The organism is Heyndrickxia sp. NPDC080065, from assembly GCF_050281185.1.
Classification (GTDB): Bacteria; Bacillota; Bacilli; order Bacillales; family Bacillaceae_C; genus Heyndrickxia.
On the sequence record NZ_JBNNWS010000017.1, the window covers coordinates 1 to 115,343 of the forward strand.

A 115,343-nucleotide genomic window follows, 5' to 3' on the forward strand; every position below is an offset into this window, starting at 1 on the left:
CTGTAATATAAATTGAACCGCCGTATACGGAACCGTACGTACGGTGGTGTGAGAGGGGCGAAAATAATTAAATTATTTTCCCTCTACTCGATTTTATTTAAAGGGAGATGAGGAATAATGACATTTATCAGTGAAATTGCTCCACACGCTCAACGGATTCAGAAGGAATATGGTATCTTAGCATCATTGGTCATTGCTCAAGCAATTCATGAAAGTAATTGGGGTAAAAGTGGACTAGCTGTGAAGGGTAAGAACTTATTCGGAATTAAAGGTTCATTTAACGGTCAATTCGTTACGATGAGAACTGCTGAATACAATAAAAAAGGAAATAAATATTATATTGATGCAGCCTTTCGAAAATATCCGTCCTGGTATGAGTCACTTTGTGATCTTGCTAATCTTTATAAAAATGGGGTTAGCTGGGATCGTAATAAATACAAAAAAATCATTGGTGAAACAGATTACAAAAAGGCTGCTAAGGCTGTGCAATCGGCAGGATATGCTACTGATCCAAATTATGCAGCTAAAGTAATTGCTACGATAGAAGCGAATAAATTAACTCAGTATGACGGAAAGAAAGTAGAAAAACCTACCGAAGTAAAACCATCTAAGAAAGTTCATCTTCCGGCAACTGATTCTAGTTGGAGGGTATACCCTACCAATAAAGCTCCTGTGGTAGGTAACGAGATAGGAAAACTTAATCCTAAGAAGTTTGGTGGTCTGTCCTATGATATTCTAGGTAACCCACAAAAAGATGTATATACCATCCAAACTAGAGATTTTGGAAAAGTAAACATTTACGCAGCTCCAAGCACAGGTTCAAAAATAAAAAACGAATAAGATATAATGCGGGTGGAATAAACATAATTTGATTGTCTTAAACAAATATTATAATTGCACCCAAGATTTACTTCAACATTAAAAGTACCTCTCAATCTCGAGAGGGGCTAAATCATTATAATAAAAAAAGCCTTAAACCCATTTTTAGGTAAAAGGCTATCAATAGTGACTAGAAGATATTATTGAACCAACCTCAATTTTAGTGGCTTTAAGACAATAACAGCTATCACCTCTTGCTACTAACTCCCCTATACGATGTAAGTGTTATTGACATTAAAGCCACTTACATCACTATATGGATAAATAGGTAAATTTGATTAGATAAAAACAATATTTTTAATTTTTATTTTAGAATTATTTATTTTATTCTCTTATATTAAGCATAATTTAATTATTTCTTGTATACATTAGTATTGAACCCTCGATTTACTTCCAAGTAAAGAGCCCATCCGTTTGGAGGGGCCTTATATTTCCACAATCATCTCCAATCGGATAATTAAGAGTCCATTCATAAATTAGATTGGGTTTGTATGAATCAAACTCCGGAGTTAATTAATAACCGCCTCCAACAAAAGCAGCACCTACAATGATAAGCAAAATAAATAGTACAACAATCAAAGCAAAAGCTGATCCCATACTTAACACCCCCCATTGATTGTTTATGGTCCTGTAAATGCAATCCCACACGTTCATATTATGTAAATTTATAGAAGGTGTTAGTGGACAAATGTTTAAAAGAGAGAAAAATCGTCATTTATCTAGTAGATTCTTTTCCTATGCATCGACGATCTTTCAAATAATAGATAAAAGTGCATGCTATAAAACATACGCATTTACCGAAGGTAATAACTAAGAGTATGGAGGTTAAACTAAAATATATTTTTATTAAATAGGTATAGGATATATTAAGAATTCCATTCATGTCCATTTCAGATTTTACAATCATTACATATTATTTAAAGACACATAATAAAGGTGGTGATACTCTATGGAATTTGAAGAACGTCGTCATCATAATCCTTTCGCTTTAATCGTTGTTCTCTTCATCCTATTGATTATTGTAGGAGCATCCTTTATGAGCTATGGGTATTAATTTCACGACTCTCCAGCATAATTGGGGGTTGTATGTTCTTAACCACCAAGGAATGTAAAATACAAAAAACATATTACTTTTTTTACTAGTTTAAGAAAAAAAGTGAGTTTTTTGCCTTGGTGAGTTAGGGGTCTTTTGTCTAGACTTCTTAAATGAAGGGAGGATGATTACGCATGGTTTTTTTTCCTAATGAATTTAGAAGAAGAGAGTTTTTCCCCTTTGAATTTGAAAGAAGAGAGTTTTTCCCTTTTGAATTTGAAAGAAGAAGGCGCTTTGAATTTGAAAGAAGAAGGCGCTTTGAATTTGAAAGAAGAAGACGCTTTGAATTTGAAAGAAGAAGACGTAGATTCTATTAAGTAAATGATTTTAAAAAGTGTTTCCAGAGCCCATAGGTAAGAACGAAGCTGCCATAAAAGGCAGCTGTTCTTATTGAACTAAAATTGCAGTTCAATAAGGGTAATGTCTCTTTAGGAAAATAATGTATTTCTTTTTTCATCAATTAAAGGTTCTTTCATTACATTCTTTAATAAATTATTATGTAATTAGTTTTTAAAGGCTTCTTAACTACAATAAGACATAACTTAAGTAAATAAATCAATTGTTGGCTTTTTGTAATGCATCTAGATATGTGCATATTACAAAAAAAAGAAGCATCCGAAAATGCTTCTTTAAAAATTGGACCTTTAGGAATAAAGTGGACTAATTAAAATATATGAAAAATATACTGTTTTGATACTTTTATATACCTAGAAAGAAATATACTTTTTGACTCAAACGCCACTTACAAAGTAGGTGTATTTTTTATGATTTTCATGACTGAAGTAGGTATAATTTAACAACATTATACAAACTTTAATATAGTACCCTTTGTTTGCCTTCTAAGTAAAAGGCCCCTATTCTTCAATAGGGGCTGAATTTTTAATTTGTTCCTGGCGTTCATCTAGTAGCTTTCGAAATTCCTCAATGTCCTCAAAAGTGGCTTGCTTTCTGATAAAGCTACGTGCACGAGAACGATCGCTTATATACTTGGCATGTTCTTTATTCTTTTCTTGCCATTTCTTATTCGCTTCGGTTTGTTTGTTCTTCTCCAAGTTTATTACGCTCCTTTTTTAACTGCTTAACTTTACTTTTCCAGTAGATTTTTCTAATGTAAACACCGACCAATACAACTAGTAAAAAAATGAGTAGAGTCATTAAAAATTTCATTTGTTGTGTGGTATACTTAGTTTTGAGAGGGGGATTATCTCCCCTTCTCATCTTTTTGTTTTCTAGCCGTATCTTTTCAGCTTCTTGTTTCGATTTCGTTCCATCGTGCCAGATTTTGCGAATCGTTACTAAGCTGGTAAGTACGGCTATTGTTATTGCTAAGTATTCCACTTGTTCACATCCTTTCCATACTTTTATAATACTATGCATAGTATTATGTGTCAACATATTTATTCCAATTTACCTAATTTCTTTCAATAATAAATACCATTTCATTTAAGAGTGGTTTTTATTTTTTGAAAAACAAAAGGACTTTTTACCTATTTATAAAATTGGTTAATAAGACTTATATGAGGAGGGGGAATCTTGAGTATTTACTGTCCTAAATGTAAAAAAGTTATTAATGATGAGGACAAACTAATAATGGACTAATTAAATACTTTGACCCACTTAAAAATTTCTTGCAAAATCATATACTCCTAATACTTTATTTAAACATGCTAGGTTAGAGAATATTGGATCTAGACGTTGGGAAATAAAAAATGGAGGTGAAGAGAAACTTAGTAAAATGCATTTTGTCAAGTTTGACAAGGACAGTATCGAACAGCTAGAAAAGATTCTTGTCAAAGAAGAAACACAACTTATTGAAAGTCTTAAAAATGATATTCGCAAAGTAGAGGATATCTCACTTCTTTCTGGGGATGAAATTGAACAAGGTTTTGATGAAAAGTGGGAAGAAGGTACTGTTGAATTTGTTCTCCATCCTTTTGGTGATGATGATGAGAGAATGTTGAGTAAATTTAGATCAATCTTGGAGAAAAATAAAGTTAATACTAAATCATTGAAAATAAAAAGTTATCCTAATGGACCGACTTTTGTTAGTGTTTATTTGAGTAAAAAAGTATTGCAGGAATTTACAGATTTTAATCCTTTAAGAACTGTACATCCCCTTACCGTTGATTTTTTTCCGGAAATCAGAAATTCCCAAAATGAGTCGAATTTTTTGAAGCCTCCTGTTGGGAAAAATGTATCTCAAATTAAAGTGGGGATTTTTGATGGTGGAATTGATCCAACACATCCATTTCTAGTCAACTATGCTAAAGAAAATAAATCCGTAAGTACTGCTCCTATAAAAAAAGGAGTGGACCACGGAACAGCGGTCGCTGGAGTTGTGTTATGTGGTGACTTAAATCAGTATGAAGCCAATTCCTACCTTAATGAATGTGAAGGTAAAAAAATATCTTCCATGGATAAAAAGAAAACTCCGGGTTTTCAAATTTTCCGGATACAATGCCTGCTTTTCGTGGATCGTTAGAGCCGTACGCGAGTAAAATATACCCTACAAAGGTCAGTATTCCTAAATAACAAAGCATAACAGCCCAATTTATTTTGCGCTTGCTCAAATTATTTTCTCCTTTAGAATAAAGCATTTATCATATTTCTAAATACCTCTTAAAATCAGAATATTATAATAGGGATGACCCTTCCTCAATACACTTAAATGTTACGGTTTTTTTAAAACCTCTAGACATAAATGTAGCAGCACCCTGTTGTTAAAGAAGAATAGGGGGGTGCACTTTTTATCGTAAAAAATCAGTTACTAATTCATTTACGACATTCTTTTGTTCTGCAGATAAACAATGAGAACAATTAGGGATTAACTTCGTTTTAATATTAGGAAAACTGGATGCATTCCGGGCGGCTTTTTTTGTTGAAGAATAGACAACTTCTTGTTCGCCGATTAATAAAAGCGTCTCCGGGAGTAGTCGTTCCAATTCCTTTCTTTCAAAAACTTTTGGCACAACCCTTAATTGAATCTTTCCATATTTATATCCGTTAAGAAATTGTTGATACAATATTTCATCAGGATTATTGCCTTTGGCAAACATCCAATTATATAAATCTCTTATAAAGAAAGAATTTCTAAACCATAACGACGGGAACAACTTAAAAGGGAATTTCCAGCTTAATGGTGCAAAACTCATTACTGGTGCTAGTAAAACCAGTTTTTTAACACGATTGGAATTCAAACTAAATTGTAAAGAAATCCACCCTCCCATCGAATGGCCTACTAAGAAAATGTCATCTAGCCCTAGTGCATCAAGAACCTCATTTAGCCAAACATCAATATCCTGGGGAGTTGAAATGGGCTTAAGACATTCACTTTTTCCAAAATCACCAATGATATCAAGTGCATATATTCTAAATTTTTCAGACCAATCTGGTGCGTTAGCAAACCACATAGTTGAACTTACTGTCATTCCATGCATCAATATTAGTGGTGGAGCATCTACAGGGCCGCAAGATATCACATGAGTTTTTCAAAAAGATGTGTCGATGTAAAAGTTTTCTGTGTCAATTTTCCACCGTTCTAAAGAGCGATCATAACAATCATAGTATTTTTGTTTATTAACTTCACTTTTAAATGTTAAGAAAGTCATACGACACCACGCCTTTTAATATATATTTACCATTTGTATTAACAATGAAACAACAGAATTTTCAAAAAAATAAAATGCGACTTAGCTGTATTATTCGATAATACAGCACTTTAGTATTGATATTGTTTTTGAATGGTAGGAAATCGTTAAATATTAGGTATGACAGACCCTAAAACTATACAATTTCTTCTGTTCGAATAGTTGATTTTGCTTTCTTGTTATAAATTTGTCTCCCTGTATAAAAGAAATATATGCTTAATATAGATATAAAGGCCATAAAAAGAAACATGATTGTTCCACTATATACAGATAAAAGAATTCCTCCAAACCATGGTCCAATAAAGTTTCCAAATTCCCCCAAACTTTGCGCCCCGTAATAAGTTCCTCTTAATTCATTTGGAGTTATTTCATCTACTTGTGCATATTCAGCAGGTATAACAAATATTTCACCGAGTGTAAATATGAACATTGAAGCAATAAATCCGATCCAAGTATCAGAAAAAGCAAATCCGCTCTCTCCGATAGCAAATAGAATACATCCAGACAAAATTCTCTGGAATAAACTATATCGTTCAGACCATCTCGTTAATGGAAGTTGAAAGAAAAGAACCGTTAGTCCATTTAAACTCATCAATACTGCAAACAGAGTAACTCCACCAATAATATTGTCTTTTAAATATTGGGAAAGTGTGACTGACATTTGTCCATGGACCGTAGTCAACAATATACCCCCAACGATAAAAAACAATAATGGGACATCACTTCGTAAGACTTTCCATAAAAGAGCAAGGTCTACACTTTCTTCGTCATTAGCTTCTCCTTTTTGATCGTTATATGAGGAGTTCTTTAACATACTAAATAAAACCAATCCGTAAAGCATATAAATGATGGATGTCAATACAAAAGCAATCATGCTTCCACCGATTCCTAATAACGCTCCGATCATTGGCCCAATGGAAAATCCTAAATTTGTAGCAAAATAACGATTAGAAAACATCCGAAACCTTTTTCGTTCTGGTGTTAAATCAGCCATTAATGCTTTAGATATTGTAGCAAAAAACGCTTGAGATAGACCTCTTAATATACTAAAAAAAACTAATAAACTAATTGAGGAAGTCGAGATAAAGCCTATAAAGGCGATACTTAATCCCAACAATGATAGAAGTAATAGCTTCTTTCTTCCGATAAAATCTGATAATACTCCTCCAATTAGACCGCAAAAAGTACCTATTAATGGACCTACACCAATAATAAAACCAATTGTAGAAAAGCTTAATTCCTTTACATTACTTAAATAAATAGCTAAAAAGGGCAAACTCATTGAACTTGTTAGCGAGATAAGAACTGTTCCGAATATTAAGCTATGAACGATAGGATGGTATTCATTTAAATAGATTTTTATTTTATTCATAAATGATTTCTCCTTAACTTTCAAACAGCTCTTTAAATTCATCGGTGAATTCAGTGATAAACTTCTTCCTTAAGCTATAAAAAGCTGGAGTCGAGCTTCCTATAAAATGACTTCTAATGACTCCCACACGTCTTAATTGGGCAATATGATGATGGATGGTGCTTTTTGCTAGTTTCAAATGTTTGTGAATATCAATTAATGTTCTTGGCTTCTTTGCCACATACATTAATATTCTTAATCTTGTTTCATCTCCTATGCATTGCATAAGCTTAATCATTTCTTTTGTTTGATCGAACTCTGCAAGATTCCATGCAGGGTATAAGCAAGTTGCTATTCCATTGAAATAATCTAATATCGTTACAGGATAACAATGAAATTGCGGAATTAAAATTAACCGGTTCAAGCTTTCAGATTGTTCAATCCTTATTCCATTTGTAGCCTCTTCAATTAGATCGATTGGTTGATAAGAGGTAACCTTCTCTCGTTTGTTTTTGGCATCTTGTTTTAAATATGGAAGGATAGCAGGATCAATATTTTTAAAATAATATTCATTCCATTTATGAAGAATCTCTACTGTATTGTCTCGAATCATTCCCAATTCAGTAGAGATCGTATCAACCCAAGGAGCTAATCTTTCATAGATTTCACCTGCTGAAAGTCTTTCGAACCATGTTAAAAAGCCATCAATTGTTTCTTTCTCATCGCATTGCGATATTAATAATACAATACGGTGCAATACTTCCCACCTTTCATCCTCTAATTCATTGATAAAATTGGCTGGGATGTTCGCTTTCGTTTCTTTTATCCATTGTTCTTTTAAGTCGATTGTTTTCAACTTTCGATTGTAAATAAATGTATACAAACTAACAATTAGCTCATATGCTGGAGAATATTCTACCGTCATAGAATAATCTTTATTCATTCGATCACCATCTAACATTTTTAAATAAATTATAGATTATATAGAAAGGTAATACAACAATTATTAAATATTAATGATAAGTGTTTTTTTTTTTTATAGATCTGTGAACCTTTAGACGAAAAAATTAGGTTTCATGACCTCATCTTCGGGGTATTATGGAAAGTTGACACTATATAAGAATGGCTCCAGTCAAAACTTGATGAAAAAGATAATGGGAATGGAAGAAAGAAAAAAATAATGGCCGGTATTTGTTTTATGATTATAGGTGTTACAGCGGTTATGGTGGCTGTCAGCCTACCAGTAGGCGGAATTGTATTCGCGATAATATCGCAAATTTTCACTGAATTTGGCATCGGCTTGACTCATCCAACCACAAGTGCGATAGCGTTGCAGCACGCGAATTCCGGTGAAGAAGGAGAGGTATCTGCCAGCTTACACTTTACTGACGCATTCAGTCCCGGCTTAAGCATAGGATTAGGGGGCGCTTTCATAGCTGTTAGTGAGACTTTGCAATGGGGGTTATTTACTGGGATGCTGTTGGCTTTATCACTTCAACTGTTTTTCGTCATCCTGAGTTTGGCGATTTCCTTTCGAATAAGACAGAAAAATTTTGCTTCTGAAGAGATACAAACGAACTCGATATGATGATGGATAAATTAATATGGATACAGTATTGTCTCAGACAAACTAGATGAACCAGGAGGGAGCATGTTTCGAGACACGATTGACTTTGACGGAAATACTTATCCTTTTGAAATGTAGATAAAAATAATAGTTTTATCCATAAAGCAAAGGAAATGATATACTACAGTTTAAGCGATGAGTTAAGGCTTGAAGACATTTGTAAAGAGGTGGATATGTCGAAATTTCAGTTTATTCGAACATTTAAAGCTGAAACAGGAATTTCTCCGTATCAATTTTCTCTAAACTGCAAAGTTAAGCATGCCAAGCAGCTATAGAAAAAAACAAGGATATCTACTCTGCAGTACCATCATGCGGATATGTTGATTTATCACACTTAAATATACACTTTAAAAGTGTATATGGTAAAACAGCATATGAATTTATGTCTGATATCAGCTGAATATAAGAGAAATCATGGCAAAGACAGTCGCGAATATAATACTGAAAGGATAGTGATTTTACTTTGAAAATTGTTGACACAGAACGACTTACCCTTCGTTTGGAAACAACTAATGATGCAAATTTTTTCCTTGAGCTATTAAATGATCCCTCATGGCTGCAGTTCATTGGTGATCGCGGTGTGAGAACAGTAGAACACGCACGTGAATATATATTAAATGGACCGCTTCGCATGTATGAGCAATTCGGCTTTTGCCTATATTTAGTTGAAAGAAAAGAAGATCAAATCCCGATTGGAATTTGCGGTCTTGTTAAAAGAGACTCGCTAGAAGATGTTGATATTGGATTTGCTTTTCTCCCAAACTATTGGGGAAAAGGATACGCATATGAAGCTGCTTCAGCGGTAATGGCATATAGTATAAATACATTAGGACTAAACCGCATTGTGGCAATCACAACTCAAGAAAATTACGCTTCAGCAAAGTTGCTCGAAAAGATAGGTTTACAGTTTGAAAGATTAGTCCAGCTTTCTAATGATCCTGAAGAGCTAAAACTGTTTGCATATAATAGTCGAACAGACAACGAATAAATTACCAGTGTAAGCATTAAAATACAAAATCATTTTAAATCAATAAACTAATGCATTTATTAAATATTCTTAAGGAACAGTTGTAGAAAAAGAATAGATAAGATTTCAATCGAAAATATTTAAAGTCCAGTATAAAGGAAGCGAAGGTGAAAAAATGAATATTAGAGAAGCGAATGAATTAGATTATCCAGAATTAAGAAACATCTATCTGGAATCACGTCGTAAAAATTTTCATTGGGCGGCTTTAGAAGAAATGACATTAGAAGATTTTGATAAAGATACTGTAGGAGAGTATATAATTGTAGCGGAAGAGGATAATCATATACTCGGATTTGCTTCATTATACTTGCCAGATAACTTCATTCATAATTTATTTGTTCATCCCAATTACTTTGGTAAGGGTGTTGGGGGTCTCTTGCTAAATGCCTCCATCAAAAAAATGAATAAGCCGTTAAGATTGAAGTGTGTATCTGAAAATCATAAAGCGATGAAATTCTATGAGAAGAATGGTTGGAAGAAGGTAAATGAAGAAGGAGAAAAGGAAAAATATTGGGTTATGATTTATGAATAAAATATATACATAATAAATGTAGTAGGTACTTAGCTTCCATCTCTTTTTTAATAGAATTTTTCTAATCTCCCTAAAAGGTTCTATGGGTTTTTATTTTTTATGTATACTATTCAAGATAAAAATCTAAAAATGTGATAAAATATTGAACGGATTAGAACTTTTTAATGGAAGGGAAAAGAATTATGAACATAAATACTAAGAAGAAAGTGAAAGTGTTATGGAAGTTAACTCGTCCTCATACTTTAACCGCCTCTTTTGTACCTGTTCTTATTGGGACTGCTGCTGCAAAATTTTATGATAGTATAGATATTTGGCTCTTTTTAGCTATGTTATTTGCATGTTTATGGATTCAAATAGCTACGAACTTATTTAATGAATATTATGATTTTAAAAGAGGTTTAGATACAGAGGCTTCTGTTGGTATTGGGGGAGCAATTGTACGTGAAGGAATGAAGCCAAGGACGGTATTGCAATTAGCTATTTTATGTTATGCGATAGCAATTGTTTTTGGATTCTACATTTGTATGAATAGCAGCTGGTGGCTTGCATTGATTGGCTTAGTGGGGATGGCGATCGGTTATTTGTATACAGGTGGTCCTCTGCCAATTGCCTATACACCATTTGGTGAATTGTTTGCCGGCTTGTGTATGGGATCTATGTTTATTTTGATTTCATTCTTTATTCAAACGGGATTTATCAATGTTCAAAGTATTCTTTTATCTTTACCAATTGCTATTTTGGTAGGAGCAATCAATTTATCCAATAATATACGTGATATAGAAGAAGATACAGTTGGTGGAAGAAAAACATTAGCTATTCTGATCGGAAGGAAAAATGCAATTTATTTCTTAGCTGCATCATTTGCCCTTGCTTATATTTTAATATTATTATTAGTTTTTACGAATGTAGTCAGTCCATGGGCTTGTGTTGTTTTCTTTAGTATACCAATTCCGATAAGAGCAGTTAAAGGATTTTTAGGAGACGGTCTAGCTGTTAAAATGATTACAGCAATGAAATCTACCGCACAAACAAACACTGTATTTGGATTATTATTTGCGATAGGCTTGTTTATTGGTTGATTTACTTTCTAGGTACTCAAAATAAATAGTTAAAACAGATTGAATTTATGCCAGGATTGGCTAATGAAGAATGCTTCATTAGGCTAGTTCTGGCTTTATTATTTCATGAATGAATGCGGAGGGTACTTTCTTGTAGATGTCATAGAAAGATGCTTTTATTGTGTATATTCTTAATTGGAAAGGAGTAACTTAATAAAAAAAGGAAGTATATTATGCCAATGAAAAATCAATGGTTACTTAATGTAGGGATGGTCTTATTGTCATGGTTGTCACTGCCTTTTTTAGGGAGACGCAACATAAAGAGATTTCTTCCCGCATCTATCCTTATTGTTCTTATAGAAGGGATTAATGTTCAAGTTGGGAAAAAACGCAAATGGTGGGTTTTTTATAATAAACCAAATTCTTATTTTTCAGGAGAATTTCCGTTTAATATAGGTCCGCATCTAGTGGGTTCTATGTGGATATTAAAATGGACATTCGGAAATTTTAAACGGTTTATTTTACTCAATGCTATTGTAGATGCTTTCTTTACATTTCCACTTATAAGATTTTTAAAGAAATTAAAAGTAGCTACATTAGTTCGGATAAATAATTGGCAATTTTTCCTTTATATCTTTTATAAAGCATTTTTATTATATTGGTTTCAATATCTTTTCGAAAATAAGAAGAATATGAAGTAGCTTATAGCATATAGTAGACAGGAAACATGTGAACTTTTCCATATTGGAGTAAGCCAAATATCAAAAAGATCCGGAAAGGTGCCGGATCTTCTAAGGGGGAAGTATCTTGTATTTGGATACATAGCCATTGTATCTATTAAATACTAAGGAATCGTTAATTCATTATTAAGAGTTTGTTAAGTTCTCAATTTTGGTTCTTTGATTTAATTTTATTTATCATACTTGCACCAAATGCAATAATGAAAACGAAGGTTGCAAACCCAAAGCCGATATATGGAATATATTCTTGAAAAAATTTCAGTATTTTCAGCAACCGAAGTAATCCTTTCTGTAATACTTTTAATAAAGTTTATCTATTAGGTACTTTTTTTCATTTTTTTGTTTATAGTATGACCAAAAAGTTTACATAAAAAACATAATAAAAAAACTGCCATTATGGGCAGCTTTACTATTGTATGTACATATTTTTAGATTAAGAAAAAGGATAAAACTCCATTATAAGGATAAAAATAAGCATAAGTAATACCAGAACAGTGAAAGCACCTAATGCTATCTTTTTCATAGGATGACCTCCAATTGTTGATAATCAAATGTTAACAAAATCCTAGAAAATAAGCTATATTTTTTTAGGGATTCATACATTTAATTTGGAGAAATTGATAAAAAATATAAGTATAAGAAATGAAGAGAATTATTATGAATGAGCGAGGAAACTTATCCAATTGCACGATAGGATAGTTCATAATCCGGATTGATCACATTACTTAATAAAGTAATATCAATGAGAATCTCTTTTTTGATTTCTTCATCATCACAATGATTAAAATCTTGTAAAAGACGGCCAAGTTCTTTAATAAAAAGTAAGTGTTCCTCCTCTTGTATCATTAATTTTCCCTCCTAAGCATATAGTCATGTATATTATATAGTAACTATGTACCATAGTGAAGTGAAAATTTAAAAATCCAATTATGTTGTGATAACGGTGAGCTGCTAGATACAAAAGTAATGATAGGTTCTTTAGTTTAGACCTTTCCTAAACCAGAGCAGCTACTACATATTTCTGAATTGATATCATATCCATAACCATCACAAATAGGACATATGGAATAATTTTTATCTACATAAATATTTGAGTAATCTTCATATTCGTTAATCGATTCTGGATTTTGCATTTTATTCTCATCTCCTTTAAAGGGATATATATAATAATCATGCCCATTAAAAGAAAAGTAATGTATTAAATCATCGACAATTTACAATAGGTTCTTTTCGTAAAAGTAAAATGACCCAAACAAAGAGTTATGAACTCTTAGTTGGGTCACCATCTGTTTATAGTTCTCCACCAAACAAAATATTATTTTGTTTTCTAGCAGCCTCGGTGATAGAAAGAACGGTTTCACTTAACTGTTTTAGTTGCACAAAGGCCTTTTGATCCTTTGTTTGGATAATATTTGTAAAAGTTTCAATTTCATAGATCATATCTAGTTCATCTTGTTCTACGTCAAAGGAAGTACGTTTTTTAGATTTATTTTCCACCCATTCGAGAGCAGTAGGGGTTGTGCTGTCCATAATTATCGTACCAGTTTCACCATGAATCTCACTCGGAATGTAGGATTGCGATATTTTTGAACACATGATTGTACAAACAAAATTATCGTATTGTAAGATTAATGTACCATTTCCATCAATCCCGCTTTGAAGGATCGTCGGATGATAGGAAAATTTCACAGGCTTACCAAATAATTTGATTGCGAGAAAAAGTGGATATACGCCTAAATCTACTAATGCACCTCCAGAATATTCTGCTGAAAATACATTTGGAACTTCTCCGTTTAAAAATGCATCATACCGTGAAGAATACTGAATATAATGCAGATTAGCACTCCGTATATTTCCTATTTTCGGCATTTTATTTACTAATTGATTAAAATTAGGTGTATATATATGTCTGACAGCTTCGAACAAATATACCCCATGATCATTAGCAATCTGATAAGCTTCCTTTAATTCATTTGTATTCGAAAAAATTGGTTTTTCACAAATGACATGTTTTTTATGTTTTAAAAGCATTTTAGCTTGTTCAAAATGCAAGGAGTTAGGGGATGCAATATAAACGACATCAATGTCCTGTCTTTTAGCCATCTCTTCTAGATTATTATAGTAATGTGGAGCAGAATGTAGATCAGCAAACTCTTTTGCTTTCTCAAGTGATCTCGAATAAACTGCCTGTAGGTTAAGTTTTTTTGATTTTAAGGCGGATTTGATAAATGTAGAAGTAATCCAATTTGTTCCTATTGTTGCTAATCTCATGTAATTCTCTCCCTTAAAAAATGTTCCCTATTATTTTACCTCTTTCGTAGTATATCGTCATTTTTAATAATAAAGAAAATAAATAATGACAGCGCTAGGCTGTCATTTTGAATCAAAGAACTGCAAAATGGTTAACTTGGATCAACTTCATCCCAGGAAAAAGTTGTTACGCTCGTGTATTCTCCGTGTTCAATTTCTTCGTTTGTTGCCTCTTCATTTAATTCTGGATCATCATCTATTCCAGGGGCGATTTGAGGGGTTTCATTTTTCTTTTTTAACATTTTGTTATTCCTCCTTTTATTTCCCTTATTTAGTTTATCCAGAAAGTAAAATAATATTTTTACCTTTTCGAGATCATTTACATAGTTTCATTGTTCATTTAAAATTTTGAATTTTAAAGTTGCCCTCAAATAGAATAAAATCTCCCATACAATTTATAGGGAGATCTTTTATTATTTAGTCATTTTATTTTTCTACTTCAACATGCACCTCTAGGCCAATTTCTACATTACCTTGAATGGCTCGCGATATCATGCAACTTTTCTCGGCTCGTTCAGCAAGTTGTTCCACTTTTACAACTTGTTCATTAGTACAAACTTTGTACAAAACTACTTTTGGTCGATGAATGATTTTTTTATATGTAATGACACCTTTTATAACCTCAACAATACCTTCTGATTCTTGTGTTAAGCTAACAACAGGAATCTGACGGCGTTCGAGCATCGCAGCAAGTGTAATAATATAACATGTAGCTGCTGCACCAAGCAGCATTTCATCCGGATTTGTTCCTACACCTGGGCCATCCATTTCTATTGGAATGGAAATCTCTGTCTTTAATTTTCCTGCATCAATCACTCCAACACTATTTCTGCCGCCAGGCCAATTTGCTTTTAAATGAAAATGATGTTCTTCCATTTTCATGCCTCCTCATCCATTTATTATACATAATGGCTGTTTTCGTAAAGATTGCTGCTATATCGTAAAATGATAACCTCCAAACAAGCTTGGTTACGGGGCATCTTTTCTAAGTATAATTTATGATCTAACATATATGGTAGTTATTATTAAGTTTTCTTATCAAAAGTAACAGAGTTTTAGAAAAGAGCCTACATAATAATTATAATTAGAAAAATCGAAAAAATAATAGCATATAACTGTTTTATTTCGAAGCGTTCCCATATAATAATAGAGTAGATTAAAGCCGAATTACTGAATTAGGAGAGATTTTTCATGAATACATATGGCAATGCAAAAGAAACGATAGAATTAATTCAACAATTAGTATCTATCCCAAGTCCTTCAGGAAATACAAAAAAAGTAATTGACTTTTGTGAGCAATACTTAAAAGAAACAAATGTAGAAATGAAAAGGAATCGTAAAGGTGGACTTATTGTCACTATTCCTGGAAAAAATACAAATCAGCATCGTATGCTGACAGCACATGTAGATACACTAGGTGCGATGGTAAAAGAAGTGAAATCAAATGGTCGCTTGAAATTAACGATGATTGGTGGGTTCCGCTGGAATTCAGTTGAAGGCGAGTATTGTAAAATTGAAACTTCTTCAGGGAAAATTTACACAGGAACAATTTTAATGCATCAGCAGTCTGTTCATGTATATAAGGATGCCGGGAAAGCTGAAAGGAATGAAGAGAACATCGAAGTTCGAATCGATGAAAAAGTTTTGAATGAAGAAGATGTACGCGCATTAGGTATCGAGGAAGGAGACTTCGTTTCTTTTGATCCTCGGGTAGAAATCACTGAATCCGGATATATAAAATCCCGTCATTTAGATGATAAAGCAAGTACAGCTATTCTTTTGAGGTTAATAAAATTTATTAAAGAAAACAATTTAGAGCTCCCTTATACAACCCATTTCCTTATATCTAATAATGAAGAAATCGGCTATGGTGGGAACTCTAATATTACTCCTGAAACAGTGGAGTATTTAGCGGTTGACATGGGTGCTTTAGGAGATGGGCAGGCTTCTGATGAATACACAGTATCAATATGCGCCAAGGATTCAAGCGGCCCTTACCATTATGGATTACGTAAGCATCTAGTGAATTTAGCAAAGGAAAATAATATTGGATATAAAGTGGACATCTATCCTTTTTATGGATCTGATGCTTCTGCAGCCATTCGTGCGGGATTTGATATCGTTCACGGATTAGTAGGACCAGGAATTGAATCATCCCATGCGTTTGAAAGGACACATGAATCATCCATATTTAATACGGAGCAATTATTATTTGCTTACGTACAATCAGAAATAGTAACATGCTAGAACGTTTTTGAACCTTAATGATTAAATCGTTAAGGTTCTTTATATATAGAAAGGGAGAGACATGTTCGTTTAATAATATCTAAAATAGCTATATTTTTCGGAATATTATCAAAAAAACAATTGAAATATATGTTAATCAATGATAATATATCCATGAACTATTTGGATAGAAAGGACTCGTTACTGTTTATGCCAACATCTACTTTGTAATGGACAAAAAAATTGGATAAGACCCTTCGGAAAACTAACGTTTTTCACCTAGGGAGGAGTCTGTCTATTAATCCCATTACAAAGGAACGGAACGAATCTGTAGTATGGAGCTAACAGGGGTTCTCTTTTTGGGGACCTCTTATTTGTGTTTAAATTGTAATCTAATTTTTCTTTTTAAATACTGATCGATACTAACATATCCAAATAGATGTGACGTTCCTTTATCTTATATTGTCTAGCTACAGCGCCTAGCCCCTCGAGGTCAAATGTTCTTTTACAGAGAAAGTCCAAAAGCAAACTTTCACTGTAAAAGAACATTTGCTTGTCGGGGCTGAGCAAGGCGCTTTCGCTTTTCTAAAGAGGTGAAGGAAAGTGCAAACTTTAGAATTATCTTGGAGTTTAATACATTCAACAAATGATGAAGTGATTGTTCGTTATTGTAAGCATTGTGGGAAAAAAGTCGAGTTTAAAGACTCTCTCATAAGAAGACACAATTCAAATGGAAAAAATACTTATAGATATGCAATTTATAAGTGTGAAAAAGATCATACTTGGAATAAAAAGTTGAGTATTTATAAGGCTTATACAGAACACGCAATAATAAAAGAAGAAATCAATGATGTGGGAAAAGAAGAGATTGAAATCATTGATATAGAGTCTGTTGCAAAACAAGGTATAAGCCAGATTTGTATAAAAATTATTCAAGCTTCAGAAGGATATCGACTAGATAAGCTATTAGCTGAAAGGGTTCAAAACTGGAACCGATCAGAGATAGTTAAGAAAATAAAAAATGGTCGAATACAAGTAAACTACGAGTTTTGTAAACCAAGTCAAAAGATTATAGAAAACAGTATCATTTCAGTCATGTTAACTTAAGGAGATGGAGAAAAATGAAGGCTCGAGCATTAGGGATAAAAGTAGGCAGTCTTCCCACAGGCAGCAAAAATTGCATAACAGATGTAAACGGTATCAAGGTGGGGCATCTAACATTAAACGAAGATATAAATAATGAATGCATTCGTACAGGGGTAACCGCTATATTACCTCATGAAGGAAATATTTTTACTGAAAAAGTTCCAGCCGCCTGCTATGTGGCGAATGGATTTGGAAAAACAACAGGGCTTATCCAAGTTGAAGAACTTGGGTGTCTTGAGTCTCCAATTTTGCTGACGAATACCTTTAGTGTTGGACCCGTACTACAAGGTACACTACAATACATGCTGGAACAGAATCCGAATATAGGTGATACAACGAGTTCAATTAATATAGTGGTTGGAGAATGTAATGATAGTTATTTAAATTCCGCTCGTCTTCTTGCAGTAAAACCTGAGCATGCTATACAAGCGATTCAGGAGGCGACGATAAATCAAACTGAAGAGGGATGCATTGGTGCGGGAACTGGGACAATGTGCTTTGGTTTTAAAGGAGGAATTGGAAGTTCATCAAGAATTGTTTCAACTGATGAATTTTCATATACAGTTGGGTTGCTTGTCCAAAGTAACTTTGGAACCAAAGAAGAGTTTCGCTATATTAAATATACTGAAAAAGACAATGCTGAACGACCCGATGGCTCCATCATGATGGTTTTAGCTACGGATGCACCGCTGTCAGATCGACAGTTAAAAAGATTAGCAAAAAGATGTATTGTTGGGCTAAGCAGGACTGGAAGCCATATTCACAATGGCAGCGGTGATGTTGTCATAGCATTTTCCAATGCAGAAAAAATCCGACATGATGATCTAAATGCTGTAGAAAAGAGAATAGTATTAAGAGATGATCACCCCATTATGAACCTTCTTTTCCAAGCGGCTGCAGAAGCGACAGAAGAAGCTATACTAAATTCGTTAACACAGGCTGAAACGACGACAGGGAGAAAAAATCGAGTCGCTCAAAAAGTTCCGATCTATGCTCTGGAAATATAGAGAACTCGTCAACCTTTTAATCAAAATATAAAGGCTTAAGATAATGTGTAAATAACCATTGTTTTAAGTCTTTTTTTTATCCAAATAATGAATATGTTTTTTCTCCACTACTTTTCCATTATAATATAAATTGATTGGAGGAATGTCTGGATGAAAATACGTAAAACAATGCTCAATGAATTTGAGTTAAACATATTTATATATGAAAATAAAAAGGATGAATTTTTTGTAGTGGCTATTCCGACAATTGAATGGTCTACAACTTATACATATGATGACTATGGAGATGAGTTATTAGAGAAATTAGTTGCTTCATTAAAGTTAATAATCGATGAACAAGAGGCTCAAAACTTAGCACATCGGATTTATCAATGGACAAGAGAAATGTGAATTAGAAGTTAGAGTTAGATTAGAAGAAATCGGCGAATGGCCGATTTCCTTATTTCTTTTAAAAAGAACATATAAAGGTGATTCCAATGTAAAAAATGAAAAACGAAAATAATATATAAATTTAAATCTACAATGAAAGGATTTTTACTACATGACTTCTTTGAGAGATGAGGTTCTATCAAGAAGAACCTTTGCAATTATATCCCACCCGGATGCCGGGAAAACAACCTTGACTGAGCAATTACTATTATTCGGCGGAGCGATTCGTGCAGCTGGAACGGTAAAAGGGAAAAAGTCAGGGAAATTTGCAACATCAGACTGGATGGAAATTGAAAAACAGAGAGGAATTTCGGTTACTTCCTCTGTTATGCAATTTGAATACGATGGAAAACGTGTGAATATTCTTGATACTCCTGGTCACCAGGATTTCAGTGAAGACACATACCGAACATTAATGGCTGTTGATAGTGCGGTGATGATTATCGATGCGGCTAAAGGGATTGAGGAACAAACTCTTAAACTTTTTAAAGTATGTCGGATGAGAGGGATTCCGATTTTTACATTTATTAATAAGCTTGACCGTCAAGGAAAAACCCCTCTTGAGCTATTAGCGGAATTGGAAGAAGTCCTTGGAATTGAATCGTATCCAATGAACTGGCCAATAGGGATGGGAAAAGAATTTTTAGGTATTTATGATCGTTTCCATAATCGAATCGAACAGTTTCGTGTAGAAGAGGATGATCGCTTTATACCTCTTAATGAAGAGGGAGAAATTGAAGGAGATTCACTAATTAAACAATCATCTCTTTATGATCAAGCATTAGAAGAAATTCTCTTACTAAATGAAGCAGGAAATGAGTTTTCGAAGGAGCGTATAGCTGCCGGCACTTTGTCTCCAGTATTTTTCGGTAGTGCTCTAACAAACTTTGGTGTACAAACATTTCTTGAAACATATCTTCAATTTGCTCCATCACCACAGCCAAGAAATTCAGATGTGGGGATGATTGATCCGACAAATGAAGAATTTTCGGGATTTGTCTTTAAAATCCAAGCAAATATGAATCCTGCTCATCGCGATCGGATTGCTTTTGTACGAATTTGCTCTGGTCAATTCGATCGTGGGATGAATGTTACACTATCAAGAACAGGAAAATCAATGAAATTATCCCAATCCACTCAATTCCTTGCTGATGATCGCAGTACGGTAAATACGGCAGTTAGCGGCGACATTATCGGACTTTATGATACAGGTACCTATCAAATTGGAGATACGATTACATCAGGAAAGCAATTATTAAATTACGAAAAGCTTCCACAGTTTACACCGGAGCTATTTGTTAAAGTATCTGCAAAAAATGTAATGAAGCAAAAACATTTTCATAAAGGTGTTCATCAGCTTGTCCAGGAAGGAGCGATTCAGCTTTATAAAACATATCGAATGGATGATTATATTCTTGGTGCCGTTGGTCAGCTGCAATTTGAAGTATTTGTGCACCGCATGAAGAATGAATATAATTCAGATGTTATTATGGAACCAATTGGATCCAAAATACCACGCTGGATTGATGAGGATCAAGTGAAGGAATCTCTTTCAAGCTCACGTAGCCTATTAGTTAAGGATCGTTTTGATAAGCCTTTATTTTTATTTGAAAATGACTTTGCTTTAAGATGGTTCCAAGACAAACATCCAGAAATTCGTTTAATGAATCCGATGGAATAATAATTTTCTAGGGCGGGTAAACATCCCGCCCCAAAAAATTATCCTTGAATAATTTTTTATTCATGGTATATTTATATATAAATACTTTATTGCACAAAAGCTTAAAAGCGTTTAAGTATAAAAGTTAATAGTATCTGCCAAAATAACGGACTTAAGTAATTCTATTGGACGCAGCAAAAAGAGACTGAATGGAAGGTGGAAATTCAGGCGGCAATAGAGGTGAAATACACCGTTAATAATGTTTGGAAAAAAAGAGTGAATGATAAAAATCATTAACTAGGGTGGTACCGCGGAGCTTCTTCGTCCCTAATTTGGGACAAGGATGCTCTTTTTGTTTTTTATGTATTAATTTCACTGCATCATAGGAGGTCTTCAACATGATCAATATTAAGAAAGCATATACACCATCAGTGATAGAAGCGCTGATTTTAACCATCATTATTGTAGGTTTAATAAGCATAAGTATTATAAAATTTTCAGCTGCACCACATATTCCAATCTTATTTTCTACCTTTTTGCTACTTTTCTATGGGCTAATAAAGAGGATTCCATTTAAAGTATTAGAAGAAGGGATGACAAACGGAGCAAAATCAGGACTAGCTGCTGTTTTTCTCTTTTTTCTAATAGGTCTATTAATTGCTGCCTGGATGCTAAGCGGCACGATTCCAACTTTGGTTTACGCGGGCTTTCAAATAGTTTCTGCACATTTCTTTTATGCGATTGTTTTTTTGCTTACAGGTATTGTTGGAGTAGTAATAGGGAGTTCATTAACGACTACTGCGACTCTAGGTGTTGCATTTATTGGCATTGCTTCTGCACTTGATGCATCTTTAGCACTAACAGCGGGAGCCATAGTATCAGGAGCTTTTTTCGGCGATAAAATGTCACCATTATCTGATACGACAAATATTGCTTCAACAATGATGAAAGTTGACCTATTTGAGCATATTCGTAATATGGCTTGGACAACGATTCCTGCATTTATTATTAGCTTTATTGCTTACGCATTGTTATCACCTAAAGTAACAGCTACTGATTTTAGTAGATTATCAAGTTTTCAAGATGGCTTATTACAGACAAATTTGGTTCACTGGTACAGTCTCATTCCAATTGTTATGCTTGGAATCTTTGCATACAAGAAAGTTTCAGCATTTATTACCTTAGCTTGTAATTCACTATTTGCCATCATCCTTTCGTTTTTTCATCATATTCCATCTGGAAATGAGTTGTTGAAAGTTCTTTTTAACGGATATGTTTCAACAACAGGAAACGAAGCGATTGATAGTTTACTAACTAGGGGTGGGATAAATAGTATGATGTTTACCGTGTCATTAGTGCTTCTTGCATTAAGCATGGGAGGACTCACTTTTACATTAGGAATTATTCCTGTATTATTACAATCCTTGGGTAGGGTTTTAAATAAAGTAGGTTCTGTTATTACTGCAGCTGCTTGTACCGCAATAGGAATTAACATTTTGATTGGAGAACAATATTTATCGATTATTTTAACAGGAGAATCATTTCAGCGTCCTTTTGAAAAACTTGGCTTAGCAAATAAAAATCTCTCAAGAGTTCTAGAGGATGCAGGAACAGTTGTTAACCCATTAGTACCGTGGAGTGTTTGTGGGGTGTTTTTAACTAATGTTCTTGGTGTAACAACACTTGATTATTTACCATTTGCATTTTTTTGCTTACTCTCACCTCTGTTAACCATTTTATTTGGTATAACAGGAAAAACCATAACATTAAAAGAAGAAGAAAAGGTATCTGCTTAAGAAAAGTAAAAAATAACCTAGAAACTTGTTTTCAAACGCTATTTATATGATTTTACCTATTCATTAGAATATAAATTTCAAACTTGGAAAATATATGGATATGAATAGGAGGAAATAGCTATGGAAATTAATGATAGAGAAATGTTGGATTTTTCTAGTTTATGGATAGGTTTTTTAAATGATAGCTATCCCGATATACCTGTAAGTGGTGATTCGAAAGAAGGGTCAGGTCGACCATTAACAACTGACGAAGAAGAATCCTCTGAATTTTTATAAGGCAATTATGAAAAAAATTGAACCATTAGAAGCCATTTTGTGGAGTATTGCTTTACCGGGTTTTTCTCAATTATTATCAGGAGCACTTATTAAAGGAGTATTATTCGTTAGTCTTGAATTTATCATAAATTTAAAAAGCCATTTTAATACGGGAATTATGCTTAGCTTTTTAGGGAAAACAGCGGAGGCAGCCAGTATTATTGATTATCAATGGCTAATGTTTTATCCGTGTTTATATATGTTTGCTATGTGGGATGCTTACAGAATGGCTCAAGATAAACCAAAAAAATATGATTATATCCCTTTCGCATTCGGTGCTTACTTTGTTACGATCGGTCTTATGTATTCACCATTAGTAAGAGTAAAGAGTATTTTTTTTGGGCCTATTTTTTTACCGATGATTTTTCTTATTCCAGGTTTATTCATAGGATATATTATTCAATATGTACTATTATCGAAAAAAAGGAATACTACAAAATAATTTTTTTGAAACTGTAACCATTTTTATATTGTATAATATAATAAACTCCCTTATACTAATAATATAAATTTTATATCTTTTGACGAATGTCAAAGGGGAGTAGCGTTAGATGTCTAGGACATCTAAAACAAAGTCGTCATTACATGGGAACTTTTCCATCGGCTTTGTTGACATAATCTATGTCTAGCAAGACCTTTGCCTATAAGAGGCAAAGGTCTTTTTGTCTTTATAGGATTTTTCGTTAATTGATTTTTAAAATGAAAAGTAAAAACGCCTTAGTTTTTGTTTTTTGACCCCTGGTGCTAGGCGTTGTGCTGGAAATTAAAAAATTATAAGAGGAGAGATCTTATATGGACATTTCGATGTTACTAGAGTATGGTTGGGTATTATTAATATTGGTTGGTTTAGAAGGAATTTTAGCTGCAGATAACGCAGTAGTTATGGCAGTTATGGTAAAACATTTACCAAAAGAAAAGCAAAAAAAGGCATTATTTTATGGTCTCCTTGGTGCATTTGTCTTTAGGTTTACAGCCCTTTTCTTAATTTCATTATTAGTTAATGTATGGCAAATTCAGGCGATTGGTGCATTATATTTACTATATATTGCAGGGCATCATTTAGTGAAACGCTCTAAGGGAAAATTAACATTAGAACATCAAGAAAATAACAAGAAATCTCCTTCATTTTGGATGACTGTCTTTAAGGTTGAGATTGCAGACATTGCGTTCGCTATTGATTCGATGCTAGCTGCTGTTGCATTAGCGGTGACTTTGAAGCCGACTGGATGGTTTAAAATGGGAGGTATTGATGGCGGTCAGTTTTTAGTAATGCTTCTTGGCGGAATGATTGGGTTAGTGATTATTAGATTTGCTGCAAAATGGTTTGTAAATATACTACAGAAATATCCAAGTCTAGAAACAGCAGCATTCATGATTGTTGGATGGGTTGGAATCAAATTAGCAGTATTTACTTTAGCACATCCAAGTGTACAAGTGTTAGATAAGCATTTTCCTGAATCAATATTATGGAAACTTACATTCTGGACCGTCTTAATAGGAATTGCAGTTAGTGGGTATTTGGTTTCTCGTAAAAAAGACCAAGAGATCAGTCAAACTATGTAAAAATAGAATGTAACAAGTAATAAAACTGTTGGTACTAAAGCAACAGTTTTTTCTTTTCGTTTCCATACCCTCAAAAAAAGATAGAAGCATTTCGAAACTATATGGTGAAAAAAATAAAGCCTATGTCAAAAAAAGATTAACAAGAAATAGGTTTTTATTCAATTTCTTCCAGTATCACAATTTACCTCAATCGCTAGAAAAATGAATTAGATCTTTTCACATGAAACATTTTTGTAAATAGATAGAAAACTATAAAAACACTTCATTCATGCTATAATATGTTGCAGGATGAGGTGAAGTTAATGCTAAGTTTTTTATTAAAAGAGAAGAAAAAAACTTTAGAAGAAATGGCGATTTTGGCACAAAATGGTGATGAAAACATTTTAAATCAATTACTACAAGATTATCAACCATTCGTTAAAAAAACGGTTTCTTCAGTATGTAAGCAGTATATTAGTGATAGTGATGATGAATTTAGCATTGGACTAATCGCCTTCCACGATGCCATTCTTAAATTTGATAAAAACAAAGGTGCTTCCCTTCTATCTTTCGCTGAAGTAATTATTAAAAGAAGGGTAATTGATTTTCTTAGGAGCACAAAAACATATAAAGAATTAAGCCTTGATCTAAGCCATAGTGAGGATGAGAATGTCACTACACTTTCATTTGAGGATACTCGGTCTGTTGAGGAATATTATCGGAAAATCGATAATGAAAAGCGGAAAGAAGAAATTAGTCGTTTTGGAAATGTGCTGCAAACATATGGATTACAATTTAAAGACTTAATGGAACAATCACCAAAACACGAGGATGCAAGGTTAAATGCTATTGCAGCAGCAAAAATTTTGGTTGAAGATGAAACACTTCTTCAATATTTGAATGAAACAAAACGTTTACCGATAAAATTACTAGAAAAAAGAGTAGATGTTAGTCGTAAAACGCTAGAACGAAATCGAAAATATATTATTGCTATTGCATTGATTATCTCAAACGATTTCGTTTATTTAAAGGAGTACTTAAAAGGGCGGTTACCAAAATGAAAAAGGGTGTCATTTTAGAAATAAAAAGTCAGTATTTAGTTATGCTGACCCCTGATGGAGAATTTCTAAAAGGGAAGAAAGCCGGCAGCAATTATCAGGTTGGTGAAGAAATCTATTTTTATACATATGATGCTATATCAAAACAGAAAAGATATACATTATGGACATTAACCTCAAGCATAGCTGCGGTCTTTCTCATTAGTATCATGCTTTTTAACCCTTTTGAGAAGGATAGAGCCTATGCATATGTGACGATGGATATGGATCCAAGTATTGAATTTGTTTTGGATAAAAATTTACATGTGATTGGTACAAATGCCTATAATCAGGCCGGAGAAAAAGTATTATCATTAGTGAAAATTGGTAAAAATCAATCATTTACAAATGCTGCAAAAACTATAATGAATACATGTGATTCGATGGGGTATTTAAACCGCCAGCAAAATATTGTCATTGCATCGATTACAAATGATGAGAAACATGATAATGATCATCGTCTTGAAAAAGAAGTTAAGAAAATTCGAACTGCTGCAGAAAAAATAAAGGCTAAAATTGAAATAGTCAAAGGTTCAATGAAAGAAAGAAACACTGCAAGAAAAAAAGGAATATCAGCAGGAGAATTTATTATTAATAAAAATAAAACCAATAAAACAAAATCCAGCCCATCAAGTCAAACAATTAATATGGACAAAAATACAGTGGTAAAAACTGCTGATAGCAATAAGAAAATGTCATCCAATAAAAATACAATGAAATCCACTGTTGATACATTTAAAGCGGAAAATAGACTTCTAAAGAAAGAGTTGGTTAAGGAAAACGAAACAGAGAAGGAGAAAAAGTATTGGGAAAAACATCATGAAAAGTTAAAAGAAAAGAAAAAGAATGAAAAAAAACGTGAAAAGTTAAAAGAAAAGAAAAAGAATGATAAAAAGGCAATCAAGCAAGAAAAGAAAAAATGGAGAAAAGATGGTCATTTCAAGCATGATCATAAAGAGAGGGATAGAAAAGATAACCACAATTACGAGAATCGATATAAAAAGAACGCAAAACATAAAAAACAGCAATATGAAAAGGAAAAAAAACACAAAGAAAATCACAAACATAAATATAATAAACATGAAAACAAAAATAAAGAGCACGCATAGATTGATGATGCGAGCTCTTTTTTTGTAAATATTAACATTTTATTTATTTATTTGATTACCTGAAAGCTCTGATTGGGCTTGTTTCACAAGTCGTTTTGTTATTTCTCCCCCAACAGATCCATTTGCTCTTGAAACTGTATCTGAACCAAGATTTACCCCGAATTCTTGGGCAATCTCATATTTAACTTGATCTAAATATTGTTCCACTCCAGGAACTAATAATTTATTGCTGCTCCTTGCCATTTATATATTCCCCTTTCAAATAAAAATGATATTTCTGTATTTCTATTATGAGATAAATATTAATGAATCATGAATGGTAAAAGCTTGTAATGAATCTATTGGTGATGCTAATAATTGGCTCATTCATTCTTGATTATTTAAAGTTGTTCCGGAAAAAATATAAAAGTATGATAAAGGGGGCAAAAAGATGGCAAAGCGTAAAGCAGAAGTAAATGCAGCACTAAAAAATAGTCATACACCAAAAAAGAATTTGGCAGAAAGCGAATTTTCGGCAGAATTTGCTAATGGAGAAGAATCGATGAAACGTGCTAACCGAAATTCTAAACAAGGGCGTAAAGGGAAAAATTAAATGATAAAAAATAAAAATTCTAAAGAAGAATTTGGTGCAGAGTTTGGAGATATTAATGCTATCAAGATTTACGATCTGGCGTATAGAGAAAATAAAAAAAAGAACAAGGATAAAGAAAAGATCAAAAAATAAGCCGGTATTAAGCCGGCTTACTCTTATGAATAGGAAAAATCGAAGAAACTCCTGTTTTTGGATCGAAATAAATGAGCATATAATTGGAAGTCCTGTTGATTTCTCTAGAGTTTCTATAAACTTCTAAATCAAAAGGAAGCTGTTCAACTATTACATGTTTATTAAGATCTTTTTCAGATAAATGCAGCCCCATGAAATTTTCTCCTAACCGCTCAGGATTTGAAGAAATAATATCGAAAACACGTTTTCTTTCATCTTTACTTACCTCATAATTCCACCAAGGTTTACGAGGCTTATAACGTTGATTAAGAAGATAATCATATTTCATAAGTCCTTCAATAGTTTCTAAATGTTCCATTGCTTTCGGTTCTGTTCTTAAAAATGATTGTAATCTTTTAAACAAATCCTCTAGTTGATGACCAATTCGACTCCAACCTTTTTCCTCCCAATAACTACCGAATTTTTGGAAAAAGTCAAAAGGTGTTTCGAAAATATGAGTGACCAAATATTCGATTGTTTCATTCATACGATGATCATTCCAATATTTTTCAAGAACATCTTCAACTTGTTTAATACGAACGATATCGTCAAATGGGAGAATATTATTTCCTAATATTTCGTATGGTGCCTGATCCATATAAACATAATTGTGTTCCTTTGAACGAATTCGTAAACCAGTTCCTCTTAACATTTTCAAAAATCCAAGCTGCAGTTCTTCTGGCCTTAGTGCAAATACATCATTGAATGTTTTTCGAAAAGAGTGATAATCTTCTTCCGGTAATCCTGCGATAAGATCGAGATGTTGATCAATCTTACCTCCATTTTTAACCATCGTAACTGTCCTTGTAAGTTTTTCAAAGTTTTGTCTTCGCTTGACTAGCTCATTAGTCATATCATTTGTTGATTGAACACCAATTTCAAAACGGAATAATCCTTTAGGCGCATTATTATTTAAAAACTCAATTACTTCCGGCCTCATGATGTCGCCTGTAATTTCGAATTGAAAAACGGTTCCAGGCTTATGCTCGTCGATTAAAAATTGAAACATTTCCATTGCATAGCTTCTGCTAATATTAAACGTTCGATCAACAAACTTAATCGTTTTAGCTCCATGTTCCATTAAGAAACGAATATCATCCTTTATTTTTTCACGATTAAAATAGCGTACACCCACTTCGATGGAGGATAAGCAAAATTGACAATTAAAAGGACAGCCTCTGCTAGTTTCAATATATATTACGCGTTTTGAAAGATGTGGCAAATCTTCTTCAAATCGATAAGGCGAGGGTAGTTCCTTTAAATCAATTTTGTTGCGACCGGGATTAATAATTTTTTTACCGTTTTCAATATAACCAATTCCTTGAACATTCTTATAGTCTTTATCTCCTTTTATTTCATTAAGGAGTTTTTTGAATGTTTCTTCTCCTTCACCCATTACAATGAAATTAACCTCAGGTAAACGGTCGAGCCAATATGAAATATCATATGTTACCTCTGGACCACCGAGAACAATAATGAGATCAGGCATGATTTTCTTTAACATTTGAATGACTTTGATTGTTTCTTCTATATTCCAAATATAACAGCTAAAGCCAAGTACATCCGGCTTCTTGGTATATAAATCTGAAACGATATTCATCGCTGGATCTTTTATCGTATATTCCGCTAGCTCGACATGATATTCTGGTGCAGCAGAGGCTTTTAAATAGCGAATCGCTAAATTTGTATGGATATACTTTGCATTAAGTGTACTAGCAATAATTTTCATGAATTCTTATTACCTCTTCTTTCGGAAATGTGCATAATTATTGGCTTACGAAAATATTAGCCAATATTATCAATATGTTTATTTTATCGAAGTAAAGAGAAAAGCTCAATCTATGACAAGAACTTCGATAAAATTTCAAAATACGCAGGATTTTCCGATTTATTCTCGAAGATATCGTAATAGAAACGAGAAGGCTAAAATAAAACAATAGAAACAATAAATAATTAACATTCTTCAGTTCACAAAAACAAAGAACATATTAAATGAGGGGTGAATGCAATGATAAATGATTGTATGGAATTAAAAAGCAAATATAGAATAGCCCGTCAAAAAGGATTTAAATTAAAAAAAAATGCTGAGCTTTTTAAGAGTTTGTTTGATGAGGCAATTGATGGGATTGTTTTTTGGGATCAGGATGGTAATATTTTGATGGCAAATCAATCTGCCTTAAATATTTTTGAATGCACTTCCGAAGATTTTTTAACCAAAAAACTATGGGAGTTCGTTTTTAAGAAAGATGAGCAGTATCGTGATTTTATTCAACAGTTCTATGAGAAAAAAGCAATTCGCGATGAAACATTATTTCTAATGCCAAATGGACAGTTTAAATATCTTGAATTTACATCAAAGATGCATTTTGTCGATGGTTATAACATGACAATTTTTAGGAATAATAGCTACCGTTATCAAATGGAACAAAATTTAAGAGATAGTGAAGATCGATTTCGAAAGGTATTTGAAGGTTCATTTGACGGTATGGTCCTTTGGAATTGGAATCATCATGTTGTAGATATTAATCCAGTAGCTGCACATATTATGGGATTGTCAAGAAAAGATATAGTTGGCAGAGATTTTAGGGATGTCTATCAAAAGAATACAGCAGTTCGAAATGAATTAGAGAGTCATATAAATGAATTGATGGAATCCGGCACTGCAGATTCAGTTATTTCGGTAGTAAAATCTGGTCGATACTACTATTATGAAGTATGCTCAAAAGGTAATTTAACATCAAACCTTAATTTATCAGTAATTAGGGATGTGACAGAAAGAAGAGCCTTACAAGAGCAATTGCAAAAATCTGACACACTAATGGTTGTAGGAGAGTTGGCTGCAGGAATTGCCCACGAAATACGAAACCCAATGACAGCACTAAAAGGTTTTATTCAGCTGCTAGAATCAAGTATTAAAGAGGACCATTCTTTATATTTTAAAGTTATCACTTCAGAACTTAAAAGGATTGAATCTACCATAACTGAATTTCTCGTCCTAGCTAAACCACAGGATATCCAATATCATCATCACGATATTCACAAAATAATGATGGATACATTGGATTTATTAAAGGGACAAGCAATGATGCACAATATACAATTTGATTTCATTTTCGAACAAGCTTTGCCAAAAGTATTTTGTGAACCCAATCAAATGAAGCAAGTTTTTATTAACATTATTAAAAACGCAATTGAGGTTATGCCAGACGGCGGAACGATCCGGATACAAATTCAAAAAGGAAAAAGAAACTTTGTTCACGTAATTATACAAGATGAAGGAGAAGGCATCCCGAAAAATAAAATAAAAAAGCTCGGTGAGCCATTTTATACTACGAAAGAAAGAGGAACAGGTCTGGGACTAATGGTTAGCTTCAAAATCATAAAGGACCATAAAGGAATTATTGATGTTGAAAGTAAAGTGGGTGTTGGAACAAAATTCCATATACACTTACCTGCAAATAAATAGAGCGTAGTATTAAGAAATCGGCTATTTTGCCGATTTCTTCTAAATATATTAAAAGGATCTATATTTTAATCATTTTTTAATAAATTTCTGGTAGAGTGTATATGACCAAATTTTGTAGAGGGATAGTAAATTGGATCTGTAATTGTCGAATATAATATGTATTATTTGTAGATTTTTAGGTAATTTTTAAAAGGTTTGTCTAATATTGCGAATCTATTTACTTTTATGACAATACCTGCGATAATTCACAGGGTAACCCGAAATTTTAGGGTAACAGAACGAAATTGAAGGAGAATGAAAAAAGTGTATATAAATAAGATAACCCAAAAAAGTTACTTAAGACAAATACAACAAAAAAGGGAAGAAATGATTCGTCTAGGAAATAGATTTGGTCTTACAAATGAAAAGACAATTGCTTCTAGTCAAGAGTTAGACGAGCTACTAAATGAATATCAACATCTATTTCAACAGGAAAAAGTAAGTAAATTAGAACCAATCGTTATTAAAGAGATGTCATTTATTATATATAAAAAGAATCCAAAAAATAATAAAATAAAAACGGGGAATTATAAAGAATTAAACGTAATTTAACAGTTCATATATAATTTTTAATGTTGGTTTGTTTTCGATACATCAAGAACCTCCTCCATTATTGTCATTATCGTATTTGACTGCATACACTGATCATCCTCTAAGTACAAGCTTCTATAACCACATTTTTTAAAAGGTAAGGTAAGTATAAAATTTAATAAGGATATTAGACATGAAATGTATCTGCTATGTCTAGCTCCAGCGCCTATCGGCTAGCGGATTTCTCCGTCTCCTCCCTACGATAAGTCAACATCGGCTCGTGAACTACCTCACCGTGTTTCCTTTATCTCAGTCGAAGACTACGAAATTCGTACGCCGATGACCAAGGCGATTACGCTTTTCCAATATAACCGATTAAATAGAAAGGTTAATCTCCAGAATAAGAGATTAACCTTTAAAAATAGGGAGGGAGATAAGTACTTCCGTCCCTTTATTTTTTTCACTTTTAATGGAAATTTGCCCATTAAAAGATTCAATAATTCTTTTACAAACAACTAACCCTAACCCAGTTCCATGTTCTTTCGAAGTGAAAAATGGAGTAAAAATTTTTTCCATGTCATCTTCTGTTATTCCACTTCCACTATCAATAATTGATAATTGAGCTACACTGTTATCGCTGTCTAGCCTTATTCTTAAATTCCCTTCATTTGACATTGATTCTAAAGCATTTTTTGTAATATTTAAGATTACTTGTTTTAATTGATCTTTCGAGGCCAGTACGATTATATTCTCTGAATTGATTTTATATGAATAATGAACATTGAATAAATTTGCCTCTGAATAAATCAACGGATTCAAATCATTTATTACATGGTCTAAATGAATTTTTTCTATCTTTTGAATGGTTGGTTTTCCAAGGATTAGAAACTCATTTACAATTTGATTGATTCGATTTATCTCCTTATTTACTACAGAAAAGTAAAATTGATCTTTCGGATCTTTATATTTTTCTGACAGTAATTGGACAAGACCTTTAATTCCGGTAAGCGGATTTCGTATTTCATGCGCTGTGCTGGCAGCAAGAGTTCCAACTAATTCAAGTTTTTGTGTATCGTTTTGTATTCGTTCACGTTCTGCCTGTCTTTTAATTGACAAGGAATGGAAAAATAAATATATCACATGGATGATAGTGGTGATAATTAGAAAAAAAACAAAAGTATTATTAAATATAGAGTTAATTTTAGGCACTTTATGAATCAAAGTAATTTTCCACGGTACCCTGTCAAGAGGAAGAGTTACTCTTTTATCGGCTTCTTCATTAAAAATTTGATTATTAGTAGAGAATATCGGGACTCCTTTCTCACTCTTAAATTGAACAAATGTGTTAGGAGTTAACAGTTGGATAATATTTGCGATATAATCTGTTCGGATATGTGCAACAATAGAAGCCTGTACAACATTATCTTTTATCACTGGCGTAACAATCGCTATTACCTTTTGATTGTTTGATAGGCTTTCTACCTGGTCTGAAACAACTGATTGGTGTGTAACATTCATTGTCTTAATATAGCTTTTGTCTTTTAAACTATATTGTTTTAAATAGTCATTCGTACCTGTTGTGACATTTCCTTTTTTATCCAAAAAATAAATGCCGCCATATCTAGGATCCTTTTCACTCATTTTTCTGAGTGCCATTTTTACATCTGTAATTTTAGAAAAATTTGATTCGAACGTTATGGCCAATACCTCTAAACTTTTTATTGTTTCACCGATAACCTGATCCATCTGTCTTTGGTAGATAGTAGCATCTCGTTCCACTTGCCTGCAAGATTTATCATCATTCACCTTATAACTATAATATCCATAACATATAGTCAACAATAATGCAGGGGCAAGAACGAGAAAAATATATAAGGCTATTTTTTTTCGTTTATTTTTCATTAGTATCCCTCAGTATAAATAATTACTACTTAATCATATTATAAATGGAGCAAAAAGAATAGAATTCTTAATATTATATTAAAATGATTATCTTCTACTATGTATTGTAACTAATGAAATTTCCTTTTAAAATGGGGGAATTTCAACGAAATAGTGTTGACAACTCGAAAGAATCTTGCCTATAATGACTTTAATTTTTGAAAGAGTAAAATGAAAAGGAAATGATTTAATGGATAAGGATGTTCAACAATCATTAAAATTATTTATTGTTTTATCAAGAGCATATCGTGCGGTTAATGAATATACTAATGACTTTATTCAAAAGAATGGATTAAACCCTACAGAATTTGCTGTACTTGAATTACTGTATCATAAAGGAGATCAACCATTACAACAAATTGGGGATAAAATTTTATTAGCTAGCGGTAGTATTACATATGTTGTTGATAAACTTGAAAAGAAAGAGTTCATAGCAAGAGTTGCTTGTGCTGACGATAGAAGGGTTACATTTGCGCATATTACTGAAAAGGGGAAACAATTTATTGAATCCATCTTTCCTGAACACCAAAATCGGATTAACCAAGTCATGTCAGTTCTAAGCTCTGAGGAAAAAGAAGCTGCTATTTTGTCTTTAAAAAAAGTTGGATTAAATATTCGAAATTTACCCGAGTGAAAAAGCATTTCTATTTAGAAGTGTTTTTTTTTTGAAAATGAGAGGATTTTTCTTTACTTTTAGCGAAGTATTAAAGGATTGAATAAATTTAGTGAGGTGCTAATAATGACTCTAAAGTTCGAAGATTACGAATATAAAAGACCGATCATTGAAGAAGTAGAAGCTGCTTTTCATGCAGAGCTTGAAAAGTTCCAAAATGCGCAAAGTGTTGAAGAACAAAGTGAGGCAATGAATAAAATTAATGAAATTCGTAATGAAATAGGAACGATGTACAATATTTGCTATGTAAGACACACGATTGATACAAATGATGAGTTTTATAAAAATGAAAATGATTATATGGATGAAATTGCACCAATTATTGAGGGATTTAGTTCTAAGTACTATGAAGCATTAGTATCCTCAAAATTTCGTTTAGAGCTGGAAAGTAAATGGGGGAAACAGTTGTTTGATTTAGCTGAAGGCCAGCTGAAAACTTTTTCACCTGATATTATTCCTCTTTTACAAAAGGAAAATAAGCTTTCTTCTGAGTACACTAAGCTTGTTGCATCAGCAAAAATTATGTTTGAAGGGGAAGAAAGAACCCTTGCACTTATCGATCCATTTATGGAATCAAAAGACCGTGAAGTGAGAAAAAAAGCAAGTGAAGCAAAATTTGGTTTTTTTGCTGAGCATGAAGAAGAATTCGACCGTATTTACGATGAGTTAGTAAAGGTAAGAACAGAAATTGCGAATAAATTAGGTTTTAAGAACTTCGTTGAACTTGCCTATTATCGTATGTCCCGTACAGATTATAATGCGGAAATGGTTGCAAAATTTCGTGAACAGGTAAAAGAATACATTGTACCACTTGCATCTAAATTACGTAAACGTCAGCAGGAACGCATTGGTGTTGATTCCTTAAAATTTTATGATGAAGGATTTGAATTTGTCTCTGGAAATGCAACGCCAAAGGGTTCACCAGAATGGATTATCGATAATGGTAAACAAATGTATTCTGAGTTATCGAAGGAAACAGATGAATTTTTCACATTAATGAATGAGAATCATCTAATGGATTTAGTTGCGAAAAAAGGCAAGGCAAGTGGTGGATACTGTACTTATATAGAAGACTACAAAGCACCATTTATTTTCTCTAATTTCAATGGTACTTCTGGAGATATTGATGTTTTAACACATGAAGCGGGTCATGCATTTCAAGTGTATTCAAGTCGTCACTTTGAAATCCCTGAATATAACTGGCCGACCTATGAAGCATGTGAAATCCATTCGATGAGTATGGAATTCTTCACATGGCCGTGGATGGAATTATTTTTTAAAGAGGATACAGATAAATATAAATTTTCACATCTGAGCAGTGCACTACTATTTTTACCATACGGTGTTGCTGTTGATGAGTTTCAGCATTTTGTCTATGAAAACCCTGAGGCAACACCTGCTGAAAGAAAGCAGGCATGGAAAGATATTGAAAAGAAGTATTTGCCACATCGTGATTATGATGGAAACGAATATTTAGAGATGGGTGGATTTTGGCAGCGACAAGGCCATATTTATAATTCACCATTTTACTACATTGATTATACACTCGCGCAAATTTGTGCTTTTCAATTTTGGAAAAAATCACAGGAAAATCATGAAGAAGCATGGAAAGACTATATTCACTTATGTAAACAGGGGGGCAGTAAGTCCTTTACTGGCTTAGTGAAAGAGGCGAATTTGATTTCACCATTTGAAGAAGGCTGTGTAGCATCAGTCATTGATACGATTCAAGAATGGTTAGATCAAGTTGATGATAAAGCATTATAAAGGTAAAAAAAGGAGAAAAGCCATAAGCTTTTCTCCTTTTTTGCTATACTTCATCATTAGATTTCACTAATATTGTAGAATCATTATCTAAAGCTGCAATCAATCTTTTTTGCTCAGGATGATCTAAGAGAAAGTCTGCAATACTATCTTCTAGCTGTTCTTGAATAACACGTCGTAAAGGTCTTGCACCAAAGGCAGGATGGTATCCTAATTCAGCAAGTTTTTCCTTCACTTCAATTGTAACTTCAAGTGTAAGCTGTTGCTCTGCTATTGTTTCATTTAATTCATTTAGCATTAATTCAACGATTTCTAAAAGATGTTTTTTGTTCAATGATTTAAATTCAATAATATTATCAAATCTGTTTAAGAATTCTGGTTTGAAAAAGCTTCCTAGTGAATCAAGGATACTTGTTTCTTTTACAGCATTGCTTATATCAAAGCCAACTTGAATTTCTTTAGTCGCAACACCTGCATTGCTTGTCATGATAATAACTGTATCTTTAAAGCTTACTGTTCGTCCTTGGCTATCAGTTAATCTTCCGTCTTCTAAAATTTGAAGAAACATATGTTGAACATCAGGATGAGCTTTTTCAATTTCATCTAAAAGGATGATGCTGTAAGGATTTCTTCGAACTTTTTCAGTTAATTGTCCTGCTTCATCATGTCCAACATAGCCTGGAGGGGACCCAATTAATTTGGATACACTATGTTTCTCCATGTATTCACTCATATCAAGACGAATCATTGCCTCTTTTGTACCAAATAATTCTTCAGCTAATGTTTTTGTTAATTCTGTTTTTCCTACACCAGTAGGGCCCACAAATAGGAATGAACCAATAGGACGATTTTTTGATTTTAAACCAGCACGACTACGTCGGATGGCTTTTGCTATTTTTTTAACAGCTTCATCTTGGCCAATTACTTTTTTTGCTAAATTAGCTTCGATGTTTTTCATTTTTTGTTGTTCATCATCCTGTAGTTTACCGACTGGTATTCCAGTTTTTTGTTCAATCATTTCTTGAATAAGAGCAATATCAACTACTGCTTGGGTGTTTTTTCCTTCAGATTGGAGTGATTTTTCTAGATTTTCTTCTTCATCACGTAATTTTGCAGCAGTTTCATAATCCTCTTTTGAAAGTGCAATTTGTTTTTCTTTGTCTATTTCTGCAAGACGTTGTTTCACATCACCTTCACTGCTAGTACTTAATGTTAGATTTAATTTTGACCCCGCTTCGTCCATTAAATCAATGGCTTTATCAGGAAGATAGCGGTCTTGTATATAACGGTGAGATAAGTTTACACAAGCTTTTAATGCTTCTTCTGAATATTTTACTTGATGATAATTCTCGTATTTTTCTTTTAAACCATTTAAGATGTGAATTGCCTGTTCCACTGTTGGTTCACTTACTTGTACTGGTTGAAAGCGTCTTTCTAATGCAGCATCTTTTTCAATTTGGCGGTATTCCTTCAATGTTGTAGCACCAATTACTTGGAGTTCGCCTCTTGCTAGAGCTGGTTTTAAAATATTACCTGCATCCATTGAACCTTCAGCTGAACCTGCACCTACTAACAAATGAATTTCATCAATAAATAAGAGAATATTTTTTCGGTTTTGTAATTCACTTATTAATTGCTTCATTCTTTCTTCAAATTGACCTCGAATACCTGTATTAGCAACTAATGAAGCAACATCCAATAAATAGACTTCTTTGTTTTTAAGCTTAGCAGGTACATTATTTTCGACAATTTTCAACGCAAGTCCTTCTGCAATTGCAGTTTTCCCAACACCTGGTTCTCCAATTAGCACAGGGTTGTTTTTATTGCGCCTATTTAATATTTCAATGACTCGATTAATTTCATCTTCACGGCCGATCACTGGATCAATTAAACCTGTTTTCGCAATGTTTGTTAAATTTTTACCGTATTGATCTAGAAAGCTATTACTACCTCCGTTTTGAACTGGTTTAGTAATTCCTTGTTTGTTCATTTCAGAATTTGAGATGTTTCCAAAACTATTAAATAAGTCTTCAAACCCATTAAATGATGGCATTCCGCCAAAAGGAGTGGACTTCATAACAAACTCCTTTTGATAGCATTCTGAACATAGATGTAGATTTTGTGAGTTTCCATTTATGTTTACACGTAGTTGAATGTTTGCATTATTAAGTTGACATTTTTGACATTTCATAAGTGCATTCCTCCTTGAAATAGCAATGCAATTTTTTTGTAATTTAAACTGTTTGATCTTGACTAACCTTGACCATTTGGATAAAAAATAATTAAGGTTTTATTGAGATGGATGTTTATTTATTTTGACCATCTTTGACCTTATGGACCCATCATACACCAATTTTTTATAGTTGTAAACCATTTTTTTGACCTTTTTTGACTTTTAGTAAGGCTTTGTTAATGAATGTTGCTGTTTCTAAAAAAATCTGTAGGATATGCGTTCAGATAGTTTTACTACGTAAAGAAACCGCTTCAAGCATACCCTACACGTGATTTTATTTAAGATGACCAATAACAAAGTCTAAGAAATAAATTATTCTTGTAGTATTTTTCCATGCTTGTACATAAGGTTTAATAGTGTGAGACAAATGTGAGGGGATAATAATGAGGAAATGGGCAGGGGCAATGCAAGTTGCAGCAGTCTATGTTGGAACAGTTATTGGAGCAGGATTTGCAACTGGCAAAGAAATCGTTGAGTTTTTTACACGCTTTGGATTTATCGGAATAATTTCTATATTAATTGCTGGATATTTGTTTATTGCTTTAGGTTCAAAAATCATGGTAAAAGCTATAGATCTAAAAGCAGATTCATATGAAGTGTTTAATCAATATTTATTTGGTAAGACAATCTCTAAATTCATGAACATATTTATGATGTTTATGCTGCTTGGAGTATGTGGGGTCATGTTTTCAGGTGCAGGAGCGGTTTTTGAAGAGCATTTAGGAATTAATAAGAATATGGGAATTTATATTACTATTGCTCTTACGATATTCATTATGTTAATAGGGACGAAAGGGGTATTTGCCGTTAATACTTTTGTCGTTCCAATGATGATCATTTTTAATTTTTTTATTATGACACATGTGATTGTCATGCCGAATTTTTCTGATGCTTTTTTCCATATTCCTGAATTAGATAATGGTTGGAAAGGGATCTTCGCCCCTTTTTCCTATGCTGCGCTTAATTTAATTCTAGCTCAGGCTGTACTTGTACCTATTGCCTATGAGGTGAATGATAAAGATATAGTCCATAGAGGAGGGATAATTGGTGGAGCATTATTAACTTTAATTTTGTTATCCAGCCATTTTACACTCATTACATTACCAAATGTCACGCAATTTGATATTCCTATGGCAACCATTGTTCAAAACACGTTTGGTAGTATCTACTTTATTTATGTAGCGATCATCTATGGAGAAATATTCACTTCGATAATCGGGAATATCTATGGTCTCGGGAAACAAATGCAGCAATATATTTCTATTCATACAATTTGGATTTACATAGGAATAATTATCATAGTTTTGATGATAAGTAAAATTAATTATGGAACACTTCTTTCTTATTTGTATCCACTTTTTGGCTACATCAGTTTGGTTTTTATGATTTTACTGTGGATAAAAAATGATAAAGGTCCGAAAAAAATATAAAAAGGAGAAGAGTGTTCCTTGAGCATTTACTCTTTTATTTCGAGACACTCTCTTCCCATTTCTAATGAAGCGGAAGAACGATGATTAATAATAGATCAAATACTAAATGCGATATTACAAGCAGTGCAACACTTTTTAACTTTAAATAAAGTGAGCCCCAGGCTAAAGCACCTACAAAAGCAGCAATAATCAAAATTATATTTCCTGAATAAATAAAGACTGACGTGTTCAATATTGCGGTAATAAAGACTGGTGACCATCCTTGCAAATGGCGCATAAGTCTTTTTTGGACGAAGCCCCTCCAGAAAATTTCCTCTCCGGGTGCCAAAATAAAAACGAGTACAAAATAATGCCAAACCCATTTTGGTGAAAGCAATTTATATGTTCTTATGATTTTGTCCTCTAAATAGGGTGATATCAATGGTAGCAATAGATCCCCACACCAAAAGACTACATACAATCCTATGCCTGAAATGATTCCATATAATAAATATTTACCGGTAGATATTTCCTCATCTGCTTTTTCACTCACGATAGAAAAGCTAATTAATAATAATGATACGGCTGTATATATGTACCAAAATATCGATTGATCTCGAAATGTAATGTACAAAAATAGATGCGCTAACAATATACCTACAATAAGCCTAATATCTGTTGCGCTTTGTTTCATATATTTGAAAACTCCCCTCGAATCGACAATAAGTTCATCATTAAGAAACATTTTACCAAAAATAAAACGGAAATGTAATTATGTGAATGATAAGACAATAAAAAGATTGGCTATTTAGCCAATCTTTTTAAGCTTTCAACGATGTTTTTATGATAGAGTAATTTTTATGATTAACAACTGTTTTTTCTTCTAGTTCAAGATCACGATAATTTTCCATATATGTTAAATCGACAATAACCGAATTTTCATATACCTTTTCAACAACGCCACGTAAACCGTTTTTAAACTCAATCACATTTCCTATCTCGGCTTTTTTCAATCTGACGTCCCCCATTCGCAAATTTGATAATGAATTATTAATTTTCAATTTACTTGCTTACAGTTTGCACCATTTTTATCAAAGATTCAAGTTTAATGACAAAAAATCCACTCATAAATGTAAAATCTCTGTATTTTGTCATGACTTTATACCTAGAAACCATTCCCTGTTATTGATGATTTTATATGGTGGAAACAGGACTATTTCCATATGAGTTTTTACTAGCTTTCATTTGAATCTTTTTTGTACCTTTTTATAAAATTTGGTATATTTGTATTATACAGAAAAAAAGGGGAGATATAATTGAAAGAAAAAATTGAACAATTAAAAATAGAAGTATCCAAAGTTATGGTCGGCAGAGAGAAAGATATTGAACTATTGACCATTGCCCTCTTGCAAGGTGGTCATATATTACTAGAAAGTGTGCCTGGAACAGGCAAAACATTATTAGCTAAAACATTTGCCAAATGCTTAGATGGAGATTTTAAACGAATTCAATTTACTCCTGATGTCCTTCCAACCGATGTAACAGGTATGCAATTTTTTAATCCCAAAAGTCAGCAATTTGAGTTAAGATCAGGGCCAGTCATAACGAATATTTTATTGGCAGATGAAATCAACCGTGCTACTCCAAGAACACAGTCTAGTCTGTTAGAGGTTATGGAGGAGAGGCAAGTGACGATTGATGGGGAAACCATTCATCTTGAAGAACCATTTATGGTCATCGCAACCCAAAACCCTGTTGAATCACAACAAGGAACATTTCCACTTCCAGCAGCACAGCTAGATCGATTTTTTATGAAAATTTCGATTGATTATCCTACATATGAAGAAGAAAAAAATATTATTAGAAGATTTATAAATGATGAGCTTTTAACAAAGGTTCAAGCTATCCTTTCCAGAGAAGAATTTGCTGCATTAAAAAAGGAAGTAAAAAATATCTTGATAAGCGAAGATGTTGAAAAATTTATTTTGTTACTAACAAGACAAACAAGACAGCATCCAGCCATTGAACAAGGAGCAAGTCCAAGAGCAGCATTAGCTTTATTAAAAGCTAGTCAAGGACATGCATTTATTCAAGGGAGAAATTATGTAACTCCTGATGATGTGAAGATTGTAGCACCATATGTATTAAGACATCGACTATATTTATCTACTGAAGCTTCATTAACTAATACGACTAAGGAAATTTTTGAGGAGATTCTTGATCAAGTTCCAGCTCCAGTAGAGTCGGGAGCTTTATAATGAAATGGGGAAAGGATGTTTTAATTACTCGTAACCTAACTTTTTCTCGATGGCTATTAATCATAGTGATTGTCCTTGCATTTGTCTTTAATAACAAATGGTTATTGTTCATCTTATTAACAGGGACAATTATTTTATTCATACATCAATTTTATTTGAATCAAATTGGTAAAAACCTCTATTTGGATAATAAAAAAGAAATGTCTCGGTTGAATATAGGGGAGCATGGAGAATGGCTGTTTACATTTATGAATCAAGGATTTCCGATTGTTAAAGGTACATTATCCATCGCTTTTGATGATTGTATTGAACCGACAACTTTCCCATATATTAAAAATCGTTCCTTTAATGAGGTAACAATTCCTTTTAAAGCATGGACGAATGAACAGGTTGAGGTACGGATACCTTTCGTGGCAGTAAAAAGAGGAGTTTCCCATATTTATAAGCTGGAAGTGAAAATTAATCATTTATTTGGCAGTGGAGTAGTTTTATTGAATTATAATGACATTATCAAAATGAAAAAATTAGTGTACCCAAGCCGAAAAATGATTCCCTTTATGAAAGAACAACCGATCCTATTACATGGATTTCAACAATCAAAAAACTCTTTGTTCAATGATCCTTTACAGCCAATTGGTACTAGGGAGTATGTTAACGGAGATTCCTTTCAGCATATCCATTGGAAAGCAACTGCACGTATGCAGCAGCTGCAAACAAAGGTTTTCCAAAATATAGGGGCTAGGACTTGGCTTTTTGTAATGAATATTTCAGAAAGACATTCAATTACACATGACTTGGAGAATTTAATCAACTATACGGCATTTTTAATTGAACAAGCAGTTAAAGAAAACATCCCTTTTGCTATAGCGATCAATGTTCGTACACATGGTGAGATCCCTTATTATTATCTTTCTGAAGGGGAAGGACGAATTCAACGGCAAAAAGCATATGAAATGTTATCGATGCTTTCAATTCATTCATTCCCTTTTCCACACCATATCATGTTAAAAGATTTAGATAAAAAAGGAAATATACACCCGGTTGTCATTCATATTGGAGAATGTACGTCAATGACCAATCAAGTTCTATTAGCATACAAAATGAAAAACTCATCCATATTTAATGTGGAAACAGTTAATGAACAAGGAGTCATGAGAGAATGGAAACATTATCGAACAACAAAATCAGGGTGAGCCGAAATTGGATGGTGGGCATCTTTAAAACGTTTTTCAGCGAATCGATATTGTTAGCGATTTTCTTATTTCCGATTCGTGTAACAGATGGTACTCATACGATTAGCTGGGTATTTTTACTTATTATGTTAGGTTCATTTTTAATAGCTCTCATTTTATCTCGAGGAATACTTAAAAAGATAAAGGTTTATTACTATACAATAACAATACCGCTTTATATTATAGGCTCGTTTATTGCTGGAATTCCTTTTTGGGGAATCATTATCATGATTATATTTAGTCAATGGAGAATGAATAAGTTAATGCCTGAAGGTTTTGATGATGATTATTTTGACAACCAAAATGGACTCCTTTTGTTAACATCACTCGTTGGCATCCTGATGTATGGAATAGGAAAAGTACTTCATTTTGCAAACCTTGAATCGCTTCTGCTACTAATTTTATTACAACTATTGATATTGACATATGGGACGTTTATAAAAAACTATTTGCAAGGTAGATTTACTATAAAGAGTCGGTTCCTTATTATTGCAATTTTTGTGGTCATAATCCCGTTAATCATCGCATTGATGTTAACACTAATAAGTGGGGGATTACGATCGGGTTTTCTTTCTTTTTTAACACTTATCATTAAACTGTTATCTTTCATACTAGGACCTCTGCTAACACCGTTTTTTAATTTACTTAATAAAAATAAAAATGTATTTTCTGAAGTAAAAGAGGAAAATGTTGAAGTTGATGAAAATCCTCAGGATCAAGGGGATAGTCAAGTTGAAACACCTGAAAATGCTGAGGGTATTTTTTATATTATTGTCTTTCTAGCTTTCACAGTATTAGCAATCTGGGCATTTATAAAGTTTCGACGTTTCCAAATGGTTCAAGAGGAGGTAGTTGAAGAAAATAAAATAACTTTCCAGAAAATTTTAAAAAAAGATAAACAAAATCTATCTAATTCATTTTTTAATCCTGGATACTCTAAAGCAGCACATCAAATTAGAAAAAGCGTGAATGAATTGGAAAAGATGGGGATTAAAAAGAAAATTGGTCGTAAACAGCATGAATCTGCTCGAGAATGGTTTCATCGAATCGGGATTAATTGTTCGAATGGGTGGTTCGAAATATACGAAAAAATTCGTTATGGTAAGGAAAACATTACGAAATCAGAAACAGATTTTTTCTTAAATGAATACAAGTTAATAAAAAAACAACTGAAAGAAATCAAACCTAAAACGGATTCAAATGATGGTTTTCATAACGAGTTAAAATAATGGAATAATAATCCTAGGGATAATTATTTGTCATATATCATTATGAATGATATTCTTTAACATTGGGTAATTCTTTTTTACGATTTAAAATAATTGACGAAAAAGATCACCTAGATTATTTTAATATGAAGAAACATTTAAAATCTATTGGATAAAGGAGATAAACAAAATGGCACAAAAACAATTTAAGGTTATTGCAGATACTGGTATTCATGCACGTCCAGCTACATTACTTGTACAAACAGCAAGCAAATTCGATTCAGAAATCCAATTAGAATATAATGGGAAACAAGTGAATTTAAAATCAATTATGGGTGTAATGTCTCTAGGGATCGGAAAAAATGCACAAATTACCATTAGTGCAGAAGGCAGCGATGAAGCTGATGCATTAAATAGTTTAGAAGAGCTATTGAAAAAAGAAGGTTTAGCTGAGTAATGTCTACAATATTAAAAGGAATAGCAGCTTCAAATGGAATTGCCATTGCTAAGGTGTATCGTTTAGTTGAACCTGATCTATCTTTTGATAAAACAAGTATCGACGATCTTGAAAAAGAGATTCAACGTTTTAAGGATGCGATTGCTGCTGCAACATCAGAGCTTGAAATTATTCGTAACCATGCGAATGAAAAGCTTGGTGCAGATAAAGCTGCTATATTCGATGCACATCTTCTCGTTCTCAGCGACCCAGAGCTACTATCATCAGTTGAAGGTAAAATTAACAGTGAGAAAGTGAATGCGGAAAGCGCGCTTAAAGATACTACTGATATGTTCATTACGATGTTTGAACAAATGGATAATGAATATATGAGAGAACGTGCAGCCGATATCCGTGACGTTAGAAAACGTGTACTCTCACACTTATTAAATGTAAAAATTCCTAATCCTAGCTTAATTTCAGAAGAAGTGATTGTCGTTGCAGAAGATTTAACCCCGTCTGATACGGCACAGTTAAACCGAGATTTTGTTAAAGGATTTACAACAAATATTGGAGGACGTACTTCCCATTCAGCCATTATGGCTCGCTCATTAGAAATCCCAGCTGTTGTTGGAACACAATCAGCTACTCGGGAAATCGAAAATGGGGACATTGTAATAGTCGATGGATTGAATGGAGAAATACATATAAATCCGACTCCAGAGATTGTTGAGCAATATAAAAAAGAAAAAGAAAAATTTGAAATACAAAAGGCTGAGTGGGCTAAGCTAGTAAATGAAAAGACGGTTTCCAAGGATGGCCATCATGTAGAGCTTGCAGCAAACATTGGTACACCAAATGACCTTCAAGGTGTAAAGGAAAATGGCGGAGAAGCTGTTGGACTTTACCGGACAGAATTCTTGTATATGGGAAGAGAACAATTTCCAACCGAGGAAGAACAGTTCGAAGCATACAAAGCTGTTTTAGAAGGAATGGACGGAAAATCAGTGGTTGTTCGTACATTGGACATCGGTGGAGACAAAAATCTACCATATTTAAAATTGCCAGAAGAAATGAACCCGTTCCTTGGATTCAGGGCCATTCGCCTTTGTCTTAATGAACAAGAGATGTTCCGTACCCAATTAAGAGCTTTACTACGTGCAAGTGTTTATGGGAACTTGAAAATTATGTTTCCTATGATATCAACATTGAACGAATTCCGTGAAGCTAAAGCTATATTGCAAGAAGAAAAAGACAAACTTAATTCCGAAAATGTACCAGTTTCAGATCATATAGAAGTAGGAATCATGGTTGAAATTCCTTCTACTGCTGTTATGGCGGACCAATTTGCTAAAGAAGTCGATTTCTTTAGTATTGGAACAAATGATTTAATTCAATATACTATGGCTGCTGACCGGATGAATGAACGAGTATCATATTTATATCAACCATATAATCCAGCTATTTTAAGATTAGTAAAAATGGTTATTGATGCTTCACATAAAGAAGGAAAATGGACTGGAATGTGTGGCGAAATGGCTGGAGATGAGATCGCTATTCCGATTCTTCTCGGCTTAGGTCTAGACGAATTTTCTATGAGTGCTTCTTCGATCTTAAAAGCACGTTCACAGATTCGATCCATCAATAAGTCTGATATGGATAAACTAGCAGAAGAAGTGTTACAGCTTCAAACAAATGAAGAAGTGATTGAAGCTGTTAAAAAGGTATTAAGTTAATAAAGATATTTGGGGATTCATTACTTTCTTTGTTTCCCATTCTAATCATTACAGATGATCTTTCGAGATCATCTGTTTTATTTTTAGGCTTTGTTAAACAATGTTGTTGTTTCTAATTAAACCCTGTATGGAATGTATTCAGCTAGTTTTACTTCGTAAAGAAAACGCTTCACACATACCATACAGGTGATTTTATCAACAATAAGCATTAACAAAGCCTATTTTTAAGGAATTCTCAATATTCTAAATCAAAAAAGATGAAAGAGACCGTTTATATCATTTATACTTAAGAAAAGGAGGAATGTAAAATGGAACTTGGATTAAAAGGAAAAACAGCATTAGTCGTTGCTTCGAGTCAAGGGTTAGGAAAGGCGATCGCTAAAGCGTATGTACAAGAAGGAACAAATGTATTATTAGCTAGTAGAAATGAAGAACAATTAAAATCAGTGAAAGTTGAGCTATCTTCAATCGGGAATGCAAAAGTTGATTATATTTGTTGTGATATTACAAATCTAAATGATATTAAAAAAATGGTTGAGAAACTAAAGAGTGACTATGGTTCATTAGATATTCTAATTAATAATGCAGGCGGCCCTCCAGCAGGAGGATTTGAAGATATGACTGATGAACAATGGCAAAACTCGTTTGAGCTTAATTTACTTTCCTACATAAGGATTATTCGAGAAGCTTTACCACTTCTAAAACAAAACGGTGGAAAGATTATTAATATTGCTTCGTCTTCCATTAAAGAGCCTATTCCAGGCCTCATTCTTTCGAATACTTTCAGAACGGGTATCGTAGGTTTATCAAAATCGTTAGCTTTGGAACTTGCCAAATATAATATTCTTGTGAATACGGTTGGACCAGGGAGAATTGCAACTGACCGAGTTAAGCATTTAGATGAAATTAATGCTAAGAAACAGGGTCTATCTCTTGAAGAAATGGAAGAATTAGAAAAACAATCGATTCCATTGAAACGATATGGTGAACCGGAGGAATTTGCAAATATAGTTGTATTCTTAACATCAACTGCTAATTCATATGTGACTGGGAGCAGTTTTCTCGTTGATGGCGGAAAAATAAAATCGATATAAAAGTATAGGTATATGGAATGTCAAAACTCAACTTTGGGAGAGAAACAATGAAAGAAAAACAGTTATCCATCGGATTTATTGGAACAGGTATTATGGGGAAAAGTATGGTTTCCCATTTATTAAAAGCTAAATATAAAGTGTATATATATAATCGTTCTAAGGAAAAGGCTTTAGAGCTGATAGAGAAAGGTGCTGGCTGGTGCAATACTCCAAGAGAAGTAGCCGAAAATGCTGATTTAATCATAACAATGGTAGGTTACCCTCATGATGTTGAAGAGGTGTATTTTAGTTCAGAAGGATTATTAAGCCACGCAAAGAAAAATGCAATATTGATCGATATGACCACTTCAACCCCTACACTTGCGGAAAAGATTTATCATTCCGCGAAAGATAAAGGATTAAAAGCATTGGATGCCCCAGTTTCTGGGGGAGATATTGGTGCGAAAAATGGTACATTAACTATTATGGTTGGCGGGGATCAAGAAGTTTTTGAAGAGGTGACTCCTATTTTTTCATGCTTTGGCCATAACGTCGTTTATCAAGGTAAGGCTGGAGCAGGACAGCATACGAAAATGTGCAATCAAATTGCAATAGCGACAAATATGATAGGTGTGTCTGAAGCATTGGTTTATGCAAAAAAAGCTGGCTTGAATCCTGAAAATGTATTGAAATCAATTAGTGCAGGAGCTGCTGGAAGCTTTTCGCTATCTAATCTAGCTCCAAGAATGCTGATAAATGATTATTCGCCTGGATTTTTCATTAAACACTTTATTAAAGATATGGGAATTGCCTTAGCCGAAGCTGAAAAAATAAATCTTCAACTCCCTGGTCTTGAACTTGCAAAAAAAATATATGATCAACTTGCGGAAAATGGAGAAGAAAATAGTGGTACACAAGCAATCATAAAATATTGGGAATAAAAAAGGATTTTCAATTCAAACTAAAATAGAAAAGCGGAGGGTGCGCAGGTTTGGCGAAACTCGCTGGAGGTCTGACGAGAAAGGTTGCTTTCCAAACCTTTCACGGCAGACTGAAGCTTTCGCGAGATAGCGCCCGCAGCTGGACATGTGAAACTCACATTTTTGTTTGGAGGATTGAAAATGGCGAAACGTACGAAGAAAAATGATGCAGATCAAAAAAATAAAAAAGGCTTCGATTCTTCAGTACTAAACGAAGAATTTGCTCATGAAATGGGAAGTGCAGCAGCAAATAAAATTCATAAAGATAAGGAAAAGAAAGAAAAAGCAGGGAAAAATAACGGGAAATTTAAATAAGAAAAGCGTAAGCGCCGCAGCTCTAGCGTACGGATTTCGTAGTCTTCGACTGAGGTAAAGGAGACACGGCGAGGGACGAGTCGATGCCCGCTTATCGTAGGGAGAAGACGGAGAAATCCGCTAGCCGATAGGCGCTGGAGCTAGACACAGCAGACACTTTTCATGTCTTATATCATTAGTTAATTTTATACTTTATTACCTTTGGACAATAAATGAAAACTCATCTCCAGCCTCTAGTGGGAAGGAGATGAGTTTTCATTTTTTAAATATGCATTTAAACGATCTAGTCCTTGTTTAAGAATCACCATCGAACAAGCATAGGAGATACGGAAATAACCTTCACCATATTTTGAAAAAGCATCTCCAGGGACGACAGCAACCTTTCCTTTTTTAGCTAAGTCTATCGCAAATTCAAATGAGCCTTTATGAATATATTCAGGAATTTTTACAAAAAAGTAAAATGCGCCATCTGGTTTAACAAACTCTAATCCCATTTCTGTCAATCTCGTACTAACATATTCTCTTCGTTCAAAATATTCTTTACGCATGGCTTCCGCATCATTAATCCCAGATGTTAAAGCTTCGAATGCTGCTTTTTGAGAAATGGAAGAAATACAAGACACATTGTATTGATGAACTTTTAACATATGTTTACAGAGAAATTCGGGTGCAAAAAGAAAGCCAACACGCCAGCCCGTCATCGAATGTGATTTAGATAATCCATTGATTACAATGGTTTGTTTGCGTAAATCTGCTGCCAGCGAGTAATGTATTTCATTATAGACCAGCTCGCTATAAATTTCGTCAGCAATTACAAAAATTTCCTTATCCTTTAATAGTGCTGCAATTTCCTTTATTTCTTTTTCTGTCAAACTGACACCTGTTGGATTTGAAGGATAAGGAAGAATGATACACTTTGTTTTTTCACTTATATAATTATTAATTTTTTCTGCAGTTAGTTTAAATTGAGTATCCCTTGTATCAATATGAATTGGTTTGCCGCCACACATTTGAATAATGGGCTCATATCCTGGATAAATTGGTCCAGGCAAAATAACCTCATCACCCTCACGTAAAATCGTCCTTAAGGCAATATCGATTGCTTCGCTAGCTCCAACAGTGACAATTACTTCATTTTCAGCGTTATATTGCAGTCCGTATTTTTTATATACAAAATCACTAGCTGCTTTTCGCAAATTTAAATATCCAGCATTGTGAGTATAAGAAGTGAAATTATTTTCGATCGCTTCAATTCCAGCTAGTTTGACGTGTTCCGGTGTTGGAAAATCAGGCTGACCTATTGTAAACGAAATTAAATCGTCAATATCCTGAACCATATTAAAAAATTTTCTGATTCCTGATATTTCTATGTCTAAAACATTTTTGTTAAGCAAGTGTTCCATTTTTTTCACCCTCTACGTACTAATAATATTTAATCATGACTCCTTGTTTCATTCATGATAGAATAAGAGAACAATAATTGCAAAGTTAATTCGATAAAATCTTAAGATATATTTTAGGATTTTTTAATTTTTTTATAAGAATGGATAGGTATAGTCATCTGTGGGAGGTTTTTGGTAATGAATGAAGCATCTATCGTGACTAAACAAAGAGAGTATGCAGGATTTTGGTTGAGATTTGTCGCATATTTAATAGATATCATAATAGTCGGCGTTCCATTTACTATTTTAAGTTTTATTGCAATTTTACTTTTCTTGGGAAGTACTGGTTCCTTTGAAAATTTAGATATATATACTGCTGAGGCAGAATTATCAGGACAACAGTTTTTTTTATTATTAGCATTCTATTTAATATTAGGTCTGGCTGGAATATTTGTTTCCATTGCGTATTTTGCAGGGTTCCATGCTTCGAAAATGCAAGCAACTCTCGGGAAACGTATACTTGGTCTTAAAGTAGTTGATCTTGAAGGTAACCGTATATCTTTTTTACGTGGTTTAGGGAGATATTTTGCTATGATTTTATCAGGCATTTTATATATTGGTTATATCGTGGCAGCTTTTACAGAAAAAAAACAAGCTCTACATGATATGATAGCTGGGACATATGTCATTAAATCAAAATAATATTATATCCTCACAACGTAGTGATTTTGTATAAACATTACTAAGTGAGGATTTTTTTGTATAATCCAAAAGACGCAGGAAAGCTTTTCATGGTATATTTACAATATATACATACATTGGAAGGAAGTTTTACATGGAAAATACGAATGGTGTCTTGTTAGATAGTGGAACAAATGAACTTGAAATTATTGAATTTGAAGTTCAAAACAGTAGTTTCGGTATTAATGTCATAAAAGTAAAAGAAATTATCCAGCCACTGCCTGTAACATTTATTCCTCACGTACATTCCTTTATTAAAGGAATTATTCAATTAAGGGGAGAAGTTCTGCCAGTTATTGATTTAAAAAAAGTACTGGATCTTGGAGATAGTGATAATAAGGAAAATGAAAAATACATTGTAACGGAATTTAACCAGCAAAAGGTAGTATTTCATGTACATAATGTCACAAAAATTCATCGCATCTCTTGGGATCAAATCGAAAAACCTTCAGATATGTACTCCGGTGATACGACACAAATTATTGGTGTCATTAAAAGAAGCGAACATATGATATTGATGTTGGATTTTGAAAGGATTCTTACAGAAATAAATCCGGAAGTAGGAATCAATAAAAATATCATTAAAAAACTTGGACAACGAGAAAGATCCTCGAAAAAAATAGTAATAGCAGAGGATTCAGCATTATTAAGGAAGCTAATATATGATACTTTGTTTGAAGCAGGTTATGAAAATGTAGAGTTTTTTGAAAATGGCAAGGATGCATTTCAGTATTTAGAATCGCTACTGAATGAAGGTGGAAATATATTAAAAGATGTGCAGCTTGTCATTACTGATATTGAAATGCCACAAATGGACGGTCATCATTTAACTAAAAAAATTAAAGAGCATAATGATTTATCAAAATTACCTGTCATTATCTTCTCATCATTAATTACAGAAAGTTTAAAACATAAGGGTGAAATGGTAGGCGCTGATGATCAAGTAAGTAAGCCTGAGATTGCTGAACTAATAATGAAAATCGATCAGCATATAATTTAAAAATAAAAAAGGACTCCTGTATGGGAGTCTATTTTTGTCTTTATATAGCCAGTCCATTGCTGTAATTAATAACTATCTCCAAGTTTTTTAAATATTGGCTTTGTTACCTTTGGGTTTCGATAATGTGGGCGGGACGCCTGTTGAATTTCTTGAATACCCGTGTATATCTCCAATAAATGTTTTGCTTGATTCAATGGCATACGACATTTTGGATTTTTCGATGAATGATCAAGTTTTCCTAAGTGCGGAAGAGCTTGGAAGTCTTGTTTAGAAGGGGGAATATGGAAAGAATATTCTCCACATTGGACAAGTACGTCTGATTGCTGTTGACTATATTTAGGGTTTTCTGAAAAATGAAGTCCTACCTTAATTGCTTTTCCCTCAAAAAGCATTTTTTCGATTGCTGCTTTCTTTAATTTATACAAATACTTCGGATTTGTAGCTGTTTTAGCATGTCGATTGACTGTAAAAATTGATTGTGAGAGGTTCGCAACTGTAGGTTTTAAGGGAGTGGGATAATGCGAATTCAAACAAAGAACTCCTTTCCTATCAATAATTTTCGCTTTATTAACATCATCATAATATTTAATGGGTATGTGGTTCCTTAAAAAGATAAACCAATGGTTAAAAGGAACACCCGTTTTTAATTGTTACTGTTTACCTTAAATAGCGATTATTAACCATATTATACTACGTAAATCCGCTATTGCAAAGCTTGTCCGAGAATAAAACTTCGCAAGTAGTAAAAAATTTCGATAATACAGAATATTTATTGACAGACGAGCTTGGAATCCATATAGTTGATACTATCAACCGTTTATGGGGTGAACTAAATTGGATAAGCAAAAAATAAAATTATTAATTAAGAGATATGAGGATGTTTATTTATTTGCTACGAAAAGAATTTCCTCTATTATGTCTGAACAAGTACTGGATAATATGTCTATTGAGCAGTTTGCAATTTTGAGGAACTTATATAATCGCCAACCATTAAGAGCTTCTGAATTAGCAGAGCAATTAGGTGTAAACAAAAGTGCGATTGTCGTTAAAATTGAAAAACTAGAAAAAAAAGGATTAATCTATCGAGAAAGAGATAAGGAGGATCGTCGAAATATATATTTGTATTTATCAGAAGAAGGTAAAACCGTATATGAAGAAGTCGAATCAAAAATTGAGAATTTTGTTTCAATATACTTAAAAGAATTAGACCATGAAGATTTTGAAGCTTTTATAAATCTATATGAAAAAATATTAAATATCATACAAAAGAATGAGGAGGGACCAAAAGTATGAAAATGATTGTTCGATTTCGATGGATTATTATAGCTTTGTGGATAGTGGTTGTCGGTTTACTTGCTTGGAAGGCACCAAATATGGAGATGCTTGTCCGTGAAAAAGGCCAAATTGCAGTGCCTGATGGATATCCATCAACATTGGCAATCGATATTATGGAAAAGCATTCAGCTAAACATTCGCATTCGGAAACCTTCATTATAGTTTTTCATGATAAGCAAAAATTAACATCAGCACAAATTAGCAATATAGAAGAAACGATTAATCAATTAAAATCAAATAAAGAAAAATTAAGTATTAATGAAATAACTAGCCATTTTGATCAAAAAGACTTGAAAAATCAACTTGTTTCAAAAGATGGAAAGACGATCCTTACCATGTTAGATGTGAATATGGAAAAGAAGGAAGTCAAAGATGTTAGAGCAAAGCTTGAGAAAGCAATTAAAACACAAAATGTAGATACAATGATGACAGGGAACGGTTTAATTAATGAAGATGTAGTTATCAGCTCGCAAAATGGACTAAAAAAGACTGAAATTATTACAGTTGTATTTATTTTACTTGTATTAATTTTAGTATTCCGTTCACTAGTAGCACCAATTATTCCACTTGTAACGGTCGGGTTGACTTACCTCATAAGTCAATCTGTCGTCGCTTTTTTAGTCGATAAACTTAATTTTCCACTTTCCAATTTCACACAAATCTTTTTAGTCGCTGTCCTTTTTGGAATTGGTACAGATTATTGTATTTTGCTGCTCAGTCGGTATAAGGAGGAACTTTCAAGAGGGAATGATACAATTAACGCAATATTAGCTACATATAAGAGTGCTGGAAAAACAGTAATATTTAGCGGAATAGCAGTTATGATTGGATTTGCATCGATAGGATTTGCTAGTTTTAAGTTGTATCAATCGGCATCAGCAGTGGCGATTGGAGTTGTCTTTTTATTAATTTCATTATTAACGATTGTGCCATTTTTTATGGCCACTTTAAAAAGGAAGTTATTTTGGCCGCTTAAAGGGGATATTTCTCATTCCCAAAGTAAATTATGGGATTGGATGGGGAGATTATCAATCAGCCGCCCGATAATAGCCCTTGGCATCGTTGCAATCTTTACAGTTCCATTATTGTTTTCATATGATGGGGACCTATCATTTAATTCACTTGATGAAATTGGTGAAGAATACGAATCGGTCAAAGCATTTAATTTAGTATCAAATAGCTTTGGGCCTGGCGAGATTATGCCAGTAAAAATAGTTGTTGAAAATGACGAATCAATGAATTCCAAGGAATATTTAGGACTCATTGAAAAAATTAGCAGTGATTTATCACATACAAAAAATATTGAAAAAGTTCGCAGTGCAACAAGACCTGTTGGCGATGTCATGAAAGAGCTATATGTGAAAAATCAAGTAACTACATTAAGTGACGGCTTAAATAAAGGGAATGAAGGAATCGGTACCATTAAAGATGGGTTAAGTAATGCAGCTAAATCACTTTCTGAATCAACACCTAAACTACAAGATGCAACAAATGGGATTGGTGACCTTCAATCTGGCACGATAAAGCTTCAGTCAGGTATAGGAAGGCTGAGTGATGCCCTTTCCCAAATTGAAGAAAACATACGCAAGAGTGGTGATGGGGCGGGAGATCTTAAGGTAGGATTAAGCGAAGCAAAAAAACAAGCGATTAATCTCAAAAATGGGACAAAAGAGCTCTTGAAGAATTATCAAGTGATTCAAAAAGGCTTAGGAAATATCGCTGATAATTATAAGAATATTCATGCAGGTGTTAAGTCGGCTCAAAAAAATTTAGAGAACCTTAACGCCAATTTCACAGCATTAGAGAATAAGCAGCAAGATATACTTACTAATAAAGACTATATGAAAATAAAATTAACAGTACAAGGGCTTGCACAAAATCTAGATAGTGAACTCCTTCCGGGAATGAAGGTTTTAAACGCGAATTTTGCTAATGCCAATACTGGACTATCCCACGCGAATATTGGTTTAAGTAAAATTACTGAGGGATTAACAAAGTTTGCAGCAGGCTTTGATCCGATTATTTCAGGCTTAACTCAAATGGAGGGGGGGCTTTCTCAGCTTGCTAATGGACAAAATCAAGCTATCAGCAAACTACCGGAATTTTCAAACGGGCTTAAACAAATTTCTGATGGGCAAAATCAGCTAATGAAAGGATTTAGTCCACTGACCGGACAAATGACTAAGCTTACAAATGGTCTTAATCAAAGTGCAGAAGGGCTTGAGAAAATAAAATCCGGAATAAATGATGCTAATACCTTTTTAAATAAGCTCTCACAGGATACACCTATGCAGCAATCAGGAGTAAACATCCCTGATGAATTGATGAAAAATAAGGAATTTCAAAAAGTGTTTGATGTGTATTTATCTGATGATGGCAAGGTAACAACATTTGACATAGTTCTAGACGAAAATCCTTACTCAAATAAGGCAATGAGTACCATTAAAGATATAGAAAATACTTTGAATTCTTCTATAAAAGGAACAAAGCTTGAAAATGCTCACATTGGTATTTCCGGAATAACAAGCATGAATCACGACTTACAAACCATGTCAAATGAGGATTATAATCGAACGGTCATGTTTATGATCGGAGGAATTGCGATTATATTAGTAATTTTATTAAGATCTCTTGTAATGCCTATCTATTTAATTGCTTCATTACTTTTAACCTATTATTCTTCTATTGCTATTACAGAATTAATATTTGTAAATATTTTAGGGCACTCTGGAATTAGTTGGGCTGTTCCATTCTTTGGCTTTGTCATCATCATGGCACTTGGAGTAGATTATTCTATATTCCTAATGGATCGATTTACAGAATATCGACATCTTGATGTGAAGGAAGGATTATTGTTAGCAATGAAAAATATGGGGACAGTTATTATCTCAGCAGCTATTATACTAGCAGGTACATTTGCTGCTATGCTGCCTTCTGGAGTTATGTCATTGCTGCAAATCGCAACAATTGTGCTATCAGGATTATTATTCTATGCCTTTATTATTTTACCTTTGTTTGTTCCAGTAATGGTTCGGTCACTAGGTAAAGGGAATTGGTGGCCATTTATTTCAAATAAATAATTTTAATGGGGCTGTCTGATACTTTGCTTTCAGACAGCTTCATTTTTTAAAAGGTAAGAAAGTATAAAATTTACTAGGGATATTAGGCATGAAAAGTGTTTGCTGTGTCTAGCTCCAGCGCCTATCGGCTAGCGTATTTCTCCGTCTTCTCCCTACGATAAGTCAACATCAGCTCGTAAACTACCTCAGCACGGTTTCCTTTATCTCAGTCGAAGACTACAAAATCCGTACGCTAGAGCTGCGGCGCTTGCGCTTTTCTTATCTTAAGAAGAAAAAATAGATTATTTTTCATTTCATTCTATTATTTTCTAGCATTTCCTTGTAAAATAGACATAAATAGAGAAAAAACTACATTTTTTTTGGATTGATTGGAACGACAGGGGTAAAAAAGGATGAGAATATGGATCAAATAAATTTTAGACAAAAACAAAAAGATATGAAACATCCTGAAAACCAGAATGAAGAAAAAATGATTAGAGACATATTTTTCGCTCAGCTTTCTGATATGATCTTTATAATGAAAGTTGAACCTGGGTCAAAATTCCGTTATGTTTTTGTAAATGAAAAAGGACTTGAACATGCTAATCTTTGTCATGAAGATATTGGAAAATTATTAGAAGAAGCTTTACCAAAAGATCGTGCAAGACATCTAGTCCATTATTATAATCAAGTTAATAATTCAAAGGAAACGGTAGTTTTTACAGATGAAATTGAAATTAAAAATGGGGATAAAAGGATATTTGAATCACGTCTAACAGGAATAAAGGATGCTGATGATAAAATCACCTATATAGTGGCAGTTACTCGAGACGTAACATCTGCCATTTGTGAAAAAAAGCAATTAATTGAAAGTAAGCAAATATATAAATCCCTAATTGTTCATAATTTAGATGCCATTATTTCCGTAAATGAAAATGGAAGAATATTAAATGCAAATCCTGCATCTTTAGAGCTATTCGGCTATAATGAACAGGATTTAATGGATCGATCTATCTATGATTTCGTCGATAAAGATGGAGTAGCAGAAATCTATCGATTAATGAAGAATACTTTGGTGGGTGAACCACAAGAAACGAATGATTGTACATTTATTACTGATAAAAACAAGAAAATTAATGCCCAATTAAAAACTGTTCCAATTATTGTTGATGAAAAAATTGTCGGAATTTATGTTATTGTCCGTGATCAAACGGAAAAGTGGGAAAGTAATGAGAAAATTAATTTTATGACTTTACACGATCATTTAACAGGATTATGGAACCGGCGGGCACTAATGGAACATCTGCAATGTGAGATTGTGAAATCAAAGAAACAAAATCGAGAATTCGCATTACTGTACATTGATATTGATCGGTTTAAATATTTTAATGACACACTGGGTCATCAAGCTGGTGATGTTTTATTAAAGCAAACAGCTGAAAGGCTTAAAAATATAAAAGTAGTTAATTATCGTGTATATCGTCTTGGTGGTGATGAGTTCGTTATATTATTACGAGAACATGAAAAAAGAGAAGTTAATCGGATTTCGAAAAATATTTTAGCTTTATTTAATATACCGTTCAATATTAATGACCAAGACTATTACATTACACCTTCAATTGGAATAAGCCTTTTCCCAGCAGATGGTCAGGATTCAGAAACTTTAATAAAAAATGCTGATAGTGCACTATTGCAGGTGAAAGAAAAAGGTAAAGGCCATTTCAGATTCTACCGAACGGACATGAATAATGCCTTTCCAAATTACATTTTAATGGAAGCACATTTACGTAAAGCCATTGAAATGAATGAGTTTGTAATGCACTATCAGCCTCAAGTAAATTTAAAAACCGGGAAAATTAAAACCTTTGAGGCATTACTTCGCTGGCAAAATCGGAAATTTGGTGATGTTCCTCCTTCTCAATTTATTCCATTAGCTGAGGAAACAGGTTTAATCATACCTATTGGTGAATGGGTAATCCAAAGTGTTTGTGCCCAGCTTGGTGAGTGGAGAAAGAAAGGCCATCGGGATATACGAGTTGCTGTCAATATTTCGCCAAAGCAGTTCCTGCAAATTAATTTGCCTGATATTATTCATGAAGCATTGCTATTAAATAATTTACCATCTTCTGCATTAGAGATTGAAATTACAGAAGGTGCAATGGAAGATACAAGCGCTGCATTATCAATGCTCCATCGATTAAAAGAACTGGGAATTATTATTTCTGTGGATGATTTTGGTACGGGGTATTCTTCCTTAAATTATTTGAAAAGATTCCCAATAGATATATTAAAGATTGATCAGTCATTTGTTCGAGAGATTCAAGTAAATGAAAAGGATGCTGCAATTACAAAAACGATTATCCATCTTGCACATAATTTAGGGATGGAAGTTATTGCAGAAGGTGTAGAAGAAAAAGATCAAGTACAGTTTTTAGTTTCTGCAGATTGCCAGAAGGCTCAAGGTTATTATTTTAGCCGTCCAGTATGTGCAGAAGAAATCGAACAAAAAGTATTATATGGTTAAGTCTCAATAAACATTAACATAGCCAATAAAATAAAACTAAAAGCAATCGATTACTTTCCGATTGCTTTTAGTTTTATCACTGTAATTTCTGGAACTGCTAAAAAACGAAATGGTAATCTAGTTGTTCCTAAACCTCTATTAACATATAAAACTAGAGGATTATTCTTCTTAATAAAATATTCACCTTCAATGTATTTTTTTCCATATGGGGGTGTGATCAATGCTCCATAGAATGGAATTTGTATTTGTCCTCCATGACTATGGCCGCTTAATTGGAAATCCACACCTTCAAATGAAGCGATATCTGCTAAGTCTGGTGCATGTGAAAGAAGAATATTATAAGAATTTTTAGGAATGTTTCTTAATGCTTGTGTTAAATTAGGCTTCCCTAACATTGCATCATCAATTCCTGCCAAATAAATGGCAGATCCATCAGGATGGTATATAGGAGTCATTTGATTTCTTAATACAGTAAATCCGGATTCTTTCATCGTTTTCGAATATATATTCGTACCATATCCTCCGTGATCATGATTGCCGTAAACAGCATATTTTCCGTAAGGAGCCTTTAAATTATTTAAAATCGGAGGGATTTTATTTATATCTGGGTATTGATTTGGCTCGTCCATTAGATCACCAGTAAAAAAAATAATATCTGGGTTAAAGGAATTGATTTTTTGTACATGTTGTTCTAATTGATCAAGAGTATATTGGAATCCTAAATGTGTATCACTAAATTGAACAATTGTAAATTGATCGAAGCTTGGAGGAACTTTTTTATTCTCTACGGTTAAAGTTTTAATTTCAAGCCGTTTCGGTTCAATATATCTAGAGTAAATATAGCCGCCACTTCCTATTCCGATCATAGAAAGCATTGTACCCATGGCTTTTTTTAGAAAGCTTCGTCTTGAGACGGTATTAGTCATATGGGTTGCACTCGTGAAAAGAGAACTTCATCATTTATGCTTTCCATTATTTTCGCGATGTGCTTCTCTCCTTTTTTATTGAAATATTATTCTTTTAAATGTATATTCAAATTATAATAGGATAGTGCAGTAGGAAAAATAAATAAAATGATTACAAGATTACTTTCATATATATATAACAATGATAAATCTCTCGGTAACACCTAACTATAAATAGAAAGGGGTCTCAACTAATGAAACGACATGACCAAATGGATGTCATTTTCCTGCCTGCTGATAAGGGTATGATAAAAATTTACGCTTATGGCTTTTCACCAGCTGGTTCTTGGGGACAGGTATTTACAGAATATAATAATATCACAGTTACGGTAAAAGGGTATCATCGAAAAAAAACAATTATCCGATGCTTATCCCGATTAAATGAATCTCTCTTAAATAAAATGGGAGATAAATAGAATGGACCGAAAGCGGTCCTTTTTAGCTTTAAATTTTTGAATATTTTTAATCGTTTGATGTTATGGTATAATATGAATGATTATTCATTCATTATGAATTAAGGGGGATATAGTAAATGAAAGAAAAAGTGGTTATTATTACTGGTGGCTCAAGTGGAATGGGAAAATACATGGCATTGCGATTTGCTAACGAAGGAGCTTATGTAGTTATTACAGGAAGGAATGAAGAACGACTTAATGAGGTGAAAGGCGAACTCCTTAAGATTCATCCGAATATTTTAACTGTACAGATGGATGTTAGAAACCCTGAAGATGTTGATCGTTTGGTGAATGAAGTTGATAGCAAGTTTGGCAGAATAGATTTTCTAGTAAATAACGCTGCTGGAAACTTTATTTCCAATGCAGAAAAACTATCGGTAAATGGTTGGAATTCTGTTATTAATATTGTGTTAAATGGAACTTTTTATTGTTCTAGAGCTGTCGGAAACTATTGGATTGAGCGTAAAATTAAAGGAAGTATTATTAACATGGTTGCTACATATGCTTGGAATGCTGGAGCTGGAGTTGCCCATTCTGCTGCTGCGAAAGCAGGAGTTCTATCTTTAACAAGGACTCTTGCAGTTGAATGGGGGAGAAAATATGGTATTCGTGTAAATGCTATTGCACCAGGACCAATAGAAAGAACAGGTGGTGCAGATAAGCTGTGGGAATCTGAAGAAGCAGCCAAACGGACTCTAAATAGTGTACCGCTTGGTCGATTAGGAAAGCCAGAAGAAATTGCCGATTTAGCCTATTTTCTTTTTTCTGATCAAGCGGCATATATTAATGGCGAATGCATTACAATGGATGGCGGACAATGGTTGAATCAATATCCTTTTTAACTAATTGTAATATCATCTCCTTTGATGTAAATATTAAGCAACTTACGTGATTAAGATAATATAGAAGTGTTATGATAAATGAAAAAGAAAACTAGGTCTAAGCTAGATGATATGAGATCTACTTTGAATATGTAAAATATAAGGAGATGATGAGATTGAAAATTGAAGTATGGTCAGATTATGTCTGTCCTTTTTGCTATATTGGGAAACGACGTTTAGAGGAGGCATTAAGTCAGTTCCCTGAAAAGGATAAGGTTGAAGTAGTTTTCCGTAGCTTTGAACTCGATCCGAACTCAAAAAAGGATATCAATTTGAATATTCATGAGGTACTTGCAAAGAAATATGGGATGAGTGTGGAACAAGCGAAACAGATGAATGAAAATGTTGGAAAACAAGCTGAAGAAGTCGGTTTAACTTATCACTTTGATACCATGGTTCCGACGAATACATTTGACGCCCATCGTTTAGCTAAATATGCAGAGGATAATGGAAAGTCTGCTGAAATGAGTGAAAGACTGCTTAAGGCATATTTTACGGATTCAAAAAAAATAAGTGATTCTGAAACATTAGCCGATCTTGCTGCAGAAATAGGCTTAAATCGAGAGGATGCAATTTCTGTGTTAAAGGGCTCAGATTATTCAGATTCTGTTAGAAGCGATGAAGAGGAAGCTAGACAAATAGGGGTTTCAGGTGTACCATTCTTTGTTATTAATGAAAAATATGCCATTTCTGGAGCACAACCAACGGAAGCTTTTAGCAATGCATTAAACATGGTGTGGGAAGAAGAAAAAGGTAAAACCCCTTTGAAAATGATAAATCCTAAAGAATCAAAAAGCGAATACTGCACAGATGAAGGCTGTGTGATTACAGAGGATTAGCTAAGGGAAGAGAAGCATAAAAAATAAATAAGGTTGGGGATCTAGTGAAAACATTTCAAAAACAACAATTTATCAAAAGTTTTTCTTCTAAGAATAAGCCTGCCTATACTATAAATATAGGGGAAACCTTTATAGTCGAAACGATGGATTGCTATGGTGGTGCTATAACAAGTCCTAATCAGCTGCGTACAGAAATTAATCTTGATTATATTAACCCTGCTACAGGTCCGATCTATATTAACGATATACATCCCGGAGATACACTTTGTGTTGAAATACTTGATATTCAATTGGATGAGTTTGGGGTAATGGTGTTATATCCAGGTATGGGTCCACTGGGCCACCTCGTTCAACAGACCGATACAAGGATCTTTCAAGTAAGTGATGGAAAAGTAAAATTTAATGATTCAATACATTTACCTATTAAGCCGATGGTGGGTGTAATTGGCACAGCTCCACTTAATGCTGAGGTTCTTTGTGAATCACCTGGAGATCATGGCGGTAACATGGATACAAAGCATATTACAGTTGGCAGCAAAATATATCTTCCTGTTTTTCATGAGGGTGGATTGTTAGCTCTAGGTGATTTGCATGCTGCAATGGGTGATGGGGAACTGAACGGTTCAGGTGTTGAAATTGGTGGGAAAGTTACGATGAATGCTTCGAAAATCAATGACTCCATCCCTATGCCAATAGTTGAAACAGCAGAATCGTATATGATTATTTCATCCGAAAGTACCCTTGAGCAAGCAGCAAATAAAGGAATGGAGGCAGCAGTTCATCTGTTTGAAAAGAAGCTTTCAATAACTTTTAATGATGCGTACCGCCTTTTAAGTGCAGTTTGTGACTTGCAAATAAGTCAAATTGTCAACCCGCTAGTAACAGTAAGGATTGTAATACCAAAGGAAATCATATCAAATATCTTTTAGTCAATGTCCCATTTAATGGAATAGTAAAAGCAGCGATGATTTTAAAAATCGCTGCTTTTGTTCCAGAAATCAATTAATCCCATTGCACTAACCTTTAAATCAAGCTCGAGAATACTAAAAATTGAATGATCCTTCGGTACTCCTTGATTTATTAAACTTTCAAAAACAATATGTTGCAAGTTCATAAATGTTTTTTCGATCCGTTGTTGATCATTATTACTAGATAAATATCCATCTCTGCCGCTATCAACAAAAATATCAATCCATTTTTCAACATCATCTAAAGCTTGATTAACCTTAGATGTAAAGCCGAAATGACCAAAATAAAGATAATTTAGTGCCTGCTTTCTATAAAAATCAATCGACTGCTTCATAGCTTCAGGGTTAAATTGATTAGGTGAAGTAGACGGTAAGAAAAAGTCAATTCCTTGATCTTTTAGCATCCAGTAATAAATTCCTGCAGTGTCTCCAGTAAACATTCCATTAGACACAGGATCGTATATACTAAAATGATGATTTGCATGTCCAGGTGTATCATGAAATCTTAAATATGTATCCTTTCCAATTTGCAAAGTACCATTATCCTCTTTAATCATTACTCTTTCTTTCGGCACAGGAATAATAGGGTTAAACAGTTCATCAAACTTTTTTTTATACACTTCTTTTGCGCCTAATTCCAATTTAGTCGGATCTATAATGTGACGTGCAGCTTTTGGATGGACAACAATATGGGCGTTTGGACAATCTTGAAGAAAAAGTCCTGCTCCTCCACCATGATCAAGATGAATATGCGTTAATATGATATACTTGACTTGTTCTAAACTAATATTAAGAGCCTCAAGTCCTTTTTTTAGATAAGGAATGGATGGACTAGCTGATGTTTCAACTACTGTTATTTGTTCGTCTAGTATCACATATGCTCCGGTTCGTTCAACTTGATTAAGATCATATAAATCGATTATTTTCATTCTTTCATCAATATGAATTATGTTCATCCGTATCCCCCTATTCATTTTATATAATCTATTGTAATCTTCATTTCTTCGCATATAAAGAATTTTCGTTATTTTTCGTTTAGGAAATTATAAAATATTCGCACTGTAGATAATTTTATGAAGAGAGAGGTTTACGTCTAGCGCAAGCAGCCGTCAGCTAGCGGATTTCTCCGTCTCCTCCCTACGATAAGTTAACATCAGGTGAAATTTGAAGTGCCATTTTCACTAGATCGTGAACTACCTCACCGTATTTCCTTTATCTCAGTCGAAGACTACGAAATCCGTACGCTAAAGCTGTGGCGCTTCCGCTTTTGTATTTAAATTTTATTATTTAAATAAAGTTGTTAGATTCTAGGTTTCGGGAATGATAAAATAGAAAAAGAAAATTAATATTTAGCATCTTTAATTATGAATTATGGCAAAATTGAATTATGTTATTTAGTGAATATTAAGGGTGGTAATCGCTAATTGTATGGGTTATGATATATCGGTGACTTAAAAAAGGATGCGACCGGAACATAGAAAGGAGTTTATTATGTCTCAACTTTTAGGAATTATCCAAAGATTAAAGGCAATGCAAGAAGCAAAAGATACTGGAGAAATACAACAACGAAGATTTGAAGTGAATGGTAAAACTTTATGTCAAGTAAAATATTTTCCAGCAACAGATACATTTGAATTAGAAGAATATGATGAAGATAAGAAAGTTAATAAATACCAATTTGATGATATTGATATTACAGCTATAGAAATTTTCGATCTTGTTCAAGAAGAAAAAAATCCAGCTTAGAGCCTTTTATTTTATTAGGCTCTTTTTTTTATCAATTTTTTTAGAAAGGAATGTTGTTCATGATTTATTTGTTTTTGGGGATCCATTTATTGTTAATGCTATTGATTGTGGCGGAGCTAATTAGTACGAAAAAGGAATTGCAGGATATTAAAGCCTTCCTTCAAAAAAAGAATAAATTTTAACAAGGTTAATCGGTTCTTATTTAAGCATCTTATGATAAAATAATGAAGGGAAACCTTAAAACATAACAAGGGAGTTTTATAATGATTTCCTTACAAAGTAATGAATTTTTAGAACCGAAGATTATTGATTTTATGATTGCTTCTGAAAAAGTGGCTCATGTGCAAATTGGAAATAGTCTTGAGCACGCTTTACTTGTATTAACTAAAAGCGGATATTCAGCAATCCCAGTTTTAGATTCAAAATTTAAACTGCATGGACTAATTAGTTCATCCTTAATTACTGAATCTATATTAGGATTAGAACGAATTGAATTTGAACTTCTCAATGAAAAAAAAGTTGAAGACGTTATGACATCAAAAATTCCAAGACTTAGAATTGAGGATCATTTCGAAAAAGCATTAGGACTTTTAATTGATCATCCATTTTTGTGTGTAGAAGATGAAGAAGGATACTTTGCAGGAATTTTTACAAGAAGATCTTTATTAGTGGAATTAAAAAGGCATATACAAAAATTAAATCAGTTATAAGAAATAGCTCCTAATAAATAGGAGCTAATTTTTTTGATAGGCTTTGTTAAACAATGTTGTTGTTTTTATGAAAACCTGTATGGTATGCGTTCAGCTAGTTTTACTTCGTAAAGAAATCGCTTCACGCATACCATACAGGTGATTTTTACAACAATAACCATTAACAAAGCCGCTCGATAAAAAAAGAAACTAAAATACACGTTAATATGAAGCATCAATAATGATTTTTAATTCTTTTTCGGATATAATATAAGAAAAACTTATAGGGGAATAGACATGTCCACATCTGAATTTCATCTATTATCAGTTCTTGCTCAGGAAATGAATATGAGAAAAGCGGCAGAGCGTCTTTTCGTATCTCAGCCTGCGCTATCACAACGACTTCAAAACATTGAAAAACAGTGGGGGACAAAGCTTTTTATTCGTACACAGAAAGGGTTAACTCTAACTCCATCTGGAGAATTAGTTATTCGTTATGCAAATGATGTTTTAGAACAAGAGGAAAAAGTGAAAGAACAGATTCAATCTTTAGAATCGAAAGTTCATGGCACATTGAAAATTGCCTGTGCCTCCATTGTGGGACAAAATTGGCTACCGAAAGTTTTGGAGAAGTTTGTAAATAAATACCCACATGCGAAAATTTCTCTCATAACAGGATGGAGCAGTGAAATATTAAAATCGCTTTATGATGATGAAGTGCATATTGGCATATTACGCGGCTCTACTGATTGGAAAGGGCCGAAATTACATTTATTTGAAGATACTTTGTATTTAGTAGATAAGGAAATCGAAAATGTAGAGGACGTTTTAAAAACAGATCGACCTTTTATCCAATTTAAAAGTGATTCCAATTATTATCAAGAAATACAAGATTGGTGGCATCGCAAATTTCAAACAACCCCGAAACGGACCATAGTAGTTGATCAAATTGAAACCTGTAAACAAATGACTTTTAATGGTATCGGGTATGCAATCTTACCTGCAATCACTTTAAATGAAGCTGCTAAGGGAATGAATAAAATTCCATTGAAAGGTGATCATGATCAAAGATTAAAGCGTGATACATGGCTTTTAGGATATGATTCAGCCTTTGAACTTAAGCAAGTACAAGCTTTTGTTGAAGTAGTAAATGAATTTTTAGAGACCCAGCCACATACATTATAAATTTATTTCTTGTGTATAACCGTTTCGTTTGTTAAAGTAATTTTCAGATGCTAGATTTAAGATATATTAAAGGAGGATTTTTTTCAAATGGATGCTAATGAAATCATTTCATTTATTGCAAATAGTAAAAAGACTACACCTGTAAAGGTTTATATAAAAGGTGCACTTTCAGGAATAAATTTCGGTGATAACATTCAAACATTTATTAACGAAAATAGTGGAGTAGTCTTTGGCGAGTGGTCCCAAATTTCCACAATATTGGAAGCTAATAAAGCTCAAATTGAAGACTATGTTGTTGAAAATGATCGTCGCAATTCTGCTATTCCAATGCTTGATATGAAAAATATTAATGCACGTATTGAGCCAGGTGCGATTATCCGTGATCAAGTCGAAATTGGTAATAATGCAGTTATCATGATGGGTGCTGTTATTAATATCGGTGCAGTTATTGGCGAAGGAACAATGATTGATATGAATGCTGTCCTAGGTGGCCGTGCTACAGTGGGGAAAAACTGTCATATCGGTGCAGGCGCAGTTTTAGCAGGCGTAATTGAGCCGCCTTCTGCAAAACCAGTAATTATTGAAGATGATGTACTTATTGGGGCAAATGCAGTCGTTCTAGAAGGAGTAACTGTAGGAAAAGGCTCTGTTGTAGCTGCAGGAGCGATTGTTGTTAATGATGTCCCGCCAAATACACTGGTTGCTGGTGTGCCAGCGAAAAAACTAAAGGACATTGATGAAAAAACAAAATCGAAAATTGAAATTAAACAAGAGCTGCGTAATTTATAATATCTTCAAGAGCCTGGCTAATGCCAGGCTCTTTGCAAACAAGAAAGTATAAGGGGGAATACATAGTATGGCAGAAAGTACCTTTGTACAGATTCGGCGCGAGCTTCATCAAATACCTGAGCTTGGATTTCAGGAATTTAAAACACAGATGTTTCTATTAAATTATATTCAGTCATTGCCAAATGATCGATTGCTTATTCGAAAATGGCGGACTGGTTTATTGGTAAAAGTTTTGGGTTTATCTCCTGAAAAAACAATCGGCTATCGTACAGATATTGACGGACTTCCGATAGAAGAACAAACAGGACTTCCATTTAAGTCAGAGCATACAGGGAGAATGCATGCATGTGGCCATGATTTTCATATGAGTATTGCACTTGGTGTATTAACATATTTCGTCCAACATCCAATTCAGGATGATCTCCTCTTTATTTTTCAGCCTGCAGAGGAAGGGCCAGGTGGAGCTGAACCAATTCTGAAAAGTGAAGAATTGAAGGACTGGAAACCAGATATTATTTTTGCTTTGCATATTGCCCCTGAATATCCAGTTGGAACAATAGCGGTAAAAGAAGGCTTATTATTTGCTAATACGTCCGAACTATTTATTGATTTCAAAGGAAAAGGCGGACATGCTGCTTATCCGCATCAAACAAACGATATGATTGTCGCTGCATCGTATTTTGTTACTCAATTACAGTCGATCATTTCAAGAAATGTCGATCCACTAGATAGTGCGGTGATTACTGTAGGAAAAATTACCGGAGGTACTGTTCAAAATATTATCGCTGAATCAGCGAGATTAGAAGGAACGATTAGAACCTTATCAGTGGAAGCGATGAGAAAAGTAAAGCACCGAATAGAAGCATTAGTCAAAGGGATTGAAAATGGCTTTGAATGTGAAGCACATATCGATTACGGATCAATGTATCATCAAGTTTATAACCATGAACAGCCAACGAAACATTTTATGGAGTTTTTACAACAAAAAAATGATGTAAATTTATTTGTTTGTAAGGAAGCAATGACTGGTGAAGATTTTGGTTATATGCTTAAAGAAATTCCGGGTTTCATGTTTTGGCTAGGTGTTGATTCACCTTATGGTTTACACCATGCAAAATTACAACCAAAGGAAGAAGCAATTGATTTTTCTATATCAGTTATAACGGATTATATTGAAACATTGTAGGGTATTAGCCTCAAATCGAAACGATTTGGGCTTTTTTTTGTGGGAAATATTTAATTTTTCGGAATGTAATGTAAAATAGATGGTAGAAAATTAAAATTTTTATAAAATTTATGTAGTAATTATTAAAAATATTACGTCTATAAAAATAATAGGCTTATAAAAAACTTTTAGAAAATTAGACGTCTAAATAGAGAGAGAATTAGGGGGCAAATAATGAAACTACTAAAAAAGTGGACACTATTCGTAGCAATGATCATCATCTTTCCAATATTGATCGTAAAACCGATATATGCGAAAGAATCCATTCAAATTAAGGTAGAAGCCGGAATAAATGGCAGCTTAAAAAGTGAAAGAGGATTTCCCGTTTATATCACTATAAAAAATAACGGTGAAGATTTTAAAGGAGATTTACTTATTGATTTTGCAGCATCCTATAATTCTTCTGGAAGTAAAGCTATACATGTGGAATTGCCAGCAGGCATGACAAAGAAATTCGTTGTATCGGTCCCAGGTTTATTAGAAGATATTGGTTATGATTTTACTAAAAAACCTATCGTACATCTATATAAAGGAAGCTGGAAAAATGGTGATGAAGTGAAAGGAAGCGGCAGTTTGACATTTAGTCCTAAATTCGCTCCGCAAACTGAAAAATCAATTGGGATTTTAAGTGAAAACCCGGATAGATTAAAAGAATTAAAGACAATTCAACCGAATTTTGAAGAAGTAGGAGTCTATACGCTTTCAAAGAGTACGATACCTCCTGATGCTTTAGGACTCGAGTTGTTTGACTATATCTTTGTCGATGAATATGCGGTTACTCAACTCGATGAATCTCAGCAAAGAGCTATTCAGGATTGGATTAAAAATGGTGGTGTTTTGATCAGTGGAGCTACACCAAATGGCCTGCAATCTTTCGGAATATTAAAAGATGATATGCCGATGAATTTAAGCAAGGAGACAAAAATTAAAAACCTTTCTTTTTTAGAAGTGAATAAAAACAAGAAGCCTCCTTTCAACGAATTACCTGTGTTTACTGGGGAATTAAAAGATCAAACAAATATCATTACAAAGGTAGATAACATTCCTCTTATTGTAAATAAAAAAGTAGGGAACGGAGAAATCTGGCAAACTGCATTTTCTTTAGGTGATGAACCTCTATCTACATGGCAAGGTTACCATAATTGGTTAGGTTTCCTTTTGACCCAGGCTAAAAGCTCACAACCAAAAAGTATGTTTAATAGCGGAGGTGGATTTTTCGACTCGATTTATTATGAATTTGCAGAAGTAAACGAGTTATTTCCTTCGTCGCAATTTTCAATAGGGACTACTGTAATGATTTTAGTTTGCTATTTTCTTTTAATTGTACCGATTTTGTATTTTGTTCTTAAGAAATTAGATAAACGAGAGCATTCTTGGTGGATAATTCCAGTTATTTCAATAGTTGTATCGATGGGGATATTTTTTACTGGAGCAAAGGATCGAATCTCTAAACCGCAAATCAATCAAATGGGAACTTTTGAGGCGAATGGAAATGGTCAATTATTTGGTCTGTTTGGTACATCCCTAATGTCGAATAAGGGAGGAGATTATGTTTTTTCCTTTCCTAAAGGACAATTTAATGCAATTCCAATTAATGGTAGGCGGTTGAAAACAGATAACCAGACGGTTATTGAAAATAAGCTCAATACAGATCAATTTAACTTTAACAATGTAGAATATTGGTCAACCAGATCATTACTAGGTTTTGTTAATGTTCAAATTGATGGGGAATTTTTGATTAATTTATCTTTAAACAATCAAAAGCTAGTGGGAAAAATAGAAAATCAATTTCCATATGATTTTGAAAAGGTTTATATCTGGACAGGTGATCAAACATATTCCTTAGGAAAACTGAAAAAAGGAGAATCAGTAACTGTTAATGAAAAAATGAATGAACCATATCTTAGTGCACCAATATATTCTGATATTTCAGGAGGATATTCTCAAATCAATAATGTAAGGGATATCAGTAAGATGAAAATGGAACGATTGGAAGGGATGGCTGGATTATTATCGCAAAACTATAATAAGGAAAATCAACCAGTTATTTATGGTATTACATCAAGCCCTGTTGTTCAAACAAAATTAGAAAACAAAACAGCGAAAATAAACAATCTTTCATTAATTTATCAGCCTTTTACGATTGGTGGAAATATTAACGGACCTTTTACACTTAACCAAAATTCCATCCGTATGAGTGTTTCTGTTATTAAAGGAAATATAATGGAAGGAAAAACTGGAAAAGGGAATGATATGATGTTAGATGATGGTGAATATGAAATCACCTATCAGCTGCCACAGCAAATGAATGTAGAAAAGACGATTATTCAAGAGTTTAAAATTCAATTAGAAGAGAACAGATTAGTTGATTATAGCATTTATGATTTCTCTAAGGGGAAATATGTTTCTTTAAATCAGAAAAATAAAGTCATCATTTTTGATAATACACCTGACAGATATTACTCAAATGGAAATTTCAAAATTAAATTAACAAAAACTGCTCAAGGCGACCCCCATGTTAATCTGCCTGAATTTACAGTGAAAGGTGAGGTACGTCCATGATCGAAATAACTGGCTTAACAAAAAAATACGGATCATTTACTGCTTTAGATTCTCTAAACTTAAATATTGATAAAGGGACGGTATTTGGATTTGTCGGTCAAAATGGAGCCGGTAAATCTACCACGTTCTCAATTTTAGCTACATTGCTGGCACCTACTTCAGGAACAGCTTATGTTAATGGATTTAATATTTCCATTGAGCCAAAACAAGTGCGAAAACAAATAGGTTATATGCCAGACTTTTTTGGTGTTTATGATCACTTAAAAGCTGAGGAATATCTTGATTTCTATGGTTCGAGCTATGGAATAGAGGCTAATAAAAGAAAACAGCTCATTCCTCAATTACTTGAGCTTGTCAACTTATCTCATAAGCGTGATTCTTACGTAGATGTGCTTTCGCGGGGCATGAAGCAAAGACTATGCTTGGCAAGATCGCTGATACATGATCCAGAAGTGTTAATCTTGGATGAGCCAGCTTCAGGTTTAGATCCAAGGGCAAGGGTTGAAATGAGGGAAATATTGAAAGAATTAAAGACAATGGGGAAAACGATCTTGATTTCTTCACATATTTTACCGGAATTAGCAGAGATGTGTGATGAAATCGGGGTTATAGATAATGGAAAGTTAGTGGCTCATGGTTCTGTAGCTGAAATCCAAAAACAATTGCAAGCAGAAAAAATGATTGTTGTTAAGGTTTTCAATAATCGAAAAAAAGCGGTTCAATATTTTGAAGATCAGCCAAATGTTTCACAGATGGATCTTTTAGAGGATGATGAGTCTTTCCAATTTGTATTTAATGGCGATTCAGAGGAACAGTGGCATCTATTAAAAGAAGCTATTTTGCAAGATATCCAGATTGTAAGCTTTAAAGAATTTGAAACGAATTTAGAAGATGTATTTATGGAGATTACGAAAGGAGTGGAACTAGTATGAAACAGTTTTTAATTAACCCTGTATTAAATAAAGAATTTAAATTAAGGTTTCGCTCCTTTAAAACCTTTATCGGTCTCGTTGCCTATTTGTTAGCAATCGGTTTGATTGTCATTGGCTTTATTTTTATGATGACAGAGTTTAGAAGGGTCGGTTTTTTCCGTCCAGAAGAAAGTAGATCATTGTTTACTATGCTTTCATTTTTACAACTTGCACTAATATTATTTATCACCCCTGGTTTAACTGCAGGAGTGATCAGCGGAGAAAGAGAAAGGCAAACATTGAACATTTTGTTAACAACTGTTCAAAGCTCGACAAGTATTATTCTGAGCAAGTTGTTTTCATCTTTTTCGTATTTACTATTACTAATTATCTCAAGCTTACCAATATATAGTGTGGTTTTCTTATTTGGCGGAGTATCTCCTATGACATTGATCTCTGTTTTTGGATTTTATTTATTTACTATCATTGCATTTGCAAGCTTGGGTGTTTTATTTTCAACGATAATAAGGAAAACAATTGTATCTATGGTGACTACCTATGGAGTCACATTACTGTTAGCAGGTGGAACCGCTTTTTTCTTTCTCATTGTCATGCGTTTCACCCAAATGCAGATGCAGGGCGTTCCAACAACGAATCCAACAGGCTATTTTCTAGCGATGCTAAATCCACCTATTGTATTAGGAGGAATTCTTACACCTGAGATTTCAGAAGAGATGTATCGGACAACAGGAATCCACTTCCCGTTATGGGTTAGTTATATTATCTTTTATTCAATTCTAACTTTGATCGTTTTATTGATAAGTATTTGTAAGCTTCGCCCAAATATGAAACCGAAAAATAGGTGATCACGATGGATGCGAAAAAACAATTTTATCAATTAATAAAAGGTGTTCAAAAGCAGCTATGGTTTGAACATTTTTTAAAGAGCTTACAAATTTTGTTCATGGTAACAGGTGTATTTTCAATCGTATTATCTTTGCTGGGGCGTTGGATAGTGATTCCGTATATTGAAAGGCCATTGATTATAGGGATCATAGTTATATTTATCCTAATCTCTTATTTATTTTATAAAAATAGGCCCGGGAGGAAACAGTCAGCAGAGATTTACGATGAATATGTTAAAGATGACCGTGTGAAAACAGCTCTTTCTTTTATTGAATACGATGGGGATGTATATCAATTACAAAGAGAAGATGCCTTACAGTATATGAAAAAAGAAAGAAGTAATGTCCTGCAAAGAAAGAAAAAATGGCTTCATTATCGATTGATTATCATGGCGATCCTATTATGGGGCGGGATGATTTTATCAGAAAGCATTCCTAACGAAACAATGAAAATGGCAAAGAATAAGGAAAAGGAAATCGAGTTAGTCAAGAAAACAGAAGAAAAAATTAATCAATTGATAAAGAAAGAAAAAAACGAATCGACGAAAAAAAACTTAAAAAAAATGAAGCAAGACTTAAAAAAATTAAAAAAGGCTGATGATGCTTTAAAAAAATTAGCTAAAGAATATAATCAGCTTGAATTAAAAACATTAAAAGCAAAAGAAAAACAACAGCCATTGAGAAATTTTGCAAAAATATTAGAGGAAATTAAGTTAAATGATTTAGCTAAAGCAATTGAAAATAAAGATACAAAAAAAATCGAGGAACAAATAAAAAAAATGAAAGATGGTTGGTCACAGTTAACCGACCAGCAAAAGAAAGCTTTAAGTCAGCTGCAAAATGGAGAAAATCCATTATCAAAAGAACAGTTGTCACAACTGGAACAGAAAATTAACGATGCTATAAATATGGAAAATCAATTGAAAAATTTAGAAATTGCCCAAGACAACTTAAAAAATATTACTCAAGAATTACAAAAGAATATGATAGAAGATGGAATGCAAATTAGTGATCAATTAGCTTTTTCGGATCAATCTCAACAATTAATTAATGGAGAAAATCAATCAAATCAAAATCATTCAAATGGAAATAAATCTGGAAATAATCAAGGAAAGGGTCCAGGCCAAGGACCAGGACAAAGCCAAGGCAAAAGTCAAGGTCAAGGAAAAGACCAAAGCCAAGGCCAGGGACAAGGTCAAGGACAAGGACAAGGACAAGGTCAAGGCAATGGCCAGGGTCCTGGAGCTGGGACTGGTCAAGGGTCGCGTGATTTTCTAACTATTCCTGAAACGATCGATGGTAAGAATAATATTAAAAAAGATACAGGTACACTAGGTTCTGGTAAAAGTAAAGAGCAATTTTCGGGAAATGGACCAGTATTAAGGGGTTCAATACGTTCTTATAAAGAGGTGTTTCAACAATATGTAAATGCGTTTCGAAACAGTTCGGATAGAGTAAGGCTTCCTAATGAATTAGAAACAATTGTTAAACAATACTTTTCAGATTTAAATCCTGACTAAGAGGTGTAAGAGATGATAGAAAATTCGAAAGAGATAGTCTTTAAAGAGGCAACTGAGCTGCTTAAGCAAACAAAATCGGAAATACAGTCATTTATTGTTGGTCAATCTGAAGTTATTGATCAAGTGTTATGGACGATATTTTCAGGTGGTCATGCCTTATTAGAAGGATTGCCAGGGTTAGGTAAGACGATGCTGATCAGAACAATTTCAGAAGTTATTGATTTGTCTTTTTCACGTATTCAATTTACTCCTGATTTAATGCCCTCAGATATTACAGGTACGATGATTATAGAGCCTAATGAAAGTGGCAAACAGGAATTTGTTTTTCATATGGGACCACTGTTTTCTAATATTGTTTTGGCAGATGAGATCAATCGTGCGACACCGAAAACTCAAAGTGCACTATTGGAAGCGATGGCAGAAAAAACGATTACGATTTTAGGTGACACCAAAAAGCTGGAATCTCCATTTTTTGTATTAGCCACTCAAAACCCAATTGATATGGAAGGAACCTATCCTTTGCCTGAAGCCCAAATGGATCGGTTTATAAGTAAAATTAATGTTGCTTATCCTACTAAAGAAGAACTAAAAGAAATTATTGTAAGGACGACTGGAGTTAAACCGCCGATATTGCGCAAGATTATATCTAAATCAGATGTGGTTCATATCCAAAATCTATCTAAAGAAATATTAGTTTCTGAAGAAATATTAGAACTTGCTGTCAATATTATATCTGCTACCCATCCAAATACAGAGAATGCTCCTGATTCGGTGAATAAATTTGTGCAATATGGCAGTGGTCCACGCGGACTTCAAGGCCTTATTCAAATGGCGAAAACAAGAGCCTTATTTGCTGGTCGATATCATGTATCTATTGGTGATATAAAGCAAGTCGCCTCACCAGTATTACGACATCGAATACTGCTTAATTTTGAAGGGGAAGCATCCGGAATTACTCCAGATAATTTGATTCAAGAATGTATTGAAATGGTCCAAAGGGCTGGAGTATATGCTAAATGATGATGTTATCACAGGAGCTTTTAGCCAAGTTAAGAAAAGCAACATTAGTTGTTAAAACTAGAAAAAGAGGAACTCATAAAGGATTGAGACGTTCTCCTAAATTCGGTTCATCATTAGAGTTTTCTGATTTCAGAGCATATCAACCAGGGGACGATCTAAGGCAAATTGATTGGAATATTTATGGCCGAACCATGAAGCATTATATTAAACGATATTTAGATGAACAAGAAATAAAAACTGCTATTTATTTGGATTGTACAGCATCAGTAAACATTATTGAGAGCAAATGGGAGAGAGCAAAACAGATAGCAGCAGCATTCACTTATTTAGCTTTGTCAAATGAAGATCAAGTTTCTTTCATACCTGTTGAAACGAAGCAGCCAAGGATTATTCATAAAAAAGGCTCTTTTCATGCAAAAGCATCCATTTTCGAAATACTAAACTTACAAGTAAAAAATGAAGGGCTTTCCTTTACAGAATCAATTAAAAGTCATTTCCTGAAGGGTAAGCAGCTAACTATCATTATAACAGACGGATTAGAGCCAATCGATCATTATGAAGGGGTACTTGAAAAATTCGCATTTTTAAAAGGAGAAGTTTGGTTCATCCAATTATTAAGCAGAATTGAAATACATCCAGAATATCATGGAGATATAAAGCTCATTGATAGTGAAACAAGGAACGAAGTAAATGTTAGCATGAAACCCAGGATCATCAGTCAATATGAAAAAAAGTTAAATGAACATACAGAAAATCTAAAGCTTCTATGTAAAAGATTGGGTTTTGGGTACCTTTTAGTAGATGATACAAAGACGATTGATGAAATTATTCTTAGGGATTGCATCTCCCATGGTTGGATTAGGTGAGGTGAAAATACTATGGGTTTAACAAATCCAATCTATTTATTACTTAGCATTTTTATTGCCGGAGTCATCATATTTTATCTATTTCGTAAGCAATACGAAAAACAAATTGTCCCATCCAATCTATTTTGGGATCAGGTAATGAATGAATGGCAGGCTTCACCTTGGATTGAAAAGCTGCAAAGAAATATATTATTATGGATGCAATTAGCGATTTTAACATTATTAATGTTTGCGTTAATTAATCCTTTCTGGCAGACAAAAGGGATCGGTAGTGATCATTTAATTATTATTGTAGATACATCAGCCTCAATGTCTGCAATCCATAACGGTCAATCAAGATTCCAATCAGCGAAAAATGAATTAATATCGATGATTGATCAAATAAATGGACAAGATGTTACATTAATTTCTGCAGGGAATGACGCAAAAGTAGAGATCAAAAACGAAACGAATCAATCACTTTTAAAAGCAAAGATAAATCAGCTTTCTATTTCCTATCAAGCTTGCAATATAGATAAAGCCATCCGTCTAGCAGAGTCTATGGCAGAAAAAAATAATTCATCCATCCATATATATTCGGATTCAGTTACAAAAGAATCCATTCCGCAGATTCGTCAAAAGCTCCCAATTCATGTTCATAATATTGGTAGTGAAGGAACAAATCTATCCCTCCAATCTTTTGGGGTAGCAAAGAGGAATCAAAAGATTGTTGGGGCAGGTTTGATTGAAAATCAGAGCAAAGAAGATCAGCAAGTGCAATTTCAAATTCGTAATGAAGATAATGTCCTTTTTACAAAAGTGGTTTTAATCCCTGGAGGCAGTCAAAAACTAGTCAATGTTCCATCCTTGCCTCAGAAGGATTATTATGTTGCATCAATCGATGTAAAGGATGATTATCCTATTGATAATACAAGGACGGCTGTCTATTCACCACCTCTTTCAAAAATATATGCAGTTGGTGACGTAAATCCATTTTTAATAAAAGGATTCGAGACTATTGGTGTACATGTTACTCAGGTTTCTATGAATGATTGGAAAGAGGAGCCAGAAGACGGAATTGTTTTAATGGAAGGTGTTCCCTTAACAAAATGGATCAAATCTCCTTCCATGATTATTAATCCAAACAAAGGGAAAGAATCGAATATTAAACATCAGATAACGACCAAGGATGATCCCTTACTCCAATATGTCGATTTTGAAAATACTTTTATTCAAAAAGGATCAACGATGAATCAAACTACTTTACAAACCATTGCCCAAAGTGGTGATGTTCCATTAATTGGAAAGGGTGAACAAAATGGAAAGCGAGTAGTTTGTGTTAATTTTTCAATAGAAGATTCAGACTGGCCTTTAAAGCCGGGTTTTCCTATATTTTTATATCAATCATTTCAATGGCTTTCTGATCAGCAAAACTTTAAAGGATTTTTTACGCCAGATGAAAAAAAGTGGATGACAACCGATACAAATTCAAACTGGAAGATCTATGATGAATCCGGCAAATTTATTCGTTCCTTTCAGCTTGAAAAGGAAAGCTTTGTTGCACCTAATAAGCCAGGGTTATATCAAATTACAGCAGGGGATCATTCTATGTATATGGCAGTAGTACTTGATGAATCAGAACAATCCATACCAGTAAAGCCTTCTTTTGTTTTGAATCAACTAAAACCTGGGGCAAAAGGAAATATTAAATCAACACCATACTCATTTATATGGTTCTGGATAACAATTACAGCATTCATCATATTATTTATTGAATGGGAGGTTTATAGACGTGCAAATAGACGTTAAATATCCTCTTCTTTTCCTATTAGTCATCCCAGCACTTATAGTAATATATCTTTTTTATCGAAGATCTCAATCGATAAACAAAATAGAAAAAAATCTTATTATTTCATTAAGGTCAATCATTTTCCTTCTACTAATCTTTGCTTTAACTGTTCCACAAATTTTACTTCCGGTAAAAGGAGAAAATGTTATTTTTTTAGTGGATCGTTCAGCAAGTATGAAAGGAACGGATACACAAATTTTATCTTGGATTGAAGAAAGCATGCGGTCAAAAAAGAAACAGGATTCCTTTGGTATTGTTTCGATAGGAAAAACTGCAGCAGTAGAACAATCTTTAACGAGCGATGAAGAACCTATCCAGCAATTTTCAAGCAAGGTAGGTGAGGATCAAACAAATATTGAACAAGGGATACAGCTTGCAGCTTCACTTATACCCAATTATCAAAAAGGAAGAATTGTCTTATTTTCTGACGGAAATGAAACGACTGGAAATGCAAAGGAAGCTGTAAATTTATTAAAACAACAAAATATTGAATTGGTTCATGTAAAGATGGCAGGGAAATCAGGAAATGATGCTGCTTTAACAGAGTTTAAAGTCCCACCAACATTATATAAAGGAGAAAATGCCCAACTAAAGATTAAGGCGAAAAGTAATATTAACGAGGACGCCACTATCCGCATTTCTTTGAACAACCGTGAGATATTAAAAAAAGCTGTTAAGCTAAAAGTAGGGGAGAATCAATTTACATTTTCACATGATGTCGACGATACAGGAATGTTTGTTTATAAAGCTGAAATCATTGCTGAAAATGATGCATTTTTAGAAAATAATAAGCTTTTTGCTGTTTCCAATGTAACAGGTACACCGAGAGTTCTCATTGTTCAAGATAAAAAAGATGCTTCGCTAGAAAACATATTAAAAACGGCAAAGATAAAAGTAGATTCAATCGTTCCTGAGCAGCTTCCAAGTACATTATCCGGCTATTTACAATATCAATCGGTTATTTTTAACAATGTCGATGCTACCTCTATTGGTGAGAAGCAAATGAATTTTATAGAAAAAGCAGTAAAGGAATTCGGGATAGGCTTTGTGATGGCAGGTGGAGAAAACAGTTTTGGGCTTGGAGGTTATTTTAAAACTCCGATTGAAAAACTACTCCCTGTGAACATGGAGATAAAAGGGAAGAGAAAAATGCCCTCATTAGGCTTGGTCATTGTGATGGACCGTTCTGGAAGTATGAGCGGTCAAAAGCTGGCTCTTGCCAAAGAAGCAGCTGCAAGATCAGTGGAGCTATTGCGTGAGGAAGATACGCTTGGCTTTATTGCTTTTGATGATCGACCTTGGGAAATTGTTGAGACTGCACCAATTAAGGATAAAAAAAATGTCATAAAAAAAATCCGGTCTGTAACTGATGGGGGAGGAACAGAGATTTTTCAATCTTTGAAAATGGCTTATGATCAATTAAAGCCATTAAAACTTCAAAGGAAGCATATTATATTATTAACAGATGGACAGTCCCAAAATGCAAATTATCAGGAATTAATTGAAGAAGGAAAAAAGGATAACATAACAATCTCAACCGTTGGGCTTGGACAAGACGCAGATATTCGCTTATTAGAGGATCTAGCGAAATATGGAGCGGGTAGATTTTATTATGTTTCCGATTCAACTGTCATTCCAAGTATTCTATCAAGGGAAACAGTTATGGCAACTAGAACATATATCGAAGATCATCCATTCTATCCTAAAGTGCAGCCATATCCTGAGTGGTTTCTTTTTTTCAAAAACGGAATCCCTAAAATGAACGCATATATTGCAGTTACTCCTAAACAAACAGCACAGGTTTCTATTTTAAGTGAGAAAGAGGATCCTATTTTAGCAGAATGGCAATATGGTTTGGGAAGAACGATTGCTTTCACATCAGATACAAGAGGGAAATGGGCAGGCGATTGGGCAAGATGGAGTGAGTGGCCGAGCTTTTGGAGTCAACTCGTAACAAAAACTTTCCCTTCTTTTGAGAACATACCATATGAGATGAACGTTCGAGCAGAGAATGGAAAAACATCAATTACATTACAATCCGATCAGGCTGAATTATTGCCACTAGAAGCCTCTATTTTCTCGCAAACGGGAAAAGAGATGAAAGTTAAGACGAAGATGACAGCTCTTGGTCAATACGAACTTCAGATGGAAGATCTTCCAGGGATGTATTTTTTACGAATAAAACAAAAAACAGCAGATAATGGTATCAAAGCTTTTCAAACAGGCTTTACAGTTCCCTATTCAAAGGAATATTTACTACAAGGAACGAACGAACTTCATTTAAATGAGTTAGGAAAGCAAATTTCGAAAAAGGGTGCATTTGCCAATGTCCCAGGTAAATCTTATCATAGACAATCGATTACTGAGTGGCTATTGTTACTTGCATTTTTCCTTTTCTTTTTTGAGATCGCAATACGACGCTTTGGATTACAGCCTATTTTAAGAAGTATCCGTAAAGTAGATAAAAAAGAGGAATCCACAAAACAAAAGGTGGATCCTATTCAACAACTTGTAAAAAGTAAAAATCAAAGCACCAAACCGAAAAAACAAATTTCGGATAATACAGATATGAATAAACAGCCAAAATTAAATGAAACGAAAAAAATCGAAAAACGTCTAATAAATAAAAATGAACAAACAGATACCGACGATCGTATGCAGCGATTGTTAATTGCAAAGAAAAGAAAAAGATAGTTTATAAATCTGGTGAACCACAGCTGTGGTTCGCCACTTCAAAAATGATTCACACTTTCTATTATTATTGCATACTATTTTAATGTTTGTTTCTGTAATTTTTACGTGTTTCCCAAAATATATAAATGGTTTTTTAAAAATTAGAGGGGGAAGATTTGTGCTCATATCATTTGTACCAGCAGCCATTTCTTTTGTCAGTGTAACGGTTTTATGTCCTTTTTTAATCATGTTTTTAAAAAAGTTTCAATTAACCCAGCCAATTAGGAAAGAGCTTCCTGCAGACCACCAATTAAAAAAAGGAACACCACTGATGACGGGAAGTATTTTTTTAATAGGTGTTTTGGTTGCCTTATTTTATAAGCATAATCCATTAATGATTTTTTTGGCTGTGACGTTTCTTTTGTTTAGTTTTGTTGGTTTTTTAGATGATTATTGGAAGGCTTCTCGTCAGGATCCAGGAGGGGTTTCAGGAAAAACGAAATTATTCTTTCAATTTATATTTACTAGTACAATGCTATTTATTTTAGTAAAGTATTTTCATTTAAATCCGGAAATTACTTTGATTAAAGATGTATCCATTAATTTTTCAACTGAAGTTTATTTTATTGTTATTCTCCTTTTTATTGTGGGGTCTGCAAATGCAATAAACTTTACTGATGGAATGGATGGATTATTAGGGATTGTTGCTATTCCCACATACTTTTTCTTTTTTCTGATTTCTGAACGTCAGGAAGTCCAAGTCTTTTCTTTAATTATGATTGCTTGCATTCTAGGCTTTCTTATCTATAATATTTATCCAGCTAAGGCGTTTATGGGGGATACAGGATCATTAGCGATTGGCGGTTCACTTTCTTTTTTAGCAGTGTTGGAAAAAGTTGAAATATTAATACCAATATTATTTTTTATCTATTTTGCTGAGCAATTGTCCGTCATCTTACAAGTTACGTTTTTTAAATTAACGAAAAAACGTATATTTCGAATGACTCCGATCCATTTTCACTTTGGACTAAAATATGGCTGGTCTGAAAATGTCATAGTAACGGTCTTTGGTTTTGTTTCTTGGATTTGTACATTCATATGTTTACTTTACTGGAAATTTGTTTTAAATCCATAAAAGACGCAATAATTGTCCCAATAAAAATAAATGGGATCCAGGTGATACATATGATCGGAAATAAAAACAAAGGACACGAATCAACGATATTATAAATGATTGTACTTAAAATTATTCCAAATACTAAATATAGTAACAGAAATTCCATATGCAATTCACTCCTTTTTTTCATTATAAGAAAATGAAATTAAATGGATTGGGCTCTCTAGATAACAAACAAAAAAGATAGAAGAAGGTTCTTCTATCTTTTTTTGTGGAGTATAAAATTCTTATTCCAATCTTTCTAACCCTGCCATTTGTGAGTCGATTGTTTCTTTAATAACCTTACGTAATTTTCTCTCTACTTCTGATTGTTTCCCATTTTTGGTTTTGGCGATTACGCGAAGAACAACATCCGAACTTTCTAGCGATTGGACGCCCAATACATTTGGTCCTTCGACAATATTATCATCTATTGTAGCGATGTGGTCACAAGCTTTTTGTATGACATTTATTGCATCATCAATTGAGAGATGATCTCCTATTGTAAAGTCAACAAGTGCTTGCATATTTCCTCGTGAATGATTGCTTAAGGTTATGATTTGTCTGTTTGGTATAAAATGTATGGTGCCGTCAACCGATCGAATTTTCGTAGTGCGTAAACCTAATTGTTCTACAACTCCAGAGAATGTTCCTATTGTTACATAGTCATCAACATCTACTTGTTTTTCTAATAAGATGAAAAATCCAGTTACAACATCACTTACAAGACCTTGGGCCCCAAATCCAATGGCTAGGCCGACAATTCCTGATCCTGCTAATATTCCAGTAGTCGGGATACCTAAAGTTTGGAGCATTGTCACAAAAAAGACGAAAATAAGTACATATGAAAAAGTATTGTCGACTAAATTTTGTAATGTTTTCGATCTTCCATTTGAACTACCTGTCTTTTTTTGATAGTTATTAAAGCTAGTATGAATCACCTTTTTTCCTATTGCTTTAACTATTCTATAGGCAATATAGATTAGTATGATTTTTAATACCACTTGACCGATTAAAATAGAATAACCTGTCCAATCAAATTTGGTAACGCTTTTCGTTATCTTGTCCATTTATTCTTTCCTTTCTTGATAGCAAGGCATTTTGTTTTATTCCCCACTTTAGAAATGATAAACTTAATCTATAGAAAAATCACCATTGATTTTCTTTAAATTTATTTTACAAAATTTTTATTGTTTATTTTATGAACAAAATGGGAAAAACAATGAAGATAAAGTGAAATAATTTAAATAGAATTATTTTTTATTTAAATTTATTTTAATTTAGTGTTGACTCTAAAATAGTGGTCTATTATAATTACTATTGTGAGTAATAAGTAATTGAGAATAACCTCGTTACTTTATCAATTACATAAAATTTTTTTTGGAGGGATTCTTAATGGCAGAACGCATGGTAGCGAAACAAGCCCCACGTTTTGAAATGGAAGCAGTATTGCCAAATAAAGAATTTGGTAAAGTAAGTCTTGAAGAAAATATGAAAAACGATAAGTGGACAGTTCTTTTCTTCTATCCAATGGACTTCACTTTCGTTTGCCCAACTGAAATTACAGCACTTTCTGATCGTTATGATGAATTCGAAGATCTAGATGCTGAAGTAATCGGTGTATCTACTGATACTATTCATACACATTTAGCATGGATTAAAACAGATCGTAAAGAAAACGGTCTTGGCGATTTGAACTATCCTTTAGCTGCAGATACTAACCATGCAGTTGCACGTGAATATGGTGTGTTAATTGAAGAAGAAGGTGTAGCCCTTCGTGGTCTTTTCATTATTAGCCCAGAAGGCGAATTAATGTATCAAGTTGTTAACCATAACAACATTGGCCGTGATGTAGATGAGACTTTACGTGTTCTTCAAGCACTACAAACTGGTGGACTTTGCCCAGCTAACTGGAAGCCTGGACAAGCTACTCTTAATGCTTAATTAAAACAGTAAAAAGGCCTAACTCGCTGTTAGGCCTTTTTATTAGAAATACGAAAACGCCTTGGTCAGCCTCAGACAAAAATTCAAAAAAGTCTGCCCTATAACTTTTTTTGAATGAAGTTATTTGGCATCGAGGGGCTGTGCGCTAGAGCAAAACTCTCAAAGGAGGAATTATCAATGAAACTTCGTGAACCTATGCCAGAGTTAACTGGTGCTACTGAATGGTTAAATGGTCAAGTTACACGTGAAGAATTAATTGGTGAAAAACCAACATTGCTTCATTTTTGGTCAATCAGTTGTCATTTATGTAAAGAAGCAATGCCGCAAGTTAATGATTTCCGTGATAATTATAAAGATAAATTGAATGTTGTTGCGGTCCATATGCCGCGTTCAGAGGATGATTTGAACATCGATGAAATTAAAAAGGTTGCTGCGGAACATGGCATTACTCAACCTATTTTTGTCGATAGTGAACACAAATTAACGGAAAAATTTGAAAACCAATATGTTCCAGCATACTATGTTTTTGATAAAGACGGTAATCTGCGTCATTTCCAAGCAGGCGGCAGCGGCATGAAAATGCTTGAAAAACGTGTCAACCGCGTATTAAACGAAACAGAAGCAGCAGGGGCATAATAGAGACAAGCAGGTATTAATTTTTTACCTGCTTTTTTTATTTAGCATAGACAAACGATGTAAAGAATAAGATAAAAAGTCATGCCATAATTTTATAAGTAGGTTTTTTAGAGCTTTTTAATAGCTCTTTTTCTTTTGATTAATAGCAAAAAACAAAATAAAAAAATTTTTATAAAAATTGCAACTAAAGTATGGAAAAATATTTCGATAACCGTTATATTTAATATTACGTTTTAAATTTTTTTATATTGGGGGGGAATGCAATGGAGACTTTTAAAAAACTGAAAGACTTTTATTGGCCTTATAAACGGCTGTTTATAACGTCGATGTTATTTTTAATCGTTGTTACAGCGATAACGATTGTTTATCCAATTATTTTACAGTTGACGATTGACGAAGTGGTATTTAAAGAAAAATATGAACTTATACCATATTTATCAATAGGTTTTGTCATCATCATGGTAATAAAAGGGGTTGCGACATTTATTCAGCAATACACAGGTGACTTGTTTGGGATTACCTCTGTTTATCGTCTTCGAAATGCCTTGTATGAAAAACTTCAATATTTACCATTCCGTTATTATGATAATGCGAAAACTGGTGACTTAATGTCGAGGTTAACAGCAGATGTGGAAGGCTTTCGTTTTTTCCTATCGTTTGGATTCTCTGAAGCTTTGAGATTTATTTTGATTTTGGGAATAAGCTTCAGTGTTATGTTTTACTACTCAGTATCACTAACATTTATGACAATGATTATGCTCCCTTTTCTAGCAGTCGCTGTTTATAAGTTTGATAAGGTTGTCCATCCGGCGTTTAGAGGAATAAGGAGATCCTTTGGGAAACTTAATACGAATGTACAAGAAAATATTAGTGGTATTAATACGGTAAAATCCTTATCTCGAGAAGAATTTCAAACCTCTAAGTTTAACGTTTCCAATGATGATTACCGTGATCAACAAATTCAAACAGCAAATATTTGGGCGAAATATTTTCCTTTGATGGAGCTGATTGGGAACGTAGGAATCATTATATTATTGGCGTATGGAGGCTATTTAGTTATTAATGAGAGTATGAAGCCAGGTGAACTCGTGGCATTTTATAGTTTATTGGGTTACATTCTAATGCCTATTATTAATCTTGGGTTCACAATAAATTTATTTTCCCAATCCAAAGCTTCGGGAGAACGTTTATTGGAAATTCTTGAGGCGGATAATGAAATTTATGACAAAGAAAATGCATTTGAAGTTGAACGAATGAATGGGGAAGTTGAATTTCAAAATGTTACTCTTCAATATTTTGGAGATGAAAATGCTGCGATTAAAAATATTGATTTTATAGCAGAACCAGGCAAAGTAATTGGATTGATAGGATCTACAGGGTCTGGTAAAACAACGATTACCCAATTGATGACTAGATTTTACGAACCTGTTTCAGGAAAAGTATTAATTGATGGAAAATCTGTTAGTGATTATTCCATTCAATCGTTACGCTCAAACATAGGTATTGTTTTACAGGAATCATTCCTTTTTTCATCAACGATTAAAGCGAATATTGCCTATGGTCGTCCACACGCAACAATGGAAGAAATTATAGAAGCAGCAAAAAGAGCTCAAGCACATGATTTTATAATGGAATTACCGGATGGCTACGACACCATGCTTGGTGAAAGAGGTCTAGGATTATCAGGTGGTCAAAAACAAAGAATTGCAATTGCACGTGCGATTTGTTTAGACCCAAGTATTTTAATATTAGATGATGCAACAAGTGCTGTTGATATGGATACGGAGTTTAAGATTCAAGAAGGCTTGCGACAAGTAATGAAGGGAAGAACGACATTTATCATTGCACACCGAATTTCTTCTCTTAAACATGCTGATGAAATACTCGTATTGGAAAATGGAAAAATAGTAGAAAGAGGCGTCCATTCGGAACTTTTATCAAATGGGGGACCATATGAACGAATTTACAAAATCCAATACAAAGATCAGCAGGCTATTCTGCAATCCCAGACAGGTTGAGGTGAAATTCATTGACTAAGGAAAAGAATGCAAAACAAATGAAAGTGGAGCGATTTAATTACTCCACTGAACAAATTATAGATAAACCCTTTAACTGGAAGCAGATGTTGCGTCTACTGAATTATTTAAAACCATATTCAAAAAATCTCTTGCCTAAATCGTTAGCGGCTATGCTTCTCAATACAATTATTCGACTAATTATTCCAACCTTAATTGGGGTATATGCAATAGAAAAAGGGATACAGGGGAAGGATGGACAATTATTATCGATTATTATCATTGTGATTGCCGTTCTGTACATAGTATCCTATTTAGCAAATATATTTAGAATCCGTTGGATGAATCAGCTTGGACAAAAGGTTATTTACGATATTCGGAAAAACTTGTTTACTCATGTTCAACACCTTTCCCATCGTTTTTTTGATCAGCGTTCAGCAGGTTCGATTCTTGTAAGGATTATGAATGATACAAACTCATTACAGGATTTGTTTACAAATGGGGTTGTGAACCTTTTAATGGATATGATTATGTTAGTTGGGGTTATCGTCATTTTATTCATGCTAAGTCCACAACTGACATTAGCTGTATTGATTATCCTGCCAATCATGTTTTTGATTTCTACTAAGCTTCGGCAAAATATTCGCCGATCTTGGCAGTATATGCGTATAAAACAGTCAAAGCTAAATTCGCATTTAAATGAAAGTATCCAAGGAATTCGCGTTACACAATCCTTTACACAAGAAAAAGAAAATATGAAGTTCTTTGATGGTGTCAACACTGAGAACTACGAAGCATGGCGAATAGCAACGAAGAAAAACGCACTTTTTAGACCGATGATTGAATTAACGAATGCTGTTGGTTCTGCAGTTCTTATCTGGTATGGTGCACACCTAATTCAAACTGATTCACTTAAATTAGGAGAATTTGTTTCTTATGCCTTTTATTTAGGAATGTTTTGGGAGCCGATCTCTAGAATTGGTCAGGTATATAATCAGCTGTTAATGGCGATGGCTTCATCAGAAAGAATTTTCGAATATTTAGACGAACAGCCTATCGTTCACGAAAAGGAAAAGGCGATTGAATTACCTGATATGGAAGGTCATGTTCAATTTGAAAATGTTGAGTTTTCATATGACGATAATCGTTTAGCATTAAAAGGGGTTAATCTAGAAATGAAGCAGGGTCAAACAATTGCTTTAGTTGGTCATACAGGCTCTGGGAAAACAACGATAGCAAATTTGATTAGCCGTTTCTATGATCCAACCGCTGGATCTGTTAAAATTGATGGTCATGATTTAAGGGATATTTCGTTAAAAAGTTTACGAAATCGAATTAGTGTCGTCCTCCAAGATACATTTATATTTTCAGGAACGATCATGGAAAATATTAAATTTGGCCGTCCAGAGGCTGAAGATGAGGAAGCAATTGCAGCCGCAAAAGCGATAGGAGCCCATAAATTTATTGAGAACCTTCCTAACGGTTATGAAACACAAGTTGAGGAAAGAGGAAATATTCTTTCCGTAGGTGAAAGGCAGCTGTTATCATTTGCGAGAGCTTTACTTGCCAATCCTAGAATTATTATTCTAGATGAAGCAACTGCAAGTATCGATACGGAAACAGAGGTACAAATTCAAAACGCCTTACGAACTTTATTAAAAGACAGAACATCGGTTATCATTGCCCATCGACTTTCAACCATACGAGAAGCAGATAAAATTTTTGTCCTTGATCACGGGAATATTATTGAAGAAGGAAACCATGATCAATTAATGAAGCACCAAGGTGAATACTATCGATTAGTAAAAGCTCAATTTAAAATGCTGGAAGCGATATAAAAAGAAGGGTGACTTGGTCATCCTTCTTTTTATATCGCTTATCAATAAAACCCTGTATGGTATGCGTTCAGCTAGTTTTACTACGTGAAGAAATCGCTTCACGCATATCATACAGGTCATTTTATCAACCATAACGATTAACAAATCCTTTATATTACAAGAAATTACATTTTCGAATACTCCTCTACGTCTCAAGTCTTATAAAAAAATAAAGCTGCGGATTGTTATTGAATTCAGGCATTTTTTTTATGATATAAACAAAGGGAGGAAATATTAATGACAACATTATTCGAAAAAATTAAAAACTCAGTGATGGCTGATCTACATGATATTTTAGAAACAAAGGAAAAGAACAATCCGATCTCACGATTAAACCAATACTTACGTGAAAGTGAAAATGAAGCAAAAAAAGTAGAAAAGTTAATTGAAAGACAATATTTACTAAAAGAGGAATTTGCAAGAGAGTTGAAACAAGCCGAATCGATGGCGGATAAACGTTGTAAGCAAGGGGAAATTGCACTTCAAGCAAATGAACTAACTTTACACCAAGTGGCAATTGACGAAGAGGCAATTTACAAGGTGCAGGCACTTAGCTTAAAGGAAGCTTATAATGAAGCATCCAGTCAGTTAGAAATGCTAGAGAAAAAACATCGAGAAATGAAAATAAAATTAAAAGATATGCATATTAAACGGTTAGAACTAATGGGCCGGGAGAACGTAATAAAAGTAACAAAAAAGATAAACCATGTTTTAGATGACTCTATTGCTGGAAAAGCAAATGTACGATTTGAAGAAACCAATAGGTATATGGATCACTTAGAAGGAAGAATAAATTCTAGTTATGATATGAGTATGTTCGATTCTCGGATTAATGAGCTTGAAAAAGGATTAAAAACAGAAGAAACAACTATTAAATAATAGGTAATCTATGGTAGTATAAAAAGCATATATCCGTTCATTGCATACGGCTAGATCCTCAAGGAATGTTCCTCGGGGGTCTTGTCGTATGTTTAATAGAATCAGTGATGGAATATTCTTTTAATTGCTATCTATGAAAGAGGGAGGCAACATGAGAAAAAGATCGGATCAAAATACAATCACATGGATAATCTTAGTTGCCGTTGTTGGAATTTTATTTGAAATTTCCTTTAATCCGGAATCTCTCATTTTTCTTGGGATCGCGGCACTACTTATTTATTTAGGTAAGAAAAAAAGCACCAGATCCTCTGGAATTATTTTATTTATCGTTGGAATCTCGATTGCAGTTATTATCATTATTTCAACTGTTTTTTTTAAACTAATATTATTTTCAATCTTAATCTATCTTTTAATGCAATACAAAAAGAAAAAGCGCAAACCGAAAATTATTACGGTTGAAACAATTGAGCCCTCAAGTCATTCAAAAGTAAATCGAAAACAGCCATATATTAAAAATAAATTTTTTGGTAGTCAACGTTTTGAAGACAATATTTATGAATGGGATGATATCAATATTCAATGTGGTCTTGGCAATACGGTTATTGATTTAAGTATGACTATGCTGCCAGTAGGGGAATCCACTGTAGTGATAAGAGGATTGGCCGGCAATATTCAATTACTTATTCCATATGATGTTGCTATATCAGTTAATCATTCATCAATAACTGGTAATGTAAATATATATGGTCAAGAGGAGAATGTGTTTAATCAAAATACTATTTACTACTCTGATAACTATGAAGAATCATCAAGAAAAATAAAAATCATCACCTCATTGCCAATTGGAAATCTTGAGGTGAAACACGTATGAGTATACAAAGAACATTTTTATTTTATTTTAGTTCTTTTTCCCTTGTAATAGCCATTTTTATATCAGCCATATATATACAAACCATAAAAGTTGATTGGTATGAAGCCCTTTTTTTTAAGCAAATTTTTTTATTACCCGTTATTGTATTTATCATTTTGACAAGTATTATACTTGGTGTCGTTTGCGGGTTAGTTATCGGTTATATAATGAAAAAAAAGTTTGAAGAAGTAGATATCCGATTAGTTGAACTAGAAAAAGGAGAATTTGATATTTCGAAAATTCCTACTGAAAAGCTTATTGAAGTTTCTGGATTGTATGATCGTTTACAACGAATTCAAAACCGATTTGATGAGCAAGTAAAAGCGTCTCAGAAGCTGGCTAATGAACGTGCTGATTGGAATGAAAGTATGAAACAAGAAATACTTTCACAAGAAAGAAATCGTTTAGCAAGAGAGCTTCATGATTCTGTCAGTCAGCAGCTATTTGCGGCAACGATGCTACTATCAGCCATTAATCAAAATCCAAACCCTGATAAAACAGTAACAAATAAACAAATGAAGCTAGTTGAAGAAATTATTAATGAATCTCAATCTGAGATGAGAGCTCTTTTGCTTCATTTAAGACCTATTCAATTAGAGGGGAAAAGTCTAAAAAAAGGTGCTGAAGAATTGCTACTTGAGTTAACAGCAAAGCTTCCTTTAAAAGTTAGTTGGAAAATCGATGATTTAAAGCTTGATAAAGGAGTAGAAGATCATCTATTTCGAATTATGCAGGAATCTATATCCAATACTCTCCGCCATGCAAAAGCTACTACATTAGAGATCCACTTAATAAAACGTGAACAGTTTGTATTTTTAAAAATTATCGATGATGGTGTTGGCTTTGAAATGGGGCAGGAAAAAGCTGGTTCTTATGGTTTGCAAAATATTCGGGAACGTGCCGCAGAAATTGGAGGAGCGATAAAAATGATCAGCTTTAAAGGAAAAGGTACTAGTATTGAAGTGAAAATTCCGATTTTAAAACAAAAGGAGGCGGTAGAATGATAAAGGTATTATTAGTAGATGATCATGAAATGGTTCGTATTGGAGTTTCAGCCTTTTTATCGATTCAACTTGATATTGAAGTAATTGGGGAGGCGGATGATGGCAGAAAAGGGGTAGAGCTTGCCTTACAATTGCGCCCAGATATTATTCTAATGGATCTTGTTATGAATGAGATGGATGGCATTCAAGCTACAAAGGAAATCATAAAACAATGGCCTGAGGCGAAAATAATTATTGTTACAAGTTTTATTGATGATGAGAAGGTATATCCTGCTCTTGAAGCAGGTGCGACAAGTTATATGCTAAAGACATCTAAAGCAAGTGATATTGCAGATGCCGTTCGATCTACATATGAAGGACAATCTGTTCTAGAGCCACAAGTCACTGGAAAAATGATGATGCGGATGAAGCAAGGCAATAAACGTCCACTGCATGATGATTTAACGAATCGAGAGCTCGAAATCCTTTTACTAATGGGCGAAGGGATGACCAATCAAGAAATCGCGGATGAATTATTTATTGCATTAAAAACGGTTAAAACACATGTAAGTAATATATTAAGTAAATTAGAAGTTCAGGATCGTACACAAGCCGTCATTTATGCTTTTCAACATCAATTAATAAATAAAAAATAGGAGATATAGGGGATCCATTTAACCCTATTATCTCCTATTTTTATTTTTTTCTTAGAGTTAAGTTTGTGAAAAATGTCACAAAACATTCATGCTCAATGATTCACATTGTATAAAAAAGGTTTACACTAATAGTAATAAAAGTAAATAAAAAATACTTTTAATACTAAGAATATATACTGGAAATAAAGGAGGGTTTTCATGATGGAACTGGATAATGTCATTTTGAGTCGAATGTTAACAGGAATGACCTTAGCTTTTCATATTATTTTTGCAACGATCGGTGTTGGTGTACCTGTTATGATATCAATTGCTGAGTTTTTAGGAATTAAACGAAAGGATCCATATTACAACCTTTTAGCTAGGCGTTGGGCAAGAGGATTTACGATCACTGTTGCGGTGGGAGTTGTAACTGGTACATGTATAGGTCTTCAGTTATCCATGCTTTGGCCGAGTTTTATGCAAGTGGCGGGAAAAATTATTGCTTTACCTTTATTTATGGAAACATTCGCTTTTTTCTTTGAAGCGATCTTTCTCGGAATTTATTTGTATACTTGGGATCGATTTAAAAATAAATACGTGCACTGGATTTTAACATTTCCGATAATGATTGGTTCATCTGCGTCTGCTATGTTTATTACAATGGTTAATTCATTTATGAACACTCCTCAAGGCTTTACTTTAAAAAATGGAAAAATGCTTAATATCGATCCTATAGCAGCAATGTTTAATCCTGCCACACCATCAAAGGTGTTTCATGTAGTAACTTCTGCATATGCGGCTTCAGCAATTTTGCTTGCAGCTATTACTGCCGTTTTATACATACGAGGAAAACGAGGCATTTATTATCAAAAAGCATTAACACTAACGATGGTGACAACCTTCATTTTTGCTACTGGAACAGCATTAGCTGGAGATGCATCTGCAAAATTTCTAGCTAAACATCAACCGGAAAAACTTGCTGCTGCTGAATGGCATTTTGAAACAAGCAGGGGAGCGGATCTAATATTATTTGGTACTCTAGATGAAAATAATCATATAAAAAATGCCATTCACATACCCAAATTCCTTAGCTTTTTAGCAGGTGGATCCTTTGATACAAAAGTAATTGGTTTGAATGATTTTCCAAAGGATGAAATTCCGCCTCTTAGTGTCCATTACATGTTTGATTTAATGGTGATTATTGGTTTTTATCTTGTATTAATCCCTCTTGTATTTTTATTTATACGCCGTATTAAAAAATGGTCGGAATGGAATAAGCCGCTTTTATGGGCAATTGTTGCGGGCGGTCCTTTAGGAATTGTTGCCATTGAATTAGGATGGATGTATGCGGAACTAGGCAGGCAGCCATGGATTTTAAGAGGATATATGAAGGTTGCGGAAGCTGCAACGACCGGTAATGGGGTAGGATTAACATTTATTTTGTTTGCGATTCTTTATTTCATCCTTGCGATTATTAGTTGTGTTGTTCTAATTAAAATGTTTAAAAATTATCCAGCAGAAGCCGAGTTTAATGAAAGATTTTTATAAAGGGATAATGGAGAGGAATGTTGAATATGAATCTTGAAATACTTGGAATTACCGTTCTTTGGATATTCCTATTCGGATATTTAATTGTTGCTTCTATCGACTTTGGAGCTGGATTTTTTGCATTTTATGGAAGGGTTACAAAAAAGGATCATATTATAAATGGGATAATTAATCGATATCTATCTCCTGTTTGGGAAGTGACAAATGTTTTTTTTGTATTCTTCTTTGTAGGCATTGTAGGATTTTTTCCTGATACGGCCTATTATTTTGGAACAGCTTTATTAATTCCGGGAAGCATTGCATTAATTTTAATTGTCATAAGAGGTTCCTTTTATGCCTTTGGAAATTATGGATCTAAAAATAATGTTGTATATTTATTTTTGTATGGTGCAACTGGCTTACTAATACCTGCATCATTATCAACAGTATTAACCATTTCTGAAGGCGGGTTTTTAGCTGAAAAAGGGCATCATGTTCTCTTTTTGGCAAAAGAGCTTTTTACTAGTTTTTACTCTTGGAGTGTCGTTTTCCTTGCAATCGTTTCTGTGCTTTTTATTAGTGCTGCATTTTTAACTTATTATGCGAATAGAGCAGATGATATTGAAGCAAGAGAAATATTACGGAAATTTGCCTTATTTTGGAGTCCACCAACTATATTGGCTAGTCTATTAGTTTTTATTTCATTACAAAGACATAACCCAGTTCATTTTAATAATTCCTTAGATCTATGGTGGATGTTTTTATTATCGCTCATATTTTTCTTTATTGCTTCTATTTTTATATATAAACGAAAGTATTTCGGTTTTGCCTTTATTTCGGTCATATTGCAATTTTTCTTTGCATTTTTTGGCTATGGTGCCTCACATTTGCCATATATTCTTTATCCGTTTATTACAATCCATACGAGTGTGACGAATGCAACCATGGGAACAGCACTTGTCATTGCTTTAATTGCTGGACTTTTATTATTAATTCCTTCTCTCATATTGTTGATGAGCCTTTTTCTTTTTAATGCTGATTATGTTAAGGGTAAAAAGTAATTTTTCTAGGCAATTTTCGTAAAGTTTGTTGCTTTTTAGTGATATTTTATTAACAATCTGAGTTGATTGTAGCGGAGGGCACTTGACTCCTGCGGGAAAAAGAGGGAAGTGGGAGACCCCGCAGGCGGTAACGCCGAGGAGGCTCCCATCCCTCCCCGCGGAAAGCAAGTGTCTGGAGCGGAAATCAACGGACTAAGTTTATAGTCTAAAAACAACAATTTATACGAAAAGAGCCTTTTTCTAAAATAAACTTCTATGCTAGAATGGGAGATATTAGTCTTCTATTAGTGGGGGAGTTTAGATGAAGAAAGAATTTGTAGTTATAGGTCTTGGTAGGTTCGGTGGAAGTATTTGCAGAGAATTATCCTTGCAAGGAATGGAAGTAATGGCCATTGATCAAGATGAAGATCGTGTGAATGAATTTGCGTCAATTGCAACTCATGCTGTTATTGCTGATTCAACAGATGAGACCGTGTTAAAAAACTTAGGAATTAGAAATTTTGATCATATTATTGTTGCTATTGGTGCCGATATTCAAGCAAGCATTCTAACAACCCTAATGTTGAAGGAAATAGGTGCTAAAAAGGTTACGGTTAAAGCACAAAACGATTACCATGCTAAAGTTTTGCAAAAAATTGGAGCGGACCATGTTGTACACCCAGAACGAGATATGGGCAGAAGAATTGCTCACCACATTGTATCTAATAATGTTTTAGATTATATTGAGCTTTCGGATAAATATAGTATTGTAGAAATTGCTGTTAATGAACATATAACTGGGAACTCAATTGTAGATTTAAATATTCGTGCTAAATATGGAATTAACATTGTTGCGATTAAACGTGGAAATTCGATGGTCATCTCACCTCAAGCATATGATGTCATTGAACAAGATGATATATTAATTGTAATTGGTGCAGATGCGGATATTCAAAGATTTGAGAAAAAGCTTTCTCAATAAAATAGGATTTGTTAAACAATGTTGTTTTTATGAAAACCCTGTACGGTATGCGTTCAGCTAGTTTTACTTCGTAAAGAAATCGCTTCACGCATACCATACAGGTGATTTTTTCAACAATAACCATTAACAAAGCTATAAAATAAAAAAAGGAACATCACTATTTTTAGGATGTTCCTTTCTTATTTATTTTATTAAAAATTAAACTTCCATAATGATCGGCATGATCATTGGTCGACGTTTAGTTTTTTCATAAAGGAATGGTGCTAAAGTATCTGTAATCTCATTTTTGATTTCTGTCCATTGTGTTGTTTTTCTTTCCATCACTTTGTTTAAGTGCTTAGAAATGAGATTTTGTGCTTCGTTAATTAGATCTCCTGATTCACGCATATAAACAAACCCTCTTGAGATAATATCCGGACCAGAAGCAATCTTAAAGTCATTCATGTTAATAGATACAACGACAACAACAAGACCTTCCTCAGATAATATTCGTCGATCTCGGAGAACGATGTTACCGATATCACCGATTCCATTTCCGTCAATATAGACAGATCCTGAAGGGATTTTACCTGCTACTTGTGCAGAATCACTACTTAAAGCGAGAACCTCACCATTGTCCATAATGAAGCAGTTTTCTTCAGGAACACCGCAATCAACTGCGAGCTGCGAATGCATTTTTTGCATACGATATTCACCATGAATAGGCATAAAGAATTTAGGTTTAATTAATCTAAGCATTAATTTTTGTTCTTGCTGTCCGCCATGACCAGAAGTATGAATATCATTAAGAGGACCATGTATAACATCAGCACCAGCACGACAAAGTAAGTTAATCGTACGATTTACACTTATTGTATTCCCTGGGATTGGTGAAGAAGAAAAGACTACAGTATCACCAGGTTGAATTTGAATTTGTCGATGAGTTCCATTTGCTATTCTTGAAAGTGCTGCCATTGGTTCACCTTGGCTACCAGTACACAAAATAGTAACTTTATTAGCAGGCAAACGATTAATAGCTTGAGCATCGATAAATGTATCTTTTGGACATTGAATATAGCCGAGATCATGTCCAATATTAATTGCTGCTTCCATACTGCGTCCGAATACAGCAATCTTCCTGCCATTCATTACAGCAGCTTCTGCCACTTGTTGCAGGCGATGAATATTAGAAGCAAAAGTTGCAAAGATAATTCGTCCATCGACCTTACGGAAAACATCCTGAATACTTTCTCCTACACGACGTTCAGACATAGTAAAATGCGGTACCTCACTATTCGTACTATCCGAGAGCAGACAAAGGACGCCTTCCTTACCGATTTCAGCCATTTTAGTTAAATTGGCAGGTTCTCCAACAGGGGTAAAATCAAATTTAAAATCTCCTGTATGAACAATATTGCCTTGTGGAGTCTTTACTACAATTCCATAAGAATCTGGGATACTATGTGTTGTACGGAAAAATGTAACTGATGTCTTTCTAAATTTTATTACATCATCTTCTTGAATTTCATGGAAAGTGGTTTTTCTTAAAAGTCCATGCTCTTCTAACTTATTTTTAATAAGACCTAGTGCTAATTTTCCTCCATAAATCGGAATATTAACTTGTCTCAATAAATAAGGAATTCCACCAATATGGTCTTCATGTCCATGTGTAATAAATAAACCTTTGATTTTTTCCTCATTTTTGACTAAATAAGTGTAATCTGGAATGACATAATCAATACCTAATAGCTCGTCTTCTGGAAACTTAATTCCAGCATCAATTAAAATAATTTCATCTTGGAACTGAACTGCATATGTGTTTTTTCCGATTTCCCCTAAACCGCCAAGGGCAAATACGGCTGTTTGATCATTTTTAACAAATTTCATATAGATTATCTAGTCTCCGATAGTTCAAAATTTTTATGGTTCTTTTCATAATCTAAATAAGAACCTTCTAAAAGCTGTACGAATTCAACATTAATTTGACGGTTTTTTAACATTTGACGTACTTCTCTTTCTGAATCTGCTTCTACATAGATAGTTTTTGTGTTTTCACGTACTGGTACTTCATTCTTTTTTTCTTGAAAATAAACTTTATAAATCATTTTTCTCTCTCCTTACTCCGTTATCAAATGTAACTTTTTCTATTATATAAAAAGTTAACAAGTTTTTCATGTTTTTTCATTAGGCTCTTTTCGTAAACTTTGTTTTTTAAAAATTAAGTAAAAATCGGTATTATGATTTTTACGAATCTAATATATCTTCCAGTTTAAATGAAAGACTTATTGGATGGAGAAAAGAGCGCGTTTTCTAATTATTCTAAGCTGAAAACCTTTTCCGAAAAGCAACAATATCTGTGATAATAGCCTTTCATTATAACTTTGAATACTAGGTATTAAATGAACTTTTTCTTAAGCATTGCCGCAAAATATAGAATAATCCCTCCATTAGAGGGATAGAAATTTAGGCAACTAACTTTTTTTGTCTTAATAAATCTTTCCACTGTTTGACTAATTTCTTTCTTAGTCTTTTTAACACGGAAGATCACTCCCTACCTCTATTTTAATGTTATTTTTCGGAAAGTAAAGGCGACCAAGATATTATTAATAATATTATATGTAAAATGTACAAGTTTTTTTCTTGGTTTTTAATGGAAGTATATTAAAATCACAAGGGTAGATTAGATACTTTGATTCTATTTTAATTTTAATTAATACATAATTAAATATACATATGATAAAATGACCAATAGTGTTTTAAAATTTTGGGTATGTTACTAGTTAATCATATGTTAGGAGAATATTAATGAAAAAAATTGTGTTTTTTGATATAGATGGAACATTATTGGATCATGATAAAAAACTTCCTATAACAACGAAAAAAGCAATATATACATTAAAAGAGAATGGAGTATTTGTTGCTATTGCGACAGGTCGTGCGCCATTTATGTTTAAAGATTTAAGAGAAGAATTAGATATAGATTCTTTTGTTAGTTTTAATGGACAGTATGTTGTTTTTGAAAATAATGTGATTTATAAAAATCCTTTAGATCATGCAGAATTACAAAATATAAATGATTATTCTGCTACATATAATCATCCACTTGTATTCTTAAATGAGAAAAACATGACTTCTAATATAGAAAATCATCCATTTATTGTGGATAGTATCTCTAGCTTGAAATTATCACCTCCTGCATTTGATCCTGATTTTTATAAAGATAGAGAAATCTATCAAGCACTGTTATTCTGTAAGGAACATGAAGAAAATCTTTATTTGGACAAGTTTCGAAAGTTTCATTTTATTCGATGGCATGATTTATCGATGGATGTGCTGCCTCGAGGAGGTTCAAAAGCTGAGGGAATTAAGAAGATGATTGAAAGGATTGGATTTAAGATTGAAGATGTATACGCATTTGGAGATGGGCTAAATGACGTAGAAATGTTAGATGCAGTTGGAACTGGAATAGCAATGGGAAATGCAAGCGATTTTGTTAAAAAACATGCTGATTATATTACTTCTGACGTTTCGGAGGAAGGGATATTTAATGGTTTAAAGCATTTTAATCTATTATAAAAGAAAAACAGCCGAACATTTAAGTTCGGCTGTTTACCTTTCTATTGGTGTTGCGTTTTCTATCGTTTTAAATGGATTGGTTTCATCAATATAATCATAAAACATTTTTCCGTTTAAGTGGTCAATTTCATGTTGAAATACAATTGCTGGAAGCCCTTTAAGACGTAATTTTATTTCCTTTCCATCTATATTATATGCTTTGACAGTAATTCTAGCATATCTAGGGACATATCCAGGAATAGCTTGATCAACAGAAAGGCATCCTTCCCCTGCTGTTAAATATGATTTTTCTACTGAATGACTAATAATTTTTGGATTAAAAAGCATATGGCTATATAGTTTATCATTTTCATCTTTAACATAGACAGCAATCATGCGTTTCGAAACATTAATCTGTGGAGCAGCTAAACCAATGCCAGGGCGTAAGCCAAATTCTTCTGCAATTTTTGGATCCTGACTATTTGTTATAAATTCATGAAGACTTTCTAAAATTTTTTGATCTTCTTGAGAAGGAGGTAGCTGGACTTCTTCGGCAATTTTCCGCAAAGTTGGATGCCCATCTCTTATAATATCCTTCATCGTAATCATAAATGTTTCCTCCTGCTTAATTAATTTTCTATTGAATAGAATACCAAAACAAATAAGAAAAGTTAACAATAAATAATTTCGATCGGTGGTAAGTGAATAGTCATATGTTAGTTAGGAATCGAATAATTATTAGAAAACGCGTTTTATCCTTTTACGAGAAGAACATGTAAATCTTATTTTAGTGGACAAGCATATGTTGATCATTAAATCTTATCATTGTATTGTTAAAATTCGTAACAATCGATATAGTTTAAATATTGCAACATAAGGGGGAAGAAATGTGGCCAGAGTTAAGAGTGTGATCATATGTATATTTTTAATACTCATACTGGCAGGGTGCCAAACAACACCTGAAGAAAAAATCTATCATATTTTAGAACAAACTGTGGCAAAGGAAAAGGAATTTGATGAACAACAAAAACCGTTAATGGATTTGGAAGCTAGTGAGAAAGAATTATTTGACAAAATCATTGATCTTGGAATGAAAGAAATGGATAAAGTAACTGAATTATCTAATTCGGCATTAAAAAATCTGGAACAGCGAAGAGAAAAAATGATGATTGAACAAGATTCGATCTTGTCCTCGAAAAAGGAATTTTCAAAGATAGAGGATACGATTAAAGAAATAAAAACAGAAAAAATAAAAATCGAAGCTGAACAACTCTATCAATTAATGGAGAAACGCTATGATACACACGATCGTTTATATAAAGCATACATCAGAGGCATTGATGAGAACGTAAAGCTTTATCAATTGTTAAAAAAGGATGAACTTCCAATAGAGGATTTAGAGAATCAAATTGATGTAACTAATAAAGCATATTCAGAAGTGTTAAAAATGAATAAACTTTTTAATGAATGTACAAAAGAATTTAACGATAGTAAATTAAAATTTTATAAAGATGCCAATATAAAAATTGATTAGCCGAAATTTTTCGGCTAATTTTTTAATTTCTCCCCTATAAATGTTGTTATCTGTATAAGTAAAAATAGTACAGATTAAAAATATAATTAGTACAGTGTGATAAAATGAGTGAAAATCCTGTATAAAATTATTGTAGAAAAGCAATGAAATGTTTGGAACTAAATAATTGACGGGCAGATTATATTAATGTACTCTAATATTGTAATTATATATAATTGTATTAATTAGTTGATAAATTTAATTAATACAGTTTTACCGGAGCCTTAAAAAATTTGTTTTTTTATTGCTCCACGGTAATTTTGTAAAAGGTTAATCATAAAAGACATTGGATATACACGGATTTTTCGTGGTACGCCTTTTTATTTTTGGGTAACCTATATCTGTATGTAATCAAAATTATTAATTTTTTTTATAAGAAAGGATTGGTGACTTTTTATGGCTTCTACAAAGAAGGCACAATTCGACGTGAAGAAAACGCTCGAAAATATTGAAGAGCAATTCGAAATGTTCCAGATTTTAAATGAAGAAGGCGAAGTCGTTAATAAATCTGCGGTTCCAAATCTTTCAGACGAGGAACTTCAAGAATTAATGCGTCGAATGGTTTATTCACGAATTTTAGATCAACGTTCAATTTCTTTAAATCGTCAAGGGCGTTTAGGATTTGTTGCACCGACTGCAGGACAAGAGGCTTCTCAAATTGCATCTCATTTTGCTTTAGAGCAAGAGGACTATATTCTTCCTGGATATCGTGATGTTCCACAAATTGTTTGGCATGGACTACCTCTACACCAAGCATTTTTATGGTCTCGCGGACATGTTGAAGGTATGAAAATTCCAGAAGGTGTTAATATTTTACCACCACAAATTATCATAGGTGCTCAATACGTTCAAACAGCAGGTGTTGCACTGGGCTTAAAGAAACGTGGTAAAAAAGCAGTTGCAATTACATACACAGGTGATGGTGGTTCTTCACAAGGTGATTTCTATGAAGGTATTAACTTTGCTGGAGCGTATAAAGCACCTGCCGTTTTTGTCGTTCAAAATAATCAATTTGCGATTTCTACACCACGCGAAAAACAAACTGCTGCTAAAACGATTGCACAAAAAGCAGTTGCAGCTGGAATTCCTGGACAACTTGTTGATGGAATGGACCCGTTAGCAGTATATGTATCAGTTCGTGAAGCACGTGAGCGTGCAATTAATGGTGAGGGACCTTCATTGATTGAAACATTATGTTACCGTTATGGCCCACATACAATGTCTGGTGATGATCCTACGAAATATCGTACTTCTGATTTAGATAATGAGTGGGAAAGAAAAGATCCATTAATTCGTTTCCGTAAGTATTTAGAAAATAAAGGATTATGGAATGAAGAAAAAGAGACACAAGTAATTGAACAAGCAAAAGAAGATATTAAAGTAGCTATTAAAAAAGCAGACGACACTCCAAAACAAAAAGTGACTGACTTAATATCCGTTATGTTTGAAGAAATGCCTCATCATTTAAATGAACAAAACGAAATTTATAAAGCAAAGGAGTCGAAGTAAGCCATGGCTCAAATGACAATGATTCAAGCAATCACCGACGCATTACGTACTGAATTACGTAATGATGAAAATGTTTTAGTTTTCGGTGAAGACGTTGGTGTTAATGGCGGTGTATTCCGTGCCACTGAAGGTCTTCAAAAAGAATTTGGGGAAGATCGTGTATTCGATACTCCATTAGCAGAATCTGGGATTGGTGGTCTTGCAATCGGTTTGACTTTAGAAGGGTACCGTCCAGTACCAGAGATTCAATTCTTTGGTTTCTTATTTGAAGTAATGGACTCTGTAAGCGGACAAATGGCACGCTGGCGTTATCGTACCGGTGGAAGTCTAAATGCTCCAATAACTATTCGTTCTCCATTTGGTGGAGGGGTACATACACCAGAGCTTCATGCAGATAGTTTAGAAGGCCTTGTGGCACAACAGCCGGGTTTAAAAGTGGTTATTCCATCTACACCATATGATGCAAAAGGATTGTTAATTTCTTCTATTCGAGACAATGATCCAGTCATCTTCTTGGAGCATATGAAATTATATCGTTCATTCCGTCAAGAAGTACCTGAAGAGGAATATACAATTCCACTAGGAAAAGCGGATGTAAAACGTGAGGGTAAGGATATTTCTATTATTACTTATGGAGCTATGGTTCATGAATCATTAAAAGCTGCTGAAGAACTAGAAAAAGAAGGTTATTCTGCAGAAGTAGTTGACTTACGTACTGTTAGCCCATTAGATATAGATACAATTATTGCTTCTGTAGAGAAAACTAATCGTGCAATTGTCGTGCAAGAAGCGCAAAAGCAAGCAGGGATTGCGGCTAATGTTATTGCTGAAATTAACGAAAGAGCAATTTTAAGCTTAGAAGCACCTGTTTTACGAGTGACTGCAGCAGATACTGTATATCCTTTCTCACAAGCAGAATCTGTATGGTTGCCTAACTACAAAGATGTAATTGAAACAGCTAAAAAAGTTCTTACATTTTAATATATGTTAATAATGATAGATTTTTATGTATTGCTCTGTATTTTGAAAGATAAGGCAGTTTCGTTTTATAAACTGCCTTGTCTCTATTAGATTTAAAATAGGAGGGTGAACAACCTTGTCATTCGAATTTAGACTACCAGATATCGGTGAAGGAATTCATGAGGGTGAAATCGTAAAATGGTTTGTTAAACCTGGCGATAAAGTAGGAGAAGACGATGTACTATGTGAAGTACAGAACGATAAAGCAGTAGTTGAAATTCCTTCTCCAGTAGCAGGTACTGTTGAAGCAATTTTAGTTGAAGAAGGTACGGTTGCCATTGTTGGTGATGTATTGATTAAATTTGATGCACCCGGTTATGAAGGACTACAATTTAAAGGAGATCATGGTCCTAGTCAACCGGAACAAAAAGCAGAAGAAAAAGAGCAAGAAGTACAGTCTGAAGTTAAAGAAAACGCTCCAGCAGCAAATGAAGCTGACTTAAATAAACGCGTGATTGCGATGCCATCTGTAAGAAAGTATGCACGAGAAAAAGGCGTGGATATTCGTTTGGTACAAGGTACTGGAAACAATGGTCGTGTACAAAAATCGGATATTGATGCATATGCAAATGGCGGAGCTGCCGTACAAGCAGAAGCTCAACCACAAGCTGCATCTGTAGCAGAAGAAACAGTAGTAACTAGCCAAGCACAAACTGTTATTCCGGAAGGCGAATTCCCTGAGACACGTGAAAAAATGAGTGGAATCCGTAAAGCAATTGCTAAAGCTATGGTTCATTCAAAACAAACAGCACCACATGTTACCCTTATGGATGAAATAGATGTAACAAAACTTGTTGCACATCGTAAGAAATTTAAAGAAGTGGCTGCTGAAAAAGGCATAAAGCTTACGTTCTTGCCATATGTAGTGAAATCTTTAGTTAGTGCATTACGTGAATTCCCAACTTTGAATACATCTATTGACGATGCAGCAGGAGAAATCGTTCATAAACATTATTACAACATCGGTATTGCAGCGGACACTGAAAAAGGCTTGTTAGTTCCTGTTGTTAAAAATGCTGATCGTAAATCTGTATTTTCTGTTTCTCAAGAAATTAATGAATTAGCCTGTAAAGCACGTGATGGTAAATTAGCTCCAAATGAAATGAAGGGTGCATCTTGCACAATTACAAATATTGGTTCTGCGGGTGGACAATGGTTTACTCCAGTAATTAATCATCCTGAAGTAGCGATTTTAGGTATCGGTAGAATTTCTGAAAAACCTGTAGTAAAAAATGGTGAAATTGTAGCCGCACCTGTGTTAGCATTATCATTGAGCTTTGATCATCGTATTATCGATGGAGCTACCGCTCAATATGCGCTAAACCACATTAAGCGACTATTGAACGATCCTGAATTATTATTAATGGAGGCGTAATAAAATGGTAGTTGGAGATTTCCCAATCGAAACAGATACTATAGTCATCGGTGCCGGCCCTGGTGGATATGTAGCCGCAATCCGTGCTGCACAGCTAGGACAAAAAGTAACTATTGTTGAGAAAGGTGAGCTTGGCGGGGTTTGTTTAAACGTCGGTTGTATTCCTTCTAAAGCCTTAATAACAGCTGCACATCGTTACGAAACAGCAAAACATTCTGATGATATTGGTATATCTGCAGAAAATGTAACAGTTGACTTTTCTAAAGTTCAAGAATGGAAAGGGAAAGTTGTTAAGCAATTAACTGGCGGAGTACAAGGACTTTTAAAAGGGAACAAAGTAGATATCGTTAAAGGTGAAGCATACTTTGTTGATGCCAATACATTACGTGTAATGGATGAAAATTCTGCACAAACTTATACATTTAAAAATGCCATTTTAGCAACTGGATCTCGTCCTGTTGAGATTCCAACATTCAAATATTCAAAACGTGTTATAAATTCAACTGGTGCACTTAACTTACCTGAAATTCCAAAGAAATTAGTCATTATTGGCGGTGGAGTTATTGGTGTTGAACTAGGTACTGCCTATGCAAACTTTGGAACAGAAGTAACCATTCTTGAAGGCAGCTCAGAACTATTTGCTGGAAGCTTTGAAAAACAAATGTCTACACTTGTATCTCGTAACTTAAAGAAAAAAGGTGCAGAAATTGTTACAAATGCAATGGCAAAAGGTGTAGAAGAAAACGAAAACGGTGTTATTGTAAAATATGAAGCTAAAGGTGAAGAAAAAACCATTGAAGCTGATTATGTACTAGTAACAGTTGGTCGTCGTCCAAATACAGATGAATTAGGATTAGAACAAGTAGGTATTGATATGACTGTTCGTGGTATTGTTAAAATTGATAAACAATGCCGTACAAATGTATCTAATATTTATGCAATTGGTGATATCGTTGAAGGTCCACAATTGGCGCATAAAGCATCATACGAAGGAAAAATTGCTGCTGAAGCAATTGCTGGTCACCCTTCTGAAATAGATTATCTTGGAATTCCTGCAGTTGTATTCTCTGAGCCTGAGTTAGCGACTGTTGGTTTTAATGAGAAACAAGCGAAAGAAGAAGGAATTGAAGTAGTTGCTGCTAAATTCCCATTTGCAGCTAATGGACGTGCTCTTGCACTAAATAATACTGATGGTTTCTTAAAACTTGTTACTCGTAAAGAAGATGGACTAGTTATTGGAGGTCAAATTGCCGGTGCGAATGCTTCTGACATGATTGCTGAAATAGGTCTTGCTATTGAAGCAGGTATGACTGCAGAAGACATTGCTATGACGATTCACGCTCATCCAACATTAGGTGAAATTACTATGGAAGCTGCCGAGGTTGCACTTGGAACACCAATTCATATTGTAAAATAAGCAAACAAAAAATAAACCACAGCAATGTGGTTTATTTTTTTTATAACATAAAAATGGTTTTAAAATATGATACTTAGCTCATATTATAAGTATTAACATTGTGGTTTACACCATAGAATGAAAATCATGAGAAAAAAGGAGCTGCAATAATTTATAAATCGTTGGTGATGTTATGAAAAAATACGTTGCATTTCTTTTTCAATTAATTATATGGAGTTGCTTTACATTAGCTGTATGGTTATCAAATAGAGATCATTTGATCTATAGAATCATTGTCTTTATTGTTTTCTTTTACTTAGCCTTTTTATTAGCAAGAATGATCGTAAAATCGAACCGCGTTACAATTTTAATTACGCTTTCAAGTTTATCTATTTATTTTCTTCTTCAAATAATTTTTCAACAAATATTACCCTCACCGTTTTCATAATAACGAGAATCACGGCAGGAATTATTCTTGTCGTTTTTCTTCATTTTGATGAACTTTTTTTATATTAGATATACTTTATTAATAAATTTTATAAATATGTCATACAAATTAGGCTTTAAAAATCTAACGATATGTATTATTATAGAAGTATTAGAAAACGCTTTCTTAAATTATTAGGAAGGGGAAATTGACATGGGAACACTAGTGTGTCAAGCGTGCAACAAAATCATTGATCATTTTGAAGATGAAAAAGTGACAGTTTTATATTCTAGCTGTAAAAAATGTCAAGAAGAAGATAATGAAACAGAAAAATAATCATTTTTGATAAAAAAGCTTTCTCCAAAGGAGAAAGCTCTTATTTTATAGCCTTATGCTCTTTAATTACTCGAAGTGTTTTTAGCTCAAAGTCTTCAGGACCTTGAACTGGCAAGCCCACCTCGATGTTTTTATGAATATATTTTAGATTTTCCTCAGTAATGATCTCGCCTGGTATAAATATTGGAATACCTGGTGGGTACACCATTACAAATTCCGCAATTATTCTGCCCGCAGATTCATCAAAAGGAACAATCTCTGTTTCAGCGTAAAATGCATCACGTGGAGTTAAAGAAAGGACTGGAATATCTGGTAGCATGACTTGTACATCAACTGTACCGGATAAATGAGAAAACTGATCTGATAACTCCTGTAAAGCCTTTATTAATAGATTTGTTTCATTTTCTGTATCACCTGGAGTTATTAAACAAAGAATGTTGTACAGATCTGATAATTCCACTTCAATATTATAAACTTCTCTTAACCACTTTTCTGCATCATGACCCGTTATTCCGAGGTCTTTTACTGATATAATCAATTTGGTTGGATCATAGTCATAAGTCGCTTTTGTGCCTAGTATTTCTTCTCCAACACAATATAAATGGTTAATATTATTAATCCTGTTCCGAACGGTTTGAGCGAGTTGTATTGTTTTATCTAATAATTCTTTTCCTTGTGTAGCAAGTCTTCTACGGGCTACATCAAGTGAAGCAAGTAAAAGATAGGATGTGGACGTTGTTGTAAGCATACTTAATATTGCTGCAACACGATTGGATGAAACTAATCCTTCTTTTACATTTAAAATCGAACTTTGTGTCATTGATCCACCTAATTTATGGACACTTGTTGCAGCCATGTCAGCACCAGCTTGCATCGCTGATATAGGAAGCTCATCATGAAAATGAATATGGACTCCATGTGCTTCATCAACAAGAACAGGAACTTGATATGAATGAGCGATTTCAACTATTTTCTTTAAATCAGCAGCAATACCAAAATAGGTTGGATTAATCACTAAAACACCTTTGGCATCAGGATTTTGTTGTAAAGATTTTGAAACGGATTCAGTTGTAATGCCATGGGAGATACCTAAATTAGGGTCAATGTCCGGGTGAATAAAAACCGGAATTGCTCCTGAAAATACAATAGCCGACATAACAGATTTATGAACATTACGTGGGACGATAATTTTATCTCCAGGTCCACAGACTGCCATAATCATAGCCATGATTGCTCCGCTGGTACCTTGAACAGAAAAAAATGTATGATCAGCCCCAAAGGCTTGAGCAGCTAGTTCCTGTGCTTTACTAATCATTCCTTTCGGTTGATGTAAATCATCTAACGGAGCGATATTAATTAAATCTATTGATAGAGCATTATCGCCGATAAATTGACGAAAATCTGGATCGATTCCTGTTCCTTTTTTATGTCCAGGAATATGGAATTGAACTGGATTCTTTTTTGCATGTTCCACTAATCCAGTAAATAACGGAGTTTCGAATTGTGACAACGATTAATCCACCTCTTTTTGCCTAAGTCTTAGTAGTCTTTTAATTAGAGTTTTGAAAAACAAGTGAATTATAGCATTTAACCTTATCTTTGAAAATAGTTTCTTTTTTTATAAAGTGACTGGCAACATAATAAGTGTAATGTTGGAGACATCTTTTCCAGAAAAATTCGTTTAACCTATTGTTGCACACTAGTATAATTAAGATTTTCGATTCTAAAGTAGCAAAGTATTCGAAAAGAGTCTTTATTTAAAAGGAGATTGTACTTTGAATAGCGAAGTATTAGGAAATGTCTGATGATATTCAATACTGTTCGAGGTGAGGTACATATGAATTGGAATACGAAAATCACTGAAATACTAAAAATTAAATATCCAATTATTCAGGGGGGGCTAGCCTATTTAGCCTACTCAGAATTGGCTGCTGCCGTATCAAATGCCGGAGGGTTAGGTCAAATTACAGCAATGTCTTTAGAAAGTTCTGAAGCCCTTCGTGAGGAAATACGAAAGGTAAAAAAATTAACCAATCAATCTTTTGGAGTCAATTTTGCTATTGGTCAACATGGTCGTCCATATTCACATTTATTAGATGTTGCAATAGAGGAAGAAGTTCCGGTAGTTTCAGTAACTGGTGGAAACCCTTCGCCATTTTTTAAGCATTTAGAGGGGATAAATGTAAAAAAATTAGTACTAGTAGCAGCGAAGCGACAAGCACAAAAAGCAGAAGAATTGGGTGCAGATGCGGTAATGGTAGTTGGACAAGAAGGGGGAGGACACTTAGGAAAAGATGATATAGGTACACTTGTCTTAGTTCCCCAAGTTGTAGATTCTGTTTCTATTCCTGTTGTTGCTTCAGGGGGTATTGGAGACGGAAGAGGGCTTATGGCTGCACTAAGTTTAGGAGCCGAAGGAATTGAAATGGGAACACGCTTTATCGCCACGAAAGAATGTGTTCATGCCAATGAAAGCTATAAACAAGCGATAGTAGAAGGGAAAGAAACAGACACAACTATTATCAAACGAACTTTAGGCGCACCTGGCAGAGCAATTTCAAATAAATGGACAGAAAAAATTCTTGATATCGAGAAGAATAATGGTGGATATGAAGAATTAAAAAAATATATTAGTGGACAAGCAAATAAAAATTATATATATAATGGAGATGTAGAAGGCGGATTTGGATGGGCAGGCCAAGTAATGGGATTAATCAATGATGTTCCTAGTGTAGAGGAATTAATAACTCGAATAATCCAAGAAGCTAATGGAATCCGCCAAAAATGGGCAATATGTTAATAATATTTTTTAATTAGAAATGCGTAGGCGGCTGTTCAGCCTCAGGCAAAAATGTTCCTGGTTTTTGACCTTGAGAGGGCCGGCTGCTTACGCAAGACATGAATGAGAAAGACGGTGTAGAAATGGAATATCAGTATCCTTTTTCGATGGATTGGTCTACAGCAGAAGTCATCGAAGTTATCCATTTTTTTGAGGCCATTGAGAAGGCCTATGAAAAAGGTATAAAACGTGATGAATTAATGGAAAAATATCGACGTTTTAAGGAAATTGTTCCAGGGAAAGCGGATGAAAAAAAATATTGTAATGAGTTTGAAAAAGAAAGCGGCTATTCATCCTACCAGGTGGTAAAAAGATTAAAGGAATCTGATTCTGGCAGTATTATTAAAATGTAAAAACCTCCGAAATGGAGGTTTTTCATTTTTAATGGATAAATTTTAAGCCAAATTGTAAAGCGAGACTAAATGCTGAAACGTATCATTAATTGTATTTATTAATTCATCACCAGTCATGGCAATCGCTTGTTCACGTGGAATGTGCATTCCGCATAATATTTCTGCTTTTTTAACGGTTTGCAGTCTTTGGAATAATGGTAATAATTCATTTCGATTCATTTCTTTCGCCTCGGGTTTCGTATGATCCCCAGCCCAAACATAGTTCGAAGGTATTGTTTTTAGTATTTTGTTTATATTTCTCTCCAGATTTTTTCCATAATCCGCTTTATTTGGAGCCTCATAAATTACAGCAAACCAAATAAATAAATGTGTTTTCCAAAGTCCAATTTGGAAATGGGGCAGCATTTTATAGCCACGATTATTACTGGAAAAAGCCACCCATGTATCATTTGGCGGATTTATCGTTCTTCTCGCATGCTTAGCAACATGCGGAAACATTTCTTCGCCAGTTAAAGCACTTAAGGTAGGAGCAAAATGTGTTCCAAGATCCTCTAATTTCGGGCGAATATTATTAATTAATTGCTCCATTCTTGCATCAAGACCATCAATATTGAATACATCAAAGTCTTTATTAGTGAAACCTTTGAATTTCATAGTAATGCCTCCATAGATATCTTTCCGATTTGACCATATTTTATCATAATCGACACGGTTCTTTGAAATAAACTGATTTGTTTGTTTACTTTAGGTATTTACACATTTTAGTTACATGAATTTATTTAACAACATAATATATAAAAAATACTTTAAGAATAAAACGCATTTATTTTGGTTATTTAATTATGAAAGGAAGTGACGTTCATGAAACAAGTAATGAACACCTCAAAAAAGAAAAAATATGATCAACAACGGATTGCTGTTTTAAGATTAGAAATGGACTATGAGCTGGCTGTTCTTTTTGAAGCCATCCAAGAGAATAATGTTAAAAAGATGGATTTATCAAAAAAGAAGCTTGAAAGAATTAGAGAAGAATTAATAAAGTTGAAAGTAATGTAAAAGGATTTAAAGTTTTGATTGCGGACTTCCTTTTCCTCATCAAACAGATGGGGTTCATTTTTGTGAAAACGAAGGATGTAAACATTTATTGGAATGACATAATGTTATTTACTTGAATTACATAATAGTTTCCTTTAAGCTTTGTGTACATAGAGTAGAGGTGATGGAGAATCATGACTAATTGGAAACAAATTGATACATATGTGAGACAATGGTTAAAAGAAGCGAGATTACGAATTTTTGACTCATTTCAAAAAACATTGGATATACAAACAAAATCCGATCGAAATGATTTAGTCACTAATATCGATAAGGAAACAGAGGAATTTTTCACCAAAAATATCGCTGCCAATTTTCCAGATCATCACATCGTTGGAGAGGAAGGCTTCGGAGATACCATTGATAAAACAGAAGGCATTCTCTGGATCATTGATCCAATTGATGGAACCGTTAATTTTGTTCACCAACAGCGGAATTTTGCAATATCAATAGGAATATATGAGAATGGGAAAGGAAGGCTTGGTTATATATACGACGTTGTCCATGACGAGCTCTATTTTGTGGAATCTGGAAAAGGAGCCTATTTTAATGACACTCCGATCGCCAAAATGGCTGATACAAAAGTGAGTGATGCGATTATTGGCATTAATTCTTCATGGCTTATCGCAAATAGACACATTCCAATTTCAAATTTACATGCACTTGTACGGGACTCTCGAGCTGCAAGGTCTATAGGGGCAGCATCTCTTGAATTTGCTTATGTTGCTACAGGAAGATTAGATGCCTATATTTCTATGCGGTTATCTCCATGGGATTTTGCTGCAGGAAGGCTCCTAGTAGAGGAACTTGGTGGAGTTGTAACAACAGTTAAAGGCGAGCTTTTACAAACACTGAAAAGCAGCACGGTTTTTGTCAGCAATAAAGGACTTCATGAAGAAATTTTAAAACAGTATTTATTAAAATAAAAAGGCTGTTTTCGTAAAGTTTGTTGCTTTTTAGTGATATTTTATTAACAATCTGAGTTGATTGTAGCGGAGGGCACTTGACTCCTGCGGGAAAAAGAGGGAAATGGGAGACCCCGCAGGCGGTAACGCCGAGGAGGCTCCCATCCCTCCCCGCGGAAAGCAAGTGTCTGGAGCGGAAATCAACGGACTAAGTTTATAGTCTAAAAAAAACAATTTATACAAAAAGAGCTAACTCAAAGTATAGTTGAGTTAGCTCTTTTTGATTTGTTTTAAAAAATTTATAAGCGACCTTCTCTTCGCATCTTTGCTTTCGTTTTAAAACCGTATCCCATTATAAGAATAAGCGCCATGATACAAAATAATATTCCGATGATGCTGCGTTCTCCGATTGAAACGCCAATTCCAACCATAGAAGCAGTAGCTACTACTGCAAAAATTACAAATATCCATTTAATTTCTTTCATTGCATTTTGCCTCCAGTTTTTTATAAAGGCTTTTTTAGAATAGCTTTCCGCCTAAATTCCATTATTATTTTACTTGAAATCAATCATTTTAGCAAAACTTGAGTGAGAAAATTGTGTATTTGGAGAATATAAAAAAACTGTGATATAATACATAAGTTACAGATATACTAACTTTGATGTCCATAAAAGGATGTTCAAAAAGTCCGGTAAACATAGCTATTGAACTCACGGCTCTTTTTGTTCTCCTTTTTGAACACGTATATAAGGCAGGAGGAACCATTTTTGAAAAAAAGAGAAGATTTACGTAATATAGCAATAATTGCACACGTTGACCATGGGAAAACAACTCTTGTGGATCAGCTATTAAAGCAATCAGGTACTTTTCGTTCAAATGAGCAAGTAGCTGAGCGTGCAATGGATTCAAATGATATTGAACGTGAAAGAGGTATTACCATCTTAGCGAAGAATACCGCTATTCAATATAAAGATATCAAAATTAATATTATGGATACACCAGGCCATGCGGATTTTGGTGGTGAAGTAGAGCGTATTATGAAAATGGTGGACGGGGTTCTCCTCGTTGTGGATGCATATGAAGGTTGTATGCCGCAAACTCGATTTGTATTGAAAAAAGCACTTGAACAAAATTTAACACCAATTGTTGTCGTAAATAAAATTGATCGTGATTTTGCACGTCCAGAAGAAGTTGTAGATGAAGTCATTGAATTATTTATTGAATTAGATGCAAATGAAGATCAATTAGAGTTTCCTGTCATTTATGCTTCTGGTATTAATGGAACAGCAAGCTCAGACCCAAATAAGCAGGATGAAAATATGGAAGTATTATTTGAAACGGTTATCGAACATATTCCTGCTCCAATCGATACAAAGGAAGACCCGCTGCAATTCCAAGTTGCATTATTAGATTATAATGATTATGTAGGTAGAATTGGAATTGGACGTGTATTTCGTGGTACTATGCATGTAGGACAGCAGGTTGCATTAATGAAATTGGATGGGACAGTAAAACAGTTTAGGGTTACCAAATTATTCGGTTTCTTTGGGTTAAAGCGTTTAGAAATTCAAGAGGCTTATGCTGGGGATCTTGTTGCAGTTTCAGGAATGGAAGATATAAATGTCGGTGAAACGGTGTGTCCTATTGAGCACCAAGAGCCGCTTCAACCATTACGAATTGACGAACCTACATTGCAAATGACTTTTATCGTGAATAATAGTCCATTTGCTGGCCGCGAAGGAAAGTATATAACAGCTAGAAAGATAGAAGAACGCCTTCGTGCACAATTACAAACAGATGTTAGCTTAAGAGTAGAAAACACTGATTCACCGGATGCTTGGATTGTTTCTGGACGTGGTGAGTTACACCTTTCGATTCTAATTGAAAATATGCGTCGTGAAGGATATGAGCTTCAAGTGTCGAAGCCGGAAGTTATTGTAAGAGAAATTGATGGTGTTAAATGTGAACCAATTGAAAGGGTACAGATAGATATTCCAGAAGAACATACTGGAGGCGTTATTGAATCCCTTGGATCACGTAAAGGTGAAATGCTGGATATGATTAACAATGGAAATGGCCAAGTTCGTTTGATCTTTAATGTACCAGCTCGAGGATTAATTGGGTATACTACTGATTTTATGACATTAACACGCGGTTATGGAATATTAAATCATACATTTGATAGTTACCAACCAATGCAGCCTGGACGTGTTGGCGGCCGTCACCAAGGTGTCCTTGTTTCGATGGAAACAGGAAAAGCGACTACGTATGGAATTATGCAAGTAGAGGATAGAGGGACCATTTTTGTTGAACCAGGGACCGATATTTACGAAGGTATGATTGTTGGTGAGAATACCCGCGAAAATGATCTTACTGTGAATATCACTAAAGTTAAGCATGCGACAAATGTTCGTTCAGCAACGAAGGATCAAACGAATGTCATTAAAAAACCTCGTACAATGTCATTAGAGGAAGCTCTTGAATATTTAAATGAAGATGAATATTGTGAGATAACCCCTGAGTCTATTCGTTTAAGGAAAAAAATATTGAACAAAAATGAACGTGAAAAAGCTGCGAAGAAATTGAAATATGCAGAAACGAACTAAAAGCTGTTTTTTAATAATCATTTAAAGGGGAGTTAAAAGTGCCAGAGGTAAATGTTCAGGAACACCTTTCTTTTTTCGCCGGATTGTATAGGGTTCATGAATACCCTAAATTAGGAATGTGGATGCTTTATTTAACCATTGTGGCTCTATGTATTCTCGTTTTTAAGTTGGGCTTTGCACAAAAGCTTCCTTTGCTGAAAACGGTAATCATTTATTTGTTTTTAGCATTTGGATGTACAATTTTGACCTTTTTGGGAATTTTTCTTCCGATTACAGAAGGGTTAGTGGTAGCAGCCCTAATATTGATTGTTTATAAAATTCGTAGACACAATTTCAAAAAACAAGAAGCTCAAAATGATGCATAAAACAACTCCATCAGGATATCCTGGTGGAGTTGTTTTTCTGTATATTGATTTAATACTCTTCTTCGGTTTTAGCAACTTCTCTTGCCGCAAGTCTTGCATTAGCTTTTTTGGCAATACGGTCATGACAATCAACACACATATACGTATGGATTGGACGATTTCTTAATCGTTTGGCCGTAATTGAATCATCGTCAATCATATCAAGCTTTTCGCAAATTATGCACTTTACCTTCATTTCGTTACACCCCATGTTTCAATTACATTTTTTTTAGTATAACATGGAAGTGAAAGTGTGGGTATTTTCCTATTTTCTTATTCATTGTTCATTTATGGTAATTAGACTGCTTTTCTTGTTGCTTTTCTAACAGCTTATCATTCTTATCGTTTAAATTTTGATTTGGATTTTCGGTCCCAATTTGAGTATTATTTGGCTCTATAAGGTTTTTTGGTATTTCAGGCATCAATCTTCCCGCGATATCTGCAAGCTCATTTAATATCCCTTGCCCTGGTTTTCCAGCGCGGATATCCTGTCCAATTTCTCTTAGTCTAGCAGTAAAATCAGGATCAGCAACGACAATGGCATTTGCTCCGTATGGATCATGTTTTAGACTCTCAGCTACAGAATATTTAATTGAACCCACCTGGGAGAGGTCTAGTTTATCATCAACATCGATGCCGACAATAGCATAATTGCCAAAAACAACAGCGGT

111 protein-coding genes, 1 pseudogene and 1 riboswitch (1 of these 113 running past the window's edge) are annotated in these 115,343 nt (G+C 33.7%); of the genes and pseudogenes, 83 read left to right on the forward strand and 29 right to left on the reverse strand.

Annotation, left to right across the window (positions count from 1 at the left end):
- Nucleotides 1-117 precede the first annotated feature (117 nt).
- Nucleotides 118-840: a glycoside hydrolase family 73 protein gene (locus tag ACQKP0_RS19245; protein ID WP_427407455.1), complete on the forward strand. Its 723-nt coding sequence runs from the start codon at nucleotides 118-120 to the stop codon at nucleotides 838-840.
- A gap of 552 nt (nucleotides 841-1,392) precedes the next feature.
- On the opposite strand, the gene ACQKP0_RS19250 is transcribed toward ACQKP0_RS19245, so the two are convergent.
- The gene (locus tag ACQKP0_RS19250; RefSeq protein WP_427407576.1) at nucleotides 1,393-1,476 is read right to left on the reverse strand and encodes a YjcZ family sporulation protein; all 84 of its coding nucleotides are present in this window, start codon (nucleotides 1,474-1,476) and stop codon (nucleotides 1,393-1,395) included.
- Between the two features lie 352 nt (nucleotides 1,477-1,828).
- Between ACQKP0_RS19250 and ACQKP0_RS19255 the strand changes: the two genes are divergently transcribed.
- Both ACQKP0_RS19255 and ACQKP0_RS19260 read left to right on the forward strand, forming a co-directional pair.
- Nucleotides 1,829-1,933: a YjcZ family sporulation protein gene (locus tag ACQKP0_RS19255; RefSeq protein WP_427407456.1), complete on the forward strand. Its 105-nt coding sequence runs from the start codon at nucleotides 1,829-1,831 to the stop codon at nucleotides 1,931-1,933.
- Nucleotides 1,934-2,122: 189 nt separating this feature from the next.
- On the forward strand, nucleotides 2,123-2,293 hold the full coding sequence (locus ACQKP0_RS19260) for a hypothetical protein (protein ID WP_427407457.1): 171 nt from the start codon (nucleotides 2,123-2,125) through the stop codon (nucleotides 2,291-2,293).
- A 533-nt stretch (nucleotides 2,294-2,826) separates the two neighbouring features.
- Here the strand turns inward: ACQKP0_RS19260 and ACQKP0_RS19265 are convergent.
- Nucleotides 2,827-3,024, reverse strand: a complete 198-nt coding sequence (locus ACQKP0_RS19265) for a hypothetical protein (RefSeq protein ID WP_427407458.1) — start codon at nucleotides 3,022-3,024, stop codon at nucleotides 2,827-2,829.
- Nucleotides 2,993-3,310: a hypothetical protein gene (locus ACQKP0_RS19270; protein WP_427407459.1), complete on the reverse strand. Its 318-nt coding sequence runs from the start codon at nucleotides 3,308-3,310 to the stop codon at nucleotides 2,993-2,995. The genes ACQKP0_RS19265 and ACQKP0_RS19270 overlap by 32 nt, the downstream gene beginning before the upstream one ends.
- 397 nt (nucleotides 3,311-3,707) lie before the next feature.
- Here ACQKP0_RS19270 and ACQKP0_RS19275 point away from each other — a divergent pair, with 397 nt between their 5' ends.
- A complete protein-coding gene (locus tag ACQKP0_RS19275; RefSeq protein ID WP_427407460.1) occupies nucleotides 3,708-4,454 on the forward strand; it encodes a S8 family serine peptidase in 747 nt (248 codons plus the stop codon).
- A gap of 265 nt (nucleotides 4,455-4,719) precedes the next feature.
- On the opposite strand, the gene ACQKP0_RS19280 is transcribed toward ACQKP0_RS19275, so the two are convergent.
- From ACQKP0_RS19280 to ACQKP0_RS19290, 3 genes are all read right to left on the reverse strand, one after another.
- The gene (locus ACQKP0_RS19280; RefSeq protein WP_427407461.1) at nucleotides 4,720-5,451 is read right to left on the reverse strand and encodes an alpha/beta fold hydrolase; all 732 of its coding nucleotides are present in this window, start codon (nucleotides 5,449-5,451) and stop codon (nucleotides 4,720-4,722) included.
- Nucleotides 5,452-5,755: 304 nt separating this feature from the next.
- Complete coding sequence (locus tag ACQKP0_RS19285) at nucleotides 5,756-6,991, reverse strand: MDR family MFS transporter (RefSeq protein WP_427407462.1); 1,236 nt, start codon at nucleotides 6,989-6,991, stop codon at nucleotides 5,756-5,758.
- A gap of 13 nt (nucleotides 6,992-7,004) precedes the next feature.
- The gene (locus ACQKP0_RS19290; protein ID WP_427407463.1) at nucleotides 7,005-7,913 is read right to left on the reverse strand and encodes an ArsR/SmtB family transcription factor; all 909 of its coding nucleotides are present in this window, start codon (nucleotides 7,911-7,913) and stop codon (nucleotides 7,005-7,007) included.
- A 255-nt stretch (nucleotides 7,914-8,168) separates the two neighbouring features.
- Between ACQKP0_RS19290 and ACQKP0_RS19295 the strand changes: the two genes are divergently transcribed.
- The 6 genes and pseudogenes from ACQKP0_RS19295 (at nucleotide 8,169) to ACQKP0_RS19320 (ending at nucleotide 11,915) form a co-directional block, all read left to right on the forward strand.
- A complete protein-coding gene (locus tag ACQKP0_RS19295; protein WP_427407464.1) occupies nucleotides 8,169-8,558 on the forward strand; it encodes a hypothetical protein in 390 nt (129 codons plus the stop codon).
- A 119-nt stretch (nucleotides 8,559-8,677) separates the two neighbouring features.
- Nucleotides 8,678-8,997: pseudogene (locus ACQKP0_RS19300) on the forward strand (helix-turn-helix domain-containing protein); the annotation flags it as partial.
- Nucleotides 8,998-9,060: 63 nt separating this feature from the next.
- Entirely contained in the window at nucleotides 9,061-9,585 is a 525-nt protein-coding gene (locus ACQKP0_RS19305) for a GNAT family N-acetyltransferase (RefSeq protein ID WP_427407465.1), read from the forward strand.
- A gap of 154 nt (nucleotides 9,586-9,739) precedes the next feature.
- The gene (locus ACQKP0_RS19310) at nucleotides 9,740-10,156 is read left to right on the forward strand and encodes an N-acetyltransferase family protein (RefSeq protein ID WP_427407466.1); all 417 of its coding nucleotides are present in this window, start codon (nucleotides 9,740-9,742) and stop codon (nucleotides 10,154-10,156) included.
- A 182-nt stretch (nucleotides 10,157-10,338) separates the two neighbouring features.
- Nucleotides 10,339-11,235, forward strand: coding sequence for a 1,4-dihydroxy-2-naphthoate polyprenyltransferase (locus ACQKP0_RS19315; RefSeq protein WP_427407467.1), 897 nt, complete (start codon nucleotides 10,339-10,341; stop codon nucleotides 11,233-11,235).
- Nucleotides 11,236-11,447: 212 nt separating this feature from the next.
- A complete protein-coding gene (locus ACQKP0_RS19320; protein ID WP_427407468.1) occupies nucleotides 11,448-11,915 on the forward strand; it encodes a hypothetical protein in 468 nt (155 codons plus the stop codon).
- 714 nt (nucleotides 11,916-12,629) lie between these two features.
- On the opposite strand, the gene ACQKP0_RS19325 is transcribed toward ACQKP0_RS19320, so the two are convergent.
- The 4 genes from ACQKP0_RS19325 to ACQKP0_RS19340 all read right to left on the reverse strand — a co-directional run bounded on the left by ACQKP0_RS19325 (nucleotide 12,630) and on the right by ACQKP0_RS19340 (nucleotide 15,140).
- Complete coding sequence (locus tag ACQKP0_RS19325) at nucleotides 12,630-12,800, reverse strand: hypothetical protein (RefSeq protein WP_427407469.1); 171 nt, start codon at nucleotides 12,798-12,800, stop codon at nucleotides 12,630-12,632.
- A 444-nt stretch (nucleotides 12,801-13,244) separates the two neighbouring features.
- Nucleotides 13,245-14,225: a Gfo/Idh/MocA family protein gene (locus ACQKP0_RS19330; RefSeq protein WP_427407470.1), complete on the reverse strand. Its 981-nt coding sequence runs from the start codon at nucleotides 14,223-14,225 to the stop codon at nucleotides 13,245-13,247.
- 131 nt (nucleotides 14,226-14,356) lie between these two features.
- Entirely contained in the window at nucleotides 14,357-14,506 is a 150-nt protein-coding gene (locus ACQKP0_RS19335) for a hypothetical protein (protein ID WP_427407471.1), read from the reverse strand.
- Nucleotides 14,507-14,690: 184 nt separating this feature from the next.
- Nucleotides 14,691-15,140 (reverse strand): OsmC family protein, encoded by a 450-nt coding sequence (locus tag ACQKP0_RS19340; RefSeq protein ID WP_427407472.1) that lies wholly within the window; start codon nucleotides 15,138-15,140, stop codon nucleotides 14,691-14,693.
- Nucleotides 15,141-15,455: 315 nt separating this feature from the next.
- Here ACQKP0_RS19340 and ACQKP0_RS19345 point away from each other — a divergent pair, with 315 nt between their 5' ends.
- The 11 genes from ACQKP0_RS19345 to ACQKP0_RS19395 all read left to right on the forward strand — a co-directional run bounded on the left by ACQKP0_RS19345 (nucleotide 15,456) and on the right by ACQKP0_RS19395 (nucleotide 26,591).
- On the forward strand, nucleotides 15,456-16,511 hold the full coding sequence (locus ACQKP0_RS19345; protein WP_427407473.1) for a M42 family metallopeptidase: 1,056 nt from the start codon (nucleotides 15,456-15,458) through the stop codon (nucleotides 16,509-16,511).
- A 582-nt stretch (nucleotides 16,512-17,093) separates the two neighbouring features.
- The gene (locus ACQKP0_RS19350) at nucleotides 17,094-17,597 is read left to right on the forward strand and encodes a S4 domain-containing protein (protein WP_427407474.1); all 504 of its coding nucleotides are present in this window, start codon (nucleotides 17,094-17,096) and stop codon (nucleotides 17,595-17,597) included.
- Nucleotides 17,598-17,611: 14 nt separating this feature from the next.
- The gene (locus tag ACQKP0_RS19355; RefSeq protein ID WP_427407475.1) at nucleotides 17,612-18,643 is read left to right on the forward strand and encodes a P1 family peptidase; all 1,032 of its coding nucleotides are present in this window, start codon (nucleotides 17,612-17,614) and stop codon (nucleotides 18,641-18,643) included.
- Between the two features lie 150 nt (nucleotides 18,644-18,793).
- A complete protein-coding gene (locus ACQKP0_RS19360) occupies nucleotides 18,794-19,033 on the forward strand; it encodes a YueH family protein (RefSeq protein ID WP_427407476.1) in 240 nt (79 codons plus the stop codon).
- A 151-nt stretch (nucleotides 19,034-19,184) separates the two neighbouring features.
- Nucleotides 19,185-20,753 (forward strand): peptide chain release factor 3, encoded by a 1,569-nt coding sequence (locus ACQKP0_RS19365; protein WP_427407477.1) that lies wholly within the window; start codon nucleotides 19,185-19,187, stop codon nucleotides 20,751-20,753.
- A gap of 377 nt (nucleotides 20,754-21,130) precedes the next feature.
- A complete protein-coding gene (nhaC, locus tag ACQKP0_RS19370; protein ID WP_427407478.1) occupies nucleotides 21,131-22,528 on the forward strand; it encodes a Na+/H+ antiporter NhaC in 1,398 nt (465 codons plus the stop codon).
- 120 nt (nucleotides 22,529-22,648) lie between these two features.
- Nucleotides 22,649-22,804, forward strand: a complete 156-nt coding sequence (locus ACQKP0_RS19375) for a hypothetical protein (RefSeq protein WP_427407479.1) — start codon at nucleotides 22,649-22,651, stop codon at nucleotides 22,802-22,804.
- A 7-nt stretch (nucleotides 22,805-22,811) separates the two neighbouring features.
- Complete coding sequence (locus tag ACQKP0_RS19380; protein WP_427407480.1) at nucleotides 22,812-23,285, forward strand: hypothetical protein; 474 nt, start codon at nucleotides 22,812-22,814, stop codon at nucleotides 23,283-23,285.
- 82 nt (nucleotides 23,286-23,367) lie between these two features.
- Nucleotides 23,368-23,536: riboswitch (yybP-ykoY riboswitch) on the forward strand.
- Nucleotides 23,537-23,635: 99 nt separating this feature from the next.
- Nucleotides 23,636-24,406, forward strand: a complete 771-nt coding sequence (locus ACQKP0_RS19385) for a TerC family protein (protein WP_427407481.1) — start codon at nucleotides 23,636-23,638, stop codon at nucleotides 24,404-24,406.
- A 302-nt stretch (nucleotides 24,407-24,708) separates the two neighbouring features.
- The gene (sigI, locus tag ACQKP0_RS19390) at nucleotides 24,709-25,446 is read left to right on the forward strand and encodes an RNA polymerase sigma-I factor (protein ID WP_427407482.1); all 738 of its coding nucleotides are present in this window, start codon (nucleotides 24,709-24,711) and stop codon (nucleotides 25,444-25,446) included.
- Entirely contained in the window at nucleotides 25,443-26,591 is a 1,149-nt protein-coding gene (locus ACQKP0_RS19395) for an anti-sigma factor domain-containing protein (protein ID WP_427407483.1), read from the forward strand. The genes sigI and ACQKP0_RS19395 overlap by 4 nt, the downstream gene beginning before the upstream one ends.
- Before the next feature lie 39 nt (nucleotides 26,592-26,630).
- Here ACQKP0_RS19395 and ACQKP0_RS19400 read toward each other — a convergent pair whose 3' ends face one another.
- The gene (locus ACQKP0_RS19400) at nucleotides 26,631-26,834 is read right to left on the reverse strand and encodes a small, acid-soluble spore protein, alpha/beta type (RefSeq protein ID WP_427407484.1); all 204 of its coding nucleotides are present in this window, start codon (nucleotides 26,832-26,834) and stop codon (nucleotides 26,631-26,633) included.
- Between the two features lie 187 nt (nucleotides 26,835-27,021).
- On the opposite strand from ACQKP0_RS19400, the gene ACQKP0_RS19405 reads away from it, so the two are divergent.
- A complete protein-coding gene (locus tag ACQKP0_RS19405; RefSeq protein ID WP_427407485.1) occupies nucleotides 27,022-27,183 on the forward strand; it encodes a hypothetical protein in 162 nt (53 codons plus the stop codon).
- Nucleotides 27,184-27,315 carry a hypothetical protein gene (locus ACQKP0_RS19410; protein WP_427407486.1) on the forward strand — a complete coding sequence of 44 codons (132 nt, stop codon included), beginning with the start codon at nucleotides 27,184-27,186 and terminating at the stop codon, nucleotides 27,313-27,315.
- Nucleotides 27,316-27,322: 7 nt separating this feature from the next.
- Here ACQKP0_RS19410 and ACQKP0_RS19415 read toward each other — a convergent pair whose 3' ends face one another.
- A complete protein-coding gene (locus tag ACQKP0_RS19415) occupies nucleotides 27,323-29,083 on the reverse strand; it encodes a B12-binding domain-containing radical SAM protein (RefSeq protein ID WP_427407487.1) in 1,761 nt (586 codons plus the stop codon).
- Between the two features lie 279 nt (nucleotides 29,084-29,362).
- Here ACQKP0_RS19415 and ACQKP0_RS19420 point away from each other — a divergent pair, with 279 nt between their 5' ends.
- The gene (locus tag ACQKP0_RS19420) at nucleotides 29,363-30,820 is read left to right on the forward strand and encodes a PAS domain-containing sensor histidine kinase (protein WP_427407488.1); all 1,458 of its coding nucleotides are present in this window, start codon (nucleotides 29,363-29,365) and stop codon (nucleotides 30,818-30,820) included.
- 303 nt (nucleotides 30,821-31,123) lie between these two features.
- Nucleotides 31,124-31,411: a Spo0E family sporulation regulatory protein-aspartic acid phosphatase gene (locus ACQKP0_RS19425; protein ID WP_427407489.1), complete on the forward strand. Its 288-nt coding sequence runs from the start codon at nucleotides 31,124-31,126 to the stop codon at nucleotides 31,409-31,411.
- Nucleotides 31,412-31,798: 387 nt separating this feature from the next.
- Here the strand turns inward: ACQKP0_RS19425 and ACQKP0_RS19430 are convergent, their stop codons facing one another.
- A complete protein-coding gene (locus ACQKP0_RS19430; RefSeq protein ID WP_427407490.1) occupies nucleotides 31,799-33,292 on the reverse strand; it encodes an ATP-binding protein in 1,494 nt (497 codons plus the stop codon).
- 229 nt (nucleotides 33,293-33,521) lie between these two features.
- Here ACQKP0_RS19430 and ACQKP0_RS19435 point away from each other — a divergent pair, with 229 nt between their 5' ends.
- Together ACQKP0_RS19435 and ACQKP0_RS19440 are read left to right on the forward strand one after the other, a co-directional pair.
- Nucleotides 33,522-33,965: a MarR family winged helix-turn-helix transcriptional regulator gene (locus ACQKP0_RS19435; RefSeq protein WP_427407491.1), complete on the forward strand. Its 444-nt coding sequence runs from the start codon at nucleotides 33,522-33,524 to the stop codon at nucleotides 33,963-33,965.
- A gap of 105 nt (nucleotides 33,966-34,070) precedes the next feature.
- The gene (locus ACQKP0_RS19440) at nucleotides 34,071-35,771 is read left to right on the forward strand and encodes a M3 family oligoendopeptidase (protein ID WP_427407492.1); all 1,701 of its coding nucleotides are present in this window, start codon (nucleotides 34,071-34,073) and stop codon (nucleotides 35,769-35,771) included.
- A gap of 43 nt (nucleotides 35,772-35,814) precedes the next feature.
- Here ACQKP0_RS19440 and ACQKP0_RS19445 read toward each other — a convergent pair whose 3' ends face one another.
- Nucleotides 35,815-37,959, reverse strand: coding sequence for an AAA family ATPase (locus tag ACQKP0_RS19445; RefSeq protein WP_427407493.1), 2,145 nt, complete (start codon nucleotides 37,957-37,959; stop codon nucleotides 35,815-35,817).
- Nucleotides 37,960-38,384: 425 nt separating this feature from the next.
- Here ACQKP0_RS19445 and ACQKP0_RS19450 point away from each other — a divergent pair, with 425 nt between their 5' ends.
- The gene (locus tag ACQKP0_RS19450; RefSeq protein ID WP_427407494.1) at nucleotides 38,385-39,431 is read left to right on the forward strand and encodes a YkvI family membrane protein; all 1,047 of its coding nucleotides are present in this window, start codon (nucleotides 38,385-38,387) and stop codon (nucleotides 39,429-39,431) included.
- A 61-nt stretch (nucleotides 39,432-39,492) separates the two neighbouring features.
- Here the strand turns inward: ACQKP0_RS19450 and ACQKP0_RS19455 are convergent, their stop codons facing one another.
- Both ACQKP0_RS19455 and ACQKP0_RS19460 read right to left on the reverse strand, forming a co-directional pair.
- Nucleotides 39,493-40,104 (reverse strand): CPBP family intramembrane glutamic endopeptidase, encoded by a 612-nt coding sequence (locus ACQKP0_RS19455; protein ID WP_427407495.1) that lies wholly within the window; start codon nucleotides 40,102-40,104, stop codon nucleotides 39,493-39,495.
- A gap of 127 nt (nucleotides 40,105-40,231) precedes the next feature.
- Nucleotides 40,232-40,423, reverse strand: coding sequence for a YkvS family protein (locus tag ACQKP0_RS19460; protein WP_427407496.1), 192 nt, complete (start codon nucleotides 40,421-40,423; stop codon nucleotides 40,232-40,234).
- 303 nt (nucleotides 40,424-40,726) lie between these two features.
- On the opposite strand from ACQKP0_RS19460, the gene ACQKP0_RS19465 reads away from it, so the two are divergent.
- The 8 genes from ACQKP0_RS19465 (at nucleotide 40,727) to ACQKP0_RS19500 (ending at nucleotide 48,648) form a co-directional block, all read left to right on the forward strand.
- Nucleotides 40,727-41,668, forward strand: a complete 942-nt coding sequence (locus ACQKP0_RS19465) for an AAA family ATPase (protein ID WP_427407497.1) — start codon at nucleotides 40,727-40,729, stop codon at nucleotides 41,666-41,668.
- Entirely contained in the window at nucleotides 41,668-42,861 is a 1,194-nt protein-coding gene (locus tag ACQKP0_RS19470) for a DUF58 domain-containing protein (RefSeq protein WP_427407498.1), read from the forward strand. Before ACQKP0_RS19465 ends, ACQKP0_RS19470 begins: the two co-directional genes overlap by 1 nt.
- Nucleotides 42,828-44,129 (forward strand): hypothetical protein, encoded by a 1,302-nt coding sequence (locus tag ACQKP0_RS19475; protein WP_427407499.1) that lies wholly within the window; start codon nucleotides 42,828-42,830, stop codon nucleotides 44,127-44,129. Before ACQKP0_RS19470 ends, ACQKP0_RS19475 begins: the two co-directional genes overlap by 34 nt.
- Before the next feature lie 169 nt (nucleotides 44,130-44,298).
- Nucleotides 44,299-44,565, forward strand: coding sequence for a phosphocarrier protein HPr (locus ACQKP0_RS19480; RefSeq protein WP_427407500.1), 267 nt, complete (start codon nucleotides 44,299-44,301; stop codon nucleotides 44,563-44,565).
- Nucleotides 44,565-46,280 carry a phosphoenolpyruvate--protein phosphotransferase gene (gene ptsP / locus ACQKP0_RS19485; protein WP_427407501.1) on the forward strand — a complete coding sequence of 572 codons (1,716 nt, stop codon included), beginning with the start codon at nucleotides 44,565-44,567 and terminating at the stop codon, nucleotides 46,278-46,280. Before ACQKP0_RS19480 ends, ptsP begins: the two co-directional genes overlap by 1 nt.
- Nucleotides 46,281-46,588: 308 nt before the next feature.
- Nucleotides 46,589-47,374, forward strand: a complete 786-nt coding sequence (locus tag ACQKP0_RS19490) for an SDR family oxidoreductase (protein ID WP_427407502.1) — start codon at nucleotides 46,589-46,591, stop codon at nucleotides 47,372-47,374.
- 47 nt (nucleotides 47,375-47,421) lie between these two features.
- Nucleotides 47,422-48,294, forward strand: coding sequence for an NAD(P)-dependent oxidoreductase (locus ACQKP0_RS19495; protein ID WP_427407503.1), 873 nt, complete (start codon nucleotides 47,422-47,424; stop codon nucleotides 48,292-48,294).
- Between the two features lie 180 nt (nucleotides 48,295-48,474).
- Entirely contained in the window at nucleotides 48,475-48,648 is a 174-nt protein-coding gene (locus ACQKP0_RS19500) for a hypothetical protein (protein WP_427407504.1), read from the forward strand.
- A gap of 233 nt (nucleotides 48,649-48,881) precedes the next feature.
- Here ACQKP0_RS19500 and ACQKP0_RS19505 read toward each other — a convergent pair whose 3' ends face one another.
- Nucleotides 48,882-50,051 (reverse strand): aminotransferase A, encoded by a 1,170-nt coding sequence (locus ACQKP0_RS19505; RefSeq protein WP_427407505.1) that lies wholly within the window; start codon nucleotides 50,049-50,051, stop codon nucleotides 48,882-48,884.
- Between the two features lie 177 nt (nucleotides 50,052-50,228).
- On the opposite strand from ACQKP0_RS19505, the gene ACQKP0_RS19510 reads away from it, so the two are divergent.
- On the forward strand, nucleotides 50,229-50,732 hold the full coding sequence (locus ACQKP0_RS19510; protein ID WP_427407506.1) for an RDD family protein: 504 nt from the start codon (nucleotides 50,229-50,231) through the stop codon (nucleotides 50,730-50,732).
- A 133-nt stretch (nucleotides 50,733-50,865) separates the two neighbouring features.
- On the forward strand, nucleotides 50,866-51,771 hold the full coding sequence (locus ACQKP0_RS19515; RefSeq protein WP_427407507.1) for a chemotaxis protein: 906 nt from the start codon (nucleotides 50,866-50,868) through the stop codon (nucleotides 51,769-51,771).
- Nucleotides 51,772-51,836: 65 nt separating this feature from the next.
- Here the strand turns inward: ACQKP0_RS19515 and ACQKP0_RS19520 are convergent, their stop codons facing one another.
- Complete coding sequence (locus tag ACQKP0_RS19520; protein ID WP_427407508.1) at nucleotides 51,837-52,301, reverse strand: YkyB family protein; 465 nt, start codon at nucleotides 52,299-52,301, stop codon at nucleotides 51,837-51,839.
- A gap of 304 nt (nucleotides 52,302-52,605) precedes the next feature.
- On the opposite strand from ACQKP0_RS19520, the gene ACQKP0_RS19525 reads away from it, so the two are divergent.
- From ACQKP0_RS19525 to ACQKP0_RS19535, 3 genes are all read left to right on the forward strand, one after another.
- On the forward strand, nucleotides 52,606-53,064 hold the full coding sequence (locus ACQKP0_RS19525) for a MarR family winged helix-turn-helix transcriptional regulator (RefSeq protein WP_427407509.1): 459 nt from the start codon (nucleotides 52,606-52,608) through the stop codon (nucleotides 53,062-53,064).
- Entirely contained in the window at nucleotides 53,061-56,186 is a 3,126-nt protein-coding gene (locus ACQKP0_RS19530; protein WP_427407510.1) for an MMPL family transporter, read from the forward strand. Before ACQKP0_RS19525 ends, ACQKP0_RS19530 begins: the two co-directional genes overlap by 4 nt.
- Before the next feature lie 364 nt (nucleotides 56,187-56,550).
- Complete coding sequence (locus tag ACQKP0_RS19535; protein WP_427407511.1) at nucleotides 56,551-58,689, forward strand: EAL domain-containing protein; 2,139 nt, start codon at nucleotides 56,551-56,553, stop codon at nucleotides 58,687-58,689.
- A gap of 50 nt (nucleotides 58,690-58,739) precedes the next feature.
- Here the strand turns inward: ACQKP0_RS19535 and ACQKP0_RS19540 are convergent, their stop codons facing one another.
- Entirely contained in the window at nucleotides 58,740-59,615 is an 876-nt protein-coding gene (locus ACQKP0_RS19540; protein WP_427407512.1) for a metallophosphoesterase, read from the reverse strand.
- 233 nt (nucleotides 59,616-59,848) lie between these two features.
- Here ACQKP0_RS19540 and ACQKP0_RS19545 point away from each other — a divergent pair, with 233 nt between their 5' ends.
- The 4 genes from ACQKP0_RS19545 (at nucleotide 59,849) to ACQKP0_RS19560 (ending at nucleotide 62,758) form a co-directional block, all read left to right on the forward strand.
- Nucleotides 59,849-60,070, forward strand: a complete 222-nt coding sequence (locus ACQKP0_RS19545) for a hypothetical protein (RefSeq protein ID WP_427407513.1) — start codon at nucleotides 59,849-59,851, stop codon at nucleotides 60,068-60,070.
- A gap of 116 nt (nucleotides 60,071-60,186) precedes the next feature.
- A complete protein-coding gene (gene fadH / locus ACQKP0_RS19550) occupies nucleotides 60,187-60,951 on the forward strand; it encodes a 2,4-dienoyl-CoA reductase (RefSeq protein WP_427407514.1) in 765 nt (254 codons plus the stop codon).
- 155 nt (nucleotides 60,952-61,106) lie between these two features.
- Nucleotides 61,107-61,829, forward strand: a complete 723-nt coding sequence (locus tag ACQKP0_RS19555) for a DsbA family oxidoreductase (RefSeq protein WP_427407515.1) — start codon at nucleotides 61,107-61,109, stop codon at nucleotides 61,827-61,829.
- Between the two features lie 44 nt (nucleotides 61,830-61,873).
- On the forward strand, nucleotides 61,874-62,758 hold the full coding sequence (locus ACQKP0_RS19560; protein WP_427407516.1) for an acetamidase/formamidase family protein: 885 nt from the start codon (nucleotides 61,874-61,876) through the stop codon (nucleotides 62,756-62,758).
- 41 nt (nucleotides 62,759-62,799) lie between these two features.
- Here the strand turns inward: ACQKP0_RS19560 and ACQKP0_RS19565 are convergent, their stop codons facing one another.
- A complete protein-coding gene (locus ACQKP0_RS19565) occupies nucleotides 62,800-63,753 on the reverse strand; it encodes an MBL fold metallo-hydrolase (RefSeq protein WP_427407517.1) in 954 nt (317 codons plus the stop codon).
- 535 nt (nucleotides 63,754-64,288) lie between these two features.
- Between ACQKP0_RS19565 and ACQKP0_RS19570 the strand changes: the two genes are divergently transcribed.
- The 14 genes from ACQKP0_RS19570 to mraY all read left to right on the forward strand — a co-directional run bounded on the left by ACQKP0_RS19570 (nucleotide 64,289) and on the right by mraY (nucleotide 81,851).
- Nucleotides 64,289-64,543 (forward strand): YkuJ family protein, encoded by a 255-nt coding sequence (locus tag ACQKP0_RS19570; RefSeq protein WP_427407518.1) that lies wholly within the window; start codon nucleotides 64,289-64,291, stop codon nucleotides 64,541-64,543.
- Nucleotides 64,544-64,806: 263 nt separating this feature from the next.
- Nucleotides 64,807-65,253 carry a cyclic-di-AMP-binding protein CbpB gene (cbpB, locus tag ACQKP0_RS19575; protein ID WP_427407519.1) on the forward strand — a complete coding sequence of 149 codons (447 nt, stop codon included), beginning with the start codon at nucleotides 64,807-64,809 and terminating at the stop codon, nucleotides 65,251-65,253.
- Between the two features lie 276 nt (nucleotides 65,254-65,529).
- On the forward strand, nucleotides 65,530-66,417 hold the full coding sequence (locus tag ACQKP0_RS19580; protein ID WP_427407520.1) for a LysR family transcriptional regulator: 888 nt from the start codon (nucleotides 65,530-65,532) through the stop codon (nucleotides 66,415-66,417).
- An 87-nt stretch (nucleotides 66,418-66,504) separates the two neighbouring features.
- The gene (gene dapD, locus ACQKP0_RS19585) at nucleotides 66,505-67,206 is read left to right on the forward strand and encodes a 2,3,4,5-tetrahydropyridine-2,6-dicarboxylate N-acetyltransferase (protein ID WP_427407521.1); all 702 of its coding nucleotides are present in this window, start codon (nucleotides 66,505-66,507) and stop codon (nucleotides 67,204-67,206) included.
- A gap of 67 nt (nucleotides 67,207-67,273) precedes the next feature.
- Nucleotides 67,274-68,392, forward strand: a complete 1,119-nt coding sequence (locus ACQKP0_RS19590; protein ID WP_427407522.1) for an N-acetyldiaminopimelate deacetylase — start codon at nucleotides 67,274-67,276, stop codon at nucleotides 68,390-68,392.
- A gap of 213 nt (nucleotides 68,393-68,605) precedes the next feature.
- Complete coding sequence (locus ACQKP0_RS19595; RefSeq protein WP_427407523.1) at nucleotides 68,606-70,993, forward strand: hypothetical protein; 2,388 nt, start codon at nucleotides 68,606-68,608, stop codon at nucleotides 70,991-70,993.
- Nucleotides 70,990-71,925 (forward strand): ATP-binding cassette domain-containing protein, encoded by a 936-nt coding sequence (locus ACQKP0_RS19600; RefSeq protein ID WP_427407524.1) that lies wholly within the window; start codon nucleotides 70,990-70,992, stop codon nucleotides 71,923-71,925. Before ACQKP0_RS19595 ends, ACQKP0_RS19600 begins: the two co-directional genes overlap by 4 nt.
- Entirely contained in the window at nucleotides 71,922-72,770 is an 849-nt protein-coding gene (locus ACQKP0_RS19605) for an ABC transporter permease (RefSeq protein WP_427407525.1), read from the forward strand. The genes ACQKP0_RS19600 and ACQKP0_RS19605 overlap by 4 nt, the downstream gene beginning before the upstream one ends.
- 5 nt (nucleotides 72,771-72,775) lie before the next feature.
- Complete coding sequence (locus ACQKP0_RS19610; RefSeq protein WP_427407526.1) at nucleotides 72,776-74,329, forward strand: hypothetical protein; 1,554 nt, start codon at nucleotides 72,776-72,778, stop codon at nucleotides 74,327-74,329.
- Between the two features lie 12 nt (nucleotides 74,330-74,341).
- Nucleotides 74,342-75,349 (forward strand): AAA family ATPase, encoded by a 1,008-nt coding sequence (locus tag ACQKP0_RS19615; RefSeq protein ID WP_427407527.1) that lies wholly within the window; start codon nucleotides 74,342-74,344, stop codon nucleotides 75,347-75,349.
- Entirely contained in the window at nucleotides 75,346-76,215 is an 870-nt protein-coding gene (locus ACQKP0_RS19620) for a DUF58 domain-containing protein (protein WP_427407528.1), read from the forward strand. Before ACQKP0_RS19615 ends, ACQKP0_RS19620 begins: the two co-directional genes overlap by 4 nt.
- Before the next feature lie 12 nt (nucleotides 76,216-76,227).
- A complete protein-coding gene (locus tag ACQKP0_RS19625; RefSeq protein ID WP_427407529.1) occupies nucleotides 76,228-78,003 on the forward strand; it encodes a vWA domain-containing protein in 1,776 nt (591 codons plus the stop codon).
- Nucleotides 77,987-80,737, forward strand: coding sequence for a VWA domain-containing protein (locus tag ACQKP0_RS19630; protein WP_427407530.1), 2,751 nt, complete (start codon nucleotides 77,987-77,989; stop codon nucleotides 80,735-80,737). Before ACQKP0_RS19625 ends, ACQKP0_RS19630 begins: the two co-directional genes overlap by 17 nt.
- 157 nt (nucleotides 80,738-80,894) lie before the next feature.
- Nucleotides 80,895-81,851, forward strand: coding sequence for a phospho-N-acetylmuramoyl-pentapeptide-transferase (gene mraY / locus ACQKP0_RS19635; protein ID WP_427407531.1), 957 nt, complete (start codon nucleotides 80,895-80,897; stop codon nucleotides 81,849-81,851).
- A 269-nt stretch (nucleotides 81,852-82,120) separates the two neighbouring features.
- Here the strand turns inward: mraY and ACQKP0_RS19640 are convergent, their stop codons facing one another.
- A complete protein-coding gene (locus ACQKP0_RS19640; RefSeq protein ID WP_427407532.1) occupies nucleotides 82,121-82,942 on the reverse strand; it encodes a mechanosensitive ion channel family protein in 822 nt (273 codons plus the stop codon).
- A 325-nt stretch (nucleotides 82,943-83,267) separates the two neighbouring features.
- On the opposite strand from ACQKP0_RS19640, the gene ACQKP0_RS19645 reads away from it, so the two are divergent.
- The 11 genes from ACQKP0_RS19645 (at nucleotide 83,268) to ACQKP0_RS19695 (ending at nucleotide 95,300) form a co-directional block, all read left to right on the forward strand.
- The gene (locus tag ACQKP0_RS19645; protein WP_427407533.1) at nucleotides 83,268-83,816 is read left to right on the forward strand and encodes a peroxiredoxin; all 549 of its coding nucleotides are present in this window, start codon (nucleotides 83,268-83,270) and stop codon (nucleotides 83,814-83,816) included.
- A 177-nt stretch (nucleotides 83,817-83,993) separates the two neighbouring features.
- Complete coding sequence (locus ACQKP0_RS19650; RefSeq protein WP_427407534.1) at nucleotides 83,994-84,452, forward strand: TlpA disulfide reductase family protein; 459 nt, start codon at nucleotides 83,994-83,996, stop codon at nucleotides 84,450-84,452.
- Nucleotides 84,453-84,715: 263 nt separating this feature from the next.
- Nucleotides 84,716-86,470, forward strand: coding sequence for an ABC transporter ATP-binding protein (locus ACQKP0_RS19655; RefSeq protein ID WP_427407535.1), 1,755 nt, complete (start codon nucleotides 84,716-84,718; stop codon nucleotides 86,468-86,470).
- Nucleotides 86,471-86,508: 38 nt separating this feature from the next.
- Nucleotides 86,509-88,305, forward strand: coding sequence for an ABC transporter ATP-binding protein (locus ACQKP0_RS19660; protein WP_427407577.1), 1,797 nt, complete (start codon nucleotides 86,509-86,511; stop codon nucleotides 88,303-88,305).
- Nucleotides 88,306-88,581: 276 nt separating this feature from the next.
- Nucleotides 88,582-89,223, forward strand: coding sequence for a PspA/IM30 family protein (locus ACQKP0_RS19665; protein WP_427407536.1), 642 nt, complete (start codon nucleotides 88,582-88,584; stop codon nucleotides 89,221-89,223).
- Between the two features lie 151 nt (nucleotides 89,224-89,374).
- On the forward strand, nucleotides 89,375-90,094 hold the full coding sequence (gene liaF / locus ACQKP0_RS19670; protein ID WP_427407537.1) for a cell wall-active antibiotics response protein LiaF: 720 nt from the start codon (nucleotides 89,375-89,377) through the stop codon (nucleotides 90,092-90,094).
- On the forward strand, nucleotides 90,091-91,137 hold the full coding sequence (locus ACQKP0_RS19675) for a sensor histidine kinase (protein WP_427407538.1): 1,047 nt from the start codon (nucleotides 90,091-90,093) through the stop codon (nucleotides 91,135-91,137). The genes liaF and ACQKP0_RS19675 overlap by 4 nt, the downstream gene beginning before the upstream one ends.
- The gene (locus tag ACQKP0_RS19680; RefSeq protein WP_427407539.1) at nucleotides 91,134-91,772 is read left to right on the forward strand and encodes a response regulator; all 639 of its coding nucleotides are present in this window, start codon (nucleotides 91,134-91,136) and stop codon (nucleotides 91,770-91,772) included. The genes ACQKP0_RS19675 and ACQKP0_RS19680 overlap by 4 nt, the downstream gene beginning before the upstream one ends.
- A gap of 201 nt (nucleotides 91,773-91,973) precedes the next feature.
- Entirely contained in the window at nucleotides 91,974-93,299 is a 1,326-nt protein-coding gene (locus ACQKP0_RS19685) for a cytochrome ubiquinol oxidase subunit I (protein WP_427407540.1), read from the forward strand.
- A 26-nt stretch (nucleotides 93,300-93,325) separates the two neighbouring features.
- Complete coding sequence (locus ACQKP0_RS19690) at nucleotides 93,326-94,339, forward strand: cytochrome d ubiquinol oxidase subunit II (protein WP_427407578.1); 1,014 nt, start codon at nucleotides 93,326-93,328, stop codon at nucleotides 94,337-94,339.
- 301 nt (nucleotides 94,340-94,640) lie between these two features.
- On the forward strand, nucleotides 94,641-95,300 hold the full coding sequence (locus ACQKP0_RS19695; protein ID WP_427407541.1) for a potassium channel family protein: 660 nt from the start codon (nucleotides 94,641-94,643) through the stop codon (nucleotides 95,298-95,300).
- Between the two features lie 198 nt (nucleotides 95,301-95,498).
- Here ACQKP0_RS19695 and rnjA read toward each other — a convergent pair whose 3' ends face one another.
- A complete protein-coding gene (rnjA, locus tag ACQKP0_RS19700) occupies nucleotides 95,499-97,166 on the reverse strand; it encodes a ribonuclease J1 (RefSeq protein WP_427407542.1) in 1,668 nt (555 codons plus the stop codon).
- A 5-nt stretch (nucleotides 97,167-97,171) separates the two neighbouring features.
- Nucleotides 97,172-97,384 carry a DNA-dependent RNA polymerase subunit epsilon gene (locus tag ACQKP0_RS19705; protein WP_427407543.1) on the reverse strand — a complete coding sequence of 71 codons (213 nt, stop codon included), beginning with the start codon at nucleotides 97,382-97,384 and terminating at the stop codon, nucleotides 97,172-97,174.
- Nucleotides 97,385-98,084: 700 nt separating this feature from the next.
- Between ACQKP0_RS19705 and ACQKP0_RS19710 the strand changes: the two genes are divergently transcribed.
- Nucleotides 98,085-98,855, forward strand: a complete 771-nt coding sequence (locus tag ACQKP0_RS19710; protein WP_427407544.1) for a Cof-type HAD-IIB family hydrolase — start codon at nucleotides 98,085-98,087, stop codon at nucleotides 98,853-98,855.
- Between the two features lie 33 nt (nucleotides 98,856-98,888).
- Here the strand turns inward: ACQKP0_RS19710 and def are convergent, their stop codons facing one another.
- Nucleotides 98,889-99,443: a peptide deformylase gene (gene def / locus ACQKP0_RS19715; RefSeq protein WP_427407545.1), complete on the reverse strand. Its 555-nt coding sequence runs from the start codon at nucleotides 99,441-99,443 to the stop codon at nucleotides 98,889-98,891.
- A gap of 280 nt (nucleotides 99,444-99,723) precedes the next feature.
- On the opposite strand from def, the gene ACQKP0_RS19720 reads away from it, so the two are divergent.
- The 6 genes from ACQKP0_RS19720 (at nucleotide 99,724) to ACQKP0_RS19745 (ending at nucleotide 106,470) form a co-directional block, all read left to right on the forward strand.
- Complete coding sequence (locus ACQKP0_RS19720; protein WP_427407546.1) at nucleotides 99,724-100,368, forward strand: YkyA family protein; 645 nt, start codon at nucleotides 99,724-99,726, stop codon at nucleotides 100,366-100,368.
- A gap of 435 nt (nucleotides 100,369-100,803) precedes the next feature.
- On the forward strand, nucleotides 100,804-101,916 hold the full coding sequence (pdhA, locus tag ACQKP0_RS19725; protein ID WP_427407547.1) for a pyruvate dehydrogenase (acetyl-transferring) E1 component subunit alpha: 1,113 nt from the start codon (nucleotides 100,804-100,806) through the stop codon (nucleotides 101,914-101,916).
- A 3-nt stretch (nucleotides 101,917-101,919) separates the two neighbouring features.
- Nucleotides 101,920-102,897, forward strand: a complete 978-nt coding sequence (locus ACQKP0_RS19730; protein WP_427407548.1) for an alpha-ketoacid dehydrogenase subunit beta — start codon at nucleotides 101,920-101,922, stop codon at nucleotides 102,895-102,897.
- 115 nt (nucleotides 102,898-103,012) lie between these two features.
- Nucleotides 103,013-104,311 carry a dihydrolipoamide acetyltransferase family protein gene (locus ACQKP0_RS19735; RefSeq protein ID WP_427407549.1) on the forward strand — a complete coding sequence of 433 codons (1,299 nt, stop codon included), beginning with the start codon at nucleotides 103,013-103,015 and terminating at the stop codon, nucleotides 104,309-104,311.
- A gap of 4 nt (nucleotides 104,312-104,315) precedes the next feature.
- On the forward strand, nucleotides 104,316-105,728 hold the full coding sequence (lpdA, locus tag ACQKP0_RS19740; protein ID WP_427407550.1) for a dihydrolipoyl dehydrogenase: 1,413 nt from the start codon (nucleotides 104,316-104,318) through the stop codon (nucleotides 105,726-105,728).
- Nucleotides 105,729-106,347: 619 nt separating this feature from the next.
- Entirely contained in the window at nucleotides 106,348-106,470 is a 123-nt protein-coding gene (locus tag ACQKP0_RS19745; RefSeq protein WP_427407551.1) for a GapA-binding peptide SR1P, read from the forward strand.
- 40 nt (nucleotides 106,471-106,510) lie between these two features.
- On the opposite strand, the gene ACQKP0_RS19750 is transcribed toward ACQKP0_RS19745, so the two are convergent.
- The gene (locus ACQKP0_RS19750; RefSeq protein ID WP_427407552.1) at nucleotides 106,511-107,980 is read right to left on the reverse strand and encodes an aminotransferase class I/II-fold pyridoxal phosphate-dependent enzyme; all 1,470 of its coding nucleotides are present in this window, start codon (nucleotides 107,978-107,980) and stop codon (nucleotides 106,511-106,513) included.
- Between the two features lie 327 nt (nucleotides 107,981-108,307).
- Between ACQKP0_RS19750 and ACQKP0_RS19755 the strand changes: the two genes are divergently transcribed.
- Nucleotides 108,308-109,270, forward strand: coding sequence for an NAD(P)H-dependent flavin oxidoreductase (locus ACQKP0_RS19755; protein WP_427407553.1), 963 nt, complete (start codon nucleotides 108,308-108,310; stop codon nucleotides 109,268-109,270).
- Between the two features lie 122 nt (nucleotides 109,271-109,392).
- Nucleotides 109,393-109,662, forward strand: a complete 270-nt coding sequence (locus ACQKP0_RS19760; RefSeq protein ID WP_427407579.1) for a UPF0223 family protein — start codon at nucleotides 109,393-109,395, stop codon at nucleotides 109,660-109,662.
- 42 nt (nucleotides 109,663-109,704) lie between these two features.
- On the opposite strand, the gene ACQKP0_RS19765 is transcribed toward ACQKP0_RS19760, so the two are convergent.
- Complete coding sequence (locus ACQKP0_RS19765; RefSeq protein ID WP_427407554.1) at nucleotides 109,705-110,316, reverse strand: YktB family protein; 612 nt, start codon at nucleotides 110,314-110,316, stop codon at nucleotides 109,705-109,707.
- Nucleotides 110,317-110,523: 207 nt separating this feature from the next.
- Between ACQKP0_RS19765 and ACQKP0_RS19770 the strand changes: the two genes are divergently transcribed.
- Entirely contained in the window at nucleotides 110,524-110,718 is a 195-nt protein-coding gene (locus ACQKP0_RS19770) for a hypothetical protein (protein WP_427407555.1), read from the forward strand.
- A 173-nt stretch (nucleotides 110,719-110,891) separates the two neighbouring features.
- The gene (locus tag ACQKP0_RS19775; RefSeq protein WP_427407556.1) at nucleotides 110,892-111,683 is read left to right on the forward strand and encodes an inositol monophosphatase family protein; all 792 of its coding nucleotides are present in this window, start codon (nucleotides 110,892-110,894) and stop codon (nucleotides 111,681-111,683) included.
- A gap of 278 nt (nucleotides 111,684-111,961) precedes the next feature.
- Here ACQKP0_RS19775 and ACQKP0_RS19780 read toward each other — a convergent pair whose 3' ends face one another.
- Nucleotides 111,962-112,147: a YlaF family protein gene (locus ACQKP0_RS19780; protein WP_427407557.1), complete on the reverse strand. Its 186-nt coding sequence runs from the start codon at nucleotides 112,145-112,147 to the stop codon at nucleotides 111,962-111,964.
- 282 nt (nucleotides 112,148-112,429) lie between these two features.
- On the opposite strand from ACQKP0_RS19780, the gene typA reads away from it, so the two are divergent.
- Together typA and ACQKP0_RS19790 are read left to right on the forward strand one after the other, a co-directional pair.
- On the forward strand, nucleotides 112,430-114,268 hold the full coding sequence (gene typA / locus ACQKP0_RS19785; RefSeq protein ID WP_427407558.1) for a translational GTPase TypA: 1,839 nt from the start codon (nucleotides 112,430-112,432) through the stop codon (nucleotides 114,266-114,268).
- A 38-nt stretch (nucleotides 114,269-114,306) separates the two neighbouring features.
- The gene (locus ACQKP0_RS19790) at nucleotides 114,307-114,633 is read left to right on the forward strand and encodes a YlaH-like family protein (protein WP_427407559.1); all 327 of its coding nucleotides are present in this window, start codon (nucleotides 114,307-114,309) and stop codon (nucleotides 114,631-114,633) included.
- Between the two features lie 49 nt (nucleotides 114,634-114,682).
- Here ACQKP0_RS19790 and ACQKP0_RS19795 read toward each other — a convergent pair whose 3' ends face one another.
- Nucleotides 114,683-114,868 (reverse strand): YlaI family protein, encoded by a 186-nt coding sequence (locus ACQKP0_RS19795; RefSeq protein WP_427407560.1) that lies wholly within the window; start codon nucleotides 114,866-114,868, stop codon nucleotides 114,683-114,685.
- Between the two features lie 88 nt (nucleotides 114,869-114,956).
- Nucleotides 114,957-115,343: the 3' portion of a YhcN/YlaJ family sporulation lipoprotein gene (locus tag ACQKP0_RS19800; protein ID WP_427407561.1), read on the reverse strand. It continues 213 nt past the right edge of the window; 387 of the gene's 600 nt are visible here — the last part of the coding sequence; its start codon lies beyond the right edge, outside the window — the gene reads right to left on this strand; the stop codon is at nucleotides 114,957-114,959.

Coding starts and splice junctions, on each gene's coding strand:
- ACQKP0_RS19245 (WP_427407455.1), top strand. CDS start 118: ATGACATTTATCAGTGAAATTGCTCCACACGCTCAACGGATTCAGAAG.
- ACQKP0_RS19250 (WP_427407576.1), bottom strand. CDS start 1,476: ATGGGATCAGCTTTTGCTTTGATTGTTGTACTATTTATTTTGCTTATC.
- ACQKP0_RS19255 (WP_427407456.1), top strand. CDS start 1,829: ATGGAATTTGAAGAACGTCGTCATCATAATCCTTTCGCTTTAATCGTT.
- ACQKP0_RS19260 (WP_427407457.1), top strand. CDS start 2,123: ATGAATTTAGAAGAAGAGAGTTTTTCCCCTTTGAATTTGAAAGAAGAG.
- ACQKP0_RS19275 (WP_427407460.1), top strand. CDS start 3,708: ATGCATTTTGTCAAGTTTGACAAGGACAGTATCGAACAGCTAGAAAAG.
- ACQKP0_RS19285 (WP_427407462.1), bottom strand. CDS start 6,991: ATGAATAAAATAAAAATCTATTTAAATGAATACCATCCTATCGTTCAT.
- ACQKP0_RS19290 (WP_427407463.1), bottom strand. CDS start 7,913: ATGAATAAAGATTATTCTATGACGGTAGAATATTCTCCAGCATATGAG.
- ACQKP0_RS19295 (WP_427407464.1), top strand. CDS start 8,169: ATGATTATAGGTGTTACAGCGGTTATGGTGGCTGTCAGCCTACCAGTA.
- ACQKP0_RS19310 (WP_427407466.1), top strand. CDS start 9,740: ATGAATATTAGAGAAGCGAATGAATTAGATTATCCAGAATTAAGAAAC.
- ACQKP0_RS19315 (WP_427407467.1), top strand. CDS start 10,339: ATGAACATAAATACTAAGAAGAAAGTGAAAGTGTTATGGAAGTTAACT.
- ACQKP0_RS19320 (WP_427407468.1), top strand. CDS start 11,448: ATGCCAATGAAAAATCAATGGTTACTTAATGTAGGGATGGTCTTATTG.
- ACQKP0_RS19325 (WP_427407469.1), bottom strand. CDS start 12,800: ATGATACAAGAGGAGGAACACTTACTTTTTATTAAAGAACTTGGCCGT.
- ACQKP0_RS19330 (WP_427407470.1), bottom strand. CDS start 14,225: ATGAGATTAGCAACAATAGGAACAAATTGGATTACTTCTACATTTATC.
- ACQKP0_RS19335 (WP_427407471.1), bottom strand. CDS start 14,506: ATGTTAAAAAAGAAAAATGAAACCCCTCAAATCGCCCCTGGAATAGAT.
- ACQKP0_RS19340 (WP_427407472.1), bottom strand. CDS start 15,140: ATGGAAGAACATCATTTTCATTTAAAAGCAAATTGGCCTGGCGGCAGA.
- ACQKP0_RS19345 (WP_427407473.1), top strand. CDS start 15,456: ATGAATACATATGGCAATGCAAAAGAAACGATAGAATTAATTCAACAA.
- ACQKP0_RS19355 (WP_427407475.1), top strand. CDS start 17,612: ATGAAGGCTCGAGCATTAGGGATAAAAGTAGGCAGTCTTCCCACAGGC.
- ACQKP0_RS19360 (WP_427407476.1), top strand. CDS start 18,794: ATGAAAATACGTAAAACAATGCTCAATGAATTTGAGTTAAACATATTT.
- ACQKP0_RS19365 (WP_427407477.1), top strand. CDS start 19,185: ATGACTTCTTTGAGAGATGAGGTTCTATCAAGAAGAACCTTTGCAATT.
- nhaC (WP_427407478.1), top strand. CDS start 21,131: ATGATCAATATTAAGAAAGCATATACACCATCAGTGATAGAAGCGCTG.
- ACQKP0_RS19375 (WP_427407479.1), top strand. CDS start 22,649: ATGGAAATTAATGATAGAGAAATGTTGGATTTTTCTAGTTTATGGATA.
- ACQKP0_RS19380 (WP_427407480.1), top strand. CDS start 22,812: ATGAAAAAAATTGAACCATTAGAAGCCATTTTGTGGAGTATTGCTTTA.
- ACQKP0_RS19385 (WP_427407481.1), top strand. CDS start 23,636: ATGGACATTTCGATGTTACTAGAGTATGGTTGGGTATTATTAATATTG.
- sigI (WP_427407482.1), top strand. CDS start 24,709: ATGCTAAGTTTTTTATTAAAAGAGAAGAAAAAAACTTTAGAAGAAATG.
- ACQKP0_RS19395 (WP_427407483.1), top strand. CDS start 25,443: ATGAAAAAGGGTGTCATTTTAGAAATAAAAAGTCAGTATTTAGTTATG.
- ACQKP0_RS19400 (WP_427407484.1), bottom strand. CDS start 26,834: ATGGCAAGGAGCAGCAATAAATTATTAGTTCCTGGAGTGGAACAATAT.
- ACQKP0_RS19405 (WP_427407485.1), top strand. CDS start 27,022: ATGGCAAAGCGTAAAGCAGAAGTAAATGCAGCACTAAAAAATAGTCAT.
- ACQKP0_RS19410 (WP_427407486.1), top strand. CDS start 27,184: ATGATAAAAAATAAAAATTCTAAAGAAGAATTTGGTGCAGAGTTTGGA.
- ACQKP0_RS19415 (WP_427407487.1), bottom strand. CDS start 29,083: ATGAAAATTATTGCTAGTACACTTAATGCAAAGTATATCCATACAAAT.
- ACQKP0_RS19420 (WP_427407488.1), top strand. CDS start 29,363: ATGATAAATGATTGTATGGAATTAAAAAGCAAATATAGAATAGCCCGT.
- ACQKP0_RS19430 (WP_427407490.1), bottom strand. CDS start 33,292: ATGAAAAATAAACGAAAAAAAATAGCCTTATATATTTTTCTCGTTCTT.
- ACQKP0_RS19435 (WP_427407491.1), top strand. CDS start 33,522: ATGGATAAGGATGTTCAACAATCATTAAAATTATTTATTGTTTTATCA.
- ACQKP0_RS19440 (WP_427407492.1), top strand. CDS start 34,071: ATGACTCTAAAGTTCGAAGATTACGAATATAAAAGACCGATCATTGAA.
- ACQKP0_RS19445 (WP_427407493.1), bottom strand. CDS start 37,959: ATGAAATGTCAAAAATGTCAACTTAATAATGCAAACATTCAACTACGT.
- ACQKP0_RS19450 (WP_427407494.1), top strand. CDS start 38,385: ATGAGGAAATGGGCAGGGGCAATGCAAGTTGCAGCAGTCTATGTTGGA.
- ACQKP0_RS19455 (WP_427407495.1), bottom strand. CDS start 40,104: ATGAAACAAAGCGCAACAGATATTAGGCTTATTGTAGGTATATTGTTA.
- ACQKP0_RS19470 (WP_427407498.1), top strand. CDS start 41,668: ATGAAATGGGGAAAGGATGTTTTAATTACTCGTAACCTAACTTTTTCT.
- ACQKP0_RS19475 (WP_427407499.1), top strand. CDS start 42,828: ATGGAAACATTATCGAACAACAAAATCAGGGTGAGCCGAAATTGGATG.
- ACQKP0_RS19480 (WP_427407500.1), top strand. CDS start 44,299: ATGGCACAAAAACAATTTAAGGTTATTGCAGATACTGGTATTCATGCA.
- ptsP (WP_427407501.1), top strand. CDS start 44,565: ATGTCTACAATATTAAAAGGAATAGCAGCTTCAAATGGAATTGCCATT.
- ACQKP0_RS19490 (WP_427407502.1), top strand. CDS start 46,589: ATGGAACTTGGATTAAAAGGAAAAACAGCATTAGTCGTTGCTTCGAGT.
- ACQKP0_RS19495 (WP_427407503.1), top strand. CDS start 47,422: ATGAAAGAAAAACAGTTATCCATCGGATTTATTGGAACAGGTATTATG.
- ACQKP0_RS19500 (WP_427407504.1), top strand. CDS start 48,475: ATGGCGAAACGTACGAAGAAAAATGATGCAGATCAAAAAAATAAAAAA.
- ACQKP0_RS19505 (WP_427407505.1), bottom strand. CDS start 50,051: ATGGAACACTTGCTTAACAAAAATGTTTTAGACATAGAAATATCAGGA.
- ACQKP0_RS19510 (WP_427407506.1), top strand. CDS start 50,229: ATGAATGAAGCATCTATCGTGACTAAACAAAGAGAGTATGCAGGATTT.
- ACQKP0_RS19515 (WP_427407507.1), top strand. CDS start 50,866: ATGGAAAATACGAATGGTGTCTTGTTAGATAGTGGAACAAATGAACTT.
- ACQKP0_RS19530 (WP_427407510.1), top strand. CDS start 53,061: ATGAAAATGATTGTTCGATTTCGATGGATTATTATAGCTTTGTGGATA.
- ACQKP0_RS19540 (WP_427407512.1), bottom strand. CDS start 59,615: ATGACTAATACCGTCTCAAGACGAAGCTTTCTAAAAAAAGCCATGGGT.
- ACQKP0_RS19545 (WP_427407513.1), top strand. CDS start 59,849: ATGAAACGACATGACCAAATGGATGTCATTTTCCTGCCTGCTGATAAG.
- fadH (WP_427407514.1), top strand. CDS start 60,187: ATGAAAGAAAAAGTGGTTATTATTACTGGTGGCTCAAGTGGAATGGGA.
- ACQKP0_RS19565 (WP_427407517.1), bottom strand. CDS start 63,753: ATGAACATAATTCATATTGATGAAAGAATGAAAATAATCGATTTATAT.
- ACQKP0_RS19570 (WP_427407518.1), top strand. CDS start 64,289: ATGTCTCAACTTTTAGGAATTATCCAAAGATTAAAGGCAATGCAAGAA.
- cbpB (WP_427407519.1), top strand. CDS start 64,807: ATGATTTCCTTACAAAGTAATGAATTTTTAGAACCGAAGATTATTGAT.
- ACQKP0_RS19580 (WP_427407520.1), top strand. CDS start 65,530: ATGTCCACATCTGAATTTCATCTATTATCAGTTCTTGCTCAGGAAATG.
- dapD (WP_427407521.1), top strand. CDS start 66,505: ATGGATGCTAATGAAATCATTTCATTTATTGCAAATAGTAAAAAGACT.
- ACQKP0_RS19590 (WP_427407522.1), top strand. CDS start 67,274: ATGGCAGAAAGTACCTTTGTACAGATTCGGCGCGAGCTTCATCAAATA.
- ACQKP0_RS19595 (WP_427407523.1), top strand. CDS start 68,606: ATGAAACTACTAAAAAAGTGGACACTATTCGTAGCAATGATCATCATC.
- ACQKP0_RS19600 (WP_427407524.1), top strand. CDS start 70,990: ATGATCGAAATAACTGGCTTAACAAAAAAATACGGATCATTTACTGCT.
- ACQKP0_RS19605 (WP_427407525.1), top strand. CDS start 71,922: ATGAAACAGTTTTTAATTAACCCTGTATTAAATAAAGAATTTAAATTA.
- ACQKP0_RS19610 (WP_427407526.1), top strand. CDS start 72,776: ATGGATGCGAAAAAACAATTTTATCAATTAATAAAAGGTGTTCAAAAG.
- ACQKP0_RS19615 (WP_427407527.1), top strand. CDS start 74,342: ATGATAGAAAATTCGAAAGAGATAGTCTTTAAAGAGGCAACTGAGCTG.
- ACQKP0_RS19620 (WP_427407528.1), top strand. CDS start 75,346: ATGATGATGTTATCACAGGAGCTTTTAGCCAAGTTAAGAAAAGCAACA.
- ACQKP0_RS19625 (WP_427407529.1), top strand. CDS start 76,228: ATGGGTTTAACAAATCCAATCTATTTATTACTTAGCATTTTTATTGCC.
- ACQKP0_RS19640 (WP_427407532.1), bottom strand. CDS start 82,942: ATGGACAAGATAACGAAAAGCGTTACCAAATTTGATTGGACAGGTTAT.
- ACQKP0_RS19645 (WP_427407533.1), top strand. CDS start 83,268: ATGGCAGAACGCATGGTAGCGAAACAAGCCCCACGTTTTGAAATGGAA.
- ACQKP0_RS19650 (WP_427407534.1), top strand. CDS start 83,994: ATGAAACTTCGTGAACCTATGCCAGAGTTAACTGGTGCTACTGAATGG.
- ACQKP0_RS19655 (WP_427407535.1), top strand. CDS start 84,716: ATGGAGACTTTTAAAAAACTGAAAGACTTTTATTGGCCTTATAAACGG.
- ACQKP0_RS19660 (WP_427407577.1), top strand. CDS start 86,509: ATGAAAGTGGAGCGATTTAATTACTCCACTGAACAAATTATAGATAAA.
- ACQKP0_RS19665 (WP_427407536.1), top strand. CDS start 88,582: ATGACAACATTATTCGAAAAAATTAAAAACTCAGTGATGGCTGATCTA.
- liaF (WP_427407537.1), top strand. CDS start 89,375: ATGAGAAAAAGATCGGATCAAAATACAATCACATGGATAATCTTAGTT.
- ACQKP0_RS19675 (WP_427407538.1), top strand. CDS start 90,091: ATGAGTATACAAAGAACATTTTTATTTTATTTTAGTTCTTTTTCCCTT.
- ACQKP0_RS19680 (WP_427407539.1), top strand. CDS start 91,134: ATGATAAAGGTATTATTAGTAGATGATCATGAAATGGTTCGTATTGGA.
- ACQKP0_RS19685 (WP_427407540.1), top strand. CDS start 91,974: ATGGAACTGGATAATGTCATTTTGAGTCGAATGTTAACAGGAATGACC.
- ACQKP0_RS19690 (WP_427407578.1), top strand. CDS start 93,326: ATGAATCTTGAAATACTTGGAATTACCGTTCTTTGGATATTCCTATTC.
- ACQKP0_RS19695 (WP_427407541.1), top strand. CDS start 94,641: ATGAAGAAAGAATTTGTAGTTATAGGTCTTGGTAGGTTCGGTGGAAGT.
- rnjA (WP_427407542.1), bottom strand. CDS start 97,166: ATGAAATTTGTTAAAAATGATCAAACAGCCGTATTTGCCCTTGGCGGT.
- ACQKP0_RS19705 (WP_427407543.1), bottom strand. CDS start 97,384: ATGATTTATAAAGTTTATTTTCAAGAAAAAAAGAATGAAGTACCAGTA.
- ACQKP0_RS19710 (WP_427407544.1), top strand. CDS start 98,085: ATGAAAAAAATTGTGTTTTTTGATATAGATGGAACATTATTGGATCAT.
- def (WP_427407545.1), bottom strand. CDS start 99,443: ATGATTACGATGAAGGATATTATAAGAGATGGGCATCCAACTTTGCGG.
- pdhA (WP_427407547.1), top strand. CDS start 100,804: ATGGCTTCTACAAAGAAGGCACAATTCGACGTGAAGAAAACGCTCGAA.
- ACQKP0_RS19730 (WP_427407548.1), top strand. CDS start 101,920: ATGGCTCAAATGACAATGATTCAAGCAATCACCGACGCATTACGTACT.
- lpdA (WP_427407550.1), top strand. CDS start 104,316: ATGGTAGTTGGAGATTTCCCAATCGAAACAGATACTATAGTCATCGGT.
- ACQKP0_RS19745 (WP_427407551.1), top strand. CDS start 106,348: ATGGGAACACTAGTGTGTCAAGCGTGCAACAAAATCATTGATCATTTT.
- ACQKP0_RS19755 (WP_427407553.1), top strand. CDS start 108,308: ATGAATTGGAATACGAAAATCACTGAAATACTAAAAATTAAATATCCA.
- ACQKP0_RS19760 (WP_427407579.1), top strand. CDS start 109,393: ATGGAATATCAGTATCCTTTTTCGATGGATTGGTCTACAGCAGAAGTC.
- ACQKP0_RS19765 (WP_427407554.1), bottom strand. CDS start 110,316: ATGAAATTCAAAGGTTTCACTAATAAAGACTTTGATGTATTCAATATT.
- ACQKP0_RS19770 (WP_427407555.1), top strand. CDS start 110,524: ATGAAACAAGTAATGAACACCTCAAAAAAGAAAAAATATGATCAACAA.
- ACQKP0_RS19775 (WP_427407556.1), top strand. CDS start 110,892: ATGACTAATTGGAAACAAATTGATACATATGTGAGACAATGGTTAAAA.
- ACQKP0_RS19780 (WP_427407557.1), bottom strand. CDS start 112,147: ATGAAAGAAATTAAATGGATATTTGTAATTTTTGCAGTAGTAGCTACT.
- ACQKP0_RS19795 (WP_427407560.1), bottom strand. CDS start 114,868: ATGAAGGTAAAGTGCATAATTTGCGAAAAGCTTGATATGATTGACGAT.